This is a genomic window from Rubrilithobacter danxiaensis, assembly GCF_047272945.1.
GTDB classification, from domain to species: domain Bacteria; phylum Bacteroidota; class Bacteroidia; order Sphingobacteriales; family Sphingobacteriaceae; genus Rubrolithibacter; species Rubrolithibacter danxiaensis.
This window is the reverse complement of record NZ_JBKOPS010000003.1, coordinates 1-115,343: the sequence shown is the minus strand read 5'-3', so window position 1 is coordinate 115,343 and position 115,343 is coordinate 1. Positions and strand designations below refer to the sequence as shown.

Here is a 115,343-nt window from a genome sequence, read left to right as displayed (position 1 = left end):
TTCAGGCAGATGCAGACGCTACCCTCATTGCCGGCTTTAATCAGGAGGTAAACGAAGGTATTTATCTTGATAAATTGAATTCAGGAAAGCTTTCAGAGATATTAAATAAAGAGCAGGTAGCCGATGGCGACATATTTTTTCTGCCTGCTGGTCGTGTACATACTATCGGCAAAGGCTTGCTTATAGCCGAAATTCAGCAAACTTCGGATATTACTTATCGTATTTACGATTTTGACCGTGTAGATGATAAGGGGAATAAAAGAGAGCTTCATACAGAAGAAGCATTGGCGGCACTTGATTACAAGGTATATCCAGAGTATAAAACCAGTTATTCCCGTGAAAAGAATAAAGTAACTGAAGCTGTAACCTGCCCGTATTTTACAACCAATGTCTTATATTATACTGAAAATACGGGCCGAGATTATTCTTCTTTAGATTCTTTTGTAATTCATGTGTGCGTAGAAGGATCTTACACCGTAGTTACAGATGACTCGGCTTTAGAAGTTAAAATGGGTGAGTGTGTTCTTATTCCTGCGTCTACAATCGGTGTCAGCTTAAAAACTGTTCATGGTTTCAAAATACTTGAAAGCTATATAGATTAATATTCATGAGGGTGTCTAAAAAGCCATGAGTTTTGGCACCCTCAGTTTTTCTACTTTTTCAATAGCATGTCCCTGTAGCACTTAAACATTGCCCATGAAACAGCTCCTTCATAAGTAATGGTTTTATCTTTTGCGATTTTAATAAGGTAAGCCCCGGTCCATGGAAAAGGTGAAACACCGGGAAATGTAGGATAAGGGTCTTTATAATCTTCATTTATAGGGTGATGGGCAACTAATAAAGTCATTTTATTATCTACCGGCTGTTCTTTCATAATTTCTATCATTCCATTAAATAAACTAGCGCCTGATACATTATAAGCGGGATGATTTACGCGTCCGTCAACCTTTATTGCAGGCCCTGCATTTATTAATTCTGCAGTGCTTTTGGCCCGGCAAAACTCACTGCTGATCACTCTCGAAATAGGGAATTTTAAATCCTTAAATATTTTCCCCAGTGCAACTGCCCGCTCTTTGCCTTGCTCATTTAATTGTCTTGCAAGTGAAGGGCTGCATGATTTCCACCAATTAGCGGGTCCTTTATCATCGTGTAGTGAGGAATAATCTCTTCCATTATCAGCATCCGCATGTCTTAAAATAATAGCGTAAGTATCATCAGTAGATGGTAGATGGCGAAGCGTTTCCCAGCCTTTACGGTAACTGTTATAACAATCTGTAGCTTCTTTTCCGTTAAATGAGACATTGGGCTCATCATATGAGTTGTCAGTTGCTCCCACCGCGTATATTCTGGTAGTTTTTTCTGCCTGGTTTGTCCATTTAATATCAATTGCAGCTATTTCTCCGGAGGTAAGCCTTTTAATTACACCATCTGCAGATATTTGAATATGTGGGTCGTTAGAAGCAAAAGTGGCCGGCTCGCTTGTTTTTATCTTAAAGTTACTGTCGTTAACAAAAAGCAATTCTTTTTCATACTCAGGGGATGTTATTTTTGATGAAACCGATGGTTCCTGCAGTCTTTTGTCGTCTTTACATGCCTGTATCGCCGTCAGTACCAGAAATAGAAGTAGATATAAAAAGTTTTTCATAATAGATCCGGCAAAAGTAACACAGGATCTTGCTTCAGGTTGGCGGGTAGCAGATAAATGTATAATGGAAGTGCTTTTTGTGCAATTTTCTGTTGTTTTTGTATCTCAGTTTTACTGAAATTACTGGTTTTTCATTTGGGCAGATAATGATTGTCACACAAAAAATACAGCTGCTGATTTTAGTACATGTCATTTTTAAATAATAATTTGCATGGTTAACTAACACCATACTAATTCAAAAAAGGCCCGAAATATGAAAAAAACTTTCTCATTTCTATTTTGCTGTTTTATTTCGCTCTCGTTGTTTGCACAGGGTAGTAAGAAAATAGCAATTATCCCTGAACCGGTAACTGTTATTGAAAGTGCCGGATCATTTATTTTGCCCCAAAATGTAGTAATAAGGGCTGGAACTCATCCGCAGTTACAGGAAACAATAGCATTATTGAAAGACCGGCTTGTAAGTTCAACAGGCCGTACAGTAACAGTGAGCCACACAAGTACAGCACCCGCTATTCGTTTACAGTTGAATGCAAGTACAGATGAACTGATCGGAAAAGAAGGATATCGCTTAACCGTTACTCCTAAAAATATTGTAATTAAAGCCAATGAGCCGGCCGGCTTATTTTATGGCGTACAATCACTTATCCAGTTATTTCCAAAGGAAATTGAAAGCAAAACCGTAGTTGAAGATGTACCATGGAAAGCACCCTGCGTTTCTATTACAGATTACCCCAGATTTGGCTGGAGGGGTTTAATGTTTGATGTTTCCCGGCATTTCTTCACTAAAGATGAAGTAAAGCAATATATTGATGATATGGTTCGCTATAAATTCAACTTACTGCACTTGCATTTAACAGACGACGAAGGCTGGAGAATTGAAATTAAAAGTTTGCCGAAACTTACGGAAGTAGGAGCATGGAATGTAAAAAAGGTGGGATATTTTGGAACGTTTTCTCCTCCAACACCTGATGAGCCCAAAACCTACGGAGGCTTTTATACACAGGAAGATATTAAAGAACTGGTAAAATACGCACAAGACAGGTTTGTAAATATTTTGCCTGAGATTGATGTTCCCGGACACAGCCTTGCGACGATAGTTTCATATCCTGAATTGTCATGTACAGAAGGTGTGGAAAATTATCGGGTACGTTCAGGTGAAGAAATTATGGACTGGTCTCATGGTGCGCCTCCAATTGCCTTGGTCGATAATACACTTTGCCCTGCTAACGAAAAGGTGTATGAGTTTTTGGATAAAGTTGTCACCGAAGTGGCGCAGCTGTTCCCCTTTGAATATATTCACATGGGAGGAGACGAAGCTCCGCACAATTTCTGGGAAAAGAACGAACAGGTTAAAGCATTGATGAAGAGGGAAGGCCTCAAAACGATGGAGCAGGTGCAGTCGTATTTTACCAAGAGAATTGAAAAAATTGTTAACTCAAAGGGGAAGAAATTTATGGGTTGGGATGAAATATTGGAGGGTGGAATAACGCCTACTGCAGCTATTATGAGCTGGCGTGGAATGAAAGGTGGAATTGAAGCTGCCAAAACACAACACGATGTGGTAATGAGCCCTACAACTTTCGCTTACATTGATTATATGCAGGGCGACCCGGCTATTGAACCTCGTATTTATGCAACGCTTCGTTTGAGCAAATCCTATGAGTTTGAGCCGGTTCCCGATAGCGTGGATGCTAAATATATTAAAGGTGGCCAGGCAAATTTATGGACCGAGCAGGTTTATAATATGCGCCATGCCGAATACATGACCTGGCCCAGAGGAATGGCCATTGCGGAATCTGTATGGTCTCCTAAAGAAAAGAAAGACTGGAACGATTTCTTTGGAAGAGTTGAAAAGCAGTTTAAAAGACTGGACATAGCGGAAGTGAAATATGCACCAAGTGTGTATGATCCGATTGTTAGTGTAAGTAAAACCTCAGATAATCATCTGTCAATAAAATTAGATACAGAGGTAGAGGGGTTAGATATTTATTACACATTTGATAACAGTTTCCCTGATAACTTTTATCCGAAATATACAGAAGCATTAACTCCGCCGAAGGATGCGGTAATGCTAAGGCTGATAACTTACAGGGGAAAAGACCCGGTAGGACGTATGATGACAATTCCGGTTGCTGACCTGCAAAAAAGAGCAGACAGGAGAGCACAGTAAGTAAATAAATTTGTAAAAAGAAAAGCAAAAGTCATCCATAACCGGATGACTTTTGCTTTTTTATTTTAATGCTTTATTAAAATTGGATGAGCTTCAATAGTATCAACTGGAATTAAAGTGTTTGATTTATTTGTTGTACAATTAGCAGAGGGAGTACAATTGCCATTATTTGAGGAGTAAACCTCTAAATAAATGATGCAATCTCTGATTTAATAGAGATTGCATCATTTAGTTTACAGACAGTTGTTCTTTCCTGTAAAGGGAACTTTTTTAAACTTCGCTGTTCCTACCAGTAAATAGAATACAAGGCCACAAGTAGTCCTGCAATAATTAAGGAACCTACTGCAAAACCTGTATTGGTTTTAAACATCTTAGAATCAACTTCCAAACCATGAGGCCGTGCACCTTTTGAATTTTCAATCATACTGATAATGTACATCACTACCACACAGATAATAAATACAAATCCCATACGATCAAGGAAAGGGATTTCATAAACACCTTCGGCATTTGCTTTGGCAAACCCGAGAGGAGCAAGCCATGAAAGATCAGTGAATTTCGGAAGTACTTTAAATATTACGGATAAAATAAATCCGCCTACCGTTGCAAAAAGAGCTGCATTGGAGGTCGTCTTTTTCCAGAAGAAACCGAGTATGAACATGGCGAAAATACCTGGTGATACGAATCCTGTATACTCCTGGATGTATTGAAATCCGCCTTTTTTATCTATTCCCAAATGCGGTGCAATAAATATGGCCAGAAGCATAGAAACTATTACTGTTGTTTTTCCAATAAGTACCAGCTTCTTTTCGTTCGCTTCCGTATTAAATATTTTCTTATAAATATCCAGGGTGAAAATAGTAGATATACTATTTGCTTTACCAGCTAAAGACGCAACAACAGCTGCTGTTAAAGCTGCAAATGATAACCCTTTAAGTCCTGATGGAAGGAGGTTAAGTAATACAGGGTATGCCCTGTCCGGGTTTACTTCTCCGCCCTGCATCATTTCAGATTGAAATACATTTTGTTTGTAAAGAATAAAAGCGGCAATTCCGGGAAGAACAACAATAATTGGCATCAGCATTTTTAGAAATGCAGCAAATAAAATTCCTCCGCGTGCTGTTTTCAGGTCTGCGCCCAAAGCCCTTTGTGTGATATACTGGTTACATCCCCAGTAATTCAAATTTACAATCCACATCCCGCCTATTAAAACGGTTAATCCCGGCAGGTCTAAATAGTTGGGGTTTTCTTGTTTAATGATCATGTGAAAATGATCAGAGGCTTCACGATGCAATAGACTAAATCCCTTTAGTACTCCGCTTGAGCCAAAGTGCGAAGCCACCATATCAAGTGCGAGATAGGTAGTAGCCAAACCGCCCAGAATCAAAAAGAACACCTGGATAACATCGGTATAACCAATTACTTTCATTCCGCCAAGAGTGATGAAAATAGCGAAAATTGCAAGTCCGTACATACAAACTGTCAGATCTATCCCGGAAATACTGTTTACAGCCAAAGCCCCAAGATAGAGGATAGAGGTAAGATTTACTACAATGTAAAGTAATAGCCAGAATACAGCCATTATCATACTTACTGTTGAGTTGTACCGCAGGTTAAGAAACTGGGGCATAGTATAAATCTTATTTTTAAGATATACCGGGATGAAGAAGATGGCCACAATAATTAAGGTTGCAGCTGCCATCCATTCATAAGTTGCAATGGCAAGACCAATTTTAAACCCAGACCCGCTCATGCCTATAAATTGTTCGGCAGAAATATTTGAAGCGATAAGCGATGCCCCGATAGCCCACCAGGTTAGAGATCCTTCTGCCAGGAAATAATCTTTTGAGCCGCTGCTCTGCGATTTCTTTTTTCTGTAAATCCACCATCCGTATAAGGATACGATAAGGAAGTAGGTCAGGAATACTAAATAATCAGCCGTGGATAAATTTTTCATGTATGGTTTATTTGATTTAACTGGTTATGTTTTCTTATACTTTAAATATGCATATTTTTTCTAAGAGAAGATTCTCTTACTATTAATCTTGGTTCGAGTACAATTTTTTGAAACGCAGGTTTTACTTTTTCCGTTACCTGATTTAAGAACAATTTAGCAGCTTCTTCGCCCATTTTTGCTGTTTGCTGGTCTATTGTTGATAAGGGGGGCGAAATATATTGACTGAAACTTTCATTTGCAAATCCAATAACTCCCATCTCATCCGGAATCCTTATACCGGATTCTTTAAGGGCCTGAATAGCTCCAAAAGCAGTAAAATCTTCTACCGCAAAAATAGCGTCTGGAGGATTTTCTTTATTTAATAACTCCATCGTACATTCTTTTCCGGATTCAATAGATACCTTTCCTGAAGCAATCAGATTGTCGTCTATATCCAGACTATAATGTTTCAAAGCATCTGTATAACCTCGTAGTCGTTCAGTAAAGATCTTGATATGCTGCTGGCCCGAAATATGCGCAATTCTTTTATAACCTTGTTGAATAAGGTGCTCGGTAGCCATAAAAGCACCACGGTAATCATCAATAACTACTGATGGTACACTTAAGTTGTCATCCGCCCGGTCAAATAAGATAAGCGGAACATTTCTTTTTTTTATTTCAATAAAATGCCCGTAATCAGCTGTTTCTTTTGCAGGCGAAGCAAGAATTCCATCTACTCTTGATTGCAATAATGCTTCAACACCTTCCAGTTCATATGCTGTGCTTTCATTAGACTGGAACAGCAGGACGTTGTAGCCGTTGCTTCTTGCAACACGTTCAATACCATGCACTACTGAACCGAAAAAGCTGACATCTGCACTGGGAATGATAACACCAATAATATGGCTTCTGCCAGAGCGGAGTGAAGAAGCTATTTTATTTTGGCGGTAACTTAATCTTTCTGCAGTGCTCTTTACCCGCTCCTTCATTTGCACACTAATGGAGGGATGATTTTTCAGTGCCCTGGACACAGTTGAAGCTGTAGTATTCAGTTCCCTGGCAATATCATGGATAGTAGTTTTTTTTGTTGTCAAGGTTTTTGTGTAATCGATTGCGTAAAAATATAGCAGTGTGCTATAAAACGTACTTTTTTTATTATTTTTATTAAAGTGTTATTTTATTTAACGTTTTGTTATAATATCCCTAATTATTTGCTTTTAGTATTGTTGTTTTTTCTTTTATTTTAGAATGAGCAATTGTAAAAATCTTAAAGCATAGGGTGTAAAAGGAACTTTGCTGGATTTTTCTATAAAATTATCTTTTTATTTGCAATTCCTTTGAAAATACCCATTCGTAAGAATGCTTACATTTTTCAAGAATATATAAACCCATAATTAATAACAATGCGTAAATTAAACTTCGCTTACTTTTCCGTTACAGTAGCGTCGATGTTTCTGGGCAGTTCACTATTTGCCCAGACATCAGGTCAGGAATCAGGAATCGTAAAACTCGACGATTTGTCATTTTTTAAAAATCCATCAAAGAGCTGGAAAATTGCCGGTGATGTTCATGCAGATTTGAATCAGGTGAATGCGCTTGATCTTTCTAAAGGAACCGGTATTCTGGTTAATCAACCCGATAAAAGGAATCATGGTGAAGATCTGTACACAAATTTAGAACACGGTGATTTGGATCTGGAGCTGGATTATATGATGGCAAAAGGAGCTAATTCGGGAATTTATTTACAGGGACGTTATGAACTGCAACTGGAAGACAGCTGGGGAGCGAAAACGCCTACTTCTGCAAATAATGGCGGTATTTACGAGCGTTGGGATGAAAGCCGCCCGGAAGGTCATAAAGGGTACGAAGGCTATGCTCCTCGTCAAAACGCATCAAAAGCGCCTGGCTTATGGCAGCATTTGAAAATATCTTTTCAGGCACCCCGATTTGATGAATCAGGAAAAAAAATTGAGAATGCAAAAATTATCAGTGCTGTTTTAAACGGAGTTCCAATTCATGAAAACTTACAGCTGCAAGGCCCTACCCGGGGGGCAGTAAGTAATGATGAAGCGGCTTTTGGCCCTTTACGTTTACAGGGCGATCATGGAGCGGTAGCGTTCAGGAATATTAAGATTGTAAATTTTGATAAACCCCGTCCCCAGCTTATAGATTTAAAATATAAGGTTTACAAGGGCCGGTTTCAGAAAGAAACTGATTTTTCAAATACACCGCCAGAAGTAGAGGGAGCCACAGCAACTCTTTCTTCTGATTTAAGTACACTTCCTAATGATTTCTTGATAGATTACAGAGGTACCCTGAGGGTAAAAGCGCCGGGTGAATATACGTTCAACCTGAACGCTAATGGAGGTGTTGGTGTAATAAAAATTAACAATAAAGTTGTTAAACCCTGGGAGGGTAACAATGGTAAAGTAAGCGTTAAGCTGGAGGCTGGCGATTTCCCTTTTGAGCTGCTCTATTCTAAATATGTAGAATGGGAGCGGCCATCAGTTGGTTTATTACTTTCGGGCCCGGGAATACGCGAATATCTTATTGGTGAAGAAGATATTAACGATTTGACTGATCCGATACTGATAAAAGCACCGGTAAATACAGTTCTTCGCAGCTTTATGGATCTTCCTAAAATCGGAAGGGTAGTGCATGCAGTATCAGTAGGCAGTCCAGAATACGTACATTATACTTACGATATGGATAAAGGTGCAATTATACAGGTGTGGAGAGGAGAATTTTTAGATGCAACTCCAATGTGGCACGACAGAGGAGACGGTTCTTCCCGTCCACGTGGTGCGGTTCAACGTTTCGGAAAACCGGCTCTTACTGTAAATAAGTTATCAGCAACAGGAACAAACTGGACAGCTGATACTACAGGTTCAGGATATCGGCCTAAGGGTTATGTGATGGATGCTCAGGACCGGCCTGCCTTCCGTTATGAAATTTACGGAACTGCTGTAACAGATGCCATTCAGGTACTTAATGAAGGGCAAGGCATTAAACGTGAGATCACAGTTCAAAATGCACCTGCTGATCTGTACGTTCGGTTAGCAGAAGGCAACTCGATTGAAGAATTATCTAATGGCCGTTATCTGGTAGATGATAAATCTTATTATTTGCAACTTGATGATGCCGCAGGAGCAAAACCTGTTTTACGGGACATGAACGGACGGAAAGAATTAATAATTCCTGTAAAAGCCAAGTTAACGTATTCACTTCTTTTTTAATTTATTGCAATGAGATACATTTTTAAAAAATATACTATAAAAAATATACTGGTAGCTTCTGCAGCCTTGTGTTTCTCTGCTTTTTCAGTGCTGGGGCAGGAGTCGCCTAAAGAGGAGGACTTTTTTAAAATTTCGAAAGTAACCTCACCTGAAGGAACGTTACTCGAGGTAGGAGGATTAACCATGCTGCCAAACGGGGATCTTGCTATTTCAACCCGACGTGGCGATGTCTTTATAGCTGAAAATCCTACAAGCTTAAGGCCTTATTTCAGGAAATTTGCTTCAGGCCTTCACGAAATATTGGGTCTTGTTTATAAAAACGGTGCTTTATACTGCGCACAACGTGGCGAACTTACAAAACTGGTAGATACCAATATGGACGGTAAGGCCGATGTGTATGAAACAGTTTATTCCTGGCCTATCTCAGGGCACTATCACGAATACAGCTTTGGGCCTAAATTAGCACCTGATGGCTCTTTTTTCGTTTCAGGAAACGTGGCCTTTGGAGATGAAGAATGGTGGCGTGGCGAAAGCCGTGTGCCATGGAGAGGCTGGGTAATGCATATTTCTGATGAAGGCAAAATGGAACCGTGGGCAACCGGAATGCGCTCTCCATGTGGATTGGGTGTAATAGACGGTGAATTGTTTTATACAGATAACCAGGGAGACTGGGTTGGATCAGGAGCTATCTGGCATGTAAAAAAAGGTGCTTTTATGGGCCACCCGGCAGGATTGCGCTGGACCGGGCAACCAAATTCGCCTCTCAAGCTTACTACAGAGCAACTTTACGCAATAGTTGATCCACGGAGAAATAAAAATGCCGAGGGAAGATACATTAAGCCGGAAAACGTAGTGAACGAAAAGTTTACCACATTGTATGAAGTGAAAAAGCAAATTCCTGAATTACAACTTCCTTCTGTATATCTTCCTCATGGAATACTCGGAATTTCAAACTCGGAAATTTTGCAGATTCCTGATGGCGTTTTTGGGCCTTTTGCCGGGCAGTTGTTGGTGGGAGATCAGGGTCAGAGTAAGATCATGCGTGTTTTTATGGAAAAGGTAAACGGAGAATACCAGGGCGCTTCTTTTGATTTTCGCGGTGGCTTCCAGTCTGGCGTTTTACGTATGGCTTTTGCAAAAGATGGTTCTTTATTTGTAGGAGAAACTAACAGGGGCTGGGGTTCTGCAGGTGATGCCAACGAAGGGCTTCAGCGGTTAACCTGGCGAAAAGGAATTCCGTTTGAGATGCGTGCAGTAAGGGCAATGCCTGATGGATTTGAAATTGAATTTACCAAACCGGTAGATCGTAAATCGGCAGAGGATATCGCTTCTTATTCTATAGAAAGTTTTATTTATAAATATCATCCCGTTTACGGAAGTCCTCCTGTAAATAATGAAAAATGTGCTGTAAAAGGAGTTAAAGTATCGGATGACGGCTTGAAAGTAAGACTTGTAGTGGATAACATGCGCCAGTATTATATCCATGGAATAACACTGGAAGGCGTAAGGGATAAAAATAATTCGTATTCTCTGGTACATCCAACAGCTTATTATACACTTAATAATATTCCGGGGGGAGAAAAGCTGTCTTTGAAAGAAGTGAGCACTAAAAACTCTTCAGCAGTTAAAAGTGTAACTCCCGTTAAAACTTCAACTAAAACTGTTGCAACAAAAAAAGCCACAACTGCAAAGGTAGCTGCTGCGCCAACTTACAACGAAGTAAAAGGACTTCTTACTAAGTACACCTGTTTATCATGCCATAACCCTGATAAAAGACAGGTAGGGCCTGCATTTAAAGATGTGGCAAAAAGAAAATACAGCAACGAAAAAATTGTACAGCTCATTCACAATCCGCAGCCGGCAAACTGGCCAGGCTATTCAACAGAAATGCCTCCGATGCCGCAGGTTCCTAAAGCGGATGGATTGAAAATAGCGGCGTACATCAATTCTCTGGGTAAATAATAACTAGTAAACAAAATATGAAAAGTAACATTGTTTTAATTGCAGCTTTAACACTAAGCGTAAGTATGGCTAAAGCGCAGGATGCAAAACCGCAAGACACCGAAGTGTGGAGTCCTGTTCCTGAAGTGGTTACTCCGGGAAAAACTAATTCTGATGCTCCGTCGGATGCTATTATCCTTTTCGATGGAAAAAATCTTGATCAATGGGTTTCAGTAAAAGACCCGAACGCTCCTGCAGACTGGCACGTTTCGAACAATGTAATAACGGTGAATAAAAAAGCCGGAAATATTCAGACTAAAAAATCATTTGGCAATTATCAGTTACATATTGAATGGAAAATTCCTCAGGATATTGATGGCGAAGGGCAGGGACGTGGAAATAGCGGCGTATTTTTAGCTTCTATTGGCCCTGGTGATGATGGTTACGAACTACAGGTTTTAGATTCTTACAAAAATAAAACCTACGTAAACGGACAGGCAGGCAGTATTTACAAACAGTCAATACCACTTGTTAATGCTTCCAAAAAACCTGGTGAATGGCAGTCTTATGATGTAGTTTGGACAGCGCCGGTTTTTAACACTGATGGCAGCCTGAAAACTCCGGCCTATGTCACTGTTTTCCACAACGGAGTTCTTGTTCAGAATAATACAGAGCTAAAAGGCCCCACAAGATATATCGGAAAGCCCGAATATTCAAAAGCACATGGAGCTTCACCAATTAAATTACAGGCACATGGTGACCCAAGCAAACCAATCAGTTACCGGAATATCTGGGTACGGGAGCTGAAATAATAAAATACGTATTAGTAATAAAACTTGCCGGTGATGAAGCCATTGTGTTTCAGAATGCGGGCAAGTTTTTTATTTGATAGCAATCCTGTTTGTTGATTCTCTTTCAATTAAAATAGGATCTAATACTTTTTTCTCAGGTATAACGGGTTCGGGATTTTCGTCTTTAAGCATTCTCATAAAGAGTAAAGCGACTTCTTCTCCCATTCGAATAGTTTGCTGATCAATTGTTGATAAAGCCGGAGAAACATAAGCTCCGAATGCTTCGTTGGCGAAACCAATTACTCCTATCTCTTCAGGCACTTTTATACCTGATTCTTTTAATTGTTGCATGGCTCCCAAACCTGTAAAATCCTCCTGGGCAAAAACGGCATCAAAAGATTGGCCAGGCAGAATTAATTGATGTATAGCTTCTCTGCCAAACTCAACTGAAAGTTTCCCTTTTATAATTAAATCTTCATTTACTGGAATGTTATGAAATTTCAAAGCATCTGCATATCCTCTTTCTCTTTCCTTAAATATAGAAAGATTTTGATTGCTTCCAAGGTGCACTATTCGTGTATATCCCTTTTTTATCAGGTGCTCTGTTGCGATAAACCCTCCACGATAATCATCAACAGTAACTGCAGGTACATTTAATTCTTTTAAATCTCTGTCGAATAATAGTAAGGGTACTTTTCTTTTTTTTATTTCCTCGTAGTATTCGTAGTCTGTTGTTTCAATACTTACAGATGCAAGAATTCCATCTACCCGCGATTGAAGAAAAGTTTCTATTCCCTTTGTTTCCTGGTTAAATGATTCATTCGACTGGTACAGTAATACACTATAGCCATACTGATTAATAATTTTTTCTATACCATGTACTACAGAACTAAAAAAGCTTACGTCAAGACTTGGTACAATAATACCAATGATGTTTGACCGGCCCGACCTAAGGGAAGAAGCAAGCTTGTTTTGCCGGTAATTTAATCTTTTAGCAGTTTCTTTAACTGCTTTTTTGGTTGCCTCACTTATTGCCGGATTATCATTAAGCGCTCTTGCAACGGTTGAGAAAGTAATATTTAATTCCCTGGCAATATCATGAATAGTAACTTTTTTCAACTCCTTGTTTTTTGTAAAAATAGATTCCTTATCCTCACAAGTGAAAAAAATAGTATTTTAATTTTTATAAATAAAGTTAAAACATATCTTTATGCCAACGTTGGCGTAACCAATAAACCTTATTGCTTTTTATGTTATTATTAGGTATTGATTTAGGTACTTCATCTATAAAAGTTTCTGTCATTGATTCGCAAAATCAAAAACTTATGGCTTCGGCTCAATATCCGGAAACAGAATCGGATATAATATCACTCAGACCGGGTTGGGCAGAACAATCTCCGGAAAAGTGGTGGGAACATGTACAAAAGGCTATTCTGAAACTTGGGTCTGCCGGTGTTAATTTAAGCGATATTGCGGCAATTGGCATTGCATACCAGATGCACGGGCTTGTTATTGTTGATAAAGATCAGCATGTGCTACGTGATTCCATTATCTGGTGCGATAGCAGGGCTGTTAAGTTAGGGGAAGAAGCTTTCGATGCCATAGGAGAAGAAAGAAGTTTAACACATCTCTTAAATTCCCCGGGGAATTTCACTGCCTCGAAATTAGCCTGGGTTAAAGCCAACGAACCTGAAATTTTCAGCAGAATTTACAAAGTAATGCTTCCGGGAGATTTCATCAGTATGAAACTGACCGGGGAAATTACTACGTCTGTATCGGCACTATCTGAAGGTGTTTTCTGGGATTTTCTTAATGCTGAATTATCAAAAGATGTGCTTGATTTTTATGGGTTTGACACTTCAATTATTCCCGAAATACGGGATCTGTTTTCGGTACATGGGGTACTGAAGAAGGAAATAGCTGTTAAATTAGGTTTGAAAGAGGGTATTCCCGTTTCTTATAAAGCAGGCGATCAACCCAATAATGCCTTGTCTCTTAATGTGTTAAATCCGGGAGAAGTAGCGGCTACAGCAGGAACTTCGGGTGTGATTTATGGTGTCAGCGACCAACTGGTTTATGATCCTCAATCACGGGTAAATACATTCGCTCATGTGAATTATACTGCAAATACAAAACGATTAGGAGTATTACTCTGCATTAACGGAACCGGTATTTTAAATCGTTGGTCCAAAGAGATGTTTGGTGCAGGAATGGAATATCAGCAAATAAACCAGCTGACTGAGGCAGTTGGTATTGGATGCGAAGGTTTACGTATTCTTCCTTTTGGAAATGGCGCCGAACGAATGCTGAATAATAAATTAGTGGGAGCACATTTTCATAACATAGATCTTAATATTCATACCAAAGCCCATATTTTTCGTGCTGTGCAGGAAGGTATAGCTTGTGCATTCAGGTTTGGGCTTGATATTATGCGTGAAAGTGGTATGAATCCAACAGTGATAAGGGCAGGGCGGGCTAATTTGTTTTTAAGCGATCTTTTTACTGAAGCATTTGTTAACGCTACAGGTGTACCCGTTCAGTTATATAATAACGATGGAAGTGCAGGAGCTGCAATCGGGGCAGGAATAGGAGTTTCGATCTTCGCTCCGGAGGAAGCATTTGGTAATATGAGACCGTTAAAATTAGTTGAACCCACACAATCAGAGCGGTATGAATATATTTACCAGGACTGGAAGGCTTTATTAATGAAACAACTACAATAAACAATTATAATTTTAAAGAAGATGGCAAATATTATTTTAGGAGAAAAAGAATTTTTTAAAGGAATCGGCCAGATCAAATATGAAGGCCAGAGTTCGGATAATCCCTTGGCTTATCGCTGGTATGACGAGAATAAGGTTGTAGCGGGTAAGACAATGAAAGAGCATTTGCGATTTGCAGTAGCTTACTGGCATTCATTCTGCGGAAATGGTTCTGACCCTTTTGGTGGTCCAACTCATATTTTCCCCTGGGATGAAAAATCAGATGCCGTAGAAAGAGCAAAAGACAAAATGGACGCTGCATTTGAATTTATTACAAAATTAGGGTTTCCTTATTACTGTTTCCACGACGTGGATATGGTAGATTATGGAAATGACATTGCTGAAAATGACCGAAGGCTGCAGGTGCTTGTAGATTATGCGAAGCAAAAACAACAGCAGAGTGGTGTTAAATTACTTTGGGGTACTGCCAATCTTTTTTCCCACAGAAGGTATATGAACGGAGCTTCTACTAATCCCGATTTTCATGTACTAAGCCATGCTGCGGCACAAGTAAAAGCGGCTTTGGATGCTACAATTGCATTGGGAGGAGAAAATTATGTTTTCTGGGGTGGTAGAGAAGGATATATGACTCTGCTGAATACCAATATGAAGCGTGAACAAGAGCATCTGGCCAGGTTCTTACATACCGCAAAAGACTATGCCCGCAAACAAGGCTTTAAAGGGACATTCTTTATCGAGCCTAAACCTTGTGAACCAACAAAGCATCAGTACGATTACGATTGTGCTACCGTAATTAGTTTCTTGCGGCAATATGATCTGTTAAATGATTTTAAAATTAATATTGAAGTAAACCATGCAACCCTGGCAGGGCATACTTTTCAACATGAATTACAGGTTGCCGCAGATGCTGGCCTATTGGGCTCTATTGATGCAAACAGGGGCGATTACCAGAATGGATGGGATACAGATCAATTTCCTAATAATATTAACGAACTTACCGAAGCCATGCTTATTATATTGGAAGCTGGCGGATTTCAGGGCGGAGGAATAAACTTTGATGCCAAGATCAGACGAAACTCTACCGATGCTGCCGATTTGTTTTATGCTCATATAGGCGGGGTAGATACTTTTGCACGGGCTTTAATTACGGCTGATAAGATTCTAAGCCAAACCGAGTATAAAAAGATACGTGAAGAACGATATTCGTCTTACGACACAGGAAAAGGAAAAGAATTTGAATCTGGCAATTTAAGCCTGGAAGATTTACGTACTTATGCGATTGAGAACGGTGAACCTGAAGTAAGAAGCGGAAAGCAGGAACTTTTGGAAAATATAATTAACAATTGTATCTGATCCATCAGATTTTCAGTTAAAAAAGTTACATCTTTTTAAATTTTTAAAACCTTAATATTGCGCAATCGTTTGCACTATATGCATTTATTAAAGTTTATTTGGTAGAGCTCCCTCTGGGGAGCTTTTCTTTTTTATACTAAGGCAATTGAGTTTTGACTTTTTGTCTTTATTTCTTTTGAATTAGGCCAGAAGTTTTTTATTCGGTTGCTTAAAGAGGAGTTTGCTGTAATTGTTTTGATCCGCTCTAATAAGTCAGAAAGATCAAATGGCTTTGCAACTATTTCTGCAAACTCAAATTCCCCGCTTTTTTCTATCAGTTTATTGTAGGACGAAGTAATGATAATAGGTAGTTCTTTTATTCTTACATCGCTTCTTAACTGGCTGCACATCGATCGTCGTTTCTTATCGTAAATGTTCAGGTCAAGTAAAAACAGGTCTGGTCCAAATGTTCGTATCGTTCTTAAAATATTAACAGTGTCGGTAGTAATTCTTACACTGAATTTATAATACGATAACGTCTCGTACAGAGCCTCCAGAAGAATAGGGTCTTCACCCATAATAAGAATACGTTTTTTCATAAACTTGGTATTTTTTAATTGATCTGCCTCTGGTAGAAGTAATAGGCTTAACTATTCTAAATCGGTAAAACGTGTAGCAGATAGATCAATTACCTTCACAAAAATAGGAAGTTTTTCGAGAAAAGCAAATGATATGGGAAATATTTTTACTATTAGAAAATAATATGCACATTTTGTTTCACATTTATCTTTTAGGTTAATTATCGTTTCTTCTCTAAACTTTTACTTACATGCTCGGTTTCAATACTATACGTTAAAAAATGAATAAGAATGAATCTTTATTAAACAGTAAGTTAAAGTGGGTACAGCGTTTATCCACACTTTTAGATAGTCAGTTTAAGATTCCTGGTACGCGTTTTCGTTTTGGTTTAGATCCGGTATTAAACCTTATTCCATTTGCCGGTAATTTGCCCGGAACTTTGATGTCTGTAGCCTTGTTTTTAACTATGCTGAAATATGGAGTTAGCAGAAAAGTGATTATCCTGATGCTGTTAAACGTAGTAGTTGATGCTCTTATTGGCTCAATCCCTGTTTTAGGGCAGGCGTTTGATTTTTTCTTTAAAGCTAACGACAGAAATATCAGTTTATTGAAGAAACACTATGAGGAGAGAAAATATCAGGGGAGCGGAACCGGGATTATAGTAATAGTTGTCCTTGTTTTAGCAGCTTTCTTTACTTTGTTTATTTATCTAATCTGGAAAATTTCTGAATGGATTTTAAATATATTTTAATATTAAATCGAAAGGAGTATGCATAACGCTTATTTCATGCGGTGCATACTCCTTCTCTTAGGAAAATGGTATTAATTGGCTAAACAACCAATTGCACAAATTTCAAATACTCCACATCCTGTGTTGGCTCCTGATTTATATAGAGCAGTACGTTTTTCAATTGTAAAATTTTTACTTACAATTAATCTGTAGTAAGTTGTTTGAGAACCTGTAGTTCCAACATCAAATTTTAAGATCGGGTCCGAATAGCAGTCCTGGCTTTTATCCTGATTGTAACTAGGAGTAAACGCTGACCAATTTTCTCCATCGGTGCTGGTAGCAGCACTTACCACATCATTTAAAGTAGCACATGCTCCTAAAGAAATTCCCCAATGGCTTAAATCCTGAACTGTTCCATTGTTTTTTCCGTTTCCTGGGTTGGGATTAGTGACCGACCAGATCCAGGTGTAGGTCCCGTCATTGTTGGAAGTTCTGCTGATAAGCGAGACAGTATAAGGCAGTGTACTCTCCGCTGAAACAGTAAGTGTGTTTTTAAAATTAGCCGCTGAAATTTGCTTTCCGTCACACAAGCTTTTCATACTTGCCAGCGATTTTACCTTTTTCTCACTGTCCTCATTTTTTTTACAGGAAAAAACAACTGTCATTGTTAATGCTACACCGACAGTTAAAGCTTTAAAAGCTAAAGAAGTAATTTTTTTCATAATAGTAGTTTAGATATTAATTTATTTTTAATAATATAAACTTACTATTAAATGTTTTACTTGGTATCTTGATGCTTTAAAACGAGAAGGGATTTCACTGATTTTGATAAAAATGAGAAATGATTGTGAAGTTAGATGCAGTTCTTCACGAAAATAAAAATCAAAAACTTATGAACGAAAAAATAAGACGTGTGAAATGTGTTAAGTAGAAAATGAAAAAGTTTACAAAATTGTAAACAAAATGCCTCGTTTTGCATTTACATACTACAATCTATTATCTATGAATTTTTCAAACAACCTACCGCAAAGTATTACAGATCGCACGGACTATTCAGGTACAGGATCATTAGCTGTTTCCTCAGTGCTTGAAAACTTAAGAGAGAAACATCTGTCTATTCTGGAGAAATACCAGGAAAAATTGCAAAATGAATTAAAGAGCAGGAAAGAGGCAAAGCGCAGTGAATTTTAGGTACGGCTTTGCTTTTTGTTCACTCGAATGCAGGAGTAGTTTCAATTGTCATGAATGTGACCGGGAATTGTAAATTTAAAACATGTACCTTTTCCAACCTCACTTTCAACATTTATAGTTCCGCCATGCTGAGTAACAAAATCTTTAACGAGCAGCAGCCCTAAACCGCTTCCCTGCTCTTTATTAGTACCTGAGGCAGAAGGAGAATTAAATTTTGAAAAAAGTTTTTCCTTAACTTCTTCCGTCATTCCTGTTCCTGAGTCCTCGATGCAAACTTCTACCATGTTATCGCATTGTTGTGCGGTAACTTTAACAGATCCGCCATTTGGAGTGTACTTTATAGCGTTTGTTACTACGTTTTGTAAAATTGAGCGTAGCATTAGTGAATCTGCATTAACAAAAATTTCTTCCGGTACTTTATTTTCCAGTTTAATCTCCTTGTTTGAAGCATTCGTTTTAAGCAATTCCAGCGACTCGTTCATTCCTTTAATCAGCTGGATCTTTTCCGGGTTAAAGTTTGTTTTCTGACGCTGCTTCTTTGCCCATTCTACCAGTTCATTTAATTGATTGAGGATTTTATTGGAAGTACGATGAATAATATTGGATAGCTGCTTTATGTCAGTTACCTTAAGCTGTTCGGCATTGCGACTAAGTTTTTCTGAGGAAGCAAGGAGTGCCGTTAAGGGATTTCGAAGATCATGAGAAATAACTGACAGGAACTTATCTTTTGATATGTTGAGGTCTTTTAATTCCTGGTTTAAATTTTCAAGTTCAATTGTTCGTTCTTTTACCCGGTTTTCCAGTTCCTGGTTTAATTGCAGTAAGTTTTCATTTGTTATCCTAAGCTTTTCCTCCTGTTGTTTCAATAGCTGATTCTTCTTATGCAATTCTGCAAAAACAGCCACTTTTGATCGTAGAATCTGCGGGTTAACTGGTTTTCTTATATAATCAACCGCACCTGCTTCGTAGCCTTTAAACATGCTTCCTTCTTCATAGTCCTGGCCGGTAATGAAGATGATCGGAATATGACGTAATTTCTCTCTCTGGTAAATATATTCTGCAGTTTCATAGCCATCCATTATCGGCATTTTTACATCCAGCAGAATCAGGGAAAAATCATCTTCCTTTAATAATATTTTCAAGGCGTCTCTTCCAGAAGTAGCTTTGGAGAAAGAATAGCCTTCTTTCTCCAATACTATTTCCATTGAAGTTAAATTATCTTCCCTGTCGTCTACCAAAAGAATTTTTATCGTTGTTTCTACAATCACCGTGTTTTTGTTTTATTCCTTCTTCAAGATTAACCATTTATTTTAATAACCAAATTCGCATTAAAGATAAAAGTTGATCTGTTTTAACAGGTTTAGTAATGTAATCTGATGCTCCTGAAGCCAGACATTTCTGTCTGTCACCTATCATTGCTTTCGCAGTTACCGCAATAATTGGCAACTGTTTATTTTTAGGTTCTTTTCTTATCCATTGTATAGTTTCATATCCATCCATTTCCGGCATCATAATATCCATTAAAACAATGTCAATCTGACTGTCAGAGTTTAATATCTCCAATGCTTCTCTTCCGCTTTCTGCAGTAAGTACTGTTAAACTAGAACGTTCAAAAGCGGCAGTCATTGCAAAAAGATTTCTCACATCATCATCCACAACCAATACTTTTTTTCCGGTCAGAATATCCTGGCTGCCCCTTGTATTGTAGATAAGGTTAAGCTTGTCTTTAGATAATTCTTTCGCATCCAGGTGTAAAAGCATGGTGACATTTTCTAATAGTTTTCCATCAAAGGCCTGATCTTGAGGGATAAACCTGTACTGAACCCTTTTAAATGGTGCCAGTGCATCTGGTGTAATCTCTTTTTCAGAATGCAGGATAATTGAAGTTGAATTTTGCTTCTGCTGGTTGAGATGATTATATAAAGCTTCGGTATCAGATAAATTGAAATCGAGAATTATGCAATCATAAGTGTCTTTTTTAAGAAGCGAAACACCTTTTTTAGTGCCTGGGACTGCTGTTACACTTAGGTTTTGCAGGTTTAGTAAAGATGAAAAATGATTTTGCTCATTCTCATTTTCAATAAGCAGAACCTTTTTAACTTTCCGATCATTAAATTCAATTATACCGGTCATTAATTCATCTAACGATCTGTTTGAAAGTGGCTTCAGATTAAAACTTTTTGCTCCATGTCTCAAGGCCAAAACTTTATTATCTTCTCCTGAGATTAAATGAACAGGGATATGACGCATATTCAAATCGCTCTTGAGTAACTTCAGCACTTTCCACCCGTTTGACTCAGGAAGGTTGACATCGAGCGTAATTGCAATAGGATGAAAATTCTTAATACACTCAAATATTTCCAGATAACTGATTGCAACTACTGCCTTCAATCCAAAATCATGTGCTTTATCAATCATGATCTTCGTAAAGCGTAAGTCATCTTCAATTACTAAAATCACTTTATCTTCACTTACAATATTGTGCTTGTCGTCATCTATTACTGGCTCTGCAACCTCTATCAGATTCGTTTTATTAGATGCAGGATAGATTTGTTTTAACGAATCTTCGGCTATTGAATGTGTTCCTTCTTTATATTTTAATGGAAGGTAAAGGGTAAAGGTACTTCCCTTTCCAAGTTCACTCTCCACCACAATTGTCCCACCCAACAGTTCGGCAAAACCTTTACTGATTGATAATCCCAATCCTGTACCTCCGTATTTGCGGCTGGTAGAACCTTCGGCTTGCTGAAATGCTTCAAAAATAATGCTCTGTGTTTTCTTTGAGATACCAATTCCGGTATCTTCGATAGAAAATGCAATTACAGAATCGGTATTTGCAAGCATTTCGTTAAAAGGCGGCTTATGAATGCGAAGTTTTACTTCTCCTTTTTCTGTAAACTTAAATGCGTTTGACAGCAGGTTTTTAAGAATTTGATTTAATCGCTGAATATCGGTTTCAATTATTCCCGGAAGCTGTTCGTCAATCTCAATTTCGAAATTGAGGTTTTTAGCTTCTGAAATTGGTTTAAACGTCGACTCTACAAACGATGCAATCTCCTTAAAGCCCACCGGCATAATATCTGCCGATATTACTCCCGATTCAATTTTAGACAGATCCAGAATGTCGTTGATAAGCTGAATAAGGTCATCTCCGCAGGAGTGGATGGTTTTAGCATAGCGTATCTGTTTTTCTGTCAGGTTTCCTTCGTGATTTTCAAATAACTGCTGAGCCAGAATTAATAAACTGTTAAGCGGGGTCCGTAATTCATGCGACATGTTGGCCAGGAATTCTGACTTGTATTTAGAAGTCAATGTTAGCTGTTCCGCTTTTTCCTCTATCGAACGCCTTGCTTCTTCTACCTCCTTATTAATCTGCTCTACTTCTTCTTTTTGTTTTTCAAGCAGTTGGGCTTTGTCGTGAAGTTCGTCATTTGCACGTCTTAATTCTTCCTGCTGTGCTTTCAACTCACTTGCAAGTGATTGCGACTGGGCTAAAAGTTCTTCGGTACGTGTATTTGTTTCAATGTTGTTTAATACGATACCAATACTTTCGGTAAGCTGATCCAGAAAGTCCAGGTGGGTTCTGCTGAAACTATCAAAAGAAGCCAGTTCTATTACCGCTTTAATATTATTCTCAAATAATACAGGCAGGATAACAAGATCCAGCGGAGGTGCACTTCCAATACCGGAAGTTATTTGCAAATAATCTCCGGGCACATTTGAGAGCAGGATTCTTTCTTTATCTTTTGCACATTGCCCCACCAGCCCTTCGTTAATTGAAAATTCTTTGCTGATGATTTTACGGCTTTTATGAGCGTAACCTGCAAAAAGTTTTAATGTCGGATCTTCGGTTCCTTCCGGCTGTTCAAGAATATAGAATGCACCGTATCGGGCATTAACAAGTTCTGCCAGTTCAGAAAGTACTTTGTTTGCCACTGCATTCCGGTCTCTTTGCCCTTGCAGCATTTGTGCAAATTTAGCAAGGTTTGATTTAAGCCAATCCTGTTCGTGGTTTCTTAATGTAGTGCCTTTCAGGTTGGCAATCATTTGGTTAATAGTATCTTTCAGAGCTTCAAGCTCTCCTTTTGCATCCACACGGATGGTTCGGGTAAGGTCACCTTTTGTTACCGCCGATGCTACTTCAGAGATTGAACGCACCTGTGTGGTAAGATTCTGAGCCAGCTGATTTACGTTTTCTGTTAAATCTTTCCAGGTTCCTGAAGCTCCCGGTACACTTGCCTGTCCACCCAATCGTCCCTGTACACCTACCTCACGTGCTACAGTTGTTACCTGATCAGCAAAAACCGCCAGTGTGTCAATCATTTCATTAATGGTGTCGGTAAGCTGGGCTACTTCTCCCAATGCATTAATAGATAACCGCTGTTTCAAATTTCCTTTAGCGATTCCGGTTGCCACTTTAGATATACCGCGTATCTGGCCTGTCAGGTTGGAAGCCATCTGGTTTACCGAGTCAGTTAAATCTTTCCATGTTCCCCCAACACCTTTTACATGTGCCTGTCCACCCAGCTTTCCTTCTGTACCTACCTCTCTCGCTACCCGGGTTACCTCAGATGCGAATGAATTCAACTGATCCACCATCGTATTGATAGTGTTTTTCAAATCCATCATCTCACCCTTTACGTCGATAACAACCGTTTTTGAAAGGTCTCCGCTGGCTACCGCTTTGGTTACTTCGGCAATATTACGCACCTGGGAGGTAAGATTACTCGACATCTGGTTTACCGAGTCAGTTAAATCCTTCCATGTACCAGCTACCCCAGGCACAAATGCCTGGCCTCCTAAGTTTCCATCCGTTCCCACCTCACGTGCTACCCGGGTCACCTCAGAAGCAAATCCTCTTAACTGGTCCACCATCGTGTTAATGGTTTCTTTTAACTGGAGGATCTCACCCCGTACGTCAACCGTGATTTTTTTTGACAAGTCTCCGTTTGCTACCGCGATGGATACATCCGCTATATTTCTTAGCTGGGCAGTTAAGTTACCGGCCATTTTATTTACAGAATCTGTTAAGTCTTTCCAGGTTCCGTCAACGCCGGGTACATTCGCCTGGCCTCCAAGCTGCCCTTCCGATCCCACCTCACGTGCTACCCGGGTTACTTCAGATGCGAAACCTCTAAGCTGATCCACCATCGTGTTGATGGTATCTTTTAATTCTAATAATTCCCCTTTTGCGTTTACTGTAATTTTTCTTGAAAGGTCGCCTTTTGCTACCGCGGTGGTCACCTCCGCAATATTACGTACCTGCGAAGTCAGGTTATCAGCCATTTTATTCACGGAATCCGTTAAGTCTTTCCAGGTTCCGCCTACACCCGGTACATTTGCCTGACCGCCCAGCTGTCCTTCCGATCCTACCTCGCGTGCCACCCGTGTTACTTCAGAACCGAAAGAGTTTAACTGGTCAACCATCGTATTGATGGTGTTCTTAAGCTCCAGCATTTCTCCTTTCACATCTACCGTGATTTTCTTTGATAAGTCTCCTTTCGCTACCGCTGTGGTTACTTCCGCGATATTACGCACCTGGCCGGTAAGGTTACCTGCCATCCGGTTTACAGAGTCCGTTAAGTCTTTCCAGGTTCCGCCTACACCCGGTACATTTGCCTGGCCCCCCAATTGCCCTTCAGAACCTACTTCCCGTGCCACCCGTGTTACCTCAGATGAGAAGGAGTTGAGCTGATCCACCATCGTATTAATGGTGTTTTTTAACTGAAGAAGCTCTCCCTTCGCGTCGGCTGTGATTTTGCGGGATAAGTCACCTTTTGCTACTGCCGTAGTTACATCGGCAATGTTACGCACCTGGTCGGTCAGGTTGCTACCCATCTGGTTTACCGAATCGGTAAGATCTTTCCAAACACCGCCAACTCCTTTTACTTTTGCCTGGCCTCCCAGTTTACCTTCGGTACCTACTTCGAGCGCCACACGGGTTACTTCCGATGCGAAAGAGTTCAGCTGATCCACCATCGTGTTAATGGTTTTCTTTAGTTCAAGCATTTCTCCTTTCACATCCACCGTAATTTTCTTCGAAAGGTCTCCGTTTGCTACCGCTGTGGTTACCCCGGCGATATTTCGCACTTGGGAGGTCAGGTTACCTGCCATTCGGTTAACCGAGTCGGTAAGGTCTTTCCAGGTTCCTGCAACCCCCGGTACTTTCGCCTGGCCTCCCAATTTACCTTCGGTACCTACTTCAAGTGCCACCCGCGTTACTTCCGATGAGAAGGAGTTTAACTGATCCACCATCGTATTAATGGTGTTTTTAAGCTCCAGAATTTCTCCTTTTGCCTCTACCGTAATCTTTCGCGAAAGGTCTCCTTTTGCTACTGCGGTGGTTACGGTTGCAATATTACGTACCTGAGCTGTTAAGTTTCCGGCCATCTGGTTTACAGAATCAGTTAATTCTTCCCATACTCCGGCCACACCCTTAATCTTGGCTTGTTCTCCCAGTTGTCCTTCGGAACCTACCTGCCGTGCCACCCGAGTTACTTCCATCGTGAAAAGCCGCAACTGTGAGATCATCTGATTGGATTCTTTGGCTATCCTCAAAAATTCGCCTTTTAAAGGTTGTCCGTTTATTTCCAATGGTATTTGTTTGGAAAGATTTCCGTTTGCAACGGAATTGATCATTCCTGCAATTTCTAAAGTAGGGTAGGTAAGATCGGTTATCAGGTTATTTAGTGAGCGTACACCGGCTTCCCAGCGTCCGCGTGCATCAGGCAACTCAATCCGTTTGGTTAAGTTTCCTTTTTTACCGATGATATTTTCGGCAGTTGAAATTTCTGATACCAATCGCTCGTTCATATCGATGATATCGTTCAGCACTTCACAAATTCGTCCGCTTATTCCGGCCTGTGTTACAGGCATTCTTACATCAAGTTTTCCGTTTTTTACAAGTGAAAGAACTTTTAGCAGTTCTTTTAAATCAAGAGAATCGTCGCCCGGCGACTTGAGCTTTTCAATACTTAATGTTCTTTCCGCAATATCTTGTTTCATTGTATATGAATTACTGATTTTTTTGTTGATCAGATAGATGTTATTTTAATATCGCTGTTATTTGGTAGCAGCAGTCCATTTTAGTTCATAAGTGTCACAACCCAACCCCGTAATGCTCATTCTGAATGTGCCTGAAGCCGTGTTTCCTTTAATTGCCCCTGTAATTTCGAACCTGAACGCAGATGATCCTCCTCCTTCAGGTTCTGTTATAATACCATTGATTTGTCCGTTATTAACCGGAACGCTCTTTTCAGGGCCTGCAGTAATGTGCTCAATGGATGATCCGCATCTCCAGTAGCCGTCAAAAGTTACATCCTCCATCTTTTTTTTATCATCACTTAAAGTAAAAGAGATCTTGGCTCCCTTATAACCATTGCTAAATGTTCCTGTAAATTTCTTTTTCTGCCCGAATGCAAACGAACAAAGCAACATACAACAAACTACTATAGAAGTCCTTTTCATTTAATATAATTTACTAACGCAATATAATTATTAACTATTATATATTCCGCTATACATACTGCAGCTATTCTTTTAGCAGCTATAATTTTAAAATTAATTAGCTTTTTGCCATCAGCCCTCTACTATTTCCGGGTGTGGTTTAATTGGTTTGTATGTAAAAAAAGCGCTGTTTTTTCTTACAAAAATACATGGTCAAAATAAGTGTATTTGTTATATTTATTATCATTTTACCGTTAATATTTCCAGACAGGGAAAACATCTATACTAAAAGGCTATTTCTTAAGTTAACGCTAATATATCTATGAAAAACTATTACGATATACTGGAAATAAATACCGATGCTTCATCTATTGAAATTAAAAGTGCATACCGAAGATTATCTAAAAAATACCACCCTGATCTTAATCCCGGAAACAGCCTGTTTGAAGAATATTTCAAAGACATTCAGGAGGCATATTTTGTTTTAAAGGACGAATTGAAAAGGGATGAGTTTGATCATCAGCTCCGAATGTTTGAAATGCAGGGAAGCAGGGCAGTTACTTTCAGAGATTTTTTGAGGTACACATTTGATTTTCGGAAGGACAAGGAAAAATTCCATTGGCATGCCAATCCTTTTGTTAACTATTACAAGGGCATTGCCGTTGGTGGAGTTTTAATTGTGGGGATAACAGCTGTTTTTTTGATGGAAAACAATTTCGATAATCCGGCATACCAAACTGATCCTATTGTTTTCGATTCAAAATCTGATATGCCAGACCCTGTGAGCCTGGCAAAGAAACTGCCACAGAACGATTATATAAAAAAGATACCGCAATCCAGTTTTTCTATTACTTCTCCGAAAGAAGAAAAAAAGTCAGAAAATAAAAAAGACGATAAAAAAGAAAATGCTTCCAGAACGGAAAAAATTGCCAGTGATACAAAGTCTGAGGAAAGGAAAGTTCCCCGAAATATCTTTATAGCAAATGAAGTGCCTCATAAGGATTTAAAGCCTGCGTTTATTTCCCCGGCAAAAACAGAAGAAGTGGAGAAGGCCGCCGAAGAAAGCAGAATTTTTACTTCGGTAGAAAAGAAACCACGATATGGTGGCGGGTCGGCAGCGTTTGTGCAGTATTTAAATACCAATTTAAATTATCCTGCAGCTGCCCGTGAAGAAGGGATAAGCGGAAGGGTCCTGGTAACTTTTGTAGTTGAAAAGGACGGAAAGATTACAAATGTTTCTGTTGTTAAAGGAATAGGAGCGGGGTGTGACGAAGAAGCATTGCGGGTAATGCAAAATGCTCCTTCGTGGGTTCCTGGTGAGAATGGGGGAGAAAAAGTACGTGTTTTGTGCACTATACCAATTACCTTTAAATTGCAGTAGCAGTTATTTTAAAAATTGCTCAAATAAAAGGCTTATATAATACATTCCTCCAATTGAGGGGTTTCCGTATGAAGTCCGGTAAGATTTGTCAAATAAATTAGATCCTCCTATTTTAATAGTAGAGTTATAAAGCGGAATCCGATAACTTATCTGGCCATCAAGTGTGCCGAAAGACGGCACATCGCCGCTTACAAAGGGAGACTGCCAGTAGTACGAACTTTGCCACCTGTAGTTAAAATAAATACCAATGTTTTTACCGATTTCCCGGGTTGAAAATCCAAGGTTTAAAAGAACTTCAGGCGTATTGAAATCATTGAAATAGCCTTCGGGGATGTTTGAAAGTTTGTTGTAAGAGACATTACCGTTTAAACTTGAGGTTTTCCACCGGTAATCCAGTCCTAAAGCCATTCCCCATGAAGTGACACGTCCAGTATTGTTAACGGGAACATTAAAACGGGTAGCATTTTGCAAACCTGTAGGGCTTCCGGGAGTTGGATTCTGATAAACTTCTACCCCTGTGATGTAGTTTTTGTAAATGTTGGAATAGATATAAGAATCAATTAACAAATTGTTTTTATAAAGCCCCTTATATCCTAACTCAAAAGTTTGAACACGTTCCGGCTGAATTCCCGAAGCCGCAAATGTATATTCCTGCAGACTGGATGGGTTTCCTGTTGCCAGAAACTGTCGGAAACTTTGATCTGTATAGGCCTTGTTTGTATAAAGATTGTATTTTTTTATGATTTCAGGAAGCCCGCCAATTAACCGGATAGAATTACCTGCTACAGCCAGATCAATATACTGGTTTTGCGTAGTTGGATTCCTGAAACCTGTCTGGTAGGAAGCCCGGATATTTTTATTAGGCGCTACCGTATAAACACCGGTAATCCGCGGAGTTAACCGCCCTTCAAAATTTTCATTTTTATCGTAACGCATTGAACCGGTAAGTTTTAGCCGTTCACCGAACTTTTTTCCAATCTGCGTATACGCTCCGTATTCATTCATCCTGATATCCCTGTTAAGATCATCAAACAAGGTGCCGTCTGAATTTAAAGCATAGACACGGTAAGAAGTTCCGGCTAAAAGTTCCAGTTTATTCTTTAACAGACTGGAAAAGTTATACATTCCTTCGTAATGGTACATGTTAGACCGGTCGTTAAATCTTGCCCCGTTTTCAGGACCGATGTTTGTTTCTGAAATCTTCTTTTTTAACGAATTAAATGCAGCGGTACCAGGCTGCGGCCTGCTGTAATCTGCAAATGAACGTGCATCAATATTGGCTTGTTCTATTGATGCGCCATTAAGTCTCGATGCTGCAAAAGCAGCTGTGTAATCACTGAACCATGCTTGCGACGGCTTCCAGCTTTCATTTATCAAACTTGCTAAAAGTGTGGCATTGTACGCATCACCCGAACGTTCCTGTGTAGTATATCCCCTGACAAAGAAGTTTTCTCCTTTCAGTTCTAATTTATACTGCGCTATATTAAAGTTTTGTAGCGAATACCGGTCGCTGCCGGTGTAAATAGAAGTGCCTATACCGTAATTAACTTCAGCAATAGCCTGGGTAGAATCTGTAATTTTATAATAAAGAGCTGCTGATGTTTTTATTGATTTGGCATCGTAATCTACCAGGTCTTTTTCCGAATATCCGGTTCTGGTAACTATTGATGAAGGTAATAAATCATTATCATAAGCAGCAATGATTGATCTTGCCGGTTCGCTTAGTGATCCCGGAGGAACTTGTGCTGACTGTGCTTTTACAGTTGCGCCAATCTGATTTAATGTCGGAAATTTGAGATTAGGCTCATCTCCGTAAACATTTACACCATCGTAAGCCGGGTCGGTATTCCTATCGCCTGATTTTGCAGTTCTTAATAATCGGTTGAAATTTGAATAATCCGTTGCTTCCCAGTCTTTGGCATTCAAGTACGAGCCGGCAATTTTAATCCCTAACCGTTTGTTTATCACTTTTGCATATCTTATTGACATATCCGGCGATACAGCGTTGTCCCTCGTCAGTCCCATCCGCACCTGTGCTGTTAAACCCGGGTAAGAAAAAGGGCTTTTTGATGTCATTAGCAAGGTTCCGTTAGTTCCGCCTGCTCCATATAATGCAGAAGATGTTCCGGGTAAAAGTTCGATGTTGTCAATATCCAGGTCAGACAATCCTACAATATTACCTATTGAAAAATTCAAGCCCGGAGCCTGGTTGTCCATTCCGTCAACCAACTGATTAAAGCGGGTGTTTCCATTGGCATTAAAACCGCGTGTATTTATCGATTTAAAAGTTAAGCTTTGCGTGCTCATTTCAACTCCTTTTAAATTGAAAATTGCATCATAAAATGAAGGAGCTGCCGTTTGTCTGAAAGTTTCCGGACCCAAACGTTCAATAGAAACCGGCGATTCCAGTATTCTTTCAGGGATCCGGGAAGCGGATACTACTACTTCCTGACCTAATATATTTTCGGGTTCCAGTTCAATAATCAGATTCTTTATATCTTCTGTAATTACACGTTCTTCGGTAACATAACCTAAATGAGAAATAATCAGTTTAAAGGGCTTTGGAGCAGGTACATTTAAAACAAAAAGGCCATTTTCTGCTGTTTGTGTGCCCGTTGTTTTATCACCTGTTGTTACAGATACAGAAACTTCAGAAAGTGCCTGGCCCGTACCTATATCAACTACTCGCCCTGTTATTGGTGTGGTTTGAGAAAAAGCTGTAAATGATAGTAATAACAACGTTATTACTATGGATAATAGTGCGGATGTTTTTATCATATAAGGTAGATGAATGAATAATAAACTTACCAAAAAAATGTAAGAATGTTTTTTTATTGAGTATAAAACAATACATCCGGAAGAAGTTTTATTTGAAGCTCATTTTTAAACTATTTTTTCAATTGCTTTTCTGAATTTTATTTTATATTTGATATCAAATTGATATCAATAAAATATTGTTATGAAAACTGAAAAAATTGTAGTTCCTTTTAATGGATATTCTGTAGTAATATTTCTCGCTGTTATTCTGATTCTTATTGCAGGGTGTTTTATAAACCATTATGAAGCATTGGGTGCATTGTTTACAGTACTTTTTGTATTACTGGTTAAAGGGCTGGTAATAGTGAGCCCGAATAACGCAATTGTATTGCTGCTTTTTGGCGATTACAAGGGGAGTATCAACCAGAATGGATTGTTCTGGATAAATCCGTTTTACAAGACCATTTCTATTTCAATGCGGGCCAGAAACTTTGAAAGCGAGAAAATAAAAGTAAATGATAAAATGGGGAATCCGATACTGATAAGCGTGATTCTAGTATGGAGAGTTAAAGATACCTTCAAGTCATCATTTGAAGTTGATAATTATGAAACGTTTATAAAGGTGCAAACAGATTCTGCGGTACGTAAACTTGCGGGCAGTTTTCCGTATGATCATTTTGAAGATGAAAAAGCAGCCATTACTTTAAGTACAAATTTCGATGACGTAAATAAAGCACTGGAAAATGAAATTATGGAAAGAATGGATATTGCAGGAATAGAAGTCATTGAGTCAAGAATTGCATATCTGGCTTATGCGCCCGAAATTGCACACTCCATGCTTCGCCGTCAACAAGCCTCTGCTATTGTGGCCGCACGGCATAAAATTGTGGAAGGGGCAGTTGGCATGGTTGAAAGTGCATTAAACCTTCTTTCGGACAAGCAGATTATTGAATTGGATGAGGAGAAGAAAGCGGCGATGGTTAGCAATTTAATGGTTGTACTTTGCGGCGACCGGGAAACACAGCCTGTAGTAAATACAGGAACTTTACATCAGTAAATTATGGCAGAGAAAAAATCATTTGCATTACGGATTGATGCTGAAACGATGAAAGCAATTGAGAAATGGGCCGCAGATGAATTTAGAAGCGTAAACGGACAAATAGAATGGATGCTGCATAACTCGCTGAAACAGGCCGGCAGACTAAAGAGCAAAGAGGACAAGAAGGAAAATGAAGATTAGGAAATACGGTTTTATAAATACAAAACCCTCCCGGATTCGGGAGGGTTTTGTATTTAATTTCAATATTTAAATGCTTATTGCAATGTTCCGATATGAGCAACAAGGTCAATAATCTTGTTAGAATATCCCCACTCGTTATCGTACCAAGAAACTACTTTTACAAAGTTATCATTCAAAGCAATTCCTGCCTTCGCGTCAAAAATTGAAGTGCGGGGATCAGTTAAGAAATCCTGAGATACAACTTCATCTTCAGTATAACCTAAAATTCCTTTTAGTTCGCCTTCAGAAGCTTCTTTCATCGCGTTTTTAATATCTGCATACGAAGCAGGTTTTTCTAAACGCACAGTTAAGTCAACTACAGATACGTCTGGTACAGGTACACGGAAAGACATACCGGTTAATTTTCCTTTAAGCGCAGGAATAACCAGTGCCACTGCTTTAGCAGCACCTGTTGATGAAGGGATGATGTTTTGGTAAGCACCACGTCCGCCTCTCCAGTCTTTAGCTGAAGGTCCGTCAACTGTTTTTTGAGTAGCAGTAACCGCGTGGATTGTACTCATTAAACCTTCAACGATTCCGAATTTATCGTTTAATACCTTTGCAATAGGAGCAAGGCAGTTAGTAGTACATGACGCATTTGAAACGATGTTCTGATCTGCTCTTAATTCTTTGTGGTTTACACCCATAACAAAAGTCGGAGTATCGTCTTTTGCAGGAGCAGACATCACTACTTTTTTAGCACCTGCCTGAATGTGTTTCTGAGCATCGGCCTGAGTTAGGAATAATCCTGTAGATTCAATAACCACTTCTGCACCAACTTCGTTCCATTTAAGGTTAGCCGGATCTCTTTCTGCAGTAACACGGATAGTTTTTCCGTTTACCACCAGGTGTCCGTCTTTCACTTCAACAGTTCCTTTGAAGGGGCCGTGAGTTGAATCATATTTAAGCATATAAGCCATATAATCAGGCTCTACCAGGTCGTTTATTCCTACAACTTCTATATCATTACGCTCACAGGCGGCTCTGAATGCCAGGCGGCCGATACGACCGAATCCATTAATTCCTACTTTCATGTTTATTAGTTTTTGTTCGAATAATAATTTAATACGTTATATATAGGTTCTTTAACTATCGTGTTTATTTCGAGGTTGTGGTTCGCGGCTGCTTCCCTTATCCAATCCTGAAATCCGGCAGCCACTGTTCCGGCAAAATTAACAGGAACATTCGGATATTTTTCATTTAAGGGAATAATATATTTCACAAAAAAGTCATTAAATCCTTTCATCACCAGATCTTTAATGTAGTCCGTCGATCTGTTTTCGTTAATAAACTCTATAAATGAGCTTAAAAAAAGCACCGGCTGTGGCTGGCGGTAAACTTTATCCAGCACATTTTTACGGTCAAGGTGATACTTTTGAGTAAACTTTCGTTCGATTGTAACGGGCATGGTCCCGTTCAAAAAGTTTTTAAGAAGGTACCTGCCCATCCAGTTAGATGAGCCTTCGTCTGCTAAAATAAACCCTAATCCGTAATTGTTTTCCCGGATCTTTTTTCCGGTATAATATGCTGCGTTTGAACCGCTGCCGATTATTGCTACAATTCCGCGGTCTTCTCCGCAGGTTGCCAGGGCGGCGGCTTTCATATCGTGCTCTACAAATACTTTTCCAAAGCGGAAGAATTTGCCCAGAGCTGTTTCAACTACTTTTTTCCGGTCTTCTGAAGAAGCCCCGGCACCAAAAAAATAAATCCGTTTTATCTTTTCGGCATTGTTAATAAGGTGGATGTTTTTGTTTAATAAGGTAAGGATAAAGCGTTCGTCGTTAAAATAAGGGTTTATCCCAACCGTTTTAAATTCAGAAACAAGTTGTCCTTTTTCTGATAATTTCCAGTCTGCATGCCTTGATCCGCTATATATAACAGCAATCATTAAATAGCTAAAATGGTTGACATTTCAAGAAGGTCTTCCTCCAGTTTGAACGAATGATTATTCAGGCACTCTTCCAGGTCGGTTAACTTCATTTCATTGCTTCTTAATCCTACCATTTTACGGTTTTCGCCGGCAAGCAACGCTTTTACAGCTGCATAACCCATACGGCTTCCTAAAACACGGTCGAAGCTGGAAGGACTTCCGCCACGCTGTAAATGCCCCAGGATGGTAACTTTAATATCAAAGAAATCCAGTTTCTCCTTTACCGCTTTTGCTACATTATAAGCTCCGCCATTTTTATCTCCTTCGGCGATGATTACGATACTGGATGTTTTTTTGCTGTTTGCACCACGCTCCAGTTTGGTAATCAGGTCAGGGATTGCAGTTTCTTTTTCGGGAAGAAGAATTGCTTCTGCACCGCCTGCAGTTCCTGCATGAAGGGCAATACATCCCGAATCACGTCCCATTACTTCAATAAAAAATAAACGGTCGTGTGATGCTGCGGTATCACGTATCTTGTCTATTGCATCAATCACCGTATTGGTAGCGGTATCGTAACCGAGGGTATAATCAGAGCCGTACAAGTCATTATCAATAGTTCCGGGGATGCAGATCACGGGAATATCGTGCTCGCGTGATAAAAGCTCGGCACCGGTAAAAGTACCGTCGCCGCCGATTGCTACCAGCGCATCTATACCTTTAGCCTTTAAGTTACGAAAAGCCTGCTCACGGCCTTCTTTAGTGCGAAATTCAAGGCAACGGGCAGTTTTTAAAATAGTACCGCCAAGCTGAATGATATTGCAGACAGAACGGGCGTCCATATCAATAAATTTGCTTTCTATCATTCCCTGGTAGCCCTGCTGTATACCAACTACCTGTTTACCCAGAAATATACTGGTTCTTACTACTGCACGTATACAGGCATTCATACCCGGAGCATCTCCTCCCGAAGTAAAAACGCCAATTTTATTTATTTCAGACACTTATTTGCGGGTTTTATTGTTACAAATATAATGTGTGCAGATTACACTAAGTAATTATTTTAATTATTTCTTTCAGATTTGTACATTCAGTTATATTTTCACAAAAAATCTCAGCACCTTGGAATTAAGCTTGCCAAAATTTGAATCGGTTTTTACTATAGATTGTGTCATCTTCGCTTACGATGCGGGAGAATTAAAAATTCTTCTGATTGAACGTAACGAAGAACCTTATAAAGACTGGTGGGCCTTACCGGGGAATTTTGTGAACCCTGATGAAGGAATTGACCAGGCAGCCGAGCGTATCCTGTTTGAACTTACCGGCCTCCGGGATATTTATATGGAGCAGTTCCATATTTTCGGTGAGGTTGACCGCCATCCGCAGGGGCGTGTAATAACCGTTGCTTATTATGCCATGATCCGATTAAACGGCAAAAAAGAGCTGCGTCCGCATTCGTCTTTTGCAAAAAAGGCTTTCTGGCATCCTGTTAATGATCTTCCGAAGCTGGCTTTTGACCATACCCTGATATTTGAAAAAAGCTTTCAGAAGATCCGGAAGAAGATTTTTTATTCGCCTATTGCATTTGAACTGCTGCAGGAAAAATTTACGCTTACACAATTGCAGCATTTATATGAAGTGATATTGAATACGAAGTTAGATAAGCGGAACTTCAGGAAAAAAATGCTTAATTACGGTATTTTAAAAGAGCTGGACGAGAAGCAACGCGGCGTATCTTACCGGGCAGCCAAGCTGTACAAGTTTGACCGCCGGAAATATGTGAAGCTGTTTCAAAAAGAACTTTCGTTCGGGAAGTAGTTTTGAGATAACGATACCATTATAAACCATTTGTATGAAAAATAATTCCGTTTTCGCCTGGTCGCTGGTTGTGGCCCTTGGCGGCTTCCTTTTTGGGTTTGATACCGCAGTAATATCGGGCGCCGAAAAAGCAATTCAGCAATATTGGCAGCTGGGCGTTTTTGAGCATGGTTTAACTGTTTCCATCGCTCTGATCGGAACGGTGATCGGTGCATTGCTTGGCTCTATCCCGTCTGATAAAATCGGACGGAAGAAAACGCTTTACGGCGTGGCAGCGCTTTATTTGCTTTCTTCATTGGGGACAGCACTTGCAACGCACTGGTATGTGTTTTTGCTTTTCCGGTTTTTAGGCGGTATTGGTGTGGGCGTGTCGTCAGTTACCGCTCCCATCTATATTTCCGAAATATCTCCGGCAAACTCGAGGGGCCGGCTGGTTGCTTTGTTTCAGTTTAATATTGTATTGGGGATACTGATTTCTTATTTATCAAATTACCTGATAGCACAAACCGGCGAAGATGCCTGGCGCATGATGCTTGGAGTTCAGGCTGTGCCTTCACTTATCTTTTTGATTCTGATCCGGTTTATACCCGAAAGCCCACGCTGGCTTATACTGCATAAAGGAAGAACAACCGAAGCTCTCGGAATTTTAACCCGCATAAATTCGCTCAATGCAGAGCAGGAGCTGACTGCCATACAGCAATCACACCAAAGCATGCATCAAAATAAAGTGTCGGAAACGTTGCTTTCAAAAAAGTATAAATTACCTGTAACACTGGCTGTATTATTTGCCGTTTTTAACCAGGTTTCGGGTATTAATGCCATTATTTATTATTCGCCGCGGATATTTGAAATGGCAGGGTTGGGAGCGCATACGTCGTTGTTATCTACCGTAGGAATCGGCCTTGTTAATTTTACTTTTACCCTTATTGCCATCGGCTTCATTGATAAGATTGGCCGCCGTACCTTAATGTTTATCGGTACATTCGGTTTAATTTTTTCTCTGGCAATGGTTTCCAAAACCTTCTTTTCCGGCGATTTCTCCGGTTATGCTATTACCGTTTACCTGATGCTTTTTATAGCCTTCTTCGCTTTCTCGCAGGGTGCCGTTATCTGGGTATTCATTTCTGAAATCTTTCCGAATGAAGTTCGTGCCAAAGGTCAAACCCTCGGCAGTTTTACACACTGGATCATGGCTGCTGCCATCGCGTTCAGTTTTCCGTATTTTTCCGAAAAACTGGGTGGCGGATATACTTTTCTTTTCTTTACCGTCATGATGATCCTTCAGCTGATCTTTGTATGGCGCCTGATGCCCGAAACAAAAGGAAAATCGCTGGAGCAGATTGAAACAAATATGATGATGCATTGAAAAGAAGGATAAGAACGGGCTGAACAACAAGTAAAATAGGAGTTAAGGGTCAATAAAGGATTAAATAACCTTTTACCGACCTTCAATGCGCATTTACATAGCTTCAATGCTCATTTACATAGCTTCAGTGTTCATTTACATGCGTTCAATGCCAATTTACATGCCATCAATTCTCATTTACATAGCTTCAGTGTTCATTTACATGGCTCAGTGTTCATTTACATGCGTTTAATGCCAATTTACATGCCATCAATGTCCATTTACATGCGTTCAATGTTTATTTACATGCCAGTAAGATTAGTTTCAAGGCTGTTTACATGTTTTTAATCTCCATTCACATATCAATAAGGCTTGTTTATATAAGTTGCATCGGGTAGCCGCTTACAAGAGTTTTGGAGACAAAGCAATATTAATAACTTCCGTTATAGAGAACACAATCTTAACTGCTTGATCGTGTAGCTGTATAGTGATATTGTTTTATTTTTAATATATTTAATTATAAATTAAAATTCCATGAACCAACGTCAACTCAATTCCTTAAGTATGTATAAAGCGGTTGCAGCGTCATTCTACCAATTCAGCTCTGCATGGAACACTATTGAACCAATTGTTCAGATATTTAACAACTTTCAGAACAACATCCGGAATATAGAAGCGTCGGGCCTCTCTCAGCAGCAAAACAGTACTATAGGATACACTGAGCAGCGTGAACTGCAGCAGACGAAACTGATTGAACTTACCTTTTCTCTGGCGCTTAAACTGACCTCATATGCTAAAGTTACAAAGAACCCAGTACTGGAAAAGAGGGTAAATTTCTCCAGATCTGCATTTGTCAGAATGAAAGAGGAAATGCTTGTTTATACCTGTCAGGATATTCTGGGCCTGGGTTATCAGCATCAGGAACAAGTAGTTGCTTACCAGGTTACTCAACAAATACTGGAAGAGTTGCAGTCTGCGATTAATGCTTACAAACCTTTAACAGCTCAACGTGACAAAGTGGGAGACATGCGGAGTGTGATAACAAAAACACTTAATACGCTTTTCAAGGAGGCCCGAAATAACCTTGATCTCTTAGATAGCCTGGTAGAAGGGCTAAGTGCCAGTAAAGCTTTTATTGATACTTATAAACAAGCCCGTAAAATTAACGACAGGGGTGGGAAAGTTAAAACCCCTACGGCGGAGATGCTTAAGAGAACTCTTGAAATAACATCAGATATATAGCTGAATCTATTAACAGCGTGGCCGATTGAGATCCTTAAATTTTTTGCATGGATGTTTCCGCCTTAACCACTCTGTTTATAAGCAGGAAGTTTGAGGCTATATGTTTTTAGTTTGCGATAAAAGCGAGGTTCTTACTAGTTCTCATCTTAAATCAAACCTATCAGGTTACATTTTTATTCGTGATTTTGGTTCAGCCATCTATTTTAAGGTTAAGCTCTATGCCTTCCATCTTTTAATTGTTCCCATTGAAACAGCAGCTTTTTATAATCTGAAAGCATGGGGGTACCTTTAGGAAGGTATGGGTGTTTAGAAAATTAATTGATAATTTCTCCTTTGTTATTTGCCAGCTTTTCATGCCATTTTTTGAGCTCCTCGGGCGTTAGTCTTACCCAGTCTGTTACTTCTCCAACGATTTTCAATGGAGCCGTGCTTCGATAAGAACGTGAGGGATTGCCTGGAAATTTTTTGTCTGTAACGTTCGGATCATTTTCAAAGCTACCCGTCGGTTCAACGATATAGACACGTTCACGGCCTTCACCCTTAGCCAAAGCCGCAGCAAGTCCGGCTCCGTTAACCAGGGCTGTAAAATAAATATGATTCATTGTAATTTCCGACTTGTAATTAGATTTTCCTCCTGCTGTAAGCAAATCGCCAATTTGCAAATCTGCTTTCGTTCCGTGATAAAAGGGGCCTTTGTCGGCCAGTTTGTCCCTAAACGAAATTGCTAATTCGTTATTTATTTTTGCATTGCCAGGATCGCCCAGGTCTTCGGAGCATTTGGCGATATTCAAATACAGGGACGATAATGCGCCCTTAACTGAGTCGCTGTTTACGTTTAAGGCAAGTTGTAGAGCTGTTTCGAGCCATTTTAATTTATCGGAAACACTTTTTTGATGACGGGCAACATAAAAGGCAGCCATATATTTTTCAAAGTCGTTTGTGGCCTCGTTCCAGGCTTGCAGAAATAGCTTGACGGCCTCTTCAGGTTTACCTTTTTCTTCCATATCCATACCCCGGATACAGATTTGAACAATAGGATTATTGGGGTTGAATTCCATTTGCCAGTTATTTTTCTGTTAGCTGTTGTAAAATCGAATTAGTTACTTGTTCAAGAACGATGAAGTTATTGATTGTTAACGTTTAATGCTTAAGCTGTGGCGGATTATTTCTCCGTCACTTGCCTTAACACTAAGGTATACAGAAATTGCTTTCGTCGTCCGCGTTTATAACGCGGATGGTTTTGAGTTACATTTGTAATGTGCGATGAAATCGCAATTCCTATACGTTTTTGCTGGTATTACCGAGTATTTTTCTCGCTAAGTCAAGATGAACAGAGGTGTCGCATTTAATTATCAAAAAATATGCTGTTTGCCAGATTTGAGTTTTTTCTGCTTGCCTGTTGGCAGTAACATCCCATGAAGGATAAACCCTGATTCCACGTTTTCCGCCTTTTCCGTTTTGCGAGATGATTCCTTTGTCCGCAAGCACTGATTTCGGGAAAATAAATTGTCCGATAGTGTCGCCGCTTTTAGATGTAATTGCAATAAAATCAATGTTATCTGATACGTCGAAGGGTTCAGTTACTCCTTTTTTATTTCGTTTCCAGATAGATACAAATTGCCCTGTTTTTGCAGGTGTGATTTTAGAAACTCTGTGTTCAATTTTCTGTCCGTCAAGCTCAAATGAACAGGCGCCATATTCAACAGATTCTGAATTCAGTGTCAGGTTTGATAATCCGAAGCCGCATTTATCATAAACCAATTCTTTAACAACTTTCAGATCAGAATAAAGCGAGTTTTTAGTTGTCATATTTAAGTTTTTTCATGTGGGTTTGAGGGCGGTAAAATAACGGTTCGGGCTTTGCGTTCGGGCGGGTTTCGGAGCACAAAACTGTCAACCTGCACTGAACTTAAACAGAAGCACAAAGCTCCAGGTTTTGCACATCAGCCCGCCTGACGCAAAACCCGTGTTGTGCGTTCGTTGTTCATTTGTTATATGTTATTCTTCATTTTCAATGTAATATCGCCTATGTTATAGCTGTATATAGATGCAGGTAAAAATGAAAATGCTATATTATCTATCGTCTTTACTCCAGTTTGGTCGATTGAGGTTACCAAAGATTTTTCAAATGAATTGGCTTTACAAAATTGAATCAAGCTTTTTAATTCTTGAGGCTTTTCAAAGTATCGGTTACTCCATTTTATTTCTACGCCCCAAACAGGTTTATATTTTTTGTCATCGACTAAAACTAAATCTACTTCGCCTTCAAATCGTCCATCCTTCCATCGGGCATAAGTTAGGTCTAACTTCTCTCGATGCATCCATTGTGACAATACTGCTGTCTCTACTAAGTTTCCCATTTCATTATCTGTTTCAGAAATAGGGGAGAATAAAGCTGTACGCAATGAGGGGTTGGTTAAATAAACTTTAAAGCTTGTAATTCTCTTTAAACGTTTGGCATTTACATCAACTTTGTTTAATACTTTAATGAGAAATGCTGCTTCTAAGTATTCTAAATATTTTTTGAGTGTATCTTTCTGTATGCCGCTTTCTCTACTCATAGTTTCATATGAAAATTCATTCCCCGAATTGTAGGCGATATAAGTAAAAAATCGGTTCAATTCTTGAACGTCTTTTATTCCATATAAACTAGGTAAATCACGCAATAATACTTTGTCAACAATGTCGTTTTTAACGTACCTGCCCATGTCACTCTGTATCCTTTCTGATAAAACTACCTCTGGGTAACCTCCGAAGTTCAAATAGTGAATGAATTCCCTATTAAATGCTTTTATGTCGTGAGTAAGGCAATAAGGCATTTGTTTTTCTCCGTAAGTAATGCTACCATCGTACATTAAGTGATTCATCTTTTTAAGATGGATATACTCTTGAAAAGTAAGTGGAGGTAGCATGAAATCTGTAAATCTACCTGCTCCACTTTCTGTGCTGTGCCATTTTAGAGCAGCAGCAGCGGAGCCTGAAACAATGAATTTTGTTTCAGGGAATGAATCCACAAGCACTTTAAGATGTCTTTCCCAATCCTTTAAGTATTGGATTTCATCAAAGAACACATAACAGCCATTTAAATTATTTTGATTAAGTGCCTGTTTACATAAATTTAAAATGTCTTCTAAACTTAAATGCACATAAATAGGGTTGTCTATACCTATAAAGAATATCTTTTGTGGATTGACATTGTCAGTTATTAACTGCTCTATGCTGTGAAAAAGCATTACTGTTTTTCCAACACGCCTTGGTCCCATTAGCACTAATGCTCTTCGTATGTTTTTTTCTATTACATATGGATAAAACAATTTGAAATATAAGCGTTTTGACATAGAGCTGTATGCTTCAGATATCTGCTTATTTATCCACCACGGATTTTCGTAACGTAAGCGTTCTATTATTTTTTCTGTCGGAATAGGGCTTGAACCACTCATGCAACCTGTTTATTTTTGTCAAATATATATAAATAAATACTCTTAAATCTATCTATTTTTACAAACTTTGTCAAGATAGGAAATTTTTATATATTCCGGTGGTTTAAAAATTGATGTTTCAAGGAGATAGTTCAGGATAGTGATGGGGTCTTTACAATGCGCACAACGGTTAACGGCTTGTGGCTGTTGCGTAATTGAAAGCAGTACAGTTTCAAGCGTGATCTAAAGTACTAGAAAGATCTGAATTTACATAAACCACGACCATAGCAATAGCTACAAGCTCTTGTTAGCGGTAGGTTTTCATCTTCTGACGGTAGTGTCGATCTGAAGAGAGTCATTCGAGTATATGCGAATATTGTATTGATCGCCACTTGTCGTCAACTTTATGTTCAAATTACTGGTTTCGTACCGCATCAAGCTCAATCTTTTCGAAAATATCCTCTTTTCAAGTAACGGAAACCAAGGTAAATATTTATAGACGTCAACTTTCAAACCTCCATCATCGGTTGTCGCGTTTCCATGCCCATACTCTCGAAAATAGCTATCATTGCCTAAATCGACTGTCCTTTCAGATTCAAAGTCTAGGCTAACCATCATCAGACCTAATATACCTAGCGTTGCAACCAAATAACCAGCAAGAATAGGTACAGCGGCCACAAAACAAGCAAAAAACTTCGCGAGTTTATTTTTTAGCTGAAATAGGTGAAACATCAAGTAACAATAGCTTATGTATAAAGAGATCGGCAGTACAAAGTCTAAGGTGTCGCCTTTAAATGAAATATCAAAAAACCAGCATAATGCTAAAACCGATAGTGAGCCAAGAAGCCAGGCGATTATATTTTTGTTGATTGAAAACTTTTTATAAAGAAGGTAAGCGAGGATTGGCGTAGCTAGAAGCCCAATTTCAATGAGAAAAAAATATATCATTCGGTCTTAGGTGTAATGAACTTAAACGTGATGCAGTCTTTAAACTTTCAACTAACGGGTTGGGTATTGCCGAAGGCGGGGATTATTAGCACTGAATTTCAATAGAAATACCATAATTCAAATATAGCCAAAAGTTCAATAGTATTCCTTCAACCCCGCTTTTGGCAATACCTTGTTAGCGGCTGGTCTCTTTCTCTTTTCCGGTAATTTCTGTTGGAGTCACACCAAATTGCTTTTTGAAGGCATAAGAAAAATGGGATAATGTTTCAAAACCCAATTCTAAATAAATGTCAGATGGTTTTTGTTTTTTCTTTTCAATGAGAAAATAGGCTTCTTGCAAACGTTTTTTTACTAACCAACGGTTTGGCGTTTCGTTGAAAATGGCTTTAAAATCACGCTTAAATGCGGATAAGCTTCGGCCTGTCAAAAATGCAAAACGTTCAACGCTTACGTTGAATTTGAAATTTTTATTTATAAATTCTTCAATATCAATTTTCTGTGGAATGCTATAATCGAAAACTAAACCGGCTAATTCAGGTTGTTTTTCTAAAAGAATTAAAAGCAATTCTTCACGCTTAACATCTGCAAAAGGTTCCCTGATTATTCCTTGATGTAAAAGATGGGATAATGAATCAATAAAAATGGGCAACAGATCATTTGAACTAAGTCGTATAAATGTGTTATCGTACTTGAATAAATCTGTTGGGATTTTGTGTTTTTCCTGAAAGCTTTTAAGGAATTTTTCATCAAATCGGATAAATACTGTTTCTATGTCATTAATTGTTTTTTTCTTGCTGTATCTAGCAAGACGATTTTTTCGGATGAGACCAAACTCACCCGATTTGAAAACAAATGTTTTGTTACCGTCATAACAATTTGTCTCTCCTTTTTTGATATAAAAGAAAGTGTGTTCTGAAATAAAGTGTTCTCCCGAAATTTCAGCATTTACATACTCTAATGTTTTATCTAAACTCATTTTGCGGTTCTGATTTAAGAAGCAACCCAGGATAAAAAGGCTGGTGGATAACGTTCTCCTTTAAATGCTCCTTCGCAAAAGGTTTCATTTAATAGTTGAAGCTCACTGTTTGTGAAATTAATTTGTAGTGCTTCTGTATTTTCTGTTATCCGTTCAGGTTTTGTCATTCCAACAATCGGAATAATGTCATCACCTTGATTTAAAAGCCAGGCCAATGCTATTTGGCTGGCACTGACATTTTTACTTTTTGCAATATCTTTCAGCCTTTCTACCAATTCTAAATTATGCTTCAAATTTACACTTTCAAAACGAGGCAACATATTTTTATAATCATTTTCAGGTAAAGGAAATTTCATCTTACCCGTAAGTAAACCATAACTGAATACAGAATATGGAACTATAGCAGTACCCAGGTTTCTTGCAACTTGTAAAATCTCATTTTCAATAAACCGAGTTGCTAATGAATATTCAATTTCCAATGTTGATACTTGATGTATTTTATTAGCCCGCTGTAATTGCTTTGCATTTGCTTCAGATAGTCCTAAATATCTCACCTTTCCTTCAGAAATCAAATCTTTAATTGCTCCAACAGTTTCCTCAATAGGAACTTGAGGATCAACACGGCAAGGCTGGTACAAATCAATCTCATCTACCCCCAAACGCTTGAGTGAATAGGCACAATAGTTTTTTATCGCTTTTGGGCTTCCATCCAGTCCTGTAAAATGTCCGTGTGCGTTGATGACAGCTCCTGTTTTAACGCTGATGAAAACGTCTTTTCTTCTTTCTTTAATGACTTCACCAATTGTAAGTTCACTGATTCCACAACCGTAAAAATCAGCGGTATTGATAAAATTGATTCCAGCATCTATTGCCTGATGCAAAGTTTGGCTTAATTGTTTTTTAGCTTGATGCCATTCTGATAAGCTGTTTATTCCCCAGCTTGTTCCTATTGATATAGCTGAAACTTCCGGTCCGTTTTTTCCTAATTTCCTTGTTTGCATCGGATTACAGTATTTCGGTTACAAATTCCTCTTTGGAGACTCTCCATTTTTTTAGATTTACCAACCAGTCATTGGCTTCATCTCTGTACCCTATAGGCATTGCTAGTACGCTTTTAAGACCTGAATCACCACCAATCCCAAGAAATTCGTCCATTTTTATCTTGTCAAAACCCTCCATTGGCGTAGCATCTACCTTTTGCTCGGCAGCAGCCATAAGAGCTATGCCAAAAGACAAATAAGCTTGTTTAGCACAATGGTTTTCCTGCCAATTTTTATCGAATGATTCGTAATGCGTATAAAGTCTTTGGATATATTCATCCGAATGGTTTTCGGGTTGACCACGAAATATTGCTGATTGGGTAAGTGGCGTTTTTACCCTCTCGAAGGTGTATTCAGAAAAAGCCGCCCAAACCAAAATATGAGAACAAGATAGAATTTGGTTTTGATTAAAAGGGAAATTCTTAAAAACCAAATCGTTGAGTTGTTTAAGTTTTTCACCTTGTTTAATGACAAAAACCCTATACTGCTGCAATCCAGAAGAAGAAGGTGCTAATCTTGCTGACTCCAGTATATAGTCTAATTTTTCTTGCGGAACGATTTGCCCGTTCATTTTTTTTGTAGCGTAACGCCATCTTAAATCTTCTAATAATGCCATCTTGTATCTATTTTAAGCTGCAAAGTTGAGCATAAAATATCCATTTAGCTTTCTTGAAAAGTCCAAAGTTATTGTCGTGAGAAGTCCAAAAGTTGGGTAGTAGGGTGCTTGGTTTTTTGGTTGTGTTTGGTTAGACTTGCCGCTAACGATTGGCTTTACGCATAACTGCGTATATTTCCTTAATAATTACAGTTAATAGTCTAACAAAACAGGCCTGGAAGTACAGGCCTGTTATTAAATATCAATCTTTCTATTTCTCCGGCTCATCGTGTCCCCGGTGGCAGGTGTTGCAGGATACTTCCATCACTGCCTTTTCGCCTTCATGCTTTTCGTGGCCAAAATATTTCTTATTTATTTTCATGGTCATCTTATACATGGAACGGGCCATGTCTTTTTCGGGCTTTGCATCGTTGGGGAAGTCCAGCTTTTTCGGGTCGTCTTTCTGCTGCACATGGCAATGATTACATTTTACCCCCAAAGCCTTACTCCAGCCTTTCATCACCTCTTTCATCTGGTCTTCTGTAATGTTTTTTGGTAAAACTTTCAGGTTTTTGTATCCTTCGTGTTTTTCGTCGGGTGCCGGACTGGTGGCCGCAGTACCTAAAACTACAGCGGAAAGCAGCGCAATAGTTACAAGGAAATTCTTTCTTATAATCATACTCTTTAATTAATATTCTAAATATGGGAATTTTTTAATTTAAAAAACAAGGATTTATAATTTTGTTGCCCGCAGCATTTCTCTTTTTCCGGGGGCTCCGGGTGCCTTTTCAATACCAAAGCCCAGGGATTTCATGCTGCGCTTCAGGTTGCCTGTTATCGCGTAAGTAACAAATACTCCACCTTTCTTTAAATTGGTGCATGCGCTGCTCAGGGCTTCGTTTGTCCACATCTCGGGCTGATGCACGGCCGCGAAGGCATCAAAATACAGCACATCAAAAAAGTTGTGGCTTTTAAAGTTCAGTAAGGAGGTATGCGCAATTTGAAGTTGTACGCAGTTGTTTAAATTCTGCTGCCGGGTTAAAGAATCAGGATATATATGCAGAAAAGATTCCCATATTTCCGGAGAAATATACTGGTTGTAATCAGTAGCGGCTATAAGGGTTTCGCTTAACGGAAAGGCTTCAATGCCTGTGTAGTGGAGTTGGATTTGATTTTGAGTGCAATATTCTGCCGTTAGGAGAAAATTCAATCCTGTTCCGAATCCTATTTCCAGGACATGAACAGTTTTAACAGGATTGGCCGAAAGAAAAAAGACGAGTCCGGACTTTAGAAATACATGTCGGCTTTCCTGCAGTGCGCCGTGTTTCGAATGATAATTTTCGCCTATTTCAGGGTTAAATAACGTTTTCGAGCCGTCGCCGGTAGTAATTAGTTGAAGCATTTGGAAGGGTTAAGCACCTTGCCGGATGTGAGCGACGCTAACTACTTTTTCATGGGCAGTAATTAGCGGTTAAACCAATAAACGATCCAGCTTAATTTTAAATTGTTACTGATAAAATCGGGTAATTTAATTAGATGTAAGATTTTCATGGCAGCTATTTCCTTCTTTTCTCTTTAAAACAGCTATTTTGATATTTTATTGTAGCCTATTAATCTTTTTCTTTTAAATATTAATAGCCTTGTTACGAAGGAGATGATCTGCAATTACCAGGGCAGCCATTGCTTCTACAATGGCAACGGCACGCGGTACAACACAGGGATCGTGGCGGCCTTTACCTTTTATCTCTGCCGCTTCTCCGTCAATATTTACCGTTTGCTGATTTTGCATAATGGTAGCCACCGGCTTAAAAGCGACTTTAAATGTAATGTCCATGCCGTTGGAAATACCACCCTGAATACCGCCGGAAAAGTTGGTGAGTGTTCTTACTTCGGATAATTCTGATTTGGGAGTAAAAATGTCGTTGTGCTCTGAGCCACGCATTTCGCTGCCGGCGAAGCCGGATCCATATTCAAAACCATGTACTGCATTGATACTCAGCATGGCTTTTCCAAGGTCGGCATGCAGCTTGTCGAAAACCGGTTCGCCCAAGCCGACCGGACAATTCCTGATAATACAGGAGATCTTGCCGCCAATCGTATCACCCGCCTTACGTACTTCTTCAATCAGTTCGATCATCTGATGCGCTGTTGCCGGATCTGCACAGCGTACAATATTGCTTTCGCGGATTGCTGTCAGTTCATCAATGGACGTTATATCCAGGTTGGGCGAATCAATTTTTCCCGCAGAGGAAACATGCGCAAAGATTTCAATTCCCGCCTGTTTTAAAACAAGTTTTGCTACGGCTCCGGCAGCTACACGGGCAGCTGTTTCCCTTGCCGAAGAGCGTCCGCCTCCACGGTGATCGCGGATTCCGTATTTCTGCTGGTACGTATAATCGGCATGTGAAGGACGGAAAATATCTTTATTATGGTCGTAGTCTTTCGATTTCTGGTCAGCATTCGGAATTAAGAAAGTTAAGGGAGTACCGGTACTTTTTCCTTCAAATATCCCCGACAGGATCTGAAACTCGTCACTTTCCTTTCTCTGGGTAGTGATACGTGATTGTCCGGGTTTACGTTTATCTAATTCTGATTGTATAAAAGCCTCATCTATGTAAATATTTGGAGGGCAACCATCAATTATTACACCAATTGCTGCACCGTGTGATTCTCCAAAAGTGGTGATTCTGAATACTTGTCCGAAAGAATTTCCTGCCATGAGTTGAGATATAAGAAGTTAGATTTGAGATTTGAGACCGGAAGTAGGATGATTGAACGTTGAAGTAAAACAAAGGTTGAAATTTATTCTAATACTTTTCATCTTTAAACTTTCAACGTTTAACTTTTAATAACAAACCCTACCGATTCCAGGTGGTTCCAGAAAGCCGGGTATGATTTACCTACTACTTTAGGGTCTTCGATTATCACTTTGCTGATTTTTAAAGCCAGCGGAGCAAAAGCCATCGCCATGCGGTGATCTTCGTATGTTGCAATGGTAACCGTATCGGGAAAATGTAGCCCTGAACAATCCAGGTGATACGTTTGATTATTTTCGGTAAAACGGACTCCAATTTTTGCAAGCTCGTTCTGCAGCGCCTTCACCCGGTCGGTTTCTTTGATTTTTAAAGTTTCTAAACCGGTAAAAGAAGCATTATGGCCTAAGGCTGCACAGCAAACAACAACAGTTTGCGCAAGATCAGGGCAATCCTTAAAATCAAAAAAGGTTTCGGTTATTTCTTTTGGGTGCTTTGAAATCTTAACACCTTTGTCATAAAATTCAGACCTGATTCCGAAGCTTTCCATAATCCGGGCTATCGCACTGTCTCCCTGCAGGCTGTTCTGCTTTAAAAAAGGAAGGTCAATCTCGGCGGTGTCAGACAATGCAGCAATTGAATACCAGTAAGACGCTGCACTCCAGTCTGGCTCAACTGTAAGAGTTGATGTTTTGAAAGGCTGCTGCGGAATATCAATAACAGATCCCTTCCACGAATAGCCGATTCCGGTTTCAGTAAGCATAGCAAGCGTCATTTCCACATAAGGTTTTGAAGTAAGCTCGCCGATAATTTCCAGTTCCAGGCCCAAGGGAAGGGTGGGGGCAACAAGCAGTAAAGCTGTGATGTATTGAGAACTTACATTCCCTTTTAACTGTACCTGTCTTTTCTTCTGGCTGAAGTTTTTACTGAACTTCAATGGAGGAAATCCATCCTTTTCGGTATAGGTAATTTCTGCTCCCAGATCTCTTAAGGCATCTACTAACAAGCCAATAGGCCGTTGTTTCATCCGTTCGGTACCGGTGATGATAACTTCCTGGCCTGTTACTGAAAGAAAAGCGGTAAGAAAGCGCATGGCGGTACCGGCAGGGCCGATATCTACAATTTGAGTTGCCGGATTTTTAGTTTGTGAGCCGGAATTCCTCAAGTCCTTTAATATTGTATCAAGTGTAACCGTATCATCCGCAGATGATACGTTTTCCACCTGAACAATCCCTTTACTCAATGCGTTTAGAATCAGTGCACGGTTGCATTCGCTTTTAGAACCGGTAAGCCGAACAGTACCGAAACTTGTTGCTTCTTTTTTAGAAAGGCTTATACTTTCTGAACTCATTAAGCTTCAACTGTTTTTTTGTTCATAATTTCCGTTTGTTTACGGATAGATTCGTTGTGAATCAATTCTAATAATTTAGAGGTAAAGTCTAAATCGAGTTTTAATGCTTTTGCAAAGTCAGCACGTTTGTGCATAATCTCGTCCCAGCGGTTTACCTGTAAAATAGTAAGGTCGTTATCTCTTTTGTATTCGCCGATTTTAGCTACGATCTGCATACGTTCGGCCATTTTCTGAATGATCTGATCGTCGATTTTGTCAATTTGCTTACGCAGTTCCGCTAATTTATCAGAAACTACGGCGCTTTGAGGCTCAGCATGACGAAGAGTCAGGTGGCTGATAAGATCTGCGAGTGCCCCCGGAGTTAATTGTTGTTTTGCATCGGTCCATGCAGTAGAAGGATCCAGGTGAGACTCGATCATCAAACCCTGCATATCCAGGTCAAGTGCTTTTTGTGAAATGTAAGGAATAAGTTCACGGTTTCCGCAAATATGGCTCGGATCGCAAATAATTGGCAGTTCAGGGCATTGAGTTTTCAACTGGATGGCCAGCTCCCACATAGGTTCATTCCTGAAGGCGCTTTTTTCGAAAGAAGAAAATCCGCGTTGAATAGCGGCAAGCTTGGTAATACCGGCTCCGTTAATTCTTTCCAAAGCTCCAATCCATAAAGAAAGATCGGGATTTACAGGATTTTTAACCATTACGGGGATGTCAACACCTCTAAGAGCATCAGCAATTTCCTGAACAGTGAATGGATTAACCGTTGAACGGGCACCTACCCAAAGGATATCTACTCCCGCTGCTAGAGCTTCTTCAACGTGTTTTGCGTTTGCAACTTCAACAGTTGTTGGTAAACCAGTTTCTTCTTTAACCTTTTTTAACCATTGTAAACCAATGCTGCCAATGCCTTCAAATTCTCCGGGACGAGTTCTGGGTTTCCAGATTCCGGCACGGATAGCTGAAATTTTTCCTGTTTGTGCCAATTGGCGTGCTGTAACTAAAAGCTGTTCTTCTGTTTCTGCACTGCAAGGGCCAGCAATAATTAATGGCTCATTTGGGTTTTGAGGCTTTAACCAATTTGATAAAGGCTCGATGGGAAGACTTAGTTTCATGTCTTTTAATTTATTTTGATTTTTACTCTGTTACTTAATTAAACTTCATCGTTCTTTTTATATTCACCCATAATGGTGAAGTTGATGGTATATCTTAAAATTTTCCGTATCGCTTCTTCGTAATTTTCTCTTTTATCCCATTCAATATCCACATAAAAATTATACTGATTTCGTTGCCCGAGCACCGGCATAGACTGAATTTTGCTCAGGTTAATATGGCCATCGGCAAAAATATTAAGCACTTTAGCCAGGGAACCTACCTCATCAATAACCTGGAACGAAAGGGAAGCTTTGTTGCTATCCTTAATCTCCGAGTCTTTATTGTCGGTTAAGATTAAAAAGCGGGTATAATTTTTCTTGTTGGATTCGATACGTCGTTCGAGGATTTCGAGGCCATACGTTTTGGCGGCGAGGCTGTTGGCGATAGCAACGGTATCTGTTAATTCCTCATCACGAATTCTTTTTGCGCAAGCCGCGGTATCTGTGCTTTCTACCACATTTAAATGGGGGTATTCATCAAAAAAGTCGATACACTGACGAATTGCTATCGGGTGCGACTCCACTCTTTTTACCTGCTCAAATGTTACGCCGGGTAAAGCCAGCAAATGCAGCTGGATAGGGAGGTAAACTTCGCCGATAACGGAAAAATGGTAATCGCGAAGCAAGGTATAGTTTGGAAGCAGGCTTCCGGCAATGGAGTTTTCAATAGCCATTACAACAAAATCAGCCTTCTTCTGCTTTAAAACTTCGCAGGTTTGCTTAAAGGAGTTACATTCAATCGTTTGAATGTTTTCTCCAAAAAACTTGAAGGCCGCTTCTTCGTGAAAAGAAGCTTTTATTCCTTGTATGGCAACTCTTTTTTTGTCCATTTTCTTGTTAAAAAAAAAGTCCCGGCTTACTTCCGGGACTTTCACTATAAGTTCTTAAACTAAAGCATACTAGTCCCGACTCTTACTAAAGTAAAAGTAAAAATATCCGAACCAATATGTTTTTGCTGTGATCATCTTGTTTTTACAGCGCCAAATATACACTAAAAAATAAATTCCGGAAAAAAATCAGAAAAAAATTATTTCGTGTTTTTCTTGAATTTATTAATCGTTCAATAAGTTATAATAAAAGTTCAGACTGTCGGTAATGTATTCTTCTGCAGGATAAATGTTGTAATCGCATTTTCCTATGGTATTCAGTAACGCGAAACCAATTTTTCCATTGCTGTTCTTCTTGTCGTTCTGCATAAAAGCCAGCACGTGAGGATAAATGGATTTTTCAAAAGAATAATCCGGAAATATTGACCGTATTGCCTGAACGATGAGGTTCAGCTCATCGATATGAAGGTTGTTTATTTTATAGGATAAATAGCTTTCGCAGATCATTCCCACGGCAATTGCTTCTCCATGTAGTAACGGGTCGGCATCGTTTGAGAGGGAATAGCTTTCTATAGCATGCCCGATAGTATGTCCGAAGTTTAAGATCTTTCTCAAACCTTTCTCGTGTGGATCGACAGTTACAACCTGGTTTTTAATCATTACAGAATGATAGATATCTACCATAGTGATAGTTGCCGGGTTGACGTCTTTTAACCTGTTAAAATAATCTTTGTCGAATATCAAGCCGTGTTTAATAACTTCAGCAAAACCCGAAATCAGCTGCCTGTTATCCAGGGTGTTCAAAAATTCGGTGGATACAAAAACAGCTTTGGGCTGGGTGAACGTACCAATAATGTTTTTAACAGTTCCTAAATCAATGCCGGTTTTTCCGCCAACAGAAGCATCAACCTGTGACAGGAGGGTAGTAGGGATCTGAACAAAATCAATCCCGCGTTTAAAGGTTGAAGCCGCAAAACCACCCATATCGGTAACTACGCCGCCGCCCAGGTTTATCAGCAAGCTGTTGCGATCGGCACCAAAATCAAGCAGCATGTTCCAAACTCCAATACAAAAATCAATATTCTTGTTTTCTTCGCCGGGGTCCACCTCAATAATGTCGTAATTCATCAGGTCGGGAAGGTGTTTGTGAATTAGCGGCAAACAATGTTCTCCGGTATTTCTATCCGTTAAAAAAAATATTTTAGAGTAATTGGAGTTGTCGATAAAATTTTTAACCTCCTGTAAAGAATTATCGAAAAAAACAGAATAACCGTTGCTTGCAATAGGCTGCATATTATTTAATAAGGATTTTTTTGTTGTCGAATTCTACTGTATCGCCACGTTTAACCTTGAGGCGTTTCCGGTAATCCGTCTGACCGTTATATTTTACTAAACCTTCCGTAACAACTATCTGTGCTTCACCCCCGGTTTGCACCAGGTTAGTAGCTTTCAATAATTGTATCAATGGAATAAACTCTCCCTCAAGTTCAAACTCTATCATGTTGCAAACTTACAAAATAGATACATGGTTGTTAACAGATAAACCTAATTTTGCAGTATGTCTGGTAATTTGATTAGAGCAGCGGAAACTTCTGAAATCCTTTCTTTTGATAATACTGAAATTGCATTTAAACATAAAAGCGATGAAGAACTGAATAAAGCTTACTGGCTATTTAAAATAATGGGCAGTCCGTTGCTGGTAAAAACCGGAATTCCGCTTACTAATTTAGCACTTAACCTTAATCTTCCTGTTATATCTGTAATTAAAAAAACAATTTTTGAGCAGTTTTGCGGCGGCGAAAATATACTGGATTGTGAGCGCACCATTCAGCAGCTGGCTAAAGGATCTGTGGGGACAATCTTGGATTATTCGGTAGAAGGAGAGGAAGACGAGCGGGCGTTCACCGCTACTGCAGAAGAAATTATTCACACCATTAAACGGGCTCAGCACGACAGTCGCATTCCGTTTACCGTATTTAAACTTACAGGTATTGCCCGCTTTAGTCTGCTGCAAAAAGTAAATACAGGAGCAGAATTAAGCGCAGCAGAGCAGGCCGAATATTTTAAAGTTAAGGCAAGGGTAAATTACATCTGCCGGACAGCTTTTGAGTTTGATGTACCCGTGATGATAGATGCAGAGGAAAGCTGGATACAGAATACAATTGATGACCTTGCACTGGAGATGATGCGCTATTATAACAGGGAAAATGCCATCGTTTTTAATACGTACCAATTGTATCGTCGGGATAAACTGGATTCATTGGAAAAAGATATTGCAACTGCAGCCGATTTTGGTTTTATACTTGGTGCCAAGCTGGTAAGAGGCGCTTATATGGAAAAAGAGCGGATGCGGGCAAAAGAGCTTGCTTACAGATCGCCGATTCAGGACGATAAAGCCAGCACGGACGCAGATTATAATAAAGCCCTCGATGTCTGTATAAAAAACTTATCACATGTTGCTATAGTAGCAGGAACCCACAATGAGGATAGCTGTCTGATTTTAACAGAGCTCATGAAGAAGCACGCATTGGCACACAACCATCCGCATATTTACTTCTCACAATTGCTGGGAATGAGTGATAACCTCAGTTTTAATCTTGCTAATGCCGGATATAATGTAGCTAAATATGTGCCTTATGGTCCGGTAAAGGCAGTAATGCCTTATTTATTCAGGAGAGCAGAAGAAAATAAATCAATTGCCGGGCAAACGGGCCGTGAATTGTCGCTGATAATAAAGGAGAAAAAAAGACGCCGGAAGTCTTAGCCCGGCGTATTTAATTTTTTTAACAGGTCTTCACTTATGTCGTCCGAGTAAACACCGTAGGCATTCACAAAAACACCTTTAACATGATATTTGTCTGATTCTATTCCATATACAATGGAATTATCTGCAGGATCAGACATGCCTTCAAAACGGTACAGCTCACATATTTTAAAATCTTCCGGAGCCAGATTGATGTTTTCTGTGCTGTTATGAAGCATGCCATTGGCTAAATTAAAGTCGAGCGTAAAGCCTCTTTTTTTAAGGCCGTCTAAAGCTTCTAATAAGGTTTGGTAGTTTTCCATGTTTTATTTAACAACGCTAAAGACGCTTTGTTTATAGTTTAAAGCTCAGTTTTTAATAATCCGCTTCTCAAGAAATACTTTTCCAGACTATCATTTGCCTGCATCAAATGTGTTTGCATGCCCAGCTTTTCTGCGGCAGCAACATTTTTCTGACTGTCGTCAATAAATAAAGTTTCTTCAGCTGTCAGCTTCTGTTCCTGCAATACAAATTCAAAAATATCGCTGTCAGGTTTTCGCATGCCCATTAAATGGGAGTAATAGTCTTTCTCGAAAAATCCTGCATTAGAAGTTATATTATATTCCCTGTTAAGATAATCCAAGATCCATTTATAATGAATTTCGTTGTTATTGCTTAGCAAAAAAGTTCGGTATTTCTTTTTAGCCCTTAATAATAACTGATGGTTAACTGCAGGAACGCCGATCAGCAAAGAATTCCATGCCTCATCAATCTGTTCGTCCGACGCATTTTTTCCTGTTTCTTTCCGGATAGCATCTCTGAATTCGGCTGCTGAAATAGTTCCTTTATCAAAGTCGTCAAAAAGTTTGTTTTGCCCTGCGTGACCGAAAAAGTGTTCTATATTGCTGATACCGAGTTCAGTAAAAGTATGGTGGATTCGGTTAAAGTCTAAAAGGAAAATAACATTACCGTAGTCGAAAATAATATTTTTAATGTTTTGCATATCTGATTTTAGAAATTCGATACAAATATGTAAAATTGCAGACTCAAAATGAGCAGCGCCCATAGCTCAGTCGGTTAGAGTAGAAGACTCATAATCTTTTGGTCCCTGGTTCGAGCCCAGGTGGGCGCACCCAACAGGGCAAGTCTGAGAAGTCAGAACTTGCCCTTTGTTCTTTATTCTCCAAACTGTTGGTAATCTGGTACATAACTGAGGCGATTTCATTAACGCGAGCGGTTCGATCTTTTAGATTTTCAAAAGTGAATTTTTCGGGGTACATCGAACCAATTAGCTCTCTGCTTATTTTTCCATTATTTAAGCTTGTTATACCGTTTAAAGAAGACAAGGCTTCGACCGCCTTATTAAGATCATCCTCAATACTGATTTGACTCATTGAAAGGTCGCTGATCTTTGCTTCCAGTGCGTTTATCTTAGATTCGCATTCAAATTTTATTTCTTTATATTCGGCTCCGTCTAGGTCTCCTTTGAGCAGAAGTTCACGGGCATTCTTTTGTCTTTTGCTTAATACCTCTATTTGATCTAGGACTTCTTTTCTTCCGTCGCCTTTTGCAGCGAAGTCGGAGTTATAAACATCGAGGATCACTTCTTTGCATACTTCGGCTATTCCAGGCTTAGGAGCAAATCTTTTAATTTCATTAAAGAATACCTCATTGACTTCTTCTGCTTTATATCTGCATCCGCATTTAGAAGAGCAATGGTAGTAGTAATAATATTGATTTCTTCCTTTGGAAGCACTTCCAGTCAACACTCTAGTACAGCGGGTGCATAATAGGAACCCTCGTAGAGGTAATTCGTCTGGAGACATTATTTTTGTTCCCTGTTGTCTCTTGCGTCCATCCATTACATCTTGAACCTCGTAAAACAAACGCTCGGAGATTATGGGCTGGTGGAGTCCTTGCACCACCTGCTTTTCTTCGTCCTTATATTTAGGGATAGTAATCTTTCCACAATAAACAGGATTGCGCATAGCAGTAAGGAAATTATTCTTGCTACACTTTAGTCCGCTTTCCCTAGCTACTTTCCAGATTTGTTCCGTTGAGAATTGCCCTTCAGCAATGCACTCAAAAGATTTTTTTATGATTGTTGCCTCAGGCTCTTTTGGTACAATAAGCTTTTTCCCACTTTCAGATACAGAATTCTTATAACCTACAGGAGCCGAAGCCATCCACCGGCCCTCCTTTCTAGCCCTTCTCATTCCATGAAATACATTTAAAGCCCTTCGATCATTTTCTACCTCGGGAGTAGAGAGATAAATGGCAAGCATTAATTTATTTTCAGGAATAGAGAGGTCTAAGGGTTGCTCAATAGCTTGAGGTTCTATATTATAGCTTTTTAAAATGCCTATCATTTGATAGGCATCACCAGCATTACGACTAAAGCGATCCCATTTCGTAAATAAAACTAACTCTGATCGTCTGCCTTTTGTCTTTTTAAGGTCTGACAATAATGTATTCCACGCAGGACGATTAAAAGTTTTTGCGGAATGATCTTCAAAAATTACTTTTCGGATTTGAATATGATGAAATTGACAATATCGTCTTAAGACTTCTTCCTGATTGCGTTGAGAATAACCTTTATCTGCTTGTTCATCGGTACTTACTCTTATATATAAATCAGCTACTTTCATCTTTTCAATACATGGTCCAAGGTCAATGTAGCGAATTTATAGAGGAAATCCAACATAAGTTTAGCTTCTTGGTGGGTGATTATTGTTCCATGTTTTTTTAGTATTTGTACTACTTTCTCAGGTGTTATCTTTCTTACTGCACAATTCTCCATTTTACACCTCCTTTAAGAAAAGCGGTTTCTGTACAGACTTTTAAAAGTTAGTTAAGTAAATCTTACTCGCCCGATTTCGGTTATGAGAAGGCTCATACTTTACATACCCGAAATCGTTAAGATCCCGTATACATTTATGATAAGTAGTACTGGCAGAAATTTTGGCTATCCTCATAATTTCATGGCTAAAAGCACACATAGGATTCTCAAAATTATGTTCCTGCCAGTACTGTAATAATGCCGCATAAATACCAATGTGGGTAATACTAATGCGGGGATCATTCGCAATAGCAGAAAAGAAATTTGACAATGGCTTTAATGCTAACATTACTTATTCCTATCTAACTTACCGATTGACCTTGTTTTCTGGTTCTTCGCTTTGCAGCTTTTGGTACCGCGTAGATATCTTCGTCATTATTTTGACTCTTACGTTCTTTTTTTGCTTCCTGTCTAGGGGAGTTAGTTTCCGCCTGGCTCTGTTTTTCCTCCTTTACCTCTTTGTTACTGAGGCGCTGCATATTGCCATTATAGATGGTAACTGATTTGAATTGGGGGTTAGCCTCAATGAAATGCCGTTGTTCGCTTCCATTTTGAACAAAGGTTACCACTTGCCGGTTGCCTTTTTGAAGAGAGTTTAACAGGGCAGACTTATCCTGTTCATTATTTAACTCTTTAATTGGGTGTTTTGCTAATGCTTTTTCCAAATCAAATCCATAATTCTGGTGAAACTGCTTTATTTTGTAGTTCCCATTATGATCTGTGTCTTTCATATCCAACTTTATCCAAGCGTTGTAAATCTGCCCTTCTTTGTTGGTTAGATCCTTATTGACGGACCTTCCATTCAGTAGGTTGTATGCCTCTTTTAAAGTTACATTGTGTTCCTTATTCAGATAAAAAGTCTGATTCATCACCTCCGGCTTATTTTCCTGTTTCATCGTCAGGTCGTACTTATTAAAAAAGTACATATCACTCTGATCTGATTTTCTGAAATGAAGGACTGCAGCAGTTGAATCCTTTCCGAAACTACCCTGATGATACAGCAGAAATTGAGAACTTTGCTTCTGCATCTTTTCTTTCAACTCGTTTTCCAGGCCTTCTCCAAAGCCGGTAAACTTTACCTGGTCCCTTAAGTACTCAAAATTTTTCTGGTTCATGACTTTTGAATTTATTGTGTTAAAAAAAGTTTTTCGATAGTTGATTGATGTGTTAAGAGCGGATTAAAGGAATATCCTTAAATATTTATCGGTTCAGACCGTACTATTGTAGGATTGTGGATTTTTAGCTTTAAATGTCTTCCGCCGTTGTTCTCCATCATCTGGATATGAAAATTCTTCTTGTCGGGAATTGTAAACTTAGGTAGGGCGACGACGAGGATCTGTTCCGTCTTTGGGTTGATGGTAGTAGAATTCCCGAGAACTTGCAGCGGCTTGATTTCAATTTCATGGGCAGCGGTACGCTTGGATTTTTTCTGATCCCGAACAAAGAAGCTGAACTGTGCTATATCGTACTTGATATTTGTGTTATTCTGCAATCGGATTTGAAAATACATAACTTCATCCTGAACATACAAACCGATCAGTTGAAGCTTTACGCCATACTTTTTATCTTTAATATTACGTATCGTTGTTTCTTTAGCAATTACTTTCTCAGCACATGCTTGAACCTCCGCTTCATTGGCAGTTGAACTTGAAAAGAGTGCATTAGGGTCCTTTTTGACGCCGCTCTTCCTATATTGAATATTTAGTATTGGCGGGTTTTCGACATAGTTCAGGAGGTAGGAATAAAGTTTTCCGTCAGCAGTGATGACCGTTAGGTTAGTCTCTTTAAAGTTTTCTATACCTGCCTTAATTTGCAGTACATTATCTATGCCCTTTGCTTTCTGAACAAGCACGTCTTTGCTGCCCCTGTCTACACTCTTGATGGCATAAGGAAACACTAGGTTAGTCGTTTTCGCGTAGGTAATCTCAAGGCTATGGGGTTCAATTATCGAGATTGCTGGTTCCAGTTCATTCTGTGAGAATGCACGAATATTTGTAAAAACAAGGAAAATTCCTGCCATCATTACTGCACTGATCGTTTTCATACACTTAGGAATTAAATGGTGGACTTCTATTTATTAGTTTAAATTCTGTTTTTCATCCAGCAGCAGTACCTGATACCCTGCTTTCACCGTTACCTTTACCTGCTTAACTTTTTTACTGAAAAGAGTTCGGGCTGCATCAATACCAGCGCTGGCCGCTTGGGCTCCTAATGAAGGGTCTAATGTTGTTAATCCAATTCCCTGAACAACACGATCGGCGGATTGCTTCGCCGCGTCTCTGGTGATGGCTCCGGGAATATAAATTCCATTTAAGCCGTCCATATCGTAGACGGAAAGTTCGACCGGAAAAATGGAATTATTATATCGGATACTGTTAATACTAACAGTTAACCGTTCGCCATTAAGAGAGGCAATGCCGAAAATAAAATGATCTTTTGGAATGAGTGCGCCATTGATATAAACATCATCTACGAGACGAAACTTAATAGTTGAACCGCTCACTAATGTCTGCGTTTCATGAATGACTGCTCGGACTGCGTTGGGTATTTCCCAGAGATCGGTAGAATTTTCTATTGAAAAAAAGCCTTTGGATTGTGCTCGGAAGTTCGCGTTATCCCCACGTGGATGACTGCTTAGTAAGGAGGCAGCATCATTCAAATTGTCTACCGATACTGCAAATACCTGGCCTTTCCTTGCTTCGGATACCGTTCTAAGCTTTTCCTGAACCCGCTCCGGATGCTGTATATCCAGTATCTTTTCAAGCATCCCGTTTAACTGCTGCATTTCAGGATCTTCTTCCTCTCCTTGATTCATCACCTGCATCATCTGCTCAAGCCGGTCAATGTCGTTGCTGTTAACTTCTGCGTCATCCTGAGACAAACCACCTTTCATCTTATTACTAGCCTGCTTTTGAACTGAGGGTGGCCTATTTAGAACTTTATTTAACTGTTCCAACTTCTCATATACTTTCGTCTCGTTCGCGTCTTGATATGTTGTATTGCTGAAAGGTGATGTATTGATCCGACTACTGTTATTTCTAATCCCGTTGCCTTCTGTTAAAGAACCGGTTAACGGCAAGCTGTCGGTATCTCTGTAATTATAATAAGGATCATTTTTCATCTGCTCTTTAAGTTTTGCAGAATCAGATGCAGCCCTTTCATAATAGCTGAGTTTATCCAGTGGCTTATCTTCTTTTAGATATGCGCCGGGTAACTGCATGTTAAAACCGAGCTGAGATAATTCATGTGCATCAGCTGTACTTGTTTTTCCGCCGCCAAGTAGCCAGAATATCACAGTTATAAATGGCAGAACCAATAAAGGCAGAATTGTAAAGAATTTGCGCTGCCTGAGAAATTTGGGAGAATCTTGTCGTTTTTCCATAATCATTAGTTTTTATTTTGAGATTGATAAATGTTTTCCAGGAATTCAATGCTATCCATTAGGCCGGGCCGTTGTTTGAGGATGCTGTCAAGAAATCTTTTACCCGAAGCAGTGTTAGCAAGGCTGTCAATGTACCGGCGGAATTCGTGGATCTTTTGATATTCCGCTTGATTTATCACAATCGAAGCTGCAGTATTTTGAGCACGGGATAGTTTGGTGTACCTAGGGTAGTTGATGGGTGTTACTTTAAGTACATTATCTGCTTGATTGCTTAAAAGATTGTTTGCAATTAGGTAAATACTGAAGCTGCTTGCCAACAAACAGAATAGAAGCAATGTGACAGTTTTAATTTTAAGAGAAAATTGGTCGCTCCTACGCTGCATGCGAGCAGCCAACTTAGCTTGAAAGTGAATGCAGCTGGCTACTGTACAATTAGAGTTTTGATTCAGAGTTTGGTCTTTAGAAACTGATTTTTCACTGGTATTAGTTGTCATGGCTTAGTTGTTTTTAACTTTCAAATCCTTATTTTCTATTGTCCGCCACCGCTCAATCAGGAATCCATGCGGGTTGTTATCACTTCTCGAAACATTACGTAAAAATCCTTCTGTAATCAGGCTTCGGGAAACAGTGGTGGTTGTACGAATAATGAATTGGATGCCATAACAGCGGAAGTAATAGGGATACTGATTTGTATCTAACTCCACGCTGTCTATCTTTATCTGCTGACTGATATTACCCGCAATGATATTGGAGTAATAGCCGTTCTCTTTGAGATTGTCATACTCTCTCTTTGCTGATGCATCTGCCAGGTAAAGGGCCTTTGTTATATTCGCTTTAATTACCTTATCGTCGGGGTCAAGGCTGAAGAATAGATGATGAAAGCTTTTGATATGATCTCTTGCCTCAACCGGAATATTGTCTTTCCGTTCAGAAGCGTATGCTTCCAGCGCCTTGCCATTTGCCAGGATATAGACCTTGTTCTGCATGTCAGTTGCGAGTCTATAGCTCTTATACATCCCAAAACAAGTAAGGAATACGCACGCTGCTATAACTACTATGCTGAAGCCCCGGATGTGCCGAAAGGCGGTATCAATATTTTTCGTTTTTCTGAACATAGCTTTGTATTTAAATAATGAATAGTTAGGAATTGCCTTTTAGCTTGTTATTCATAAAGGAAGCATTCGACTTTTCAGTGAAGTAAGGGGCAGAAGTATTATGATTTGCCATGCTTTGCGTGAATCTGCCGGCTGCATTCCCCATTGCGTCTGCGGTCATACTTACTCCGGTTCTTGCCGTATTTACAACACTATGAGTGGAGCTGCTGAACATGTTGGTAACCTTTTGCACTAATGCACTTCCGCCTCCTGCGTGAACAATGTAATTAGCTACTGAAGGAACTGTAAAGTATCCGACAATCCCAATAATGAGAAAAACCAGATAACCGGCGTCGGTAGAACTGAAGAAAGTATCACCGGAATTTTCGAGTTGGGACAAGTCAAGCTCCAGCATTTTTTCCTGAATTTTGCCTATGATTGATCCAAAGATATTAGCAACTGGCAGCCATAGGAATACGTTTATATACCGTGCCAGCCAAACTGTAAGAGTATGCTGAAAGCCATCGAATACTGCAATACCAAAAACGAGTGGCCCAAGTATCGCCAGTACAATTAACTGGAACGTTCTTAATGTATTGATGCAAAGAGCAGCTGCCTCATAAAGCACTCTTAACACCTCGCTCATCCATTCTTTTACGGAGTTGCGGAAGTTGTAAGAAGCCTTAGCCATTGCAAACTTCACATCGTTTCCGATACTTTCGAATATTCCTTCTTTGGAGGGATCGGCATTGTCATGAGTGTATTTATACCACTTATCTCTGTCTCCGCCACCTGAATCTCCAACATACATTTGCCAGTCGTGACGTTTTTTGATTGCTGCCTCTTTTTCTTTCAATAGCAAAGCAATGGCTTTGTCTGATCCTTCGACCATCGCAGCAGTAGCGGTAACGGTTGGTTGCATGACGCCATTAATCATCGATAATACGGAAGGAAAAATCAGCACTGCAAATCCGATAACGAAGGGACGGAATAAAGGATAAAAATCAATCGGTTCGGCATTAGCAATGTGCCTCCAGACTCGTGAAGCGATATACCAGGTAGCAGCAAAACCAGCGATGCCTTGGCCAATGCCAATAAGCCTGCTGCATAGCGGAATCATCTCATCGTACAGCTGATTTAACACGCTTTGTAAGTCGTTCATTTCACCTGCCAGCGCTTGAGCCTCGCTGAATTGTGGCAATAACATTCCCACTGCTGCAATAATTGCAGCTCTTTTCCATCTTGCCATAAAATTTTACTTAGTTGGTTAATCCATAGATTTTCTGCATTGTAAAAGCATCATTCTTTTCTCTTTCGCGCTGGAAGGAAAGTATGCTAATCTGACTGTTGAAATGCCGTAGAAATACAAGTTTATCCTCCAAATCCAGGAATACATCATCGATTGCCTGCAGCCTTTCATCATCCGACATTCTAAGTTTATCTGCGGTAATTACCGTCATTAAGTGGTCGAGATTATTTATGCTTTGTTTAAAAAGCTTAGAATATACTCTTCCGAAATAATCGAGTTCCTGTGGATTAAAGCTCCCGTTCCGCCTAAACTTGTTGTAGGCAGATTTATATTCTTTAACCAGCATCACTTGATAACTTATTATCTCTGCAATTTTCTTATAATTTCGGACTGCCGGGCTTACCTGCATCAATCCATCCAGAAAGACTTTATGAAGATTAAAATTTCCCTCTGATAAATTCTTAACTGCATTATAACCGGAGCTAATAATCTTGTATCCTTTTTTCATATCCGTCAATATTTGCTTCAACTGCGCCAGCTTCTCTACGTTCATTAATAACTGCTGAACCTCGGGGCTTTGAGCAGGCGACTGTTGACTAATACAGGTCATTAGTAGAACAAATAGCAGTGTCCTTTTCATAGTAACTAGTTTTTAAGTCCATACATCCTACGGCTGGTTTGAATATCACTTCCCTCATGTTTTCGAGTAGCTGCCAATAGAATTACCTCATTTCCAAAACTCTTCGCAAAAGAATAATTGTCCTGCATCCGCACATATAGTTCATCTATCCGCTTTAGTCGCTCCTGGTCCGTCATCTCTAATTTTCCGTTAGTCGTAAGAGTAATCAGTTCGTCAATTACTTCAGAGCAGTCATCAAGCAGCCTGTTATGAACACGATGGATGTAATTCATCTCTTCGGTATTAAAAGCAGTGCTCTGCTTTAAATCAGAATAGATGTGTTCGTAATTTTGAAAAATGGTCCGTTGAAGTGCAATGATTTTGCCCAACCTTGTATAGCTTTTGATTTTTGGATTGACATTCTTAAGTGAATTCAAATAGTCAGTATGGAGGTTTAGTTCTCCGTCTTTCAGATCACCTATACTTGTTAATCCTTTTTGAACAATCGAATACCCTTTATTTACATATCCTAAGTAGAGCTTTAAGGCGGCAATCTGTTGAATCAAATATTTCTTTTGTGTCTTCTTCTGTCTGAACCATTCGGAAAAGGTTTGTGCCTGCGCCCCTTCAATTAAACAGGCAAACAGTATTAGAATAAGCAGCTTTTTCATAGTCGTAAGTTTTATTCAATCCCATATAACTTTTTCACCACGTCGATATCATTGTGAGCTTTGGCCCGCTGTAAGCTCAGTAAAATAGACTGCTGGTTAAATTTCACCAGGTCGTAATAATTCGTATCAACCTGTTCCGCAGCAGCGTTAATGATTTCAAGTCGTTCAGCATCGCTCATCTGTGTAGTGAAGGAATTTATGACTAAAGAAATCCGGCCAATATTCTCTGTGCTCTGATCCAGAATACCGGAGTAAACCCGGCTCATATAATCCAATTCTTCGGGAGTGAAATTTTTGTCCTGTTTGAGTAGGTTCCATGCCCGCTGATACTCTTTTACCAAACGACCCTGTTTTCTGCTGATATCTTTTATCCGGTTGTAATAGGAAATAATGGATTTGACTTTGTAAAGCTCTTCATAGTAATCCTTGTATAAGGTACGCTGCCTTTCTACCCAGGTTGAAATTTCATCTAGCTTTAATTTTGACATCGTATTTTCCAGAACCTTTTGCGCGTTCTGCAACCATATAGTCTTATTCTGCAACCGCTGAATTTTTAGGTCAACCGCCCGAACTACTTTTTTAACACCTGCTTTAATAATTTCTGCTATAAGAATCTGCGCCTGTGTTTTTTGAACCGGTGTTATTACTCCCAGCGTCACAATTCCCAGCATCACTAATAACTTTTTCATACTATTTTGATTTACAGTTTATGCTAAACAATACCGGCTTTCATATCTCTTGCCAGTGCGGCTATACCTTTCTTTATATCCCCGTATTTTTGAGCGTACTCCATTACTTTTACTTTTTCCTTTTCTTCAGTAGTATAAGTTAAATATTCTTCGGTCGATACTTCGGTGCGATAAACTTTGGAAAGCGTTCCGCCCAGACTAATGAAAATTTCTTTGTACTTTTTTGAAGGATCATTAGCTTTATTTAGTGACAAGATCAGGGCTTTTTCTTTTTCGGTCAGCCCAAGAAGTTCCTGAATCTGTTCAAATTTGTTTTGATATTTCGATTGATCTAAAAGGATTTTACAGTCACTATTATTAATTATGGCCTGCTTAACCACTGGGGAACTGATGATGTCTTCCACTTCCTGGGTGACCACTACTGCTTCTCCAAAAAACTTACGTACCGTTTTAAAGAGATATTTAATGTATTCAGCCATTCCTTCCCTGGCTATGGCTTTCCATGCTTCTTCGATCAGTATCATCTTACGTACTCCTTTCAGCTTCCGCATCTTGCTGATAAAGACTTCCATGATAATGATGGTTACGACCGGAAACAGGATGGGATGGTCCTTAATGTTATCCAGTTCGAACACAATAAAACGCTCCTTTAGAAGATCTAAATTTTGAGAAGCATTAAGCAGATAATCAAACTCACCACCCTTATAAAAAGGTCGTAATACGTAAAGAAAATTGCTGATATCAAAGTCCTTTTCCTTTACCTTGTCGTCTTGCAGTACATCAACAAACTCATCCAATAAAAACTCATAGAAGCTGTTGAAATTTGGGAATATATTTTTATCATTATCCAGCTTTTCATAGTAAAGCTGCAAGGCATTGGACAAGGCTACATATTCGCTGCGGCGAAACACTTCATTATCTTTCTTCCATAAGGCAAGCAGCAACGTTTTAATACTTTCTTTTTTCTCGGTATCTAAAGTATCTCCTTCATTGATATAAAAAGGATTAAAACATATAGGATTTTTTTCATTATAAGTGAAGTAATAGCCATTTACCATATCGCACAAGCCTTTATAACTATGGCCCACATCTACTAAAAGGATGTGTGTTCCCTGCTCATAATACGAGCGGACCATGTGATTGGTAGAAAAGCTCTTCCCTGAACCTGAAGGCCCTAAAATGAATTTGTTGCGGTTTGTACATATACCTTTTTCAAGCGGTTCATCGCTAATATCTACATGCACTGGTTTTCCGGTTAAGCGGTCTCCAAGCCTCAGCCCTACAGGACTTACAGAAGAACGGTAACTGCTTTCAAGATTTAGAAAACAGGCAGCTTGTTCAGCAAACGTATCAAAGGTGTCGTTCATAGGAAAGTCAGCTTCATTACCGGGAATGCCTGCCCAGAATATCTGTGGTGCTCCGACGGTTTCCTGTTTAGCGGCCGCATCCATTTGCGCCAAAGCGGATGATACTTTATTTTTTAAATCTTTTAGTTCCTCTTTTCTGTCTGTCCATACCAGTACATTAAAGTGAGATTTTACGGGCAAACGGTGCTGGCCAATCGCTTCATTCAGGAAATCGTTGACTGCGTCTCTTGCTATTGAGTTCTCCCGGCTGTAGGCTGAAAGGGATTGCAGGCGCAGGCGCTTACTTTCGAGCTTTTGAATCGTCTTTTGTGCATCCTCGATGAAGATGTACTGATTGTAGATATGATTGCAGGATAGAAGCTGTCCCAGAGTGGAGGCAAAACCGATACTGAATTTGCTTTTATCGGTAGAATACTTATCATAATTAATCCTTGAACCGCACAAGGCCGGAAGGTCAGCTGCATCTCCTAAGGTATACAACTGGCAGTACTGATCACCTACCTGTATACCTTCTTTAAACTCTATGTCTTTATATAAAAATGAATCTTCCTTGTCGGCCAGATAACAATAGCGTTCAATTAACCCCATTTTCCGACTTTGGCTTAGTAGTTCTTCATTCTTTAACTGTTTAAGCTGAATAAATCCACTGTCCTCCAGTATCCGTTTAAACTGCCCTGCGCTATCTGCAAAATCCTGTAATAATTGCTGGTTTAGCGTTTCATCGGGAACGATCGACCTGCGTAGGAGATTGGAAAATAAAGAAGAAGCTGGCTTTCTGCCGATTGGCTTTTTAGTGAGTAGTATATAACAGTCATGATCTAAAAAGGGTCGCTCGTTGAAAAAACGCTCACTGCTGAAGGAAAGAAAGCTTCTGTCTTCACGGGTAAAATCAGGTTTATATTTGCTGTCTATAAACCAGTCCTGTTTGTGAAAGACGGAAAGCTTCGGTAATACCTTTATCGCCTTAACCCATGCCTGGTGAAAGGCTTCGTATTCTTGGTCAGATAGGGTAAATATTTCAGGTAGTTCGGCCTTAAAGACTAAAGTAATATCTCCCTGACAGGATAAGATACAATCATGCTCTACATCTAATATTGGTAAAATTTCTTTCAACTGCTTTTCCATCTCCACTTTCTTTACTGTTAATAATATCTGTAGCCAGGTTCTGCTATTCCTTTTTTAGGAATAGCTTCCTGCTGTAACACTTCAATATTTTTGGAATTTGCCGTTTAGCAAGAACCTTCATCATTCCATATTCCCCGTACTTGTTGCTCAATGCGTAAACTTTAGTGACTAGCACAGTGCCTGCCAGCAGAATAATTGCAATGCAGATAAAAGAGTTAATGCCAATGATATAGAGAATAGCAAACAGGATAAGCAGCACGATTACACCCCCGCCGAAATACCAGATGTACTGAGCTTTGAGTCCTTTAAACTCAATACTTTTATTAATTCCTTTATTTATTTGATATACACTGTTACTCATGGTAGTTTTATTCTAAAACTCCCTAGAGGGGAGTAGGTCTATACGCCGAAGAATGATTTGATTACAGTTGCAACAACGACAAGGAAAACACAGCTTCCAAACCAGGCCGCAGCAACCTTTCCGGTATCCTGATCGCCAGCATTCCATTTTTGATAAACTTTAATTGCACCAATAAGACCCAATAGTGCACCTACCGCATACATTAGATTCGTTCCTGAATCGAAATAACTGCGAACCTGAGTATTTGCAGCTTCAATACCTGCATTTCCGTCTTGGGCAGAGGCGGTAAAATGAAAAGCCAATAAAATAATCAGTCCACCCGCAGCTCTGACCTGTTTTCTGTTAAGTCTTTTAAATTTCCGTACACACATTTTCATAACACACTAGTTTAAAAGTTAAAATTGCTTGATTTAAAAAGCGGAGGGCGGCTGCTGTTTCTTACCCAAACCCATTCTTCACATTGCCCTACAGCACAAGAGTTGAACAGGAGCTGATCCCTCCGCTAGGCTCTACTACAAATCACTCCACAACATCACTACCTCATCTTCACTCAATGTAATAGAACCGTATTTTGCACATTCCGATGTTATCAGTTCAATGATCGCTGATTGGAATGGAGAAGTTTTTAATTCAGGATATTCTTTAAGTATTAGGCGCAGGTATTGTGCAAACTCTTCTTTCAGAGCTTTTTTATCAGAAGCCTCTTTCGCGGCATCTTTTAGCCTGCAGACCAGGTGTTCTACTTCCTGGAAAGGATCATCCTCTGAATTTGGAGCCGCACTATCGAGTGGTAGAACCCGCGGTTGAGCATTTACAGTATTCGGATAAGCAAACGAGCGATGGTCAACCTCAGGATCAACTTGAGGTGTGCGTTTGTCTATTATGTTTTTCAGATCCTGATAATAAAACCGTATTCCAACGAACAGGTAATAAATTACGAGTAGCAGGATAATTACAACTATGTAATTCGTCCAGGTGATGTTTGTAAACATAGGCTTCGCTTTTTGTTGTTCACTTAATCAATCCGGTAGTTATTTACTATCCGGGTTGTTTACAATTACATCACAAAGGAACATCAGCTTTGTGGGCTCAACAAGTCCAACTTTTTTTGTACCTGAATTGTACCTGTTGTACGCTGCTGATTATCAGAAAGAAAAAATGATTAAAAAAATAAAAATGGTAAAGGCGTTTTTTAATCTTCAATTAGCATCTATGTGAATCCAAAATTCAGTTCAGTCTTATTAAAACGATTAAAGGACTGGATTTTAAAATTTGTATGCCTTGAATAATCCAAAGTTCAATACTCACTTATTTTCTTAATAATATGCTCAAGCGTTTGAATTGCTATCTCTTTATCTCTTTCTTCGGCACTGTAGGATTTGCTGCGCATAGAATCTACGGAAAGATTTTCTTTATAAGGGGTAGAAAGATGGGGGACAATAGTTTTAAAAACGTCGCTCATGGAACGAGCCATTAAAATTTTAAGCTCGTCGGCAGCCCGCAGGATAAGCGCCATTTGATCAGATGACAAAATACATAAGACTTTAGTTTTTTCCTTTTGGGCAGAAACGGAAGATTTTAAATCCGCTGTTTCATTCTGCAATGGTATGATGGATAAATGCAACTTCTTCTCCAAGTAGTAAATCTCCTGTGAGAACCAGTTACTTAATTCTGTCTTCAGATCTCCGTACCCCGGATTTAGAATTACGTTCGGTTTACTATGAACCTGGTTTAAATTCTTAAAATACCAGAGCAATTTTTCCAGCTTTTCAGAAATGTTCTGCAGCTCATTAATTTTCCCAGCAATTCTCTTTGTTAGAAAGTTCAGGTAGCGTGTACTGTTGAAATTTAAGCTTATTAGCAATTGGTTTAGGGGAATATAAATATTCTGTTCTTCTCCTAAATTAACCAAATTCTCTAACTCTTGCACGAGTTCCTTATGATATACAACTTCACGAAAAGTTATTTTAGGATTGCTTTTAGTTCCAATTGCAAATGAATAAAACTGTTCTAAAAGAAGATCTGAGAGATCTTTATTGTCGACTTTAGGTACCAGGCTCTTCTTTAATCGATCTATTTTCTCGAATAATTGCTTTTTAATTATTGTAAGATATGTAAAGGGTACTGGTTTGTTTAAACTCAGATAGTTGGAAAATCGAGTTTCAATAAATTCCAACAGATTTTCAATGTTGAAAATGAGAGTTTTATAAAGTTCTTTTAACTCTTTATTCTTTGAGGATACCTTCTGTTTATTTTCGTAAGCCTGATTAACAAGAAAGATCAGATTGGAATAATACTGGTTAACTAGGGTGTTAATTTTATTCTCATCCAATAAGCTAAAGATATCCTTCGTGAGCTGAAGCTGATAATTTAAAGTTTCCTCAGCTATTGTTGACTGCAAGTGGAGAATCTGATCATTAGAAATTTTGGATAGGTTAAGTCGGGTAGGGCTAAGGGTCAAGTTAACTAAAGTTTCCAGCCACTCTAAGCAATATCCGTTTTGCATTTTTAGAAATTTCTTCAGTAAAAGCTATACCTCAATACCAAGTAAATTTCCTAATGACAAGTTATAACGCAATTGATAATAGTCAAGAAATCCATTCGTATAAAAACACAGATTGGAAAACTTATTTAGTAAAAAACCTCAGGAATGAGCTTTTAAAACGGTCTTTCCGTAGGCTCCGATAGAAAAAAAGAAAAGGATAACAGTTGTGACGGATAATACGGCTGTAATCAATGTGACAGACTGAAGCACGAAAAGATGGGCAATGGCATTAATTCCAAATATAAAAAGGCAGAAGAGGTATAATGATTTCTCGTTTCGGTAATAAGGACGTGCTATAGCGGTATATACTAAGAATATCAAAGCTATCAATTGAAAAAGCGTGTTTACCATACCTAATACTGTTCCTGATGCAAAAGAAATAAACATCCCAGCCATTTGCGGTAGAGTTCCAAACGTTTCTCCATAATAGCCAAGAATTATTAAGTACAGAAAAGCCGTAATTAATTTAATTTTTGTCATAGACATTAATTAGAACAGGGACCAGAACTTTTCGGAGCAGTACCACCGTTAGGATTGATACTGTTATTGCCTGTAGAGTTATATACATTTCTTAAATCTTTTCCCAATTGGCCAGGGGATCTATCTGTGGGTCCACTTGCGTTACTGGAAGGTAGATTTATTCCTGAAGTTTTACATAAGTCATATACAAAGTTAGAACAATTTCTCTCATACAAATTATAAGTATAGGTGTTTGGTGAGAAAGAATTTAAAAAATTTATAGCAGAATTGAACTGACCTGGAGATACACGGTAAGAGGACGAAACTGTATAGTGAAAGTTGCCCGTTCCATTGTCTCTTAAAGCGCTATAAACAAATTGATTTGAGATAAGCGATACAGGGCCTCCACCAGGATAAAACCCTATTACCTGTGTTGTTTTACCATTTGAAAGACCGACACAGACGTGGCCGATTCCATTGACTAAACCAGACGAGCTGTTAACTCCATAATCCGGCTCCTGCACATAGACAGTAATTGTAAGAGGAGCGGAATTTGCCAAAACATTCCCAAAACATTTAGTGTAATTTCTTATATCAGTAATTTTGGGATCTCCACGTCCTGGAAGAAAGGGAATTGGAATTGAACTTTTTCCAGTAGTGCGGCCACTGCCATGATTAAAACTTGTAAAGGCACCTCCATAGGTATAACCGGTATAACTCACGGGGGCTGAAAAGTAATTACAAACTTGATATTCGTATACAACAGGATACCAATATCTGCCATATTGACTTATATAGTTCGCTGAGTACCACGAACAAACTAAAGTCTTTACTTCAGGGTTAGCATTTTTATCATCGGACTTAGTTGGTTTTATTATTCCCTTAACCACACCATCCTGTACAGTTATCCCACTTTCCAGTTCGTGCTTCTTGTTTAGTACAAAGACTTCGCCTGAAAAGTGCTTTACATTTATTCCCTGGTATTTCCAAAGATGCCATAGATCCGGAATTACCTCAATGAATCTCACCTCTATTTTTCCTTGCTTGTTTTTGTAAAAAAAAGCTTTTTTAAATCCTGTATTTAACTTGTTTTTTTGAACTGCTCCTTCTAAATTTCCCAATAGTGCTTTTCCATTGTCAACTGAAAGAAGACTTGGCCAATCTATTGCACTGGAAAGCTGTTTTATAAAATTTTCTTCATGTATAGAAGATACTTTAGTTTCCTTCAATACTTCTTCTGAAATATATTTTTTCACCTCACTAACTGTTATTAAACTGTCATTGTTACCAATGGGATCTTTATTTTTCCTGATTTCCTCCTTTTTGCATCCAAAGATTATAGCGGTAAAAAAACCTACTATTATTAATACCCGCTTTATTTGATTAGTCATGAAATAATTATTGAAGGTTTATAGTAATTAATAATGAATTGGTTTAGAAACAGTAAGTTACTGTTTCAGAGAACAGATGTATAAGTAGGGTGTTTAAGGAAAATGTTTTTTGTGAAAGCTGAGAAGTTGCTTCTGTTACTTTAATATCGCTTTGCTCTTATTCGGCTTAGTGTTTCAGGGGTTATTCCGAGATGAGAGGCAATTTGCTTTAATTCCGCCTTTTGCACTACTTCGGGATAGTTTTTCAATAGTTCATGATATCTTTCTACAGCTGACAATGCTCTTAGATTAATTGCCCTTTCTTCAGAGCTTACGTAGTACTTTTCTGTTAGAATTCTTCCAACGATATTAAATTCAATAAAGTCTTGATAGATAGTTTGAAGATCCTCATAGCTTATAGATTGTAAAATAGAATCATCTAACAGTTCTATTGTTTCTATGGCTGGCTTGCGTGAATAAAAGCTGTAAACAGAAATCATGATATCGTTTTTACCCAAGAACCAAGAGGTGTATTCCTTTCCGTCTTTGAAGTAGTATGCTCGTGCAAATCCCTCCTTAATGAAGTAGATACGTTTTTCGGTTTGTCCCTCTCTTAACAACACATGCTTTTTAGGGAAAAGCTCCTCTTTTAGAATACTTTTTATTCGTTCTATTAAAGTACTGGACAGGGGGACTATACCGGAAAGCACTGAGATTAATTCTGATATATCCATAAGAAAGTTATTTATTAAAAGTTATAAAGAAATACTTTATTTCTTAAGTTATGTTTTTGATACTGCTTGCAATGGTTGGAATAAAAAATGAGGATGGGCATGACTTGAATAGTTTTGTATGATGGTTCACGAAACAATGCCATTAATTTAGCATGCTAATTCAAACGGCTATTTTAGACTATTTTTAGTATCGCGTCTACTTAGTAGGTAAAGTTTTTATAATCTTTTACAAATACTATAAAAATAGTAATCGGAAGAAATCATAGATCGTACTTGTTAGTTCAAATCATAGTTGAGAAGGAGCAGGAATTTGAGGTAAAGGGAAGCTATGAGCGACAGTCTCACGAGTCATGTTAATCGAACTGTTAAATGAAAGGAAGCCATAATAGCCGACTGGCTTACAAACAAACGACTGTTTTCTTAAATCATAATTTGCAGAGTTAACGTGTTTTCGATCATTGAATCAGTTCCTAGCGATATCCCATTGCTTGCAAATCAAACAATTCAGCATAACGTCCTTTCTGTGCGAGTAATTCCTCATGGCTTCCGATTTCGATCAACCGGCCTTTTTCCAACACCAAAATACGATCGGCCATACGAACCGTAGAAAAACGGTGTGAGATAAGGACTGCTGATTTACCTTTTGTTAAATCTGCAAAACGCTGGAATACTTCATATTCAGCCCTGGCATCTAATGCGGATGTCGGTTCATCAAGAATGAGTAATTGTGCGTCCTTCATATATGCTCTTGCAAGCGCTACTTTCTGCCATTCTCCACCCGAAAGCTCTATACCCTGATAAAACCGTTTGCCAAGCATCTGCTGGTATTTTCCCGGCAGTTTTTCAACTAAAACATCAGCGAGACTTTGCCTGGCCGAACGAATAATAAGATCATCATTCTCCTTTTCTTTGATATTTCCGACAGCAATATTTTGTGCAATGGTCATTTGATATCGCAGATAATCCTGGAAAATAATACCGACCTGCATCCTAAGTTCATTCAAATCATACTCTTTTAAATCCACACCATCTAATAAAATTCGGCCTTCAGTTGGATCATACAATCGAGCCAGTAGTTTTACCAGTGTAGTTTTGCCGGCACCGTTTTCACCTACCAAGGCAAGCTTTTCTCCAGGATTAAGGGTGAAATTTAAATGGCGATTCGCCCATCTGTCGGAGTTGACATATTTAAAACCTACATCTTCAAATGTAAAGCCTTGTTTGATAGGATTAGGAAAAGGCTTGGGGTGAGTTGAATCCTTAATTTTGGGTTTGATCTCAAAAAAGTCAAAAAAATCACGAAGGTAAATTGCTCCTTGCGACACTGAAGTAAACCGCGTTAAAATTCCTTCCAGCAGACTTCTTAACTGGCGGAAGGAACCTGCAAGAAAAGTCAGATCACCAATAGAAATAAGTCCATTAATAGCTCTAACAATAATGAACACATAGGCGGCGTAATATCCAGCACTGCCAAGTACGGTAAATAGAGTTCCCCATGAAGACCTTTGAATGGCTAAATGCCGGTTATCCTGATAGAATTTAGTAGATAAGTTCCGGAAGCGATCAATGATGAAACCAGACAGGTCAAATATTTTTACTTCTTTGGCTGTTTCATCACTTGCTCCCAAATAGCGAAAATAGTCCAATTCTCTGCGTTCAGGAGTCTGTCGGCGGGTAAGAGCATAATTTTGATTGTTAAAATAGGATTCACCAAGAAAGGCAGGAATAATTGCAATTAACAGCAGCACGATGAGCCAAAGATTAAATGCTGCTAAACCTACTGCAAGAAAGCCCATCGTAATCAGTTCCTGAACCTGCGTCATTACTTGAGATAGCAATACCGTACGTCCAACCGTTTGCTGCCGGGCACGTTCAAGTTTATCATAAAACACCGAGTCCTCAAACTGATCTAAATCCAGGGTAGCCGCATGAGCCATGATCTTAATAGAGGTGTGATTAGAAAACAGGTCGCCAAGCAGGCTATCCATCAGAGTAATTCCACGACTTAAAGCATCTGATAACACAGCCAGACCAAATTCAAGAGCAACCAGCTGCCACAAATGTTGGGTTGAATAACCTTCATGATTCTGATTTAGCTGCACCACCTGATCAATAATCAGCTTTCCAACGTACAACATTGCCAAAGGCAGCGCAGATCTTACAATGCGAAGAACAACATTTGTGATTGTCATCCATTTACTGGTTTGCCAGACCAGCTTGAAAAATTCGGGCAGGTTTTTTAATGCACTTAGACGTTCCTTAAAAGTTAATTGCGGTGTTTCTTTCGGTTTCTTATTAAAAATCCGCTTCCAATTCATTTATGCAAATTAAGGAAATTGCTGCCATTGCAAGAGATTGGATATTAGATTCTAGTTTTTCTGTTCCCTCGGGCCGGGCTATCCATTCTAAGTCCTCATTTCATTATGGGCTTCCATTACTATCCCTAACGGAATCTTTCAGTTGCATAGGTTTTATAAGAGTTAATAAGAATAGACTTAATAACTGTTTTTCAATCGAAACGGATAAAAAGGGCAGCGAAGTTTGTGTCCGTAGTGCTTTTAGCTGATTAGATACAGCCAAAAGACTACGGCATAATGGATAAGGCTTCGTTCCTCCACCTTATCCACCCTGCGGGACTTATTCCGTTTCCTTTTGGCTTTCTGCGAACACACTTTATGAGCTTTCTTTTTTTTCGTTTTTTCTTTTGAAAAACAGCTTTTTTGAGGGGCAGACGGACTAAAAGGGAATAGAGATAACAAAATCAGTATTCACTTAAAAAGTTCAACTATGGAAATCACAGGAAGATTAACCGCAAATGCACAAGTTAACACATTAAAAGATGAAAGACAGGTGGTTCATTTCAGTATCGCCATAAACGACAGCTACAGACCGAAAGATAGTGATGAAATCAGGCAGATCACGACGTATATCAACTGCTCGTACTGGCTAAACGTAAAAGCGGCCAAATGGCTTAAAAAGAGAACATTAGTGCAATTGTATGGACTTGTGGGCTTGAATGCTATGTGTCAACTCACAGGGCGCGGCAGCCGGCTCCCTCACTTTTCATGTCAATGATTTGAAATTACTTGCTTTTGCGAAAGAAAGAGCAGAAAATAAAGACGAACCCTCTACTAATTACTCAGCAGATGCAATAAACTCAACCGAGGCAGATGACTTGCCTTTCTAATCAACTCATTTTAATCACCACTTAATTTAAATACAATGCCACACAATATAAATTTCAACGGCCAAACCGGCAAACACAGCTTCTTCAGTGTAAAGGAAAACGCATGGCATGGATTAGGACAAATTGTATCCGATTACCCAACAAGTGCCGAAGCGATAGAATATGCCGGACTGGATTACGAAGTCGTGAAATCACCTTTATTTACCAAAGGAAATGATTTGCAGATAAGTGAAACTGGAATTGAATCAACTGAAAGCGCCCTCAATGTTCCGGATTATTATGCAACTGTGAGAACGGATAATAATTCTGTATTAGGAGTTGTTGGAAAAGATTATGAAATCGTTCAGAACCGGGATGCTTTTTCTTTTTTCGACAGCATCGTTTCCGGCAGCGGAATTCTCTATGAAACTGCTGGCGCATTAGGTAAAGGAGAACGTATTTTTATTACAGCGAAACTTCCGGATTATATTCGGGTTGGCAAAGACGACCTGATAGAAAAGTACCTTTTTCTGACTACTTCTCACGATGGCAGCGGAAGTATAATCGCTGCTTTTACCCCTGTTAGAATCGTTTGTGCCAATACACTTCATGCCGCATTAAACAATCGTGCTAACAGCGTCAAAATTCGTCATACAACCAGAGCAAAGGAACGATTAGAGCAGGCTCATAAAGTAATGGGTATTTCCAATTCGATTTCCGGTAATCTTGAAAGCATCTTCAACGAATGGGCTAAGATTCATATTACTGACAAAGAAGTAAAGAAGCTTATTCAACTAGCATTAGTACCGAGCAAGGAAGTATTACAGAACCTGAAACAGGGCAAGGAAGATGAACTTTCAACCTGTTTCAAAAATATGTGTAGTGATGCTTTCGAATATGCGATGAGTAATCCCTCGCAGCTATTGGAAACTACGGAAGGTACTTTATTTGGAGCCTACAATTCCGTTACCGGATACTTTCAGAATGTGAGGAAGTACAGGGATGATGAAGCCAAATTGAAATCAATCTTACTTGGAGGTATAGCGCAGATGCGAACACAATCTGCATTCAATCTCTGTGAAGAATTCGCTATTCACGGTGCTTCTGCCTTAGTGCTGAATTAACTTTTCGGATGAGCGATTATTATTTCGCTCATCCCTATTCTTTTACCTGAAGATATCTATCATGAAACCGCTTAATAATTTAACCAATATAGAAAAAGCAAAACTGCTGCACGACCTATTCCCCGAGGAAATACCCTCTTTACTTGCCTTTGTTTGTAACATGAGCATAACCGTGAAAGAGCAGGAACAGCAACATCGGGAACGATGGGAGAACGGTTTGTTCGGGTTTGACTTTTGGCTTTCCCTGTTGACAGAGGTTGACAGCAAAATCAATAAATACGCGAATAAATTAAACAACAGATCGTTGCTCTTCGCCGAGCAGTTGTTTAACGGTTACCTGGCTATGTACATGGTACATTGCCTCACGGTTTATACAACCAACCGGCAGCACACAAATAAAAAATTTACTCAAGCAGTTGATTTACTATTTAACCCTTAACCAGTATTAGCCGTGACAATAGGAGTCGTTTTATTAATCATCGGATTCGGTTTAAAGTATATTATTAACAGACGCAGGTTTAACAGAAGGTCTATAACAGGAATAGAACTATTCCATTCCTATGAACAAGCTCTTATTACAAGAGGAATAGAGGGCATGATTGGTTTAGTGGCGAGAGCTTTAATAGCTTTCGGCTCGTTGTACACAGCCTTACAATTACCATTTTTTTAAAGATAATATAGAATTTAAGCATTAATCATTTCACAAAGTTAGGCACAGGGCTGCTGAGCGTCCAAGAGCTTCCCGCATAAACACGCTCCCTGCCCTCAAAGGCCCTCATTTATTCGTTTGCCTCTTGGGCTTTATTGCCCTATGCCTGCATAGCATCCATAATTAATTTTTAAACTTTTAAATCATTGAATTATGGAAAATGTAATGAGTATTTCAGGCATGTACAGGGTTGCAGAAGTTGAACTGGTTTATAAAACTAAAGTCAAAGCTTCAGAGCGTCCTAAAGTATCCGGTTCCAAAGAAGTTTATCAACTTTTAGCCGCATGCTGGGATGAAAGTAAAATAGAGTTTGTAGAACAGTTTAAGATCCTGCTGCTGAACCGGGGCAATAAAGTGCTGGGTGTATATGAAATTTCAACAGGCGGAATGGCCGGAACCATAGCAGATCCAAAAGTAATATTCAGCGCTGCGCTAAAAGCCTGTGCAAGTTCCATCATTTTATCTCATAACCATCCTTCAGGAAATTTGAAGCCAAGTGATGCGGACATTCAGTTAACCAGAAAGATTATTAACGGCGGTAATTTGCTTGATATTGCAGTATTGGATCATGTGATTATTTCAGCAGAAGGATATTACTCATTTGCCGACGAGGGACTTATATAGTCCCTTTTTTTATTCATACAGTTTGTATAAAAACAGATAGTTGTAAATTTGAATATCTACTACTAAAATCGATTACTATGAAAAAGCTTACCGCCATTTTATCTTCAATCGCTGTCATATTAGTTGCCTGCTCAAACAATGAAGAATTAAGCAGAGAAGAAGCATTAAGATTAATCAGTCGAACTATGGAATATCCAAAAGTGGTGGACTATGACATTTACTGCAGTGATCCGAAATTTGCTGAAAAAGTGCTTGATGCAGGGCTGGAAGAAAAAGGTTTAGTGGTAGTGCAGCGAACTCAAAAGTTACGTGATGTAAATAAACCTCTCATTCAGTTTTCAGGCAAAGCTGAACAATATCTATTGAAGACTCCTGAAAAAGACAAATCAATAGATGTACAAAAGGTAAAACTGGCCGAGGAAGAATTGCAGGAAGTGACAGGTATAAAGATGATGGATGATGGAAAAAGTGCAGTAGCTAATTATACCACCGCTTATAAAAACATCACACCCTTTGCTGATCTAATAGAACGAGATTTAAATAAACAGGAAGTCCATAAAGCTTACTTTTCCCTCTATGACAATGGCTGGCAGTATGAAAAGAAACCGGAATATTGAAATTATAGGCTTGACCAATTGCGGATGCAAACAGAGGGGTTACTCGTAGATAATTATCTTTTAAAATCTTTGATAATCTTGCTTGTCGAAAGTCAAGAGAAAGAATTCCGTGGAAAAGTTCTTTCGTTACAATGCTAACTTAATTACAAAAGAAGCCCCAATCACAGTAGAATAAGCAATGTTTCTTTTGGATTAAAGCCTTAAGGTATTTCGACACAGGTTGTTCCATCGACATTAAATTTTCTTCAAGGACATAACATTACCCTTACATTAAAGGATTTAAGAAAATAGTATCTTTGTTAAAAAATATTCTTGAAGCGTTTTTGCTTTAAGTCCTGAACGGAAACTTAGGAACTTTCTCAACAGCAGGACATAAGTGAAGAACGTCCATGCTACGGCGTGGGCGCACTTATTGCTGTTGGGTTTCCTAAGACCTCTGTTTAGTAAGCTGTTGCCTGCGCCTTTTTTGCAGGTTATTTGGATAATTAAAAGCTTGCTCTGATGACACCCGATATTTGCTATCCCGAATTTGAATATTCTATCGAACAACTCTAGAAGTTCATAGCCGTTCATGAGTTCTTTACAATTATGCTGAATGACGGAAGAATCATTCATTTTACTCCAAATGATCCTGATTCCTTCCGACAATGGTTACTGGAGCATCGGATTCAGGATATCCGACAGGAAGATGGATGGGTAATTCCTTAAAACGCAGAATCTATTTGTCCTTGCTTAATAAAGTTAGCTTTTCGCTCAGCTCTGTCAGCCCCGCTTTATGTAAACATTCGCCTGCAAGTTCGGTCAGCTCCTGCAATGTTTCTTTAGGAACAATATCAACAAGGTTAGAAGATTTGTCTCCTTCTTTTACCGTTAAGCCTCGTTGAATCACACTGCTTAAAAGGAGTACGTTTTTGCGTGAGATTTTCATATCAATCTTCACCGTTTCATTCATGCCGGGGATACTTAATATCGTATCATACACTTTGGCCACATCATTTGTTGTTAGCATAATCTAGACGTTTTAAATTATTAAACTTCAAAACAAAAGTAGAAAGCCGTCTTTAAACCATCCTCATCAAAATATGGGGAGGATAGGCTGTACCCGTTCTGCTTGTTTAACTTCGTATTCATAATCTGAATGTGAAATTGAAAATGTGCGGTTATGGATATCAGAAACAAGCGACTTCCTATCAGTGAAGTCCGAGAAATGGACATGGTGAATTACCTGTCTGCATTAGGCCACGAGCCTTCAAAAATCAGGAATAACGATTATTGGTATTTGTCTCCTTTACGGGATGAAAAAATGCCATCCTTCAAGATCAACCGGAAACTAAATCGGTGGTACGATCACGGCTGGGGTAAAGGCGGTAACCTGATAGATTTTGCTATCCTGTATCATGGATGCACTATCGGCGAACTGCTCGAAAAACTGAGCGGTAAACTTTTCATTCGAAAGCCGATTATCGATTTATCCAAAACAGAAGCCGAACCGGAAAGCAGGATAAAGATAATAGGTAATTTTACCCTCGTATCTTATGCTTTACTGCGTTACCTGGAGCTGCGACGAATACCAGTTGCTATAGCTGACCGTTATTGCCGTGAAGTCCGTTATGAACTCAATGACAAAACTTACTACGGCATTGGATTTAAAAATGATTCCGGCGGTTATGAAATCCGTAATCCCTATTACAAATGCAGCAGTTCTCCCAAAGATATAACCACGCTCAGAAATGGCGCAGATGAAGTGATCGTTTTCGAGGGCTTTATTGACTTCCATTCATTCAGAAGTATTCACAGGAACAAGCCTCTAAACCGAAGCGATTTCGTGGTTTTAAACTCCCTTTCTTTCTTTGAGAAAGCCCGGCCATTTATGGAGAAACACCAAACGATCCGACTCTATTTAGACCACGATACTGCCGGACAAAATTGCAGTCGTTATGCAGAATCTCTAAGTGAAAAATACAATGATGAAAGTGGCCTTTATAAGCACTGTAAAGATTTCAATGACTGGATGATGAATTTTGGAGGGTCTTCTAATAAACCTCCCGGTTAAAAATCCCAGCAAAATGAAGAGCAGCCAATATTTTGTATTTGTTAAAAGATCAAGGATTAAGAACGCTTGAAAATAGATTTTTTTTAACCCTGTAAAGTCATAAAAACATTAAAAAGGCTGGGAAGATTGCCTCTTTTCAGCAATCGGCCAGATGTCCGGTTGTTAAACAACCGAATCCGGCCGCCATTTCACTCCGAAGTCGTGGGCGGTGAAACTTAAAGGATAAATAGTTTGAAAACGTGTAAATGATATCGTGATGAAAGAGAAAAAAACAAACAGAAGCCGGATCATCGGATTGCGGCTTACCTTGAGAGAGTACGAGCAGATTGAGAAAAAATTCAAGTCAAGCACCTGTCGTAAGCTGAGTGATTATGTACGCCGGAGCATCTTCGAAAAGCCTATTGTTACTACCTACCGCAACCAATCATTAGATGACTTTATGACAGAGGTAATAAGGCTTAGAAATGAGCTGAACAGTATCGGAAACAACTTCAACCAGGCTGTAAAAAAACTGCACACCCTTAACCAGATTGCCGAGTTCCGGACATGGTTAATCACTCACGAATTGGAGAAAAAAATTCTTTTTAACAAAGTGGATGCGGTCAAAAAACACATTCAAAAAATCGCCGAAATATGGTTGCAGTAATCAAAACAGGACACTCCATCCACCGCATTTTTAACTATAATGAGAACAAGGTAAAAGAAGGAGCAGCGGAGTGTATCGGAGCAGGAAACTATCCCATTGATACAGATAAAATGAGCCTTCACATGAAGCTGAACCGTCTGCTGAATCAGGCCGAACTAAACCAAAACGTAACCCGGAACAGCGTACATATTTCGCTGAATTTTGACTCTTCAGACAGCAACCTTTCAAAGGAACGGCTGATGGAAATTGCCGAAACCTATATGCAGAAAATAGGCTTCGGGCAACAGCCCTATCTCGTATATCAGCATTATGATGCAGGACACCCTCACATCCACCTGGTTTCAATAAAAGTAAGAGAAGACGGCAGCAGGATTGACACCCAGAATATCGGGCGTAACCAATCGGAAGCGGCCCGAAAAGAAATTGAAAAATCATTTGGGCTGGTAATAGCGGACGAGCGGAAAAGAAAACAGAATTTTGAACTGAAGCCGGTTGATGTAAGAAAAGTGCAGTATGGCCGGACAGAAACAAAGCGGGCCATTACAAATGTGTTGGAGGCCGTACTTGATGCCTACAAATATACTAGTCTGCCCGAACTGAATGCAGTGCTGAAACAGTATAATATAGCAGCCGAACGAGGAAGCGAAAATTCCAGGGTATATATTAATAGAGGGCTGGTCTACCGGGTTCTTGATGAACAGGGAAATCCAATTGGTGTACCGATCAAGGCCAGTAATTTTTACAGCAGGCCCACCTTGAAATTCCTGGAGGAAAAATTCCCGGGAAATGAACTGAAACGTCTTCCCTTTAAGGCAAGGGTAAAGAACGCGGTTGATATGGCTTTGCTATCGAAAAAGTTATCCCTTCAGGAATTGGTAAAGGTTTTGGAAAAGCAGGGTATCCACACAATGCTGCGCCAAAACGAGAGCGGTTTGATATACGGGATTACCTACGTTGACCATCAAACCAAATGTGTGTTCAACGGCAGTGCATTGGGCAAAGCCTACAGTGCCAAAACCGTTCAGGAACGCTGTAACCCAAAAGCTGGAGCTAATCAAAAAACAACAGCCTTTCAGCAGGTATTGCCGGAGTCGCAGGATGCAAAAATGCAGATGCAGTTACCTGACTCCAAACTGCGTTCTGAATCTGCGGCTCACTTTCCAGACATCGGTAAAGTGATGGATATACTGATGCAGCCGGAGCACGTGCCGGAGTATCTTCCATATCATTTAAAAAAGAAGAACAGAAAGAAAAAAAGGAAACAAATTTCTAACAATCCTTAAAGTTTTTAGGCTATGGCTATGCACACAGGAGAAAACGAACAGGCGCTGAGGAAAATTCTGGATATGACCAGGCTGATCAGCATCACCATCTTAGTAGTTCATTTTTATTATTACTGCTATTCGGCATTCCATGAATGGCAGTTCAGCAGCAGTTTCACAGATCGTTTGCTTGGCAATATCAGAAACACAGGATTGTTCAGTACTTTTAATAAATCGAAGCTGATTTCCTTGGGTTTTCTGATTATTTCCCTCATGGGAGCCAAAGGCAGAAAAGATGAGAAGTTGAACCATCGAACGGCACTTGCCTGCATCATTACAGGACTGTTGATTTACTTCTTCAGCTATCTGTGCTTGCTGCTAGAGATAAAAATAACGGAGGCGGCTTCACTCTATATGGGATTAACTTCTACCGGCTTTTTATTGATGCTTAGCGGAGGGACCTTACTGTCTCGGATTATTAAAACCAAGCTTAATAACAAGGATATTTTCAATAAGGAAAACGAGACTTTCCCTCAGGAAGAGCGCCTTCTTGAAAATGAATATTCTATCAACCTTCCTGCACAGTACCAATTGAAAAATAAGATCAGAAAAAGCTGGATCAATGTTATCAATCCTTTTCGTGGCTTACTGGTATTGGGATCTCCGGGAGCTGGCAAATCCTACTTTGTTATCCGGCATGTAATTACCCAGCATATTAAGAAAGGCTTTACTATGTTCGTTTACGATTTTAAGTTTGATGACTTATCTAAAATAGCATACAATACCTGGTTAAGATATAAGGGCAAATACGCCGTACCGCCCCAATTCTTTATTATCAATTTTGATGATTTAACCCGCAGTCATCGCTGCAATCCGCTCGATCACCAAAGCATGTCGGATATTACCGATGCTGCTGAGTCTGCACGTACTATTTTAATGGGTTTAAACAGAGAATGGATCAAGCGGCAAGGCGATTTCTTTGTAGAATCACCTATCAATTTTTTATCGGCTATTATCTGGTATTTGCGGAAATACCGGGACGGTGAGTTTTGTACACTCCCCCACGTTATCGAATTAATGCAGGTGGATTATGATTCTCTTTTCACTGTTTTACGAACAGAAAAAGAAATAGAGGTGCTGATTAACCCCTTTGTTAATGCCTACATGAATGATGTCATGGAACAGCTGGAGGGCCAGATCGCAGCGGCTAAAGTAGCTATGGCCAGGCTTTCTTCGCCGCAATTATACTACCTGCTTTCGGGTAATGATTTTACTTTAGACATCAATAATCCGGAAGAACCTAAGATTATCTGTATGGGTAATAGTCCTCAAAAAATACAAATATATGGGGCTGTTCTATCGCTCTATGTAACCCGGCTGATTAAATTGGTAAACAAGAAAGACCGATTAAAAAGCAGTTTAATATTTGATGAGTTTCCAACTATTTATTTAAATAATATGGACAGCCTGATTGCTACCGCCAGGAGTAACAAGGTGGCGACCTGTTTAGGGGTTCAGGATTTCAGCCAGCTTCGGAAAGATTACGGCAAAGAGCAGGCCGAGGTGATAATGAATATTACCGGTAATATTATTAGCGGGCAGGTCACCGGCGATACAGCGAAACAGCTTTCCGAGCGTTTTGGAAAGATCATGCAGGACAAGGAAAGCCTTTCTATTAATAGTTCTGATACTTCCATCAGCCGTTCCAGGCAGTTGGAATCTGCTGTTCCTGCTTCAAAAATTTCTGCTTTAAGTTCCGGTGAGTTTGTAGGAATGATTGCTGATGATCCAGGTTGTAAAATTGAACTGAAAGCCTTTCATTGCGAGATACAGAACGATCATGGAGCCTTAAAGAAAGGGCAGGATTCCTATAAAGAAATTCCGGTAATTCGTAAGTTGGATCAGGCTATAGTTCAACGGAATTACTTGCAGATCAAACAGGAGGTGCAGGATATTATTCAATCGGAAATGGAGCGGGTATTGAATGATCCGGGGCTGAAGCACGTGGTTATTAAAAAAGGATAGTTTTAAATTGCAGGAAATGAAAAAAGAAAAAGAAATCTCAGGCACGGATTTATTTCAGAGCATTAGATCGCTGATAGAAAATTCCAGGAAAAGCATTGTGAGAAATATAAACTCGGCAATGCTGATGACTTACTTTGAAATAGGAAGAATGATTGTAGAAGATCAGCAGCAGGGTAAAGAGCGGGCGGAATATGCTAAGGAAACACTCCAGAACTTAAGCCGAGATCTAACAAAAGAATTTGGAAAAGGATATTCTATAGATAACCTTGAACGATTTAGGAAATTTTATATAACCTATCAGGATCGCTTTTCCGCATCACTGATGCGGAAATCTACAGATGAGCAACCTGCCCCAAAATCCGCATCAGCGATGCGGTTATCTGAACCAGGAGAACAAAATAGTTTCCCCTTTACATTAAGCTGGACCCACTACATACAATTACTAAAGATTAATAACGAGGATGAAAGGAACTTTTATGAGATTGAAGCCTCTCAGAACAATTGGAGTATGAGAGAATTAACGAGGCAGTTTAACAGTGCTCTTTATGAAAGAATATCCTCAAGTAAAAACAAAAATGAGGTAAAGCAATTAGCTGCAAAGGGACAAATAATAGAGAAGCCCACGGATGTATTAAAAAGTCATTATGTTTTAGAATTTCTGGATTTAAAGGAAGACAGTCGGTACTCCGAGAATGACCTGGAAAAAGCTATTATCGATAAATTAGAACACTTTATGTTAGAGCTTGGAAAAGGCTTTTTATTCGAGGGAAGGCAACGAAGATTCACTTTTGAAGGAGACAGTTTTTTTGTCGACTTGGTGTTTTACAATAGATTACTACGATGCTTTGTACTGTTTGATCTGAAGATCGGCAAATTAACACATCAGGACATCGGCCAGATGCAGATGTATGTAAATTACTACGACCGAAAAATAAAACTGCCTGAAGAGCGTCCGACTATTGGTATCATTCTTTGTAAAGAAGAAAACAGAACAGTTGTTGAATTTACCCTGCCTGAAAAAAACGAGCAGATATTTGCTAAAGAATATAAATCGGTATTACCCAGTAAAGCTGAACTTAAGAAGCAAATAGAATGAAAATTTGTTCCTTAATAAAGGACCAAAGCTTAATCTTTTGTCTGCTTTTTTGTTACAATCCCCGCTCAATAATTATAATGGGAACGCGATATTTAAAAAAAGCCGTAGGCATCTCTCCGGAGTGAAAACATGCCTGAAACGATATATCCAGCAAAGGAACCGTAGGAATGAGAACAGCTGGTAGCTTTAGCAAGGATCCAGCAACTGTGCTTAAGAATCATTTGGAAAGGTAGCTTCTAAAGGCCTCAAACCATTCATGTTTCTACTTCAGTATTAGAAGATTTACATCCCTGCCATTTCAAAATGTTCTGCTGCAACTGATAATGATTTCCTTCTTTGTGAGCTGTGCCATTGCTAAAAAATCCTGCCAATTTGATGCTCAAAGTTTAGTATTTGTTCTAAATCACTTGTTTGTCGTCATCTAATTGTAACGCTTTTTTTACTTAATAATATTTAAACTGCAGTTTAGCTGCAGTGCAGTGAATTAACATTGTTCCGAAGATTATCCTAATATTCTCAAAACTTTTTGCCTTTCTAAAAATACATTTATTAAAAAACATATTTTATGGTGAAATATTTACTTTTGTTCCTCTTCGTAATTCAGTCTTTTTTTTCCTACAGTCAGCAGACTACAGACGAAACTAAGGAATTGGTTAACATACTGCCGCCCTCTCCATCTGCAGGGGAATTGGGTCGGTATGCTGCAGTAGGATCGAATATAAGTACCGGAGCGTTAAGCTCCAGTATAGATTTGTACACCTACTCGACTAAGAATTTAAAGCTTCCAATAAGTATTAATTATAGTACCACAGGTTTTAAAGTCGATCAAATAAGCACACGAGTAGGGCAGAGCTGGAGTTTAAATGCCGGTGGTGCGATAACAAGAACTGTGTTGGGTAATCCTGATGGAGGTTCTTTTGCGAATCCTCCCAGCGATTGGCCCAATACTACGGGGCAGGCTTTGGATTCTTATATACAGTCTGTGGTTGCAGCTGATTACGATACCCAACCCGATATTTTTAGCTATAATTTTTTGAATTATTCCGGTCGATTTATCGTTGTGAATGGAGTAATTAAAAAGTTAGAGCAAAATGATCTGGATATAGTCGGAACAATATCAGGAGGATTTACCATCACTACAGCAGATGGCGTAAAATTTCTTTTTAATGTTAAAGAATCTTCTACCTCTATAAATTCTGCGAACCCTCATTACCGGGATGGTATTACGAATGCATGGTATTTAAAATCAATTACCCATCCCTTTGGTGATGTAATTACGTTGTCGTATGGTTTTTGCGAATTTAATTATCTTGGAGCAGTAAGTCAAATTTATACTTTCTTTAGAAGCGCAGATGCGAATTACCAAACCCCGCTTCCAAATGCTGAAACACCTAAACAGAACGAGTATATAACCCAGATTAAAAATAACGGGGTATACCTGATCGGAATTACTTCTAACGCACCCGACCGGGGAAATTTGAAGATGAATTACCTTCCCCGACAGGATTTATCGGGAGACTATTTATTGAATAATATTGAGCTGTATGAAAAAGATAATTCTGCACCTCTGAAAACTATCTCTTTCGGCTATAGCTACAGTACTTATAATGGTTTTAGTAATTCGTATACTAATTTAAATCCATTGTACAATGTACAAAAACGCCTATTCCTAAACAGTCTCCAGATAGGAGAAAAGAACTACAGGTTCTTTTATAATGATTTGGACAAGCTGCCACCAAGAGTATCCTATGCACAGGATCATTACGGATACTTTAACGGAAAATCTAACTCAAGCCTTATACCTACTCCAGCACAGCAGTATATTCATGCAGCACCGGCCTTTAAATATGGGGACAGACGTCCTGACTGGAATTTTGCTAAACGAGGATTACTCAGAAAAATCGTTTATCCGACGGGTGGACAAGATAGTATTGAGTATGAGGCGAACACAATTTATGTTAATCAAGATAAAGACTGTGATATTCCGACTGAAACATTATCTCCATCAATATCGGGTGAATCAACCTTCAAACATTCAACCACTTATTATTCAGATCCATTTGTTGTTACCTGTGATCAAACAGTTCAGGCTAACATTAGCTGTTTGCCTTTAAGTCGCGCTTCTGATGGAAGTCCCTCGTATCCTAACGGCGAGTATTCAGTTACAGCATGTATTATGAATACAGCTACCTCAAGTTGTGTTGCATCATTATCTGCAGCAGTTGATAATTCTAATGTGATATCTTTTGTTCTCCCGGAAGGAAATTATCAAATTCGATTGACTGTCGGTGGAGATGCCAGTGGATTAGTTTCCTTTACTGTTAAAAATAGTTATCCTTTCACCGGTAATAAGGACATTGCGGGATTGAGAATAAAGAGAATTATTTCTTTTGATCCTCTTACCCAGAAAGAGAATGTAAAAAAATTTTATTACGGAAATCTTTCTACTAACCAGTCATCAGGTAAGGTGTTTAGTCAACACCCGCTTTACAAGAGCTCCTATGCCACTTACCTCCGAGGTTCTACTTGGTGCGAGTTTATGACTAAAATATATGATAAGATGTCATCTTCCAACAGTTATGGATTGAATGATCTTACCGGCAATCATATATATTATGATCAGGTATTTGAAAGTTCGGGAGAGAACTTTGACAATGGAGGAGTAGAACATATTTTCTTAAATGTATTTGATTCCAACGGAGCAGTAATGCAGGGAAATCCAATACCTGGAGCCTCCATGTCAAACTTCGGAATCAATAGTCATTTAGAATTGGAAAAAAATACCTTCTCATATACAAATGGGGTGATCAGCTATCGTAAAAAAATAAAGACAGTGTACACAGATGATCCCCGATTACGATCGAGGACTACTTACTATGTATTACAGGCGGATGGAGGTTACCAATCGGTTTGCAATTTTTATTCCTTACCTAATTATATATGGTTAAGTATCGCTAACTATGACATGCTGTCCAGTTGGGTTTATCCATCGGCAGTAGAGACCACCGAGTTTGATCAAAACGGGGTCAACCCTGTTATAACAACTATAAATTATGAATATAATAATGCTTCCCATCTTCAGTTAACTAAAGAAACATCTACAGGAAGTGACGGAAAGGTTAAGACATCTTATTCAACCTATCCTTCGGATTATGCTTCGGGTACAATCTTTATTGACAACCTTCTTACCAATAAAATACTGGATGTCCCTATTGAAAATGTGGTTGTTTTAAGTGATGGCAGCAACTATAATATTCTTTCAGGTGTACTTAATTATTATACTACGAATGGAAAAGGATTAGTTGAGTCTGTCCATTTTCTGGAAACAACATCTCCGATTACACTATCCAATTTTAAATTTTCGAATAGTCTCGCAGGTCAGTTGCCCAATTGGAATTCTCCCGCTTCCTTTGCTGCGGACCCTAAATATAAGGAAAGAATTTCTTTTACTTATAATGCTTCTAATAATCCAGAGGATATTATTAATGATGGAATAAAGAAAAGTTACATGTGGGGATATTCCAGTCAGTTTCCTACTGTCGAGATACAGAATGGACTTTTAGGAGAAATGGGATATAGTAGTTTCGAGTCATCTGAAATGGGTAATTTAAGTTACAGCAATGCGGGAATAAGCACGGCATTTAGCAGAACAGGAAGCAAAAGCTTCAACTTTAGTAGTGCCAGTAATATTATTTCTAAAAGTGGCTTAACAAACGAAAGCACTTATAAGGTTTCCTATTGGACAAGAAGCGCCTCGCCTTATACTGTAATCGGAACAATAGGCAACCCAACGCAAGGTTCCGCGACTGACGGCTGGACATTCTATGAACATCTTGTTACGGGGCAAAGTTCCGTAAACATAACGGCTACTAGTGGTTACATTGATGATATAAGAATATATCCTAAAAATGCTCAAGTGACAACCTTTACTTATAAACCTTTAACAGGCATGACCAGCTCCACGGATGCAAGGAATAAAACTACATTTTATGAGTACGATGAGTTTCAGCGATTAAAAAATATAAGAGACCAACAGAAATTCATCATCAAAAACTATAGATATAGTTACTTGAAGGAGTCTCCTGTTATAGATATAAGTTGGACATTAACAGAGGGACAATATCCCTTTTTTGTAGACAACAACTTAACATTTAACGTGAACGGTGTGGACGTTGAGAATGAATTTAACGCTGGTACAGGAGTGTTTAAAGGGGCACATGCGGGAGATCAAGTAACAATCCGGCAAGACTTCTATTCACAAGCTTATCCATGGCCTGCTACGGGTGCCGATGCAACATTCACCGTTTTAATAAACGGGGATCCTGTTAAAAATGTTTCTTTCGACACTCAGTCCCAGCAGTATTACACTTTTACTATAGAAGAGGGCAAAACCTACCAGGTTATTAGCACAACCAAGAACAAGGCAGTACGGATTAATTACTCGGTGAGTCAATCCGCATCCCCTTATCTTGACAATAACCTTTTCATAGAAGTGAACGGAGGAGATGTTATACAAGAGTTCTGGGATAATAATACCTATTTAGATGCCAATGTGGGTGACCAGGTGCGTTTTAAAGAAGTATTTATTGACCCTTGGGAGCCTGCCACTGCCCCTAAAGCGAACCTTACGGTCAAGAAAGATGGCGTGGTAATTTATAATAATACCGTTAGCAGCGCAACTAACCAAGTGTACCCTTCCGGAACTCCGCTCACACTGGAAGCAGAAAAACAATATGAGGTAATCACCACGAGTGTTTCCCAATAGCACGAAGGTTAATCTTAAGAAAAATAATCATGAAAAATATACATTCTCTATTTAAGGTAGCATGTAGATATAAGCTGCTGCTGTTATTCATGTTTTCTACTTTGAGCAGCTCGGTGGGAAAGGCACAGATTACGCAGGATAATTATATCCAGATTCGAACACCAAACGTGCCGATACAGGATGAAGCTCTATTATCCTCTGCCTCAAAAGAAGACGTTCAAACGGATATTCAATATCTTGATGGTTTGGGTCGTCCTCTTCAAGCCTTGCAGAAACAGGCTTCTCCTAATGGCAGAGATATTATTGTTCCAATTGCCTATGATGCCTATGGCAGAGAGGTAAAAAAGTATCTGCCTTACGTTGCAACTACCTCGTTAAGTGCCGGCTCATATCGACCCGATGCCATAACTGAGCAGCAATCATTCTATATCGCCCCGGGAGGTACAACCTGGAATGCTCCATTTGTAGTTTCTAGCACAGCCAATACCGCTTTTGCCGGAACTTTATTTGAAAAATCACCGTTAAACAGAGTTCTGGAACAGGGCGCTGCCGGAAACTTCTGGCAGTTGAGCACTAGTACCGTGACCGGGAAAGGGCATACCCTTAAGTATGAATACACCACCAATAATACTGTTGCGCTCTCCGATCTTGTCAATACACGGGCGGTGACAAAGTATAGTATTCTAATTGCAACAGACGGAAAACGAACATTAGCATTAAGTACAGGAGTTCTTTACAGTGGCAACGAGCTTTTTGTAACGGTAACGAAAGACGAAAATTGGGTTGCTGCCGACGGAAGAGCCGGGACAACAGAAGAATACAAAAACAAAGAAAGCCAGGTTGTGCTAAAACGTGCATTTAATAAGAAAGATAATGCTATAGAAATGTTATCAACATACTATGTGTATGATGATTTCGGAAACTTGTGTTTTGTACTTCCTCCCGAGGCTAATCCTGATGCCGGCCTGCCCTCAACAACTACATTGAATAACTTTGCTTTCCAGTACCGCTACGATGAGCGGAACAGGCTGGTTGAAAAGAAACTGCCGGGTAATGCGCCGCAATTGATCGTATACAACAAACAGGATAAGATTGTGGGTATTCAGGATGGAAATGCCGTTTCGACTAAGCGGTGGAATTTTACTAAATACGATGCTTTAGGAAGGATAATTTATACTGGCTGGACGAACGACCTAACTCCTACACCATTAACACGCCAGCAATTGCAGGACTTAGTTTACAGTTTGCCACAATGGGAAAATCGGGTTGACACAGGTATTGCTTACGATAACTTGGCTTGGCCGGCGAACTTTGATGTGAATGATTTTTACTACGTCAATTATTATGACGATTATAACATTCCAAAATTGCCAGGTACAGCTACTCACAATTATCAATATAAAACTTTTGCAGAACGTCCCGAAGGAAAAAGCTCAGAAACACAAGGCCTTTTAACAGCAACAGTGGTGCGATCTGTTAATAATTCTTCTGAATACTGGACTGTGAACTATTATGATGATGAAGGAAGATTGGTGCAGGAACAAAAAAATACTATTGTTTCCGCAACGGGCAGTAAGGATATTATAAATAATATCTACAGCTTTACTGATCAGCTAAAGAAAAGTGTTCGCGAGCATTTGGAATCAACTTCAACAGGTATAATTCCCGTTACGATCATTATCAGTAAGGACTATGATCATAGAGGACGAACAACTACAACCAAACAAAAAATAAATTCGCAGGAGGAGATCGTACTGTCTAGCTTAACTTACAACGAACTGGGCCAACTGGTTGATAAAAAGCTTCATTTAAGGCCAGGGCAAAGTAAGTATTTACAGAGTGTTGATTACCGCTACAATATAAGGGGATGGCTTACTTCTATTAATGACCAGGCCCTCACTACTACCCCAAGCGCAAAAAATGAAGATGATGCAACCAGTGATATTGACAAATTTGGCATGGAGATCAGGTACACTAATGGTACAATCCCGCAGTACAATGGAAATATCTCCCGAATAATCTGGAAATGTGCTTCGCCACCAAATTTTACGGTGCCAATGCTTGCTTATGATTACGAATATGATAAGCTAAACCGGTTCCTATCAGCCATTTCCTACACCAACTCAAGTACTCCCGATAATCGCTACAAGGAAACGGTAAGTTACGATAAGATGGGAAATATTACTAATTTGAAACGATGGGCTTATGCAGATGGATTAGCAAAACAGATTGATGATTTGAACTACTCTTATACCGGTAACCGGGTAAGCAGCATAAGCGATGTGAGTACTTCAGATCGTAAAGATTGGGGATGGAATGATATAAATTCAACCGCTGGTGAAATAACGTATGACACCAATGGCAATTTAAAAATAAACAAGGATAAAGGAATCAGTAACATTACCTATAGCCCGATAAATACGATAAATCTCATCACGTTCAGCAGCAATACCAGCCATACATTGGGTTACGAATACGATAGGGCCGGTAGTAAGTTAAAAAAGACGTATACAAACGGTGCATCAAAAGTTGAAACTTTTTACGTGGATGGAATAGTATATGAAAGAGTTAATAATTCAACTTATCAACAGCTGTTTATACAAACAGAAGAAGGCAGGGCCAGAAGAAATGTTGACGGTATCTATACTTACGAATATGATTTGAAAGACTATTTAGGGAATGCCCGTGTGACCATACAAGCTTCTGCAACTGACCCGAATGATGGAACTGCAGAGATTTTACAGGAAACCGCTTACTATCCGTTCGGAATGGAAATTTCAGCTATGAATTATGTAAGTGGAAGCAAAAATAAATATCTTTATAATGGAAAAGAGTTACAGGAGGAGAATAACTTAGGATTGTATGATTACGGGGCGAGGTTCTATGATCCGTCCATTGGGAGGTTTGCAGCTGTTGATGCACAAGCAGAGCATTCACTGCAAATAAATGCTTCTCCATACGCGTATACTGGAAATAATCCCATAAGTAGAATAGATCCTGATGGTAATTGTTGGCCCTGCGTAATAGAATTGGCAGTCGGGGGATATGAAGCGTTAACAACAACTGAGGTCGTTGCAGCTACAGGCTTAGCGCTTGGAGCAACGGCTATCACAATGAATCACATCAATAAGTATAGAAATTCTGTTGCTCAGGATAATACAAGTGTTGTTCATAATGCTCCAAATAGTGAGCCTGTGGCTCTTCCTAAAAAACTGCCAATCCTGCAAAATTCAGCTAGTGAGGACAATGTGGGCAATAGAAGAAAGAACCGTTTGCCGGACGTTGCGGGGCCGAATACTACGCAGACTAATAAGCCGAACACTACAACAAAAGTGTATGGTCCTAATGGACAAGTACAAAAAGAGTATAATAAAGGACATGGCCCTAATGCTCCAAAAAATGAGCAAGATGATCATGTTCATGATCATAAGCCTAGTCCAAATCCCAACAATCCAAATGCAACAGAGAGGCAACCTGGTAGACCTCCAAAACCTAATGAGTTAGAAAAAGATAAGTATAAACAAAATCAGCGGAATAACAATTGAATTATGAACCAAGTTGAAAAAAATAACGCTCTGTTTGAGTTGCTAAAAACAGATATAAGTATTGTAAGCTCTCAAATTATAGGACTTAACATACATCTCCAAAACTTCACTCTTACTATTGACATTGATTTTATAATGTCTAAAGTAATTGGTGGACATTTGAAATTGACCTTTACAGATATAAAAGAATATTCTTTCTATCACAATTCAGATTACACCTTTTACAATGTTGAAGATTATAAGCTTCTAAAAAAAGGAGATTTGTTTTATATAAGCTTCGATCCAGACAACGAAAATGCATCAAGTATCTCAAAAGATGATAATGACCTGATCCTATGTGGAGACATTGCAGGCTGCCGCTACTAGCAGGGTAGGGTTTTCAACAACAAAGAGTAATGGAAATAAACTTCGACAGATTGATAAAAAGTATAAAAGAGCAAGTTCAACTATTTTTGTTGAATAGCGGTGAGTTTTATCCTTTCGACACAAGTATTGATGAAACTAATAATATTAAACCAATTGGGGTTTATTTAGAAAATGATAATCCGTCTTCCTCAGAGTTGATCAATGTACTCGAAAAATACATTCAAAAAGGGATCAAAAATGGTCAACATATTATTGCAATTATTGTGATAGACGTAACAATCCATCAAGAGGGAAGGCCGTTTGATGCTATTGAAATGCGAATATTTGAAAGGGACAAAGAACCATTAAAGCAATATCTAAAATACAAGATGCACCATAACTTTGTGGAGTTCACGGAATAGATATAGATTCTCACCTAATTGGCTTAAGTTTTGCAACGTATTGAGCTTGGTTAACTTAAGCCTTTTTAATAAGAAAGTTAGTTGGAGCTTTCACTATAAATCTTACTGCGGCCTTAAAAAAGTAATTAATAAAGCTTTCCTAAAAGTTCCAAACTTCTGTTTTTTTATATTGATTTAAATCCCAGATTTAAGCCAAAAGGGAAGTAGTATAAAATTTTATTGTTCCAGCATCCAGATTCTAAATGCTTTAATTCTTTCAAAATTGTTAGAAACTAAGAGTGTTTTAAAAAGGTTCCCTTGATGTTACCCAAGCCGTTTTTAATTTCAGTCGATTTAATATAGAGTTTGAGCAAGATAATTTAAATAGGAGAAATCACCTTCCCAAATTATAGCACTTTTTTTATTTCTTATCAATAGAAAGTATTAAAGATGGATTTTTCTTTAAACATCATGATTCTTATTTAATTCTTCTTATATTTCGATTCTCAATTACCAATTTGTTGCCTTACTTTAAAAAATATAAATGCTGTAAAAAGCTTAAAGTAGAAGCCTCTGCTTTATATATAGTTATCATTGTTTCATTAATAATAGCGATAGCTTCTTCTGCTTTGATTGCATCAGCATATTTTTATCGGTTGGAAAATCAAAAAGATTTAAGATTTAATAAGTTAGTTAGTAACCTTCATTCGGGGAGTAGTATTCTTTTGTCTGCAGGTTGTAAGGAGAAAAATGGTGAAAAAAAGTTTGACCTTTTTGGAAATCAGGATGATTCTGTTTCATTGCAAAAAGAAAACTGGGGCGTTTTTACCCTAGGTATTGCAAAAGCCTTTATTTTAACGGATACATTAAAACAGGCTTTCCTGATTGGAACGGATTCCGGGAAAGATCTTGCAGCTATCTATGTTACAGATGAGGACAGGCCAATATCGGTAAATGGAAATACACAAATTACAGGAGATGCACTCTTACCAAAAGCTGGTATTAAACAAGCATATGTGGAGGGGAAGGGGTTCAAAGGAAAGAAGTTGGTAAATGGTAAGATTCACTTTAGTAAAAGATCATTGCCTCCTTTAGATAAGGATATTCTTAATAGTCTCATAGAAAGCTTAAAGGAAAGTTCTCAAAATAATAATGATATTATTCCTGATTCCCTCAATAATTCCTTTTTTAATCCTTTGATCACGTTAAGTCTGGGCAAAAGCAAGGCAGAAATAGTAAATGCTATTTCAGGAAGAGTAATTATTAAGTCGGACACAACGATCAGAATCAGCTCAGATGCTTTACTTACTGATGTCATTGTTTTTGCACCTTCTATTGTTGTAGAAGACGGATTTAAAGGATCAGTCCAGTTATTTGCAACAGATTCTATTATTGCAGGCAAAAATGTTGAGTTCATCTATCCCTCATGCCTGGGAATATTGAAACCTAATGATAGTAAAATACAGGCCAGAATACAGCTTGGTACCCGATCAAAATTCTCAGGGATTTTATTTTCATATGAGGAGAACAGAAGCGATCTGCAAACACTAATTAGTTTGGGCAAAGAATGCAAAGTAACAGGAGAGGTATTTTCAACCGGATTTATCAAAGTGGATAAGCCGGTAACAATAAACGGAAAAGTAACGTGTAACCGCTTTATCATTCAAACCCCCTCGACCTTGTATGAAAATTATTTAATTGATATTGTTATTGACCGGACAAAAAGAAGCAATTACTATTTAACATCCGATTTATTTGCCACAACAAAAACGACTTATCAAATTCTTAAATGGCTTCGTTAATAAAGAAAATTTCAGCTTCAACATTAATAGAAGTAATTATTTCTATGGTAATAATCATGGCTGTATTTTCTGTTGCCATGGGAATTTATATTAAAATAATGAATTCCGGAGCCTCCACAACCAGCAGAAAAATGCAGATAATAATGAGAGGCATTGTAGAGACATCGATACAAAATAAAAGCTGGGGTGAGGAAGTACTGGAAAAAGATAGCGTAATTTTAAGAAAGACGCTGATTCCTTATAATCAACAATATACTGATCTCTACCTCCTTAAAGTAGTTGCAGAAACAGAGGGAGGGAAGAAGGACTCAATACAGCAGGTTATTAAAAAAGATGAAGATTAACAAGATTAAAGCATATACAATCCTTGAACTTACAATTGCCATGCTGATTTCTGCAATAGTAATAGGTATTGCTTTTTCTTCTTATACTATCTTAAATAAATTATATCACGTTTTTAATTCCAAGAATAAATCAATTACTGAATTTAGTCTAACGAATAAGATTTTAAGAAAAGACTTTTTACAGGCAAAAAGGATAATGAAAACAGAAAGTGGAATACAGACAATCGATGATAAAGGCATTGTTTCGTATCGTTTTCTAAAGGATTACATACTAAGGAATCAGTACGACATCCGAACAGATACCTTGCGTTTATTAAATGAATATGTTGTTTGCAGTTTCGAGAACAGAGAAGCAAGCATAGGAGATATTGTTGACCGGTTAAATTTTAGTACCAAAATAGATAATCAGGTAATAATGCTTGATTTTATAAAAGAATACTCCTCAGAAGACCTTATAAATTTAAAAGAAGAGGGGAAAGAGTAAACGCATATAATCTGATTTTTTAATTAAACTTCGAACGCTCAAGATATGCCTTCTATTGATATTTCACGCTATAAACTGCAAAAACCGAAGCCGGAAAACAATAAAAGCTTTTCCCTGATTGACCTGTTGAACAAAGACATTTCATTTGGCAAAAAGCAGCTTTCTGATAAAAAGAAGGAAGCGTTTTACCTGGAACTAAGCACGCTAATTTCATCAGGGATTGATTTTAGAACGGCATTGGACCTGATATTGGTTGATCAGGGAAAAGCAAAAGATAAAAAACTGTTCGAATCTGTAAAAGAAAGAGTACTTGCCGGAAGTTCGCTGTCTGAATCACTCAGGATAACAGAAAAGTTCAGTGGATACGAGTTCCATACATTAAGAATCGGTGAGGAAACAGGCAGAATAGGAGAGGTATTAACAGACCTGGCAAAATTTTACAAAAGTAAAATACAGCAAAGAAGAAAGATAATAAGTGCAATAACTTACCCGGTAATTGTATTACTCACTTCTTTAGGGGCGGTATTTTTTATGATAAAATTCGTCGTGCCCATGTTTGCAGATATTTTTCTACGGTTTGGAGGAAAACTTCCCTGGATAACTTCTTTTATCCTTTCGGTTTCTGCCACAGTTGATAAGTATTTTATCTTTTTTCTGCTAACCGTGATTGCAGTAGGTTTAAGCTATTTTTTTACAAGAAGTAAGGAACCAGTCCGAAAGATAATTTCGCACGTTGTTCTAAAAATACCTGTATTGGGAGAAATAACTGCTAAAATTTATCTGGCACGCTTTGCCAATACCATGCGTTTACTAATAAGCACAAATACACCCCTGTTAAAATCAATTGGCCTGGTTCGTCAAATGATTGAATTTTATCCCGTTGAAGTTTCCCTATTAAAAGTGGAACAGGATATTTTAACTGGAAAATCGCTGTATGAAAGCTTGTCACAGTTCGGCTTTTACCCTTCAAAATTAATTCAGCTAATTAAAGTTGGAGAGGAAGTGAACAGGCTGGATTACTTTTTCGAAAAAATAGCATTACAATATACGGAGGAAGTAGAATATCGTACAAACACAATAAGTAGTCTTCTGGAACCACTGATCATTATTTTTTTAGGTGTAATTGTCGGAGTTATACTGATTGCCATGTACCTCCCTATGTTCCAGATGAGTAATAGTTTTTAAATCTTTAATAATACATATATAGAAAAAATTTTTACCGCTAACCAATAAACTCTCATTTACTATGTCATTGCAATTCTTCATTCGCCTGGAGACCGTGGATTTTCTTATCCGAACAAAAAGTACCGGAAGTCCTTCCGAACTTGCCTCTCATTTAAATATTTCACAACGTGCTATGTATGATTTTTTGGACGTCATGCGAGCCCTTGGTGCAGATATAAAATATTGTAAGACCAGTAAGAGTTATCTATACACCAACGATGGATCTTTCTCGGTCCGGTTCCAAAAGGTGGTAGAAGACAAAGGAACTGAACCAGAAGAATCACCGGATGAAATCAAAAGAATTATTGCAAGATTAATTGAAGCAGATATTCCTATGTATTCAGATGTTATGATGTTATTAGCATAGCTGGTCTTAAGCCGTTTCCTGCTTCCGAATTTGGCGATTGAATCCACGTGAAGAAATCTCTCTTTTTATAAATGTATATTAATGAAACGAGAAGAATTAGGTCTCTTAATCGGGTAATTGTAGATCAAGCATGTATCTGTTCAATTCTATAAAGTATAAATCAACTAGCAATTTATAGGAGTTAATGCACGGATATTAGTAATGCTAACGTAAGAGTAGAGTTAAACTATTTTTATCAAAGATTTTAAATTTAACTTGCGTATTCGAATAATACGTAGCCCTTCACTAGCGAATCTTATTTTCAATTTTGTTCTAATAAGAAATCTTTTCAGCTTTTTCCTTCCTGTTAAAATCTTTTCATTTTTTTCTCCACTGCAGTATGACTGCAGTCTGCTTTCCCATATTTGTAAGGTTAAAAATTAAAAATGAAGCGCTCCAGTATTTTTTTTAAAATTTGTATTACACTTATCTTATTCTCTTTAAATTCCTACAGTCAATCTACAGGTTCTTACACTGAGCTAAACAAGAAAATTATTCCTCAACCGCCTAATGTAGCTTCTCTGTTGAAATTTAATGAAGTACCTGTCAATTCTTTTAATGGCACTGCAGATATCAGTATCCCATTATTTGATATAAAAGAGAATAGTATAAGTCTTCCTATCAATTTAAGTTATCACACGGGTGGGATTAGAGTAAATGAGGAGGCCTCTTGGGTAGGTTTAGGGTGGAATTTAGGCATCGGAGGAGTAATACAGGAAATTATTGTAGGCGAACCAGATAATGAGACTAATGGGTTCTATATGGATGATTATGATTCAGCACCAAAGCCTTATTCTTCATACCACTATAATTTTGGCAGTTCTACTAATATTGTTGAAGCAGGTTTATGTTATAATAATTCGAACGGTCAAGTAACTTCTTATCCGTATGAAAAGGTAAATAAAAGTAATTTTGAATATGACTTATTCTCATTTAATTTTGGTCACTATTCAGGTAAGTGTATATTTCCTGATTTGAAAAATGGTGTCTGTTTAGATAAACAGAATATCATCTTGAGAAAAAACAACTCTACGACTACTTCTATCGAAGCTATTGCTCCAGATGGGACTCAATTTATTTTTGATATAATTGGATATACTTCTACTCCCAGAACTTGCGAAGAACCAACAAAACAACCTGTCATTTCACGCACATGGTATTTGAGTAAAATCATCTATCCGGATAAAAAAGAAGTCAGTTTCAGCTATACTAAAACTACCTCAAGAACTTTACCCACCTTAAATGAAAGTTGGTCGAAAATCGACTTTGGAGAGAGTTACAAAGGGCTTAATATTTCCACAATAAACAGATCACAGAATTTTAGCACCGTTGAAAACTATTGGTTAGATGAAGTTAAGTTTCCAACAGGTAGTCTTAAATTTTTGGTAAGTGGAAGGTTGGACATGGAGAATACCAAGAAGTTGGATGCTATTAAACTTTATAATAACATTGATCCAAATGTACCAGTTAAACAAATTAATTTCCAATACGATTATTTTAATTCTGCCCCTGTTTCCCAAGAGAATGATTGGACTACTAGTAGTTCCATTTTTACCAGTAGTTTATGTGCGGGTCAAACTCCGTATAATCCCTCGGATGATAATAAAAAAAAGAGATTAAAGCTACTGAAGGTTGAAACATCGGATGGATTTCAAATAACTAATCTTCCAGCTTATAAATTTGTTTACAATTCGACTCTTCTTCCTCCTAAAACTTCCCTTTCTCAAGACTTATGGGGATTTTATAATGGGGCGAACGCAAATACTAATTCATTGCCAGATTATAATAAGTTAGGTTATTGGGATAGCAATATACCTTATTCTGCATTAAATGCTGGTACCCCAAGTGGTTTAGCAAGGCGTAGCTCTAATAAAGTTTATATGGAGGCTTCATCCCTAAAAGGAATTCTCTATCCAACTGGCGCCTATACTGCCTTCAGATATGAATCTAATCAAATAAAAAGTAGTAATTTGAGTTTTACAAATGTTACTGATAAAACTGTAAGAGTAATAGATTATGGGGTAGGAGTAGATCAGAAGATATTTGATATTCCGGATATCAATTACCAAGTAGCAGGAAATCCTTCGAAAATACATATTACTTTATTCTGCTGCGGATACCGTGTGGCCAACTGTGCAAATAGTACATGTACAACTTATAACATTAACGCTCCTAATAAAGGTCTTTATGCTACTCTTGAATATTTTGATACCACTTTGAATCAATGGACGCTTACTCCTGATCATACTTATGATCTATCAAAAGCAATTGTTCAGGAAGGATATGGGGATCTTGATATCCAAGAAATTTTGAAACCGGGGAAATATCGGCTTACAGCTAATTATCCGGACGATTCTCCACTTACAACTGACTATAGTAAAACCATAGCTTCAATTGCAGTGACTTATAAAGATTTCCAATTGACTGACACGGAGCCAATAACTGATGTGGGAGGTCTTCGGATAAAATCAATAGTAACATATAATACTGATGGAAACATTAGTTCCAACCGAAAATACGAGTATAAAGGAGGTAAGCTAATGGTGAACCCTTTGTTTTATAGGGTTTACACTCCCACTAATGCCTCAACATTCGTAAGTGCAGATTGTCCCGCCAATCATCAGTATGAAAATATATTTAATGATATTATCGCATGCTCAACCTCTCAGATAGAAGGTTATATTCCTGCAGCTTACATAAATTACTCCGTTTTGAGCTTATATTCAAACCCAGTCGTTAATTATAGTTATTCTGCAAATGGAGCTTTAGTAGGTTATGATACAGTTTCTATTAGTTATGATGATGATTCTAGTAACGGCAAATCTGAACTAATCTATAACTGCTTCTCCGATAATTCCAATACTTATTCGGCTTTATTAATGCCAGGTGTTCCCAGTTCTCCTGTTTTCCTGAATGGAATGTTGAAAAAGCAAATCGAATATAAAAAGCAGGGTGAGATTTATATCCCGGTTCATTATGTGGAGAATGATTATAATCTTTCTGAAGGAAGTCAGTTCTGGTGTTTCAAGTCTGAATACCATCCTCCTTATTCATATGGTAGTATTTCTGCATCAAGTCCAACAGCTCCTTGTTTGATATATGCCAGTGGAGTCTTCAATCCAAGCCAGTTACTCCTATATTTTTACCCTATTAAAATTGCCAAAGTTAATTTAATTAAAAAAATTGAGGGCTTATATGATGTCGACAACATTATTATTAATACAACTGCGTACAATTACAATAAGTATCAGCAACTTGCACTTGTCCAATCTATCAATAGTAGTGGAGAAATTATAAATGAGCAAACTTATTATCCTTCTGATTACTCAGCTTTAGGGGATTTTACTGACGGTATGAGAAGTAAAAACATGCTGGATTATCCCATTGAAACTATTAAAAAAGTAAACGGGAATACTGTAAGCGCAATTTATAATGAGTATGGTTTTCATGATGGTCTTATCAGTTTAGCCAATATTTATACTATTACTCCCATTGCTCCCTTAGTTAATTTCTCTAGTTCTGTGCCATCCAATTCTAGAGATATTCAATACAATGTAAATCCTGCTATCTCATATAAATACGATATAAGTGGAAATGTTGTAGAGGCCCAGGCAGATGGCGACAGCAAAAAAGGTTATTTGTGGGACTATAATTATTGCTACTTAATCGCCGAAGCATCAAATGTTGCGAACAATGATTACGCGTATACAAGTTTCGACTCGGATGGCATGGGTAAATGGAACCTCCCGTCGACAATTAGAGATATAAGCCAAGGTTATAGTGGTAGTAAATCTTATAATTTAAGTAACGGAGCGATCTCGAAAACAGGACTTAATACATCAAAGAGTTACATTGTTTCTTATTGGACTAAAAGTAGTACATCAGCAACTGTTAATAATATGCAAGGAACTTTGTTAAGGAATTCTAATGAATGGAATTACTTTGAGCATACAGTTCCTTCTGGAACATCTAGCATTGATGTCAGTGGTTTAATTGTAATTGATGATATCAGATTAATTCCTTCGGATGCCGAAATGACCACTTATAATTATAAACCATTAGTTGGATTAACATCACGGACAGATCAAAAAAGTCTTACCTCTTTTTATCAATATGATTCTTTTAATCGTTTAAAGCAGGTCAGAGACCAAGATGGCAATATTGTAAAGAGTTTTGATTACAACTATAGTAAAAATTGGGATGGGTCTAATACAAAAACTTTTTCTAATATCACTTTAACAAAAAATTTCACCAAAAATAACTGCGCTAGTGGTGCTGGTATCGGCACCATTGTTCCTTATACTATTGAAGCAGGAACCTACACTTCTATAATTCATTTTGGCGAAGCCAATGAACAAGGATTTGCTGAAATTGAAGCTAAGGGACAGGAATATGCCAACACCAAGGGACTATGTGTTACGCCTGAATGTACCAAGCCTGTAGTTCAGTCTGTTACTAACGGGCCCAGCTTAGACATAACAGTTAGTTGTTATGGAGCTTCTCAGTATGCTAGCAGCCAAATATTATTTATTTCAGATCCTGTTACCGGGGAGATATATAAAAATGTTACGGTGCCTGTGAATGTAAATGCGATATCCACTACTGTTCCCAATAAAGGGAGAACCTATCGATTTAAGTTGATGACTACCGGAACTTATTGTAATGCTATTTCTTCTGATTTGAAAGACATATACATACCATAGTAATCTTATTGTAATTCCCTGTTTGTAGAAATTTCAATTTATTAATAAATATGAAAACTAAAAATTCTATGTTCTTTAACATCAGTTTGAAGACATTCTTTTATATTTTTTTAGCCCTTCTAATAAGTAAACAAAACTATGCTCAATGTATAAATCAGTATTCGATAACTGGCGGAGGAAACGTTTGTAGTCCATCTACTAGCTTGTATCTGAGTGGATCACAAGTTGGCGTTACGTACCGAGTTCGAGTAGGATCTACTTATGTGGGCAACACTGTTCAAGGAACCGGAAGTTCACTTTTATTAATGAACGTTACCTCAAGCGGAACCTATATTGTTGATGGCACGGGAAGCTGCGGTACAGCCACAGTGGGGGGGAGTAGTGTAACTTTCTACGGGAGCCCAACCGGGTATATAACTGGTCCTTCTACTCTCTCTAATGGTCCTAGCGCTACTCTTGTAGCTAATATTACTAATTATTTTACAAGCACCAATGGCCAGCCATATTATTATCAGTGGTTTAAGGAAGGAACTCCTGCACCTGTAGCTAGCGGTAATGCCGCTAGTTCTTATACTGCAACATCTCCCGGAAACTATTCTGTCGTCGTAAATAAATGTGGTAATGCTACCTTTAACTTTACATTAGGACCAAATAAAGTACCAATAGTTAATGCGGGCTCAAACAAAATTGTTCATTTGCCCGCAACAAGTGTTACTTTAAGCGGATCAGCTACTGATGATGGAACCATAAAGTCTTATAGCTGGAGTCGTGTTTCAGGAGGTACAGTAACGATAGGTACTCCTGCCAGCAGTTCTACAACGATCAGCGGATTGGGAGCAGGAACTTATGTGTTCCGTTTGACAGCTACTGATAACTTGAATGCAAGTTCAAGTGATGATGTGACGGTAATTGTAAATCGTCTTCCTGTTGCCGATGCTGGACCAGACTTAACTGTTCGAACCAGTAGCGTCACAATCAATGGTTCGGCAACAGATGCAGACGGAACAGTGGTGTCTGCAGTCTGGTCGAAGATTTCTGGGCCGGCAGTATCAATGCCGGGAAGTGGTAATGCGGTAATGACTATTAATCCAATTCCTGTTGGTAATTACGTATTTCGATTAACGGTGACAGATAACAATGGAGGGCAATCCGTAGACGACGTAAGTGTGAAGGTAAATCAGTTGCCGATAGCCAAAGCAGGAGCTGATCAAGTAGTGCAATATCCGGGAGGGGCAACAACGTTAAGTGGTTCAGGAACGGATAATGATGGAACAATACAAACGTATACCTGGACAAAAGTTTCAGGTGGGGCAGTTACGATAATAAATAATACACCTACGGTGGTTACTTTGAGTGGTATGGTTCCTGGAGCGTATGTGTTTCGATTAACAGTGACAGACAACATGGGAGAAACTGCCTCCGATGATGTTCTTATTACTGTAAACAATCAACCTACCGCCAAGGCGGGAGTAGATCAAGTAGTGCAGTTACCGACAAATAGTGTGACATTGAGTGGGAGCGGCTCGGATACAGACGGAACAGTGGCGAGTTATGCTTGGACTAAATTGTCGGGAGGAGCTGCAACAATAACAAGCAGTAGTTCAGCAATAACAACAGTGACTGGATTAATTGCGGGTACTTATGAATTTCAACTTCAGGTAAAAGATAATAATGGGGGAAGTGGAACCGACAGGGTGATAGTAATTGCCAATACGCCGCCTGTAACAAATGCGGGCTCAAACAAAATTGTTCATTTGCCCGCAACAAGTGTTACTTTAAGCGGATCAGCTACTGATGATGGAACCATAAAGTCTTATAGCTGGAGTCGTGTTTCAGGAGGTACAGTAACGATAGGTACTCCTGCCAGCAGTTCTACAACGATCAGCGGATTGGGAGCAGGAACTTATGTGTTCCGTTTGACAGCTACTGATAACTTGAATGCAAGTTCAAGTGATGATGTGACGGTAATTGTAAATCGTCTTCCTGTTGCCGATGCTGGACCAGACTTAACTGTTCGAACCAGTAGCGTCACAATCAATGGTTCGGCAACAGATGCAGACGGAACAGTGGTGTCTGCAGTCTGGTCGAAGATTTCTGGGCCGGCAGTATCAATGCCGGGAAGTGGTAATGCGGTAATGACTATTAATCCAATTCCTGTTGGTAATTACGTATTTCGATTAACGGTGACAGATAACAATGGAGGGCAATCCGTAGACGACGTAAGTGTGAAGGTAAATCAGTTGCCGATAGCCAAAGCAGGAGCTGATCAAGTAGTGCAATATCCGGGAGGGGCAACAACGTTAAGTGGTTCAGGAACGGATAATGATGGAACAATACAAACGTATACCTGGACAAAAGTTTCAGGTGGGGCAGTTACGATAATAAATAATACACCTACGGTGGTTACTTTGAGTGGTATGGTTCCTGGAGCGTATGTGTTTCGATTAACAGTGACAGACAACATGGGAGAAACTGCCTCCGATGATGTTCTTATTACTGTAAACAATCAACCTACCGCCAAGGCGGGAGTAGATCAAGTAGTGCAGTTACCGACAAATAGTGTGACATTGAGTGGGAGCGGCTCGGATACAGACGGAACAGTGGCGAGTTATGCTTGGACTAAATTGTCGGGAGGAGCTGCAACAATAACAAGCAGTAGTTCAGCAATAACAACAGTGACTGGATTAATTGCGGGTACTTATGAATTTCAACTTCAGGTAAAAGATAATAATGGGGGAAGTGGAACCGACAGGGTTTTTATTAACGTTTACAATCCCATAAATCCCGGGAGCATTAGTCCCACATCAATCAGTGTTAACTACAACACTAGTCCAGGGCAAATATCAGGAACGGTGGGTACAGGTGGCGATGAGAGCTTTTCTTATCAGTGGGAAACTTCTTCGGATAACTCTAACTGGACTCAAATTATTGGTCAGACGGGCTTAAATTATATTCCTGCAAAATTGACCAATTCGGTTTTTTACCGCCGGAAAGTTAGTACTGGTTTTAGTTCAGCTTATACTAATACATCTTTTGTCAACGTTTATCCTCAATTTCTTTCAGGTTCCGTTTCCCCAACAGCTGTTACAGTTATCTATAATGAGAGTGCGGGCCCTTTTACCGCCACCATTCCAACTGGTGGTAAAACAGACGATTATATTTATCAATGGCAAAGTTCAATAGATAATCTTAACTGGAAAGACATTCAAGGGAAAACTTCTCTTCAAATGGTCTCAGATCCAATAATTACAAAAACTTATTTTCGTCTCGCTCAAATTAGTAATGGGATAACAGCTTATAGTAACGTGGTGGAAGCTAGTATCGATGTGTGTTCAAGCATTTCCGCGAATCTAACCGATTTTGAAAATTATGTTATTACGTATACTCCTACTGAAGCTGGTATTTCTGATCTGAACGGTGCCGAAGCTTGTAAGACCATAAAAGAAGTTCAATATTTGGATGGTTTGGGAAGAATTGTCGAAAATATTAACATCGCAGCAAGTCCTTCTTTTCGAGATATTGTTCAAATCTATGAGTATGATATTTTTGGTAGGGAATCCAAAAAGTATCTACCCTATGTAGATGATGAAGTGTTGAACGGAAACTTCAAACAAAATGCCTCCTTAGCACAAGCAAGATTTTATAATCCTGTTTCTCCTGTTCCAAATGTGAGCGCCAAGGTATCTTTAAGTGATTTTCCCTATTCAGAAACAAATTATGATAATTCACCTCTTAATCGTTCGGTTGAGCAAGGTTTTCCAGGCGAATACGGGCAGCTTTCTACAAGTACTACAAACAGGAAAGGATATTCTGTAAAATATGAATATATCAGTAACAATAATATCTCATTTGGCCAGTCGGGAGAGAATTTGAACAATAGTAGAAAAGTTTTTCAATACAAGGTAAATATTACGGCGGATGGAACTCGAAGTTTGACCTATGGTACTGTTACTACTTATGCAGACGGAACCCTTTACGTTTCAATCACTAAAGATGAGAATTGGATAGTAAGTGATGGCAGAGCCGGTACAGCAGAAGAGTACAAAGATAAAAGTGGGAAAGTTATCTTGAAACGTACTTTTAATAAAAATGCGTCGATTATAGAAATGTTATCCACCTATTACGTGTATGACGATTTTGGAAACCTGTGTTTTGTGCTTCCTCCCGGAGTTAATCCCGATTCAGGAACGTTACCCTCAACCACTGCCTTAGCTAATTTTTGCTACCAGTACCGGTATGATGAACGGAAAAGAATGATAGAACGGAAAATACCCGGTAAACAGGTAGAATACTTTGCTTACAATAAACTGGATCAATTAGTTGCCTCACAGGATGCCCGCTTGAGAGGGTCGAAATATTGGGCTTATACAAAATATGATGCGCAAGGAAGGGTTATTGCCACTGGTTGGTGGGGAGATGGTGCAGTTTATAGCCAGGCCGCACTGCAGGCTAAAATAGATGCCGTTCCTGTTCTGTGGGAAACTAGGGCAGCACAAGGACTTGGATATGATAATACAGCCTGGCCTGAAGGTTCTATTGATTTTTATTCTGTGAACTACTATGATGATTATGATGTTTATAATCTTCCGGCAGAAACTTATGATTATGTTAGTTATGGAACTAATGTAAAGAGTAATGCAACGAAAGGATTATTAACGGCAACATTGACCCGTTCAGTTCAAAATAGTACCAATAAATGGATTGTAAACTATTATGACGAAAAGGGAAGAGTGATACAGGTGAAGAAGAATAACCATTTAAGCGGAACTGACAGGGTGGATAATGTTTATAATTTCACAGATCAACTAGTACAAAGCCAACGTACTCATACTAAAGCAGGTGCTATCACCACTATCCTTACTTCTTATACCTATGACCATATCGGTCGGAAGATTGACACAAAAGTGAAGATCAGCACAAATCCGGAGGTTACTATTTCTCATAACGAGTATAACGAACTCGGACAATTGGTGGATAAGAAACTGCATCAGAAAAGCGGACAAAGTAAATACCTTCAGAGTGTTGATTACCGGTATACTATTCGAGGCTGGCTAAGTTCTATAAATGACCCTGCTTTAGCTGTAAATTCGCTTAATGACGATGATGCAACTACAGATGATGATAAATTTGGAATGTCTCTAAGTTACGAGAATTCAACTATTCCTTCCTACAATGGAAACATTGGCAAAATAAACTGGAAAACGAATAAACAGGTTCAGCTTAGTTTTGATTTCCGATATGATAAGCTTAATAGGTTACTTCAAGCAGAATCTTCTACTGTAGCAGGAACGAAAGACCGAAATTATTCAGAGTATTTAGATTACGATAGGATGGGTAATATTGTCACTTTAGGAAGATATGCTAATATTAGCGGAGTAAGGAATCAGATCGATAGCCTAATGTATTCCTACAGCGGAAACCAGCTGACCAGAGTAGATGATATCAGCTCGAACACGAATAGAACCTTGGGCTTTAATGACAACGGAAGTATGCTAGCTAACGAGATAGTTTATGACAGTAATGGGAACCTCGACAAGGATATGAATAAAGGAATTTCCGATATTCATTATTCTGTGCTTAACACGATTGATGCCATTACATTTAGTAACGGAGATAAGATTGAGTACGAGTATGACCGGCTCGGAGCAAAACTAAAGAAAAAAGTAACTATTGGAGGAGTAGTAACATCAATTACAGATTATATTGATGGCATCCAGTACGACACACCTCAGGGAGGAACAGCTGCATTAAGTTTTATCCAGACTGAAGAGGGAAGAGCGAGGTGGAATGGTACGGCTTATATATATGAATATGATTTAAAAGATCATTTGGGAAATACCCGCGTTACTATACAACCGACAGCAGATGATGCAACAGAAAGTACGGCAACAGTAGTTCAGGAAAATGGTTATTATCCTTTCGGAGCCGATATGCCTAATTTAAACTATACACTGGGTGTTAAGAATAGGTATCTTTATAACGGGAAGGAATTGCAGGAAGAGAAAGGGCTAAATTGGTATGATTACGGGGCTAGATTTTATGACCCGGTGATAGGTCGTTTTACTACTGTTGATCCTCTCGCAGAGATGTATCAGCATTGGTCACCGTATAACTATACAACCAATAATCCATTTTGTAACATAGATCCAGATGGAAGATCTCCCCAATCACTTACTTCAAGGTATATCGATCCCAATGGTAACACAATTCTCAATACCAATGATGGTAGAGATGACGTATTTATGGTTCCATGGAATAGGATTAATGAATTTAAAGAGAATGCGGAAGTATCGGGACAGGAATATACCGATCGAATTGGTTGGAATAACGTATGGAGATCCCAATTTAAAAAAGTGGCAACTGAAGCACAACTAAATGAGATAGGATATAACGGTTTGCACAGTGAGGAGGCAAAGGATATAAGCGTCAAAATGTTTGTTACTAAGGATTACGGTCTTCTTGATGATTTAAGTTATGCAGAGCTTAAAGCGCAATGGAATGATCCAGTCTTAGTTGTGGGATCTTTATTAGCTTTTGCGCATGCAGGAGTAGGAGTGGCGGAGGATATAGCTACTCCCAAATACGCTTCAAGGGTAAGAGCGAGAGGAGTGGAAGATCCAAAGAGTCATAATTTTCCCTATAGTTTTGATAAGGCAATTTTATCAACGAAACCTAGGGTTACAAGTAGTGGATATAAAATCTACACATTGGAGGGAATAATGAATGATAAACAAGGTGTTTTTGAAATTGGAGTCAATAAAAATGGTGTTATAGATCATCGTTTTTTTAGGCCAAGTAAATAGATTAAGTAGTAAAGTAATGAAATATTTAGTTATTGATGCACAGTTGCACGGCACAGGAATACGAGACCACTATGAGGGGGGGTATATCGATCCTCATACGCTAGCCTTAACTGATGATATTATAAATAGAATTAATGAATGGCTAATTAAATATGAGGAAGAACACTACAATTCATTTGAAGATGAAGCCACGATAAATATTCTTGATAATGAGGGTCTAGAAATTGCAACCAAAATTAAAAAACAACTTCATGATGCAAAAATTTATTATTATTCAGCTGCAAGAATGACAAAGGTAGATGTTTGAAACACAAAGGCCTAACTCACGCTAAGCTTTTGTTATTTATAGCGCAGTAGCATCTGCGAAGGAAGTGCTTAAACTTTTTTTGTTGAGCATGCTAATAATCTTAAAAACTACTGTGCGGTCATCCTTATCTTCCAATTTGGCTTAAGTTTGCGCAAAGTTTAGAGTTTGGGCCAACATAGGCTTTTATACTTCTGTAAAAAACTGGAATACAATCAATTGGTCAGCGAAGCACTGGCGCAATAAATGGAAACATCAGTTCTTTGAGCTGACAAACCCATTTACTTACACACTGGGCCAAGAGTCCAAAGATTAGGCCTCGAATATTATTCGCTTAACCCCTTCATTCTACAATGCGGTCTCGACACGTATCTTGATCTAACGCTCCTACCTTGACTAAAGCTATAGAATAAAGGACCTAGCAAATTTGGCAAGACTTTATTATACTACAATTTCAATTCTATTTTACTTTGACGGTACCTTTATTACCCGCCAGGGAAAAAAGTTCCCGTATTACTAAAAATAATTTCTACACTGCAGTTTAACTGCAGTGTAATATTTTATGTTTACGCAATAAAATTAACCTCAATTATTTCATATGAAAAAAATAGCTCTTCTTTCTGCTGCTTTATTCAGCCTGACTACTGCTTTTGCACAAACCGACGATATCGTTCATAAAACTGGGAATGAAACTATAGACGGTAATAAAACCTTTACCGGTACTACCAGTTTAAGCAACACGACCTTTGGCGCCGGTATCTGGACTCCTTACTTGAATGATGTTTCTGTCACCGGAAACTATAAAGTTGTGACCAGGAATAAAACAACCGGTAAACTGGAAACAATTGAGCCTATTGCTCTGGCAGGTGGGGGCTCTTTGGATGAAAGCGGATTAGTCCACAAAGAATTAGAAGAGACCATTACAGGTTCAAAAACCTTTAATGGGAATACTACTTTTAATACTACTCATTTTACCGGGCCTACTTATTTTACTACCATTTACGCACCCTACCTGAATGATAATTCTACGGCCGGTAATTACAGGATAATTACCAAAAATCAAACTACCGGCAAATTAGAATCTATTGATCCGACTGTACTTGGAGGGGGAGGCGGAGTTTCAAGTGGGGCTTCTAAAACGGCTGATGAAACGATTTCAGGTAGCTGGAATTTTACGAATAATATAGGGATTGGTATTGCAAACCCCACAGATAAATTAGCTGTAAATGGTCGGATACGTGCTAAAGAAATTAAAGTAGAGACTGCAAATTTCCCGGATTATGTATTCCGAAACGACTACCCCTTGCTCTCTTTGTCAGATCTTGAAAAGTTTATAAAAGCGAATAACCACCTGCCCGAAGTCCCGTCAGCAGCCGAAGCAGAAAGAAACGGAGTTGATCTGGGAGAAATGAATAAAATCTTGTTGAAGAAGGTTGAAGAACTGACACTGCACTTGATAGAGCAGAATAAAGAAATTTCTCACCTGAAAAAAGATATCGAAGCATTAAGAAAAGTTAATTAAAGGTGTACCGAATCGGTTTTCTGAATCCTATTTATTAAAACGACTGGAAACATATTCCGTACATATAATTTTTTCACACCTACGGTGACTACAACAGTAGTTTTAATGTAGCACTAAAATAATTAAAATGATTAAGAAGTTTTTTTCCATTTTACTTTGCCTTTTTTCTTTTTTAAAAGCCTTAAGTCAAATTACCGGTACACTGCAACCTGTAGTTCCTCCATCTCCAAATGCAGCTGCACTTGGAAAATATGCTGATATCCCTGTTAGTTACCACACGGGTGTTCCTAATATTTCAATTCCCATATATGAATTAAAAGAAGGAAGTTTAACTCTACCCATTAGTTTAAGTTATCATGCCACCGGAATAAAAGTAGCAGAAACTGCTTCGTGGGTAGGTTTGGGGTGGGCCTTAAATGCCGGAGGAATAATTACGAGAACAATTATGAATGTTCCGGATGAAGGAAAGCCCAATGGCTGGTATTATCCTCATCCTGGGCAGGGGTATTATCAGACGGGGCACACTCTTGTACCTGATGTCTGCATCTGTTCTGATCAAGTAGCTCAATTAGAAGAATTCAAGCGGACAGCAAAGAAGATTGTTGATAATGAACCAGATATATTTTTCTTCAATTTTAACGGTTATAGCGGCAAGTTCATGTTTAAAGTAACTAAGAATACTCTAGGACAACTTGAGAGGACTCCGATAATGATCCCGGCTTCTGATATAAAAGTACAAGTTAATAACAGTGCTTTTAGTTCATTGACTTTAACAACCCCAGATGGTGTAAAATATTTTTTTGGAGAAAATGGGGCTAAAGAAAGTTCTGCAACGTATTTTAATTACTATCCGGACAATGACTATGATCATACAATATCGAACTGGTACTTAACAAGAATAGTATCGCCTGAAGGAAGAGTAATTAACTTAGAATATGGTGCAAGTGAGGAATATACATTCCCTGATCTAGCCCCTGAAAGATTAATTGGTGTTCCTCCCACTGATCCATGTAAGTCATCCTCAGGAAAAGACGTCAGTATTACAGCAGTAAAAGGGAAAAGACTAACTAAAATAACAGCTTCTAATGTTGAAATTGAATTCTCAGCAGAAACAGCCCGGGCAGATCTTGCGGCAAACAATAAACTAGATTTTCCTGCTGACCAAGTAAATTCAACCACATACGGTTCATTGTTACCCTTTGTTCCGAAACGATTAGACCGGATAATTATTCGAAACACTTTTTCAGGGAACCTTATCAAAGAGTTTGCATTTGCCTACAATTATTTTAGCAGCAGCACTGAGTCTGGGACTACGATCCGAAATGGAGGTAGTTTTCAAACGGATATTAAAAGATTAAAGCTTCTAAGTTTAACTGAAAAATCTTCAGGGGGAGCCTCTTTACCACCCTATGTATTTGAATATGATGAAACTAGTTTGCCCAGAAGAATTTCAACCTACCAGGATACTTGGGGATATTTCAACGCGAAAGGAAAGCCAACTTTAATTAATGCTTTTATTTTGTGTGGAACAACTTCCGACTCATTTGAACCTAATCCCTACACCATCCAGGCCGGACTTTTAAAAACGATTACTTATCCTGTGGGTGCCAGAACAGAATTTACATATGGTCTTCATAATCCTAAAGCAGCAGGTCTAAGAATAGAAAAAATAACTACAAATGACGGTTTGGGAAATATAAAAACTAAGGAATATCTGTATGAAAATGGGGTGGTATTCTCTAATCCGGTGTATGTCATGGATATCTATTGGAATCAGAGTATGCAGGTAGCCGGGCATCCAGTCTCGTTCTTTCCTAAACCTGATGCTTTTTTTGGCGATCCAGCGCCAAAATTTGAAATTTTTTCTTCATCCAGTGTCATCCCTATGCAAACTACTCAAGGTAATTCTATCGGTTATCAAATTGTCAGGGAAAAAGAAAGCGGAAACGGAGAGACCCTGTATTTGTATGACAGGGGATTGAATAGTGATTATACAAATTTGCAATATCCTCTTATCGCTGGAAGTCCTTATTTTGATGGCTCAAGCGTTGGCTATCCTACTAGTTATTCACAGATATTTAGTTATAGATGGAGGCCGCCCCTCTATAAATTCAATCGTGGTAATTTATTAAGGAAAGCGGTTTTAGACGAGGCGGGAAATACTCTTTATGAAGAAAACTTCCAATATGAACCAGAAAGCCAGAATGTAACAGATACTACTTTTAAAGCTACCAAGGTTGAACTCTTTACAGACGCAAATCAAGATGAATTTGTCATGTTTAGCCACTATCCGATCTTTTTAGGGAAAAGCAGGCTAGTTCAAAAGGAAGAAAAAGTATTAAATAAACCCAACAATACTTATTTAATTACAACAACTGATTATACATATGGTAGTAATAATCATTTACTAGCAACCGAGATCAGGAAAAGCACGAGTACCGGAGAACAGTTAGTAGAAAGAACAAAATATTCTTTTGACTATAAGGATGAATTAGGTAATACAACTGGTAATACATCAGGTATTAGAAAATTAGTAAGTGATCATATTCTCACCCCAATTGAGAGCTATACCTATAAACAGAAAACCGATGGAACCAATAAGAGAGTTATAGCAGGCTCATTGAACCTTTACCAGGAAACCGCTTCAAACCCGAGTGAAATAAAAGCACTTAATTTAACTTCACCTATTCCTTTAAGCGGAACAAATGCGTATCAGCCTTCTGTAATAAATGGGACTGGTTTTTTTGCGGATACTCGTTATAAATCCAAAGTGAAGTTTAATGGTTATGACGATAAAGGGAACCTTTTAAGTCAGCAGAAAGATAATAATCCGTCCAAATCATATTTATGGGGATATAATAAAACATTTCCTATAGTTGAAGTTATAAATGCACGAAATGATGTTACGGTAACATCTAATCCCGGCACCCAGGCAGGGTCAATTATTTATAATTCCGGTAATGCAAGTCAAACTAAAACTGCAAGCTTTACAACAACAAGCGCAGGTACAATTAGCCTGAATATATCTTTTGGCAGCAATCCAGGTGCATCAGCCTCTGCCAGTTACGATTATAGTCTTATTGGTGATAATATTAACGAAGCCGGTACTTTATGCATCAGTGTGAATAGTACTTGTAGTAATTCCAGTATATCTTTTGTCAATATACCTTCAGGTACCTATACATTAAAGACGATCTATAATACAAATACCGCTGCTTCAACTATTAATATCAATTATTCCTATCCTGGAATAGAGACAACCAGAACGGAGTTTAAAGAGTTCTATTTTGAAAACTTTGAAGAAGATGGAGAGGCTTCATCCGCACGAGCACATACCGGCTTAAAGTGTAATTACGACAGGTCTTTCCCAGTTCTTTTTAGCCCACCGAATAACACCCGTCCTTATATTATCAGCTGGCATCAATGGGATGGTACAAAATGGGTATATAAGGAAGAAACTTATGCCGGAGGTAAAACCTTTGCCTCTGTATTATATGTAGATGATATCCGTGTTTATCCCAAAGATGCACAAATGACTACTTATACCTATGAACCTCTTGAAGGAATGACGAGCAGGACCGATGAGAAGGGGCAGACGACGTATTATGAGTATGATGATTTCCAGCGATTGGCGTACATTAAGGATCAGTACGGGAATAT

91 protein-coding genes and 1 tRNA gene (1 of these 92 running past the window's edge) are annotated in these 115,343 nt (G+C 38.8%); 41 read left to right on the top strand and 51 right to left on the bottom strand.

The window, feature by feature from the left end; all coding sequences use genetic code 11:
- Positions 1-602, top strand: partial view of a type I phosphomannose isomerase catalytic subunit gene (locus tag ACLCDL_RS04610; protein WP_423147100.1) — the 3' portion only. 379 nt of this gene lie to the left of the window's left edge; the window shows 602 of its 981 coding nt (coding positions 380-981); its start codon lies off the left edge, out of view; its stop codon occupies positions 600-602.
- Positions 603-652: 50 nt separating this feature from the next.
- Here ACLCDL_RS04610 and ACLCDL_RS04605 read toward each other — a convergent pair whose 3' ends face one another.
- Positions 653-1,645 carry a histidine phosphatase family protein gene (locus ACLCDL_RS04605; RefSeq protein WP_423147099.1) on the bottom strand — a complete coding sequence of 331 codons (993 nt, stop codon included), beginning with the start codon at positions 1,643-1,645 and terminating at the stop codon, positions 653-655.
- A 253-nt stretch (positions 1,646-1,898) separates the two neighbouring features.
- Between ACLCDL_RS04605 and ACLCDL_RS04600 the strand changes: the two genes are divergently transcribed.
- Complete coding sequence (locus tag ACLCDL_RS04600) at positions 1,899-3,815, top strand: beta-N-acetylhexosaminidase (protein WP_423147098.1); 1,917 nt, start codon at positions 1,899-1,901, stop codon at positions 3,813-3,815.
- 286 nt (positions 3,816-4,101) lie between these two features.
- On the opposite strand, the gene ACLCDL_RS04595 is transcribed toward ACLCDL_RS04600, so the two are convergent.
- Entirely contained in the window at positions 4,102-5,772 is a 1,671-nt protein-coding gene (locus ACLCDL_RS04595; RefSeq protein WP_423147097.1) for a sodium/sugar symporter, read from the bottom strand.
- Positions 5,773-5,813: 41 nt separating this feature from the next.
- Entirely contained in the window at positions 5,814-6,845 is a 1,032-nt protein-coding gene (locus tag ACLCDL_RS04590) for a LacI family DNA-binding transcriptional regulator (protein ID WP_423147096.1), read from the bottom strand.
- Between the two features lie 309 nt (positions 6,846-7,154).
- On the opposite strand from ACLCDL_RS04590, the gene ACLCDL_RS04585 reads away from it, so the two are divergent.
- From ACLCDL_RS04585 to ACLCDL_RS04575, 3 genes are read left to right on the top strand one after another with little or no spacing between them, the layout of a single operon-like run.
- Positions 7,155-8,987 carry a 3-keto-alpha-glucoside-1,2-lyase-like domain-containing protein gene (locus ACLCDL_RS04585; RefSeq protein ID WP_423147095.1) on the top strand — a complete coding sequence of 611 codons (1,833 nt, stop codon included), beginning with the start codon at positions 7,155-7,157 and terminating at the stop codon, positions 8,985-8,987.
- A gap of 9 nt (positions 8,988-8,996) precedes the next feature.
- The gene (locus tag ACLCDL_RS04580; protein WP_423147094.1) at positions 8,997-10,949 is read left to right on the top strand and encodes a hypothetical protein; all 1,953 of its coding nucleotides are present in this window, start codon (positions 8,997-8,999) and stop codon (positions 10,947-10,949) included.
- Positions 10,950-10,966: 17 nt separating this feature from the next.
- The gene (locus ACLCDL_RS04575; RefSeq protein ID WP_423147093.1) at positions 10,967-11,740 is read left to right on the top strand and encodes a 3-keto-disaccharide hydrolase; all 774 of its coding nucleotides are present in this window, start codon (positions 10,967-10,969) and stop codon (positions 11,738-11,740) included.
- 69 nt (positions 11,741-11,809) lie between these two features.
- Here the strand turns inward: ACLCDL_RS04575 and ACLCDL_RS04570 are convergent, their stop codons facing one another.
- Positions 11,810-12,838, bottom strand: coding sequence for a LacI family DNA-binding transcriptional regulator (locus tag ACLCDL_RS04570; protein ID WP_423147092.1), 1,029 nt, complete (start codon positions 12,836-12,838; stop codon positions 11,810-11,812).
- A gap of 131 nt (positions 12,839-12,969) precedes the next feature.
- Between ACLCDL_RS04570 and ACLCDL_RS04565 the strand changes: the two genes are divergently transcribed.
- The gene (locus tag ACLCDL_RS04565; RefSeq protein ID WP_423147091.1) at positions 12,970-14,442 is read left to right on the top strand and encodes a xylulokinase; all 1,473 of its coding nucleotides are present in this window, start codon (positions 12,970-12,972) and stop codon (positions 14,440-14,442) included.
- 21 nt (positions 14,443-14,463) lie between these two features.
- Positions 14,464-15,795: a xylose isomerase gene (xylA, locus tag ACLCDL_RS04560; RefSeq protein ID WP_423147090.1), complete on the top strand. Its 1,332-nt coding sequence runs from the start codon at positions 14,464-14,466 to the stop codon at positions 15,793-15,795.
- Between the two features lie 131 nt (positions 15,796-15,926).
- On the opposite strand, the gene ACLCDL_RS04555 is transcribed toward xylA, so the two are convergent.
- Positions 15,927-16,373: a response regulator transcription factor gene (locus ACLCDL_RS04555; protein ID WP_423147089.1), complete on the bottom strand. Its 447-nt coding sequence runs from the start codon at positions 16,371-16,373 to the stop codon at positions 15,927-15,929.
- Between the two features lie 260 nt (positions 16,374-16,633).
- Here ACLCDL_RS04555 and ACLCDL_RS04550 point away from each other — a divergent pair, with 260 nt between their 5' ends.
- The gene (locus ACLCDL_RS04550; protein ID WP_423147088.1) at positions 16,634-17,104 is read left to right on the top strand and encodes a DUF4112 domain-containing protein; all 471 of its coding nucleotides are present in this window, start codon (positions 16,634-16,636) and stop codon (positions 17,102-17,104) included.
- A 71-nt stretch (positions 17,105-17,175) separates the two neighbouring features.
- Here the strand turns inward: ACLCDL_RS04550 and ACLCDL_RS04545 are convergent, their stop codons facing one another.
- Entirely contained in the window at positions 17,176-17,805 is a 630-nt protein-coding gene (locus ACLCDL_RS04545) for a hypothetical protein (RefSeq protein WP_423147087.1), read from the bottom strand.
- A gap of 280 nt (positions 17,806-18,085) precedes the next feature.
- On the opposite strand from ACLCDL_RS04545, the gene ACLCDL_RS04540 reads away from it, so the two are divergent.
- Positions 18,086-18,274, top strand: coding sequence for a hypothetical protein (locus tag ACLCDL_RS04540; RefSeq protein WP_423147086.1), 189 nt, complete (start codon positions 18,086-18,088; stop codon positions 18,272-18,274).
- Between the two features lie 41 nt (positions 18,275-18,315).
- Here ACLCDL_RS04540 and ACLCDL_RS04535 read toward each other — a convergent pair whose 3' ends face one another.
- From ACLCDL_RS04535 to ACLCDL_RS04525, 3 genes are read right to left on the bottom strand one after another with little or no spacing between them, the layout of a single operon-like run.
- Positions 18,316-19,542: a hybrid sensor histidine kinase/response regulator gene (locus ACLCDL_RS04535; RefSeq protein WP_423147085.1), complete on the bottom strand. Its 1,227-nt coding sequence runs from the start codon at positions 19,540-19,542 to the stop codon at positions 18,316-18,318.
- A gap of 37 nt (positions 19,543-19,579) precedes the next feature.
- Positions 19,580-25,279, bottom strand: a complete 5,700-nt coding sequence (locus ACLCDL_RS04530) for a HAMP domain-containing protein (RefSeq protein ID WP_423147084.1) — start codon at positions 25,277-25,279, stop codon at positions 19,580-19,582.
- Positions 25,280-25,336: 57 nt separating this feature from the next.
- Entirely contained in the window at positions 25,337-25,741 is a 405-nt protein-coding gene (locus ACLCDL_RS04525) for a hypothetical protein (protein WP_423147083.1), read from the bottom strand.
- 301 nt (positions 25,742-26,042) lie between these two features.
- On the opposite strand from ACLCDL_RS04525, the gene ACLCDL_RS04520 reads away from it, so the two are divergent.
- Positions 26,043-27,101 (top strand): TonB family protein, encoded by a 1,059-nt coding sequence (locus ACLCDL_RS04520; RefSeq protein ID WP_423147082.1) that lies wholly within the window; start codon positions 26,043-26,045, stop codon positions 27,099-27,101.
- A gap of 3 nt (positions 27,102-27,104) precedes the next feature.
- Here ACLCDL_RS04520 and ACLCDL_RS04515 read toward each other — a convergent pair whose 3' ends face one another.
- Complete coding sequence (locus ACLCDL_RS04515) at positions 27,105-29,879, bottom strand: TonB-dependent receptor (RefSeq protein WP_423147081.1); 2,775 nt, start codon at positions 29,877-29,879, stop codon at positions 27,105-27,107.
- A 181-nt stretch (positions 29,880-30,060) separates the two neighbouring features.
- On the opposite strand from ACLCDL_RS04515, the gene ACLCDL_RS04510 reads away from it, so the two are divergent.
- Both ACLCDL_RS04510 and ACLCDL_RS04505 read left to right on the top strand, forming a co-directional pair.
- On the top strand, positions 30,061-30,915 hold the full coding sequence (locus ACLCDL_RS04510; protein ID WP_423147080.1) for an SPFH domain-containing protein: 855 nt from the start codon (positions 30,061-30,063) through the stop codon (positions 30,913-30,915).
- A gap of 3 nt (positions 30,916-30,918) precedes the next feature.
- Positions 30,919-31,098, top strand: a complete 180-nt coding sequence (locus ACLCDL_RS04505) for a type II toxin-antitoxin system antitoxin (protein WP_423147079.1) — start codon at positions 30,919-30,921, stop codon at positions 31,096-31,098.
- A 74-nt stretch (positions 31,099-31,172) separates the two neighbouring features.
- Here the strand turns inward: ACLCDL_RS04505 and gap are convergent, their stop codons facing one another.
- The 3 genes from gap to pfkA are packed head-to-tail and all read right to left on the bottom strand — an operon-like array spanning position 31,173 to position 34,008.
- Positions 31,173-32,171: a type I glyceraldehyde-3-phosphate dehydrogenase gene (gene gap, locus ACLCDL_RS04500; RefSeq protein ID WP_423147078.1), complete on the bottom strand. Its 999-nt coding sequence runs from the start codon at positions 32,169-32,171 to the stop codon at positions 31,173-31,175.
- A gap of 5 nt (positions 32,172-32,176) precedes the next feature.
- A complete protein-coding gene (locus ACLCDL_RS04495; protein ID WP_423147077.1) occupies positions 32,177-33,025 on the bottom strand; it encodes a hypothetical protein in 849 nt (282 codons plus the stop codon).
- Positions 33,025-34,008 (bottom strand): 6-phosphofructokinase, encoded by a 984-nt coding sequence (pfkA, locus tag ACLCDL_RS04490; RefSeq protein ID WP_423147076.1) that lies wholly within the window; start codon positions 34,006-34,008, stop codon positions 33,025-33,027. The genes ACLCDL_RS04495 and pfkA overlap by 1 nt, the downstream gene beginning before the upstream one ends.
- 130 nt (positions 34,009-34,138) lie before the next feature.
- On the opposite strand from pfkA, the gene ACLCDL_RS04485 reads away from it, so the two are divergent.
- The 3 genes from ACLCDL_RS04485 (at position 34,139) to ACLCDL_RS04475 (ending at position 37,409) form a co-directional block, all read left to right on the top strand.
- Positions 34,139-34,822, top strand: coding sequence for an NUDIX hydrolase (locus ACLCDL_RS04485; RefSeq protein WP_423147075.1), 684 nt, complete (start codon positions 34,139-34,141; stop codon positions 34,820-34,822).
- A 34-nt stretch (positions 34,823-34,856) separates the two neighbouring features.
- Positions 34,857-36,188, top strand: coding sequence for a sugar porter family MFS transporter (locus ACLCDL_RS04480; protein ID WP_423147074.1), 1,332 nt, complete (start codon positions 34,857-34,859; stop codon positions 36,186-36,188).
- A 513-nt stretch (positions 36,189-36,701) separates the two neighbouring features.
- A complete protein-coding gene (locus ACLCDL_RS04475) occupies positions 36,702-37,409 on the top strand; it encodes a hypothetical protein (RefSeq protein WP_423147073.1) in 708 nt (235 codons plus the stop codon).
- A gap of 314 nt (positions 37,410-37,723) precedes the next feature.
- Here the strand turns inward: ACLCDL_RS04475 and arr are convergent, their stop codons facing one another.
- The 15 genes from arr to ACLCDL_RS04400 form a co-directional block, all read right to left on the bottom strand.
- Positions 37,724-38,149, bottom strand: a complete 426-nt coding sequence (gene arr / locus ACLCDL_RS04470; RefSeq protein ID WP_423147343.1) for an NAD(+)--rifampin ADP-ribosyltransferase — start codon at positions 38,147-38,149, stop codon at positions 37,724-37,726.
- A gap of 538 nt (positions 38,150-38,687) precedes the next feature.
- Complete coding sequence (locus tag ACLCDL_RS04465) at positions 38,688-39,218, bottom strand: MepB family protein (protein WP_423147072.1); 531 nt, start codon at positions 39,216-39,218, stop codon at positions 38,688-38,690.
- 182 nt (positions 39,219-39,400) lie between these two features.
- A complete protein-coding gene (locus ACLCDL_RS04460) occupies positions 39,401-40,849 on the bottom strand; it encodes an ATP-binding protein (protein ID WP_423147071.1) in 1,449 nt (482 codons plus the stop codon).
- Between the two features lie 300 nt (positions 40,850-41,149).
- A complete protein-coding gene (locus ACLCDL_RS04455; protein ID WP_423147070.1) occupies positions 41,150-41,776 on the bottom strand; it encodes a hypothetical protein in 627 nt (208 codons plus the stop codon).
- 175 nt (positions 41,777-41,951) lie between these two features.
- Positions 41,952-42,752, bottom strand: coding sequence for a helix-turn-helix domain-containing protein (locus ACLCDL_RS04450; protein WP_423147069.1), 801 nt, complete (start codon positions 42,750-42,752; stop codon positions 41,952-41,954).
- 14 nt (positions 42,753-42,766) lie between these two features.
- Positions 42,767-43,753, bottom strand: a complete 987-nt coding sequence (locus ACLCDL_RS04445; protein ID WP_423147068.1) for an aldo/keto reductase — start codon at positions 43,751-43,753, stop codon at positions 42,767-42,769.
- 4 nt (positions 43,754-43,757) lie between these two features.
- Complete coding sequence (locus ACLCDL_RS04440) at positions 43,758-44,408, bottom strand: nitroreductase family protein (RefSeq protein ID WP_423147067.1); 651 nt, start codon at positions 44,406-44,408, stop codon at positions 43,758-43,760.
- Positions 44,409-44,658: 250 nt separating this feature from the next.
- Positions 44,659-45,066 carry a c-type cytochrome gene (locus ACLCDL_RS04435; RefSeq protein ID WP_423147066.1) on the bottom strand — a complete coding sequence of 136 codons (408 nt, stop codon included), beginning with the start codon at positions 45,064-45,066 and terminating at the stop codon, positions 44,659-44,661.
- A 54-nt stretch (positions 45,067-45,120) separates the two neighbouring features.
- Positions 45,121-45,789: a tRNA (5-methylaminomethyl-2-thiouridine)(34)-methyltransferase MnmC2 gene (gene mnmC2, locus ACLCDL_RS04430; RefSeq protein ID WP_423147065.1), complete on the bottom strand. Its 669-nt coding sequence runs from the start codon at positions 45,787-45,789 to the stop codon at positions 45,121-45,123.
- Between the two features lie 222 nt (positions 45,790-46,011).
- Entirely contained in the window at positions 46,012-47,106 is a 1,095-nt protein-coding gene (gene aroC / locus ACLCDL_RS04425; RefSeq protein ID WP_423147064.1) for a chorismate synthase, read from the bottom strand.
- Positions 47,107-47,225: 119 nt separating this feature from the next.
- Entirely contained in the window at positions 47,226-48,491 is a 1,266-nt protein-coding gene (aroA, locus tag ACLCDL_RS04420) for a 3-phosphoshikimate 1-carboxyvinyltransferase (protein ID WP_423147063.1), read from the bottom strand.
- The gene (locus tag ACLCDL_RS04415; protein ID WP_423147062.1) at positions 48,491-49,600 is read right to left on the bottom strand and encodes a chorismate mutase; all 1,110 of its coding nucleotides are present in this window, start codon (positions 49,598-49,600) and stop codon (positions 48,491-48,493) included. Before ACLCDL_RS04415 ends, aroA begins: the two co-directional genes overlap by 1 nt.
- Before the next feature lie 38 nt (positions 49,601-49,638).
- Positions 49,639-50,469, bottom strand: coding sequence for a prephenate dehydratase (locus tag ACLCDL_RS04410; protein WP_423147061.1), 831 nt, complete (start codon positions 50,467-50,469; stop codon positions 49,639-49,641).
- A 222-nt stretch (positions 50,470-50,691) separates the two neighbouring features.
- Positions 50,692-51,759, bottom strand: coding sequence for a 3-dehydroquinate synthase (gene aroB, locus ACLCDL_RS04405; protein ID WP_423147060.1), 1,068 nt, complete (start codon positions 51,757-51,759; stop codon positions 50,692-50,694).
- Position 51,760: 1 nt separating this feature from the next.
- Complete coding sequence (locus tag ACLCDL_RS04400; RefSeq protein WP_423147059.1) at positions 51,761-51,967, bottom strand: RNA-binding S4 domain-containing protein; 207 nt, start codon at positions 51,965-51,967, stop codon at positions 51,761-51,763.
- Between the two features lie 57 nt (positions 51,968-52,024).
- On the opposite strand from ACLCDL_RS04400, the gene ACLCDL_RS04395 reads away from it, so the two are divergent.
- Complete coding sequence (locus ACLCDL_RS04395) at positions 52,025-53,230, top strand: proline dehydrogenase family protein (RefSeq protein ID WP_423147058.1); 1,206 nt, start codon at positions 52,025-52,027, stop codon at positions 53,228-53,230.
- On the opposite strand, the gene ACLCDL_RS04390 is transcribed toward ACLCDL_RS04395, so the two are convergent.
- Together ACLCDL_RS04390 and ACLCDL_RS04385 are read right to left on the bottom strand one after the other, a co-directional pair.
- Positions 53,227-53,532, bottom strand: coding sequence for a phosphoribosylpyrophosphate synthetase (locus ACLCDL_RS04390; RefSeq protein WP_423147057.1), 306 nt, complete (start codon positions 53,530-53,532; stop codon positions 53,227-53,229). The two genes, ACLCDL_RS04395 and ACLCDL_RS04390, sit on opposite strands and share 4 nt — an antisense overlap.
- Before the next feature lie 38 nt (positions 53,533-53,570).
- A complete protein-coding gene (locus tag ACLCDL_RS04385; protein WP_423147056.1) occupies positions 53,571-54,212 on the bottom strand; it encodes an HAD family hydrolase in 642 nt (213 codons plus the stop codon).
- Between the two features lie 55 nt (positions 54,213-54,267).
- Between ACLCDL_RS04385 and ACLCDL_RS04380 the strand changes: the two genes are divergently transcribed.
- Positions 54,268-54,341 (top strand) — tRNA-Ile (locus ACLCDL_RS04380).
- Here the strand turns inward: ACLCDL_RS04380 and ACLCDL_RS04375 are convergent.
- The 20 genes from ACLCDL_RS04375 to ACLCDL_RS04280 form a co-directional block, all read right to left on the bottom strand.
- On the bottom strand, positions 54,301-55,857 hold the full coding sequence (locus tag ACLCDL_RS04375) for a recombinase family protein (RefSeq protein ID WP_423147342.1): 1,557 nt from the start codon (positions 55,855-55,857) through the stop codon (positions 54,301-54,303). The two genes, ACLCDL_RS04380 and ACLCDL_RS04375, sit on opposite strands and share 41 nt — an antisense overlap.
- A gap of 192 nt (positions 55,858-56,049) precedes the next feature.
- Entirely contained in the window at positions 56,050-56,337 is a 288-nt protein-coding gene (locus ACLCDL_RS04370) for a hypothetical protein (RefSeq protein ID WP_423147055.1), read from the bottom strand.
- A gap of 13 nt (positions 56,338-56,350) precedes the next feature.
- Positions 56,351-57,163 (bottom strand): hypothetical protein, encoded by an 813-nt coding sequence (locus ACLCDL_RS04365; protein ID WP_423147054.1) that lies wholly within the window; start codon positions 57,161-57,163, stop codon positions 56,351-56,353.
- 77 nt (positions 57,164-57,240) lie between these two features.
- Positions 57,241-58,092, bottom strand: a complete 852-nt coding sequence (gene traN / locus ACLCDL_RS04360) for a conjugative transposon protein TraN (protein ID WP_423147053.1) — start codon at positions 58,090-58,092, stop codon at positions 57,241-57,243.
- 33 nt (positions 58,093-58,125) lie between these two features.
- Entirely contained in the window at positions 58,126-59,430 is a 1,305-nt protein-coding gene (traM, locus tag ACLCDL_RS04355; protein ID WP_423147052.1) for a conjugative transposon protein TraM, read from the bottom strand.
- A 5-nt stretch (positions 59,431-59,435) separates the two neighbouring features.
- Positions 59,436-59,924: a hypothetical protein gene (locus ACLCDL_RS04350; protein ID WP_423147051.1), complete on the bottom strand. Its 489-nt coding sequence runs from the start codon at positions 59,922-59,924 to the stop codon at positions 59,436-59,438.
- 3 nt (positions 59,925-59,927) lie between these two features.
- On the bottom strand, positions 59,928-60,545 hold the full coding sequence (gene traK / locus ACLCDL_RS04345) for a conjugative transposon protein TraK (protein WP_423147050.1): 618 nt from the start codon (positions 60,543-60,545) through the stop codon (positions 59,928-59,930).
- A gap of 25 nt (positions 60,546-60,570) precedes the next feature.
- Positions 60,571-61,773 (bottom strand): conjugative transposon protein TraJ, encoded by a 1,203-nt coding sequence (traJ, locus tag ACLCDL_RS04340; protein ID WP_423147049.1) that lies wholly within the window; start codon positions 61,771-61,773, stop codon positions 60,571-60,573.
- Positions 61,774-61,783: 10 nt separating this feature from the next.
- Entirely contained in the window at positions 61,784-62,413 is a 630-nt protein-coding gene (locus ACLCDL_RS04335; RefSeq protein ID WP_423147048.1) for a TerB family tellurite resistance protein, read from the bottom strand.
- Positions 62,414-62,418: 5 nt separating this feature from the next.
- Positions 62,419-63,063, bottom strand: coding sequence for a hypothetical protein (locus tag ACLCDL_RS04330; RefSeq protein ID WP_423147047.1), 645 nt, complete (start codon positions 63,061-63,063; stop codon positions 62,419-62,421).
- A gap of 11 nt (positions 63,064-63,074) precedes the next feature.
- On the bottom strand, positions 63,075-63,752 hold the full coding sequence (locus ACLCDL_RS04325; protein WP_423147046.1) for a conjugal transfer protein TraI: 678 nt from the start codon (positions 63,750-63,752) through the stop codon (positions 63,075-63,077).
- A 23-nt stretch (positions 63,753-63,775) separates the two neighbouring features.
- Positions 63,776-66,244 (bottom strand): TraG family conjugative transposon ATPase, encoded by a 2,469-nt coding sequence (locus tag ACLCDL_RS04320; RefSeq protein ID WP_423147045.1) that lies wholly within the window; start codon positions 66,242-66,244, stop codon positions 63,776-63,778.
- A 43-nt stretch (positions 66,245-66,287) separates the two neighbouring features.
- Positions 66,288-66,605, bottom strand: coding sequence for a DUF4133 domain-containing protein (locus ACLCDL_RS04315; RefSeq protein ID WP_423147044.1), 318 nt, complete (start codon positions 66,603-66,605; stop codon positions 66,288-66,290).
- Positions 66,606-66,643: 38 nt separating this feature from the next.
- Positions 66,644-66,982 carry a DUF4134 domain-containing protein gene (locus tag ACLCDL_RS04310; protein ID WP_423147043.1) on the bottom strand — a complete coding sequence of 113 codons (339 nt, stop codon included), beginning with the start codon at positions 66,980-66,982 and terminating at the stop codon, positions 66,644-66,646.
- 135 nt (positions 66,983-67,117) lie between these two features.
- On the bottom strand, positions 67,118-67,597 hold the full coding sequence (locus tag ACLCDL_RS04305) for a hypothetical protein (RefSeq protein WP_423147042.1): 480 nt from the start codon (positions 67,595-67,597) through the stop codon (positions 67,118-67,120).
- 305 nt (positions 67,598-67,902) lie between these two features.
- A complete protein-coding gene (locus ACLCDL_RS04300) occupies positions 67,903-68,937 on the bottom strand; it encodes a hypothetical protein (RefSeq protein ID WP_423147041.1) in 1,035 nt (344 codons plus the stop codon).
- 312 nt (positions 68,938-69,249) lie between these two features.
- A complete protein-coding gene (locus ACLCDL_RS04295; RefSeq protein WP_423147040.1) occupies positions 69,250-69,630 on the bottom strand; it encodes a hypothetical protein in 381 nt (126 codons plus the stop codon).
- A 5-nt stretch (positions 69,631-69,635) separates the two neighbouring features.
- Positions 69,636-71,000, bottom strand: a complete 1,365-nt coding sequence (locus ACLCDL_RS04290) for a hypothetical protein (protein ID WP_423147039.1) — start codon at positions 70,998-71,000, stop codon at positions 69,636-69,638.
- Positions 71,001-71,140: 140 nt separating this feature from the next.
- Positions 71,141-71,713 (bottom strand): Crp/Fnr family transcriptional regulator, encoded by a 573-nt coding sequence (locus ACLCDL_RS04285; protein ID WP_423147038.1) that lies wholly within the window; start codon positions 71,711-71,713, stop codon positions 71,141-71,143.
- Between the two features lie 470 nt (positions 71,714-72,183).
- Complete coding sequence (locus ACLCDL_RS04280) at positions 72,184-74,031, bottom strand: ABC transporter ATP-binding protein (protein ID WP_423147037.1); 1,848 nt, start codon at positions 74,029-74,031, stop codon at positions 72,184-72,186.
- 469 nt (positions 74,032-74,500) lie between these two features.
- On the opposite strand from ACLCDL_RS04280, the gene ACLCDL_RS04275 reads away from it, so the two are divergent.
- The 5 genes from ACLCDL_RS04275 to ACLCDL_RS04255 all read left to right on the top strand — a co-directional run bounded on the left by ACLCDL_RS04275 (position 74,501) and on the right by ACLCDL_RS04255 (position 77,953).
- Positions 74,501-74,788, top strand: coding sequence for a single-stranded DNA-binding protein (locus ACLCDL_RS04275; RefSeq protein WP_423147036.1), 288 nt, complete (start codon positions 74,501-74,503; stop codon positions 74,786-74,788).
- Between the two features lie 147 nt (positions 74,789-74,935).
- Positions 74,936-76,003: a DUF932 domain-containing protein gene (locus tag ACLCDL_RS04270; RefSeq protein ID WP_423147035.1), complete on the top strand. Its 1,068-nt coding sequence runs from the start codon at positions 74,936-74,938 to the stop codon at positions 76,001-76,003.
- Positions 76,004-76,064: 61 nt separating this feature from the next.
- Positions 76,065-76,442 (top strand): hypothetical protein, encoded by a 378-nt coding sequence (locus ACLCDL_RS04265; RefSeq protein WP_423147034.1) that lies wholly within the window; start codon positions 76,065-76,067, stop codon positions 76,440-76,442.
- A gap of 423 nt (positions 76,443-76,865) precedes the next feature.
- Positions 76,866-77,336: a JAB domain-containing protein gene (locus tag ACLCDL_RS04260; protein ID WP_423147033.1), complete on the top strand. Its 471-nt coding sequence runs from the start codon at positions 76,866-76,868 to the stop codon at positions 77,334-77,336.
- A 77-nt stretch (positions 77,337-77,413) separates the two neighbouring features.
- Complete coding sequence (locus tag ACLCDL_RS04255) at positions 77,414-77,953, top strand: hypothetical protein (protein WP_423147032.1); 540 nt, start codon at positions 77,414-77,416, stop codon at positions 77,951-77,953.
- Between the two features lie 718 nt (positions 77,954-78,671).
- Here ACLCDL_RS04255 and ACLCDL_RS04250 read toward each other — a convergent pair.
- Entirely contained in the window at positions 78,672-78,962 is a 291-nt protein-coding gene (locus tag ACLCDL_RS04250) for a hypothetical protein (protein ID WP_423147031.1), read from the bottom strand.
- 153 nt (positions 78,963-79,115) lie between these two features.
- On the opposite strand from ACLCDL_RS04250, the gene ACLCDL_RS04245 reads away from it, so the two are divergent.
- The 19 genes from ACLCDL_RS04245 to ACLCDL_RS04155 all read left to right on the top strand — a co-directional run.
- Positions 79,116-80,006, top strand: coding sequence for a toprim domain-containing protein (locus ACLCDL_RS04245; RefSeq protein WP_423147030.1), 891 nt, complete (start codon positions 79,116-79,118; stop codon positions 80,004-80,006).
- Between the two features lie 256 nt (positions 80,007-80,262).
- Positions 80,263-80,652 carry a plasmid mobilization protein gene (locus tag ACLCDL_RS04240; RefSeq protein ID WP_423147029.1) on the top strand — a complete coding sequence of 130 codons (390 nt, stop codon included), beginning with the start codon at positions 80,263-80,265 and terminating at the stop codon, positions 80,650-80,652.
- Positions 80,640-81,935, top strand: coding sequence for a relaxase/mobilization nuclease domain-containing protein (locus ACLCDL_RS04235; RefSeq protein ID WP_423147028.1), 1,296 nt, complete (start codon positions 80,640-80,642; stop codon positions 81,933-81,935). Before ACLCDL_RS04240 ends, ACLCDL_RS04235 begins: the two co-directional genes overlap by 13 nt.
- A gap of 18 nt (positions 81,936-81,953) precedes the next feature.
- A complete protein-coding gene (mobC, locus tag ACLCDL_RS04230) occupies positions 81,954-83,939 on the top strand; it encodes a conjugal transfer protein MobC (RefSeq protein ID WP_423147341.1) in 1,986 nt (661 codons plus the stop codon).
- Between the two features lie 16 nt (positions 83,940-83,955).
- Positions 83,956-85,035, top strand: a complete 1,080-nt coding sequence (locus ACLCDL_RS04225; protein WP_423147027.1) for a PDDEXK nuclease domain-containing protein — start codon at positions 83,956-83,958, stop codon at positions 85,033-85,035.
- 565 nt (positions 85,036-85,600) lie between these two features.
- Entirely contained in the window at positions 85,601-89,800 is a 4,200-nt protein-coding gene (locus ACLCDL_RS04220; RefSeq protein ID WP_423147026.1) for a hypothetical protein, read from the top strand.
- Positions 89,801-89,829: 29 nt separating this feature from the next.
- Complete coding sequence (locus ACLCDL_RS04215; protein WP_423147025.1) at positions 89,830-93,345, top strand: DUF6443 domain-containing protein; 3,516 nt, start codon at positions 89,830-89,832, stop codon at positions 93,343-93,345.
- A gap of 3 nt (positions 93,346-93,348) precedes the next feature.
- On the top strand, positions 93,349-93,711 hold the full coding sequence (locus ACLCDL_RS04210) for a hypothetical protein (RefSeq protein ID WP_423147024.1): 363 nt from the start codon (positions 93,349-93,351) through the stop codon (positions 93,709-93,711).
- A gap of 29 nt (positions 93,712-93,740) precedes the next feature.
- The gene (locus ACLCDL_RS04205; RefSeq protein WP_423147023.1) at positions 93,741-94,112 is read left to right on the top strand and encodes a hypothetical protein; all 372 of its coding nucleotides are present in this window, start codon (positions 93,741-93,743) and stop codon (positions 94,110-94,112) included.
- 635 nt (positions 94,113-94,747) lie between these two features.
- Entirely contained in the window at positions 94,748-95,893 is a 1,146-nt protein-coding gene (locus ACLCDL_RS04200) for a hypothetical protein (protein WP_423147022.1), read from the top strand.
- Complete coding sequence (locus tag ACLCDL_RS04195; protein WP_423147021.1) at positions 95,881-96,237, top strand: hypothetical protein; 357 nt, start codon at positions 95,881-95,883, stop codon at positions 96,235-96,237. Before ACLCDL_RS04200 ends, ACLCDL_RS04195 begins: the two co-directional genes overlap by 13 nt.
- Positions 96,227-96,721, top strand: a complete 495-nt coding sequence (locus ACLCDL_RS04190) for a PulJ/GspJ family protein (protein ID WP_423147020.1) — start codon at positions 96,227-96,229, stop codon at positions 96,719-96,721. Before ACLCDL_RS04195 ends, ACLCDL_RS04190 begins: the two co-directional genes overlap by 11 nt.
- Positions 96,722-96,766: 45 nt before the next feature.
- Positions 96,767-97,906 carry a type II secretion system F family protein gene (locus ACLCDL_RS04185; protein WP_423147019.1) on the top strand — a complete coding sequence of 380 codons (1,140 nt, stop codon included), beginning with the start codon at positions 96,767-96,769 and terminating at the stop codon, positions 97,904-97,906.
- Positions 97,907-97,967: 61 nt separating this feature from the next.
- Entirely contained in the window at positions 97,968-98,312 is a 345-nt protein-coding gene (locus ACLCDL_RS04180) for a hypothetical protein (RefSeq protein ID WP_423147018.1), read from the top strand.
- 425 nt (positions 98,313-98,737) lie between these two features.
- A complete protein-coding gene (locus ACLCDL_RS04175; RefSeq protein ID WP_423147017.1) occupies positions 98,738-103,054 on the top strand; it encodes a DUF5977 domain-containing protein in 4,317 nt (1,438 codons plus the stop codon).
- 305 nt (positions 103,055-103,359) lie between these two features.
- Positions 103,360-109,857, top strand: a complete 6,498-nt coding sequence (locus ACLCDL_RS04170) for a PKD domain-containing protein (RefSeq protein ID WP_423147016.1) — start codon at positions 103,360-103,362, stop codon at positions 109,855-109,857.
- Positions 109,858-109,873: 16 nt separating this feature from the next.
- Positions 109,874-110,164 (top strand): hypothetical protein, encoded by a 291-nt coding sequence (locus tag ACLCDL_RS04165; protein ID WP_423147015.1) that lies wholly within the window; start codon positions 109,874-109,876, stop codon positions 110,162-110,164.
- Between the two features lie 595 nt (positions 110,165-110,759).
- Positions 110,760-111,683 (top strand): hypothetical protein, encoded by a 924-nt coding sequence (locus tag ACLCDL_RS04160; RefSeq protein WP_423147014.1) that lies wholly within the window; start codon positions 110,760-110,762, stop codon positions 111,681-111,683.
- Positions 111,684-111,810: 127 nt separating this feature from the next.
- On the top strand, positions 111,811-115,343 hold a 3,533-nt coding region (locus tag ACLCDL_RS04155; protein ID WP_423147013.1), incomplete at its 3' end, for a hypothetical protein.

Excerpts from the sequence above, each read along its gene's own strand:
- ACLCDL_RS04605 (WP_423147099.1), bottom strand. The coding sequence starts at position 1,645 with ATGAAAAACTTTTTATATCTACTTCTATTTCTGGTACTGACGGCGATA.
- ACLCDL_RS04600 (WP_423147098.1), top strand. The coding sequence starts at position 1,899 with ATGAAAAAAACTTTCTCATTTCTATTTTGCTGTTTTATTTCGCTCTCG.
- ACLCDL_RS04595 (WP_423147097.1), bottom strand. The coding sequence starts at position 5,772 with ATGAAAAATTTATCCACGGCTGATTATTTAGTATTCCTGACCTACTTC.
- ACLCDL_RS04585 (WP_423147095.1), top strand. The coding sequence starts at position 7,155 with ATGCGTAAATTAAACTTCGCTTACTTTTCCGTTACAGTAGCGTCGATG.
- ACLCDL_RS04580 (WP_423147094.1), top strand. The coding sequence starts at position 8,997 with ATGAGATACATTTTTAAAAAATATACTATAAAAAATATACTGGTAGCT.
- ACLCDL_RS04575 (WP_423147093.1), top strand. The coding sequence starts at position 10,967 with ATGAAAAGTAACATTGTTTTAATTGCAGCTTTAACACTAAGCGTAAGT.
- ACLCDL_RS04565 (WP_423147091.1), top strand. The coding sequence starts at position 12,970 with ATGTTATTATTAGGTATTGATTTAGGTACTTCATCTATAAAAGTTTCT.
- xylA (WP_423147090.1), top strand. The coding sequence starts at position 14,464 with ATGGCAAATATTATTTTAGGAGAAAAAGAATTTTTTAAAGGAATCGGC.
- ACLCDL_RS04555 (WP_423147089.1), bottom strand. The coding sequence starts at position 16,373 with ATGAAAAAACGTATTCTTATTATGGGTGAAGACCCTATTCTTCTGGAG.
- ACLCDL_RS04550 (WP_423147088.1), top strand. The coding sequence starts at position 16,634 with ATGAATAAGAATGAATCTTTATTAAACAGTAAGTTAAAGTGGGTACAG.
- ACLCDL_RS04545 (WP_423147087.1), bottom strand. The coding sequence starts at position 17,805 with ATGAAAAAAATTACTTCTTTAGCTTTTAAAGCTTTAACTGTCGGTGTA.
- ACLCDL_RS04540 (WP_423147086.1), top strand. The coding sequence starts at position 18,086 with ATGAATTTTTCAAACAACCTACCGCAAAGTATTACAGATCGCACGGAC.
- ACLCDL_RS04530 (WP_423147084.1), bottom strand. The coding sequence starts at position 25,279 with ATGAAACAAGATATTGCGGAAAGAACATTAAGTATTGAAAAGCTCAAG.
- ACLCDL_RS04525 (WP_423147083.1), bottom strand. The coding sequence starts at position 25,741 with ATGAAAAGGACTTCTATAGTAGTTTGTTGTATGTTGCTTTGTTCGTTT.
- ACLCDL_RS04520 (WP_423147082.1), top strand. The coding sequence starts at position 26,043 with ATGAAAAACTATTACGATATACTGGAAATAAATACCGATGCTTCATCT.
- ACLCDL_RS04515 (WP_423147081.1), bottom strand. The coding sequence starts at position 29,879 with ATGATAAAAACATCCGCACTATTATCCATAGTAATAACGTTGTTATTA.
- ACLCDL_RS04510 (WP_423147080.1), top strand. The coding sequence starts at position 30,061 with ATGAAAACTGAAAAAATTGTAGTTCCTTTTAATGGATATTCTGTAGTA.
- ACLCDL_RS04505 (WP_423147079.1), top strand. The coding sequence starts at position 30,919 with ATGGCAGAGAAAAAATCATTTGCATTACGGATTGATGCTGAAACGATG.
- gap (WP_423147078.1), bottom strand. The coding sequence starts at position 32,171 with ATGAAAGTAGGAATTAATGGATTCGGTCGTATCGGCCGCCTGGCATTC.
- ACLCDL_RS04495 (WP_423147077.1), bottom strand. The coding sequence starts at position 33,025 with ATGATTGCTGTTATATATAGCGGATCAAGGCATGCAGACTGGAAATTA.
- ACLCDL_RS04480 (WP_423147074.1), top strand. The coding sequence starts at position 34,857 with ATGAAAAATAATTCCGTTTTCGCCTGGTCGCTGGTTGTGGCCCTTGGC.
- ACLCDL_RS04475 (WP_423147073.1), top strand. The coding sequence starts at position 36,702 with ATGAACCAACGTCAACTCAATTCCTTAAGTATGTATAAAGCGGTTGCA.
- ACLCDL_RS04465 (WP_423147072.1), bottom strand. The coding sequence starts at position 39,218 with ATGACAACTAAAAACTCGCTTTATTCTGATCTGAAAGTTGTTAAAGAA.
- ACLCDL_RS04460 (WP_423147071.1), bottom strand. The coding sequence starts at position 40,849 with ATGAGTGGTTCAAGCCCTATTCCGACAGAAAAAATAATAGAACGCTTA.
- ACLCDL_RS04455 (WP_423147070.1), bottom strand. The coding sequence starts at position 41,776 with ATGATATATTTTTTTCTCATTGAAATTGGGCTTCTAGCTACGCCAATC.
- ACLCDL_RS04450 (WP_423147069.1), bottom strand. The coding sequence starts at position 42,752 with ATGAGTTTAGATAAAACATTAGAGTATGTAAATGCTGAAATTTCGGGA.
- ACLCDL_RS04445 (WP_423147068.1), bottom strand. The coding sequence starts at position 43,753 with ATGCAAACAAGGAAATTAGGAAAAAACGGACCGGAAGTTTCAGCTATA.
- ACLCDL_RS04440 (WP_423147067.1), bottom strand. The coding sequence starts at position 44,408 with ATGGCATTATTAGAAGATTTAAGATGGCGTTACGCTACAAAAAAAATG.
- ACLCDL_RS04435 (WP_423147066.1), bottom strand. The coding sequence starts at position 45,066 with ATGATTATAAGAAAGAATTTCCTTGTAACTATTGCGCTGCTTTCCGCT.
- mnmC2 (WP_423147065.1), bottom strand. The coding sequence starts at position 45,789 with ATGCTTCAACTAATTACTACCGGCGACGGCTCGAAAACGTTATTTAAC.
- aroC (WP_423147064.1), bottom strand. The coding sequence starts at position 47,106 with ATGGCAGGAAATTCTTTCGGACAAGTATTCAGAATCACCACTTTTGGA.
- aroA (WP_423147063.1), bottom strand. The coding sequence starts at position 48,491 with ATGAGTTCAGAAAGTATAAGCCTTTCTAAAAAAGAAGCAACAAGTTTC.
- ACLCDL_RS04415 (WP_423147062.1), bottom strand. The coding sequence starts at position 49,600 with ATGAAACTAAGTCTTCCCATCGAGCCTTTATCAAATTGGTTAAAGCCT.
- ACLCDL_RS04410 (WP_423147061.1), bottom strand. The coding sequence starts at position 50,469 with ATGGACAAAAAAAGAGTTGCCATACAAGGAATAAAAGCTTCTTTTCAC.
- aroB (WP_423147060.1), bottom strand. The coding sequence starts at position 51,759 with ATGCAGCCTATTGCAAGCAACGGTTATTCTGTTTTTTTCGATAATTCT.
- ACLCDL_RS04400 (WP_423147059.1), bottom strand. The coding sequence starts at position 51,967 with ATGATAGAGTTTGAACTTGAGGGAGAGTTTATTCCATTGATACAATTA.
- ACLCDL_RS04395 (WP_423147058.1), top strand. The coding sequence starts at position 52,025 with ATGTCTGGTAATTTGATTAGAGCAGCGGAAACTTCTGAAATCCTTTCT.
- ACLCDL_RS04390 (WP_423147057.1), bottom strand. The coding sequence starts at position 53,532 with ATGGAAAACTACCAAACCTTATTAGAAGCTTTAGACGGCCTTAAAAAA.
- ACLCDL_RS04385 (WP_423147056.1), bottom strand. The coding sequence starts at position 54,212 with ATGCAAAACATTAAAAATATTATTTTCGACTACGGTAATGTTATTTTC.
- ACLCDL_RS04375 (WP_423147342.1), bottom strand. The coding sequence starts at position 55,857 with ATGAAAGTAGCTGATTTATATATAAGAGTAAGTACCGATGAACAAGCA.
- ACLCDL_RS04370 (WP_423147055.1), bottom strand. The coding sequence starts at position 56,337 with ATGTTAGCATTAAAGCCATTGTCAAATTTCTTTTCTGCTATTGCGAAT.
- ACLCDL_RS04365 (WP_423147054.1), bottom strand. The coding sequence starts at position 57,163 with ATGAACCAGAAAAATTTTGAGTACTTAAGGGACCAGGTAAAGTTTACC.
- traN (WP_423147053.1), bottom strand. The coding sequence starts at position 58,092 with ATGAAAACGATCAGTGCAGTAATGATGGCAGGAATTTTCCTTGTTTTT.
- traM (WP_423147052.1), bottom strand. The coding sequence starts at position 59,430 with ATGGAAAAACGACAAGATTCTCCCAAATTTCTCAGGCAGCGCAAATTC.
- ACLCDL_RS04350 (WP_423147051.1), bottom strand. The coding sequence starts at position 59,924 with ATGACAACTAATACCAGTGAAAAATCAGTTTCTAAAGACCAAACTCTG.
- traK (WP_423147050.1), bottom strand. The coding sequence starts at position 60,545 with ATGTTCAGAAAAACGAAAAATATTGATACCGCCTTTCGGCACATCCGG.
- traJ (WP_423147049.1), bottom strand. The coding sequence starts at position 61,773 with ATGGCAAGATGGAAAAGAGCTGCAATTATTGCAGCAGTGGGAATGTTA.
- ACLCDL_RS04335 (WP_423147048.1), bottom strand. The coding sequence starts at position 62,413 with ATGAAAAGGACACTGCTATTTGTTCTACTAATGACCTGTATTAGTCAA.
- ACLCDL_RS04330 (WP_423147047.1), bottom strand. The coding sequence starts at position 63,063 with ATGAAAAAGCTGCTTATTCTAATACTGTTTGCCTGTTTAATTGAAGGG.
- ACLCDL_RS04325 (WP_423147046.1), bottom strand. The coding sequence starts at position 63,752 with ATGAAAAAGTTATTAGTGATGCTGGGAATTGTGACGCTGGGAGTAATA.
- ACLCDL_RS04320 (WP_423147045.1), bottom strand. The coding sequence starts at position 66,244 with ATGGAAAAGCAGTTGAAAGAAATTTTACCAATATTAGATGTAGAGCAT.
- ACLCDL_RS04315 (WP_423147044.1), bottom strand. The coding sequence starts at position 66,605 with ATGAGTAACAGTGTATATCAAATAAATAAAGGAATTAATAAAAGTATT.
- ACLCDL_RS04310 (WP_423147043.1), bottom strand. The coding sequence starts at position 66,982 with ATGAAAATGTGTGTACGGAAATTTAAAAGACTTAACAGAAAACAGGTC.
- ACLCDL_RS04305 (WP_423147042.1), bottom strand. The coding sequence starts at position 67,597 with ATGTTTACAAACATCACCTGGACGAATTACATAGTTGTAATTATCCTG.
- ACLCDL_RS04295 (WP_423147040.1), bottom strand. The coding sequence starts at position 69,630 with ATGACAAAAATTAAATTAATTACGGCTTTTCTGTACTTAATAATTCTT.
- ACLCDL_RS04290 (WP_423147039.1), bottom strand. The coding sequence starts at position 71,000 with ATGACTAATCAAATAAAGCGGGTATTAATAATAGTAGGTTTTTTTACC.
- ACLCDL_RS04285 (WP_423147038.1), bottom strand. The coding sequence starts at position 71,713 with ATGGATATATCAGAATTAATCTCAGTGCTTTCCGGTATAGTCCCCCTG.
- ACLCDL_RS04280 (WP_423147037.1), bottom strand. The coding sequence starts at position 74,031 with ATGAATTGGAAGCGGATTTTTAATAAGAAACCGAAAGAAACACCGCAA.
- ACLCDL_RS04275 (WP_423147036.1), top strand. The coding sequence starts at position 74,501 with ATGGAAATCACAGGAAGATTAACCGCAAATGCACAAGTTAACACATTA.
- ACLCDL_RS04270 (WP_423147035.1), top strand. The coding sequence starts at position 74,936 with ATGCCACACAATATAAATTTCAACGGCCAAACCGGCAAACACAGCTTC.
- ACLCDL_RS04265 (WP_423147034.1), top strand. The coding sequence starts at position 76,065 with ATGAAACCGCTTAATAATTTAACCAATATAGAAAAAGCAAAACTGCTG.
- ACLCDL_RS04260 (WP_423147033.1), top strand. The coding sequence starts at position 76,866 with ATGGAAAATGTAATGAGTATTTCAGGCATGTACAGGGTTGCAGAAGTT.
- ACLCDL_RS04255 (WP_423147032.1), top strand. The coding sequence starts at position 77,414 with ATGAAAAAGCTTACCGCCATTTTATCTTCAATCGCTGTCATATTAGTT.
- ACLCDL_RS04250 (WP_423147031.1), bottom strand. The coding sequence starts at position 78,962 with ATGCTAACAACAAATGATGTGGCCAAAGTGTATGATACGATATTAAGT.
- ACLCDL_RS04245 (WP_423147030.1), top strand. The coding sequence starts at position 79,116 with ATGGATATCAGAAACAAGCGACTTCCTATCAGTGAAGTCCGAGAAATG.
- ACLCDL_RS04240 (WP_423147029.1), top strand. The coding sequence starts at position 80,263 with ATGAAAGAGAAAAAAACAAACAGAAGCCGGATCATCGGATTGCGGCTT.
- ACLCDL_RS04235 (WP_423147028.1), top strand. The coding sequence starts at position 80,640 with ATGGTTGCAGTAATCAAAACAGGACACTCCATCCACCGCATTTTTAAC.
- mobC (WP_423147341.1), top strand. The coding sequence starts at position 81,954 with ATGCACACAGGAGAAAACGAACAGGCGCTGAGGAAAATTCTGGATATG.
- ACLCDL_RS04225 (WP_423147027.1), top strand. The coding sequence starts at position 83,956 with ATGAAAAAAGAAAAAGAAATCTCAGGCACGGATTTATTTCAGAGCATT.
- ACLCDL_RS04220 (WP_423147026.1), top strand. The coding sequence starts at position 85,601 with ATGGTGAAATATTTACTTTTGTTCCTCTTCGTAATTCAGTCTTTTTTT.
- ACLCDL_RS04215 (WP_423147025.1), top strand. The coding sequence starts at position 89,830 with ATGAAAAATATACATTCTCTATTTAAGGTAGCATGTAGATATAAGCTG.
- ACLCDL_RS04210 (WP_423147024.1), top strand. The coding sequence starts at position 93,349 with ATGAACCAAGTTGAAAAAAATAACGCTCTGTTTGAGTTGCTAAAAACA.
- ACLCDL_RS04205 (WP_423147023.1), top strand. The coding sequence starts at position 93,741 with ATGGAAATAAACTTCGACAGATTGATAAAAAGTATAAAAGAGCAAGTT.
- ACLCDL_RS04195 (WP_423147021.1), top strand. The coding sequence starts at position 95,881 with ATGGCTTCGTTAATAAAGAAAATTTCAGCTTCAACATTAATAGAAGTA.
- ACLCDL_RS04190 (WP_423147020.1), top strand. The coding sequence starts at position 96,227 with ATGAAGATTAACAAGATTAAAGCATATACAATCCTTGAACTTACAATT.
- ACLCDL_RS04185 (WP_423147019.1), top strand. The coding sequence starts at position 96,767 with ATGCCTTCTATTGATATTTCACGCTATAAACTGCAAAAACCGAAGCCG.
- ACLCDL_RS04180 (WP_423147018.1), top strand. The coding sequence starts at position 97,968 with ATGTCATTGCAATTCTTCATTCGCCTGGAGACCGTGGATTTTCTTATC.
- ACLCDL_RS04175 (WP_423147017.1), top strand. The coding sequence starts at position 98,738 with ATGAAGCGCTCCAGTATTTTTTTTAAAATTTGTATTACACTTATCTTA.
- ACLCDL_RS04170 (WP_423147016.1), top strand. The coding sequence starts at position 103,360 with ATGAACGTTACCTCAAGCGGAACCTATATTGTTGATGGCACGGGAAGC.
- ACLCDL_RS04165 (WP_423147015.1), top strand. The coding sequence starts at position 109,874 with ATGAAATATTTAGTTATTGATGCACAGTTGCACGGCACAGGAATACGA.
- ACLCDL_RS04160 (WP_423147014.1), top strand. The coding sequence starts at position 110,760 with ATGAAAAAAATAGCTCTTCTTTCTGCTGCTTTATTCAGCCTGACTACT.